Consider the following 115,343-nt stretch of genomic DNA (forward strand, 5'->3'; position numbering starts at 1 on the left):
AAAGCTGCAGATGTTTGAAGCTGGCAACGTATCGCTTGCTTTAAAACAATTAATAGTTGCTTGATCAAACGTCTGCAAGATGGACAATCATCCTTCCTGCAGGCGCCTTCACAAGATACCTGCGCATACTTTCAAAGAACCTGGGAGTCGGCCTCAGCGCCTTCCTCCGTGTGCCCCGACGTTTCCGTCGTTGCGAGCCGCCCATTATAGCCGGCTTTTCCGCTTCGTCAACACCTTTTTTTGAGGTGTTTTGCGTATCGACTAACAGTCGATACCTACCGGTGGTAGATCACGACCGTTGGTCGTGATGTCCGGAAGACCCGAGGGCTTTCCGTCGAAGCGAGCCGCCTATTATGTCAGGCTTTTCGTTTCCGTCAACACCTTCGTTCGAAGGATGTTGCCGCCGTTGTGGGTTGGTGTTCACCGGAGTGAAGACCGCGCCGCAGCGAGGGAGCGAATACTAAAGACTTCTGGAAATACGTCAAGCGTTTTTTTTCGCGGCGCACGCGCGTTGCGCGTGCGCCGCCACACTTGCCACCATGGCCACACCAGCAGGTCATGGATGTAGAGAGATGTCGGTGAGTGCGAAGCGTTCGTTGTTGCGCGATGTGTCCCTGCCTGCGGTCGTCGCAGGCTTCATCACCGTACTGGTGGGCTTTGCCAGTTCCGCCGTGATCGTGTTCCAGGCCGCACAAGCGGTAGGCGCTACCCAGGCGCAGATTGCGTCATGGATGTGGGCGTTGGGACTGGGCATGGGTGTCACCTGTATAGGTCTCTCGCTTCGCTACCGGATGCCGGTGGTGACAGCGTGGTCCACGCCCGGTGCGGCGATGCTGGTGGTCGGTGCCGGAAGCGTCAGCTATAGCGACGCCATTGGCGCGTTTGTACTGGCTGCTGCGCTGGGCATGGTCGCCGGCTTCTCGGGTGTATTCGCCAAGGTCATGCAACGCGTGCCGATGGCGTTGGCCGCCGGGATGCTGGCCGGTGTGCTGCTGCGCTTCGGGTTGGACGTCTTCGTTTCGATGGGCACCCAGCTGGGGATGGCACTGGCGATGTTCTTCACCTGGCTGGTCGGCCGTCGCCTGTTCCCCCGCTATGCGGTGATCGCCACCCTGCTGGTCGGCGTCGCGGTGGCGGCTTCACAGGGGCTGCTGCACACCGGCGCTGTCCATCTGGAACTGGCGATGCCGGTGTTCACCGTCCCTACCCTGTCGTGGCCGGCGGTGTTCGGCATCGCCCTGCCGTTGTTCATGGTCACCATGGCCTCGCAGAACATTCCCGGCGTGGCGGTGATCCGTGCTTCGGGCTACGACACGCCGGTATCGCCGGTGATCGGCTGGATCGGCGTGGTCAATACAGTGCTGGCTCCCTTTGGTGCCTACGGACTGAACCTGGCAGCGATCACGGCGGCGATCTGCATGGGCCGCGAGGCGCATGAAGATCCGTCACGGCGCTACACCGCTGCGGTAGCCGCCGGAGCCTTCTACATTGTGGTGGGCCTGTTCGGGGCGACGGTGGCCGCCGTGTTCGCCGCCTTCCCGCGCGAACTGGTCGCCTGCGTCGCCGGCATCGCCCTGTTCGGCACCATTGCCAACAGCCTGGCGATGGCGCTGCGTGAAGAGGGCGACCGCGAGGCGGCTCTGGTGACCTTCCTGGTGACCGCGTCGGGAATGTCGCTGGCCGGCATCGGCTCGGCGTTCTGGGGGCTGGTCGCCGGCGCGATCTGCCTGCTGGCGCTGCGGGTCAGGCCCCAGCCAGCACGTTGATCGCACCCAGCACGACCATGCCCATCACCACCGCCCAGGCGCTGGTGCCACCGCGACGGCGGACTTCGGCCTGCACCCGCTCGGGCTGATCCGGGTACCGGCGCTGCTGGCGCGCGATCAACCGGTCACAGTGCCAGCGGTACAACTGGTTGGCGCTGGCACACAGCGCCAGCTTCAACACCAGCATGACGATCAGGGCCACCACCTCGAACTCGGGCAGCAGGGCGATCACCCCGCCCACGATGAAGCCGAGGCCAAAGAAGCCCAGCGCCGCCAGGTACATCTTCCGGTACAGCAACCAGTAGACATCGAAGAACAGCGCCGGCCAGTGCCAGGGACGGGCCATGCGTCCGTTGGCTTCTCCCAGATGCCAGCGCTTCGCGTAGGTCCAGAAGTTGTTGTCCACGGCCCGGGCCAGCAGCGGGTAGCGGTCATTCAAGGACACCGCGTCGGCGATCTCGGCATCGCTGGGCAGGTCCGACAGCTCGGTGTCCGGTGCGGCGTACGGGTTGCTTGCGGCATCGTCCGCGCGGTCGTCAACCGGGTTGCGCTCACTGCTCATAACGGAGCGACGCTGAAGGTCTGCTGCAGCACATGCTGCGCGCCGGGCGCGAGGGTGACCACGTCCGGGCCGGCATTGGCCGCTTCCAGGCAGACGTAGTCGCGCCAGCCCTTGCCGACGTCGGCCATCTTCGCCGCACCGGCCTCGCCGGGGTTCCAGGCCACGAGTGTGCGGCTGCCCTGGGTGGTGATGGCGATGCTGCGCTTCAGGCCCGGGTCCTTCAGCACATAGCGGCCGCCGGCCTGGGTGTAGATGCGGTCGCTGCGGCCGGGATCGCGCGGATCACGCAGCGACCAGTCGCCCTGCTGGCTTCGCGGAGTGGCGTAGTTCTCGAACTTGTCCAGGTAGGTGAGGCCGTCCAGGCCGGACACGCTGACCTGGGTGGCGTCGCTGACCTTGAAGTAGTTGTGCAGGGCCTGGGTGAAGCTGATCGGCTGCGAACCGGTATTGCGGGTGATCAGCTGCTGCTCGAGGGTGCGGCCGATGCGCAGCTGCATGCTCAGCTGCAGGTCCAGCGACTCCAGTGCGGGCGGAGCCAGGGTGAGCACGACGGTACCGTCGGCCTCGCGTCGCGCCTGCTGCAGGGTCCACGGCAGATCGCGGACAAAGCCGTGCGAAGGCACATCGTTCCCCTGCCCCTGCCGCCCAAAGTACGGCCAGCACACGGGCGTGCCGCCGCGGATCGGCGTTGGCAGTGCCTGCGCGGTGGGCGACAGCCACATCACGTCCTGCCCGCCCTTGGGCACATACGACAGCAGCTGACCGCCGAACACGGAAATGGCGGCTGACGCGAAGGGCGTTTCCACCTTCCACGCCGGGAAGCCCTGCACGCTGCCCAGGGTCAGGCCCTCCAGTTTCGGCAGGGCAGCGCTGGGACCGGCCGGCGACTGCAGCAGGCGGGCGCGATTGGGCGGCACGGTGAACACAGTGGATTCGGACATGGCAGAGGTCGCAGCAGGAAGAGGAGGCGCGGTGCGCAGGGCGGTGAGGATGCGTTGGCCGGCACGACCATCGGCCGGGGTCAGGCCCAGCCGTTGCTGCTCGGCCTGGATGGCGCGGCGGCTGGCGGTGCCGATCATGCCGTCGGCCGTACCGATGTCATGACCGCGGGCGAGCAGCAGGGTCTGTAGTTCGCGACGTTCAGTGCGGCCGATGCCGGGATCGTCGGTGGGCCAGGCGGCCACCGTGCCGGTACCGCCGCGCAGGCGGTCCGCGAGGGTGGCGATGGCCAGGGCGTAGCTTTCGGCGGCGTTGTAGGCGTAGATCGCGTCGTAATTGCGGAACACCAGCCAGGCCGGGCCCTTGGGGCCGGTGGGCAACAACAGCGCGGCATTGGCGTCGGCGGGCAACCCGGCCGGAGCCAGCGTGCCGCCGCCGACCGGCACGATGCCCAGCGCGCGCCAGTCAGCCAGCGGCTTGCGCTGGGTGCGGCCGGCCAGGGCGGCGTTGAAGCCGGCCGGTATCGTGACTTCCATGCCCCACGGCTGACCGGTGCGCCAGCCGGCCCTCTTGAGGTAGTTGGCGGTGGAGGCCAGCGCGTCGGGGATGCTGGCAACCAGATCACGACGGCCATCGCCATCGCCGTCCACCGCGGTACGCGCATAGGTGGAGGGCATGAACTGGGTGTGGCCGAACGCGCCGGCCCAGGAGCCGGTGAGGCCGTCGGCACTGAGTTCGCCGGCATCCAGCAGTTTGAGCAGAGAAAGCAGTTCGCCACGGAAGAACGGCTGGCGGCGGCCGTTACAGGCAAGCGTGGCCAGCGACTGCAGCAGCGGGCGCTTGCCGAACACCCGGCCGTAATCGCTCTCCACACCCCAGACCGCGACGATGGTGGCCGGATCGACGCCGTACTGGGTGGACACCGTGGCCAGCAGATCCCGGTGCTGGGCCAGGCGGGCGCGACCGTCGTCGACCCGCTGGCTGTCGACCAGCGCGGCCAGGTAGTCCCACAGCGGCGTGGTGAATTCCGGCTGTGCATCCAGCAGCGGCAGCACGCTCAGGTCCGGCGTGAGTCCCGCGGTGAGCCGGGTGAAGCCCTCCGCGGAGATGCCCTGCTTGAGCGCCTGGGTCTGGATGCCGGCCAGACACCGGTCGAAGGCAGGATCGGCGCTCTGTGCGAGCGCAACCACAGGGCTGCCGATCAGCGCGGCGGCAACGGCAGACCAGACAGGGGACAGACGGAACGACAGCATCAGGCAGACTCGGTCGCAACAGGGTCGGGGTCCAGCATAGGCGAATGCGCCGAAACCGGCAGCGCCTGCGACAGCCCCTGCAGCATCAGCACCAGCGCGCCCAGCCGCTGCAGCAGCGCACCCCGCTGGTCGGGTGCCAGCGCCGCGCGCAGTCCCCTCAGCTGCCGTGCTGCGTCGCCCATGCCGGCCAGCTGCAGTGCCTGCGCCGACGCCTGCAGGCGCTCCCAGGCCCCGCTGTGCTGGTGACGCAGCCCCTGCTCCAGCAGCAGCGCCAGCAGTTCGGTGACCCCTTCCAATGCCTGCGCCGCCGCTGTTTGGGGTGGCCGCAAGGTTGGCAGCAGCACCGGTTCGCTGGCTGTCGCAACCTGCAGGACCACCGCCTGGCGGTCGGTCAGCAGGGCCAGCGGCAGCATGCGCAACTGGCCGGCGTGGCGCTGCGCCGTGCCGGCAACGGCACGCAGTTGCCCGAACTCGCCCTGCAGCGCGCGCGCCAGGGTGTCCACCGTCGCCGGCGCAACCGCGCGATGGGGCTGGTACAGCCACAACGGGACCGGCGCGTCACCGCTGTCGTCGGACGACGAGTGCAGGCACCCGTGCAAGGTCTGCGCGACCGGGTCCCAGCCCAGCGCAATGACCTGCGCGTCATCCAGCTGGACCACATGGAAACTGCCAACGGCCTCGCCGGCGACGCCTGCGGCGGCCATGCGCGGCTGCGCGAACGCGGGCACCTGCGTCTCCAGGTACCGGGCCAGCGCGGTCGGGCTGGACTGCCGCAGCGGATGGCCAAGTTCGTCCCAGGCGCGCGGCGACAACGGCAGCACGCCGGTGTGCTGGCGCTGGGCGGTGATGTCCAGCTGGCCGTTGGCACTGCGCGTGGCCCCCTGGGTCAGCACCTGGCTCGCAGCGAGCTGGCGCAACGGATGGCCAGCCACGCGGCGCTCGACCAAGGCCTGGCTGCGCTCTGGATCCAACGGCCATTGCCGCTCCATCACGGTCAGGGCCTGGGTATCCGGGTCGGCCCACAGCATCGCCGCGCCTTCGTACTGCTCATCGCGCCACAGCGCGGTTCCCAGCGCCACCAGCCGCAGCCGGTCCAGCGCGACGCTGCCCTGCACGCCAATGCCCAACAGTTGCGCAGCCGGCAGGCGCGGGAGGGGTTGTGCGGACAGTGCGCTGGCCGCGTGCAGCCGCGCCCACACCCCGGCGGCCGCGACCAGCAGGGCCTGCGGCGCGTAACGGCTGCTGCGTGCGTGCCGTGCCTGCAACAGCTGCAGCAGCTCGCGCAGGGCGTCGTCGACCCAGCACCAGCCCAGCGCCATGACGCGGCGGCGCAGGGCCTGCAGCTGCGCGGCCACGGCCAGCAGCGGTTGCGCCGCACCGTCGAGCCACAGCGACAGCAGTAGTGCGTCGAGGTCGGCATGCAGTGCCTGGCGCACCGGATCCGCGTCGGCGGTGCCTGGCGGCGACAGCTGCACGGTGCGTGCGTCGGTCAATGCGCCGGCCTGTTCGGCCAGCACGAATGCGCGGATGGCCACGATTAGATGCGCGCAGCTGCCGCCCTGACGACAGTCGCAGCGCGCGTGCGCGATCGCGTTCCGCACGAAGAAGCGCACGCTGCACATCGGCAGCTGCGCCATTGGCGGTGCCTCCGCGCTCCGCCAGGGATGCACGGTGACCAGTGGGCCGGCCGCGCACAGGCGCTCGGCCTGTTCGAACACGGTGGGCGGCAGCACCTGGGCCAGGGCGTGCAGGTCGAAGCTGGAAGGGCTCCAGTATTCGTCCGCAGCGGGCGCGGCATCCGTGCTCACCTGGGCGCTTGTTGCCTGCGCCTGCCAGGCCAGCACCAGGGTCACCCGATGCCGGCACATGGCCGTGGCGCCGCAGCTGCAATCGGCCTCGCGCAGCGTGACCCCCACCGGCAATCGGGTCACGCACCCGTCGTCGTAACGGGCGATGACGGTGCCGGCGTCATCAATCTCCAGCGCGGGCAGCAGCCCGGCGGCCACGTCTTTCTGCGCACGTTTGACGAAGCCCGCATTGGCCAGCGCCATCAGCGCGGTCGGGGTGAGATCCAGCAGGTCGCTGCGCGGATTCATGCCAGCACCTTCTCCGCCAGCCAGGCGGCCAGTTCCCCGGGCGTCATCGCCGCCACGTGCGCGCCGACGTTGACCAGCCGTGCGGCAGTTTCGCGGTCGTAATTGGGTTTGGCCTGCGCATCCAGCGCGGCCAGCCCGAGCACGCGCGTGCCGGCGGCGGTAAGCGCCTTGACCCGGCGCACCAGCTCGCCATCGGGGCCACCTTCATAGAAGTCACTGACCAGCACCACCACACTGCGGCTGGGATTGACCACCAGCCCCTGCGCGTAGGCCACGGCCCGGGCGATGTCGGTGCCGCCGCCGAGCTGCACCTTCATCAGCAGCTCGACCGGATCGGCCACATCGGCGGTGAGGTCGACCACGGCGGTATCGAAGGCGATCAGGTGGGTGCGCATGCCGGGCAGCTGCCACAGGCAGGCCGCCATCACCGCGCTGTGGATGACCGAGTCGACCATCGAACCACTCTGGTCGACCAGCAGGATGATGTCCCACGGGTCGGTATGCCGGCGGCTGCGGCTGATGAACATCGGCTGCTGCACATACAGCTTACGGCGCGCCGGGTCATAGCGATGCAGGTTGGCGGCGACAGTACGGCGGAAGTCGAAGTTGCTGGCGATGGCCCGGCGCGAGCGACGACGACGGTCGCGGGTGCCGTTGAAGGCCTGGCGTACCTCGGTGGCCAGGCGCTGCATGATGCGCCCGACCACCTCGGCGACCAGGCGGCGCGCGGCGGCCAGCACCTGCGGGTTCATCAGATGCTTGGTATGCAGCACCGCGCGCAGCAGCGATTCGGAGGGCTGGATGCGCTCCAGCACCTCCAGGTTGGTGACCACTTCATCGATCCCGAAGCGCTCGACCGCATCGCGCTCCAGGCGTTCGATCACCTCCTGCGGGAACAGCTGGTGGATCTGGTTGATCCAGTCGGGCGTGGCCAGCGCCGATGCGCCGAGGCCGGCACGCCGTTCACCACGCTGCGCGCGCTCGGGGTCGCGCCCGTACAGCCATTCGAGCGCGGCGTCGGCCGCCTGGGCCTGGTCCTGCAGCGCGCCGCAGGCGGGTTCGGCCGGCTCGCCCAGCAGCAGTCGCCAGCGTTGCAGCGGATCGGGGATGTCCAGACTCATGGTGCCACCTCTGCGGGCGGGGCCAGACCCCACTGCACCAGCGCCGCCAGCACCTCGCGCTCGGCCAGCGCGGCACGTGCGCGGTCCGCGGCGTCGGCTTCACCGGCCTGCGCGGCGATCAGCTGGCGACTGGAAAGATGGGTCGCGCCATGCAGGTGCAGCAGCCGGGTGGCCAACCCGCCACGTTCGCGCGGCGGCAGCCAGGCAAAGGCCGCGCGCAGCGCCGGCAGCGCAATGACGAAGTCTTCGCCGACCAACCCCTGCACCAGCGCGTCCAGGCCGGCGGTGAAACTGTCCTCACTGGCCAATTGGTCGCGCGCCAGCGCGAGCAGCCCGGCCAGCGCATCGCCGACCTGGGCCGGCGCGAACTGCTGCAGCAGGGTCGTGGCCTGAGTGGCTGCCACCGGGTGGGCTCCCTCGACACGCTCGGCCAGTCCGATCAGCGCGCCCAGCGCCGCGCCCCGGCTGACCGGTGCGGCGTCGGTATTGGTGAGCACGCGGTGCCACACCGCCAGCGCGCGCGGCGGTTCGATCTGCAGTGCACCCGGAACACCCTCGGCGTGATCCGCCACCGCATCGAGCACGATGCGGCGCAAGGCCTGGTGTCCCTGCACGTGCGCATCCATTTCGGAAGCAGCGACGCCGCCCGGAGCCTCCAGCAGCCACAGCGCGCGGTCCACCCCGGCCACCAGCACCACATCCAGCAGAGGCGCTTCATCCAGGCCCAGCCGGTGTCCGTGCCGACGCAAGAGCTCCAGGTCGCCCAGCGCCGGGGCCAGTGCATCAAATCGGGCCGCTGCTGCAATGGCGGTGGAGAGGTCATCCAGCACGCCTGCGCTCACGGCGGTCAGCCCCGCCCACGCCGCCCGGTTGAGCAGGGCCACCAGCCGTGCAATGTCGCTGCCATCCCGACGCAGGTCGGCTTCCAGACGGGCGCGCGCCGCGTCGTGCAGCGTGGCCCCCCAGGCACCGGCCTCGATCAGCGCGGCGTGCTGCTCGACGGGTCGCGCCAGGGTCCAGCGTTCCTCGACCTCGTCACTGATGGCGCGCGCCGGGCCCTGGGTCCGCGTGACACCGGGAATCTGCAGGAGCGCGAGCTGATGCAGCACGCGGCTACGCGCACGGTCGGCGGGGTCGAGCAGATCCAGCGTGGCGGTGCCGGGCAGCGACAGCCCCTGCCCGGCCAGGGTGGCGGCGATGTCGGCCAGCAGCGGTGGCTGCGGCGTGCCCGGTGCCAGTTCGCCCTGCTGGTCCCCGGCCAGCACGTCCATCACCTGCACCAGCACGGGGTCGGTGCCAGCGCGCAGCGGACCGCGGTACGTCCACGGCAGCGGTGCATCCAGCGCGTCCTTGACCAGTGCGCCGGCCAGCGCGTCCAGCCAGTCCACACGCTGCGGCAGGCGATGGCCGCGCAGGCGCGCCAGACCCTCGGCGCGCACCTGCACGCCGATCAGGTCGGCGGTGGACGCGGGGAGTCCTTTCTCGCGCAGGCGATGCATCACCGCACGCAGCAGATGCCGGGGTGCGTCCTGGCCGTGCTGCCAGCACCCTTCGTACCAGGCCGGGGATGGCATGCCCGAGGCATACCCGGCAAACGCGTCAAGCCGTTTGAAGCTGTACGGCACCAGATAGGAGCCGTGGCGGCTGTCGGCGGCGACCGGCTGCGGCACGGGGGGAGGTTCTGTGGCGGCCGGTTGCTGCGGCCACAGGGCCTGCAGCATCGGCGCGTGATAGCCGCCGCACACCACCAGCACCGGTCGCGCGGCAGCAGCAGGCTGCTGCATGGCCCAGGCGATCCACGCGGCCATCATCTGTTCGCGGGCCTGGTTGCCGAGCGTACCGCGGTCCTGTCCGCGCAGGTGGATGAAGTACTGGCTCAGCTGTTCGGCCAGCGCATCGACATCGTCGGTGTCCTCGAACAGGTGGTCCCACAGTGCATCGCGGCCCTGCACGGCCAGTTGTGCGCTCAGCGCCTGCTCGTAGTCTTCGGCGCGCGCCTCATGCGCGTTGTCGGCGCTGTCTGCATAGCGGTTCTCGAGTCCGGCGAACGCGTCGTGCCACGCCGGCAGGTCGATGAAGCGGACACAGGCCCCCACCTCGCGCCCGACCTGCAGCGCCTGCCATTCCGGCGAATGCGCGGCGAACGGTGTCCATGAGCCATGGTGGCGCTGGTCATCGGACAGGTGGCTGTAGATCGCCAGCGGCAGGCGGTGCGGCAGCTGCAGCTCGGCCAGGCGTTCGTTGAAATCGGCGGGGCCTTCAATCAGCACGAACGCCGGGCGCAGCGCGCGGATACGCGCGGCCACCAGCCGGGCACAGGCCGGGCTGTGGTGGCGCACGCCGATGATGTGCGGGGAACGGCTCACGGCAGGCGGTGACGTGCCTCGAAGTAGGCGCGCCACGCCGGACCCTCGCGGCGGGCGACGGTGTGTTCGAAGTAACGGCGCAGCTTGGCGCGGTCGTCGGCGTTGTCCTTGACCACGGTGCCGGCAATGCACTCGACCAGATCGGCCGGTGACCCCTCGCGCTGCTCCAGGAACCAGGCGCGCACGCCGACCGCATGGGCGACGTTGACCGCCTCGGCGGTGGACATCACCGCATTGAGCCGGTCCATGGCCTTGTCGCTGCCCTGCGCGGCCTGCCCACCGCCGCGCAGATCGCGGAACGTGTTGACCAGCAGCTCGAGCACCGGAACCGGCACGCTGGCCGGAATGCCACTGCGCTCGAGCAGGCGCGCGGAGGCCTGCTGCACCAAGGCCAGTTCGTGGTCGAAGTCGAGGATGGGGGCGACGGTTTCGAAGTCGAAGCGGCGCTTGAGCGCGGCGCTCATCTCGTTCACGCCGCGGTCGCGGGTGTTGGCGGTGGCGATGATGTTGAAGCCATCGCGCGCATAGAGCATGGCGTGCTCGCCCTCCAGCTCGGGCACGGCCATGACCCGGTCAGAAAGCATGCCCAGCAGGCAGTCCTGCACTTCCTGCGGCGCACGGGTGATTTCCTCGAAACGCACGATGCGGCCATCGCGCATGCCCTGGTACAGCGGGGCCGGCACCATCGCGCGCGGGCTGGGACCTTCGTTGATCAGCAGCGCGTAGTTCCAGCCGTACTTGATCTGGTCTTCGGTGGTGGAGGCACCGCCCTGGATGGTCAGGGTGGACACGCCGCTGATGGCGGCCGCCAGCAGTTCGGACAGCAACGACTTGGCGGTGCCGGGTTCGCCCACCAGCATCAGGCCGCGCCCGGTGGCGAGGGTGACCAGCATGCGTTCAATGCTGGCCACCGGCGCAACCACTTTGGCGGTAGTGCCCAGTGCGGCGTCACCCAGGATGAAGGCGCGCGCCGCGCGCAGGCTGAGCGCCCAGCCCGGCGGACGGGCCTGCGTATCTGCGGTGCGCAGGCGGGCCAGTTCGTCGGCGTACAGCAGCTCGGCAGGGGGCCGCTGCAGTTCGGCAACCGGTGCGTCGGCGGTGGGAGGGGAACGTTTGGCCATGAAGGGGTTTCCGGAAGAACGTGTATGGGCACCGCGCAGGCGCGGTGCGTCAGGCTCAGGCGCGCAGCGCCTCCAGGTCACGGATCAGTTCGCTGGTGGCAATGTCGTCCAGCCCGGTCAACGGGTCGGGATCGCGCATCTCGCCCCAGCTGTCGGCCTTGCCGTACTGCACATCGCCCAGTTCCTGCTCGGGATACTCGTTGACCATGCCGACGATGATGCCGGGGTCGAGCAGCAGCTCGATCACCTTGCCGTCGCCCAGCGGTTTGGTGAAGTACCAGATGCTGCCGCCATCCTGCGCGGTGCCGCGTCGCCAGCCCTTGTTGACCAGCCCGAGCACGCGACCGGTGGGCACCTTCGCCCCTTTCCAGCGCAGCAGCTTGGTGACCTCACGTTCGCTGGCGTCCAGGCTGTAGGTATCGCGCCCGATCTGTGCGAACGGCTGCAGCAGTTCATAGTCCGCCAGCAACTGGCCGAACGCGGCAGCATCGGCCGCATCCAGTTCCAGCGCATGCGGCACGCCAATGCGCAGGTGCTCGCCTTCCGGCAATACGAAGCTGTCATCGTCGGCCGTGGTGAAGCTGCCATCCTCGGCCACGCGGAAGCAGGCCTGCAGCACACCACCGTGCTGATGGCCCGGCTCCACCGCATACACGCCCCAGACCAGGCGCTGCACCAGGTGGCGCAGCAGCGGATGTTCGACCAGGAAGGTGCGGAACAGCTCCGGGGTCCAGCGGCGGCGCGCGCACATCGCCAGCTCCAGGCGCAGCACCTGCTGGCTGGCAATGGTGCGCACGTCCTTCTTCAGGGCCTTGAAGCGCTCGACCGCCTCCGCTGCCAACGCAGCGTCGTCGGTCTTCTTCGGCTTGGGCAGATCGGGCAGGCGCGCACCATCAACGCCGTCGTTGTGTTCGCGCACGTAGGGCTTGAGCGCTTCGTCGAAGCCGACCTTGAAGGCGCGCGGGCCGAAGTCGAGCTGCAGGGTGCCGTGCTCGTCCAGCCCCAGGTCGGGGGCCAGGCGGTCTTCCAGTTCCTCGGTGCTGAGCTGGCGGGCCTCGGCAATCGCGGCGATCTTCTCGCGCGCCTTGTCCTGCAGCCCCTTGAACTTGACCTTCTGGGCGATGCCGTTGATCTGCATCAGCGCCACGTCCGAACCGATGGCGGCCAGCACGTCCAGCCCGGTCACCGCGCGCGCGTGCGCCGATTCACCGGGCCAGGCGCGGATGAAGGGGGTGAGGCGGCGCGCGGTGTCGTCATTGCCGAAGTGTGCCAGCGCCTGCAGCGCCCAGCCTTCCTTGCCCGGTGCACCGGCATTGAGCCAGGCCCCGAACAGATCCCAGCAGAAATCCGCCAGGCTGTCGGCGCGGCAGGCTTCCGCTACCTGCGGAATGCCCGCGTAGATTTCTTCGTTGGTCGGGAAGGTGAGCATCTGGCCCAGTGCCTGCAGGGCGTCATCGCCCAACGCCTTGCCGTTGTGCAGGACCGGACGCCGCCAGCCGCTGGGATTCCAGAATGCCGGCAGCGCGGTGCGCTTGCCGGGGAAGCGGTCGAGCGGGTTTTCGTCCATCACCCGTTCCAGTCCTTCCAGTACGGCCGGGTCGTTGTAGCGGCCGGCCACCTCGCGCAGCAGTGCTTCGTGGCCGTTCAACCACAGCAGACGCAGGGCACTGGCGGCGGAATCGCGGGCTTCACCCGCTTTGCCCAGCGCCGCCGGCAGCAGACCCACGGCCGCATGTTCGGGATGACGCAGCAACCAGGTGCGCCCGGTCTCGCGCACCGACTTGAGGCGGGCGAAGGCACGCGCGGCGGTGGGGGCCAGCTCCACTGCGCCGATCGCCAGAGCGGGTGGCAGGCAGTCCATCGGCTTGTTACGCACCAGCGCGCTCACCGCCGACAGCACCGCCAGCCCGTGCATGGCAACCATGCGGCTGATGTCATCACTGTTGATGCGGCTGTTGCTGACGATGTCGTCAACAATGGCGTTCCAGAACGGTACCGGCATCCCTTCGGGCAGCGTAGTGACCACGTCGGCGCGAACCGACAGCCAAAAGTAATCTTGGCGATGTGCGGCGATCATCTCGCGCCAGATGCGCACCAGGCCATCGGTATCGCGCTTGCCGATGGCGGCTACTGCCTGTTCGGCCAACGGTTTGAGGTGCTCCAGGTGCGACCAGAAGCCCAGCTGCGAAACCAGCTCGGCCGGGTTGTCGCGGCATTCCTGCAGCCGTTTGGCGGTCCAGCCGCTTTCTTCCAGCGCAGCCTCGCGGCTGCCGGGATCCCACAACTCACGCGGTGCCAGCGTCAGAGGCTGCAGCTGCTGCACCGTGGCAGCCTTCTTCTGCTTCGCTGCCAGCCACGGCGGGGCGGCCAGCACCGGCGGCAGTTCGTCCGCTGCGGCGACTTCAGAAGGGCCCTTCAGAATGGCGCGCTGGCGCTCCAGCGTGGCCCGTTCGGCCGGCTCCAGCCACGGCAGCACTTCATCGGCGGCGTCTCCCAGGCTGCGCAGCAGCTGCACCACGTTGGGCATCAGCAGGCCGGCGTCCTTGCCACCGGACGCGACCACGCGCAGCAGCCCGACCAGCGCCGCCTGCGGCCAGCGGCTGACCGCCAGCGACAGGTTGGCCAGGGATTGCTTGGAGGTGCTGGCGACGCGGGCCAGTGCTTCGACGGCTTCGGGCGTGCCGATCTGGGTCAGGCCCTTGCCGGCAGCATCGCGCTCGGCATGCCGCGCCAGCAGCTCGGTCGCCTGCAGGCCACGCTCCAACAACAGCGTGGAGACCGAATGGGCATCGTCCCAGAGTCCGCCACCTTCGACGCGAATCCTGGCCGCCGTATTCACCGCCACAGGATCGGTAGCGATGAGCAGCAGCCAGTGGGCTGCGTCGCTCAGAGGTGCGCCGTCTGCGGCGGCGAGCACCTGGTGGGCCAGCTCGGGGTGATCAGGCACCAGCAACGCCAACGGCGGTCGGCGACAGGCAGGGACCTGCGCCAGCGCGGTGGCGATGCGATCCACGCATTCCTGCCACACCGCTTCGGGCGCGGCGGCCAGATGATTGCGCAGCAGGTTCTCCGGTGCGGTGAGCGGCTGGTTCCAATTGCGGCCAATGGGATGAGTGGCCTGGGCGTGAAAGCTGGCCAACCTGCCACCGGCTTTCGGGTCATAACCACAGTCAAACTGCAGGTACTGGCTCTCCAGATACAGCTCCAGTGTGTCGCGCAAGCCATATCGGGCGAGCAGCCACGCCGTCGCGGCATGACTGGAATCGGTCATGTAGTAACCCATGTTGTACTGCGCGAGCAGCAACAGAAGGCGGTCGGCGTCCCGGTCCAGCTCGGGTTCCGGCCCCTTCAACCGCTGGATAAGGCGCTCTGCGGCGGGCTGCAGCGTGCTGTCGGTCCTGTTGACGTCCAGCGACAGCTGGTCGGTCATCACGACTTCCTTCCAGCGTGCGGCGGCATCTGGGGCGGTGAGGGTCGGCGCAAATCGCCGCGAGGCGTACATGCCCAGACGATCCTGCTGGGTGAGATGCAGGGGCTCACCCTGGCGCAGCCATGGTGCCAGCGTCACGTCGCCGCTCGCCCCCGGGCCAACCGCAGCGGGCATGGCCCGCAGCCAGTCGGCAGGGAGACTGGCGGCGATGTCCTGCGCCTTGTCGGCGAACTTGCTGCTCCAGTAGTTGAGCAGACCCGCGCTGGACAGCGCACCCCACACCACTTTCGCGGCCTCCTCGCTGACACCGGCGCGCCGGCGCAGCTGGGCCACAGACAGCACATCTCCGGTTTTCAGGCTGCCATCCAGGATCGCAAGCCGGATGCTTTCAAAGCCGCGCGCAGCCTGCTCGTCCACCGGCTCGACGGACGCGGGGACATCCGGCTCGGGGTCGGGCTGCGCAACTTCGGCTTTGGCCTTGGCTGCTTTGGAAGGTTTAGCGGCTTTGGGCGGGATCACCGGCGATGCAGCGGTGCCGGCCTCGACACCGCTTTCGGCGTAGCCCTTGCCGGTCTTCTCGGTCACCAGCTTGGTCAGCGCCGCGGTCGCCTTGGCCTCGTCAGCGAATGACTTGGTCTGGCTCTGCCCTTGGGTACCGATGCGGCCCCAGCGGATGTTCAGATCGCTGCCGTCCTGTTCCACTTCCCAGAACTTGCTGGAAGTGCCTTCGACCAGTTCGAATCGCCGCATTGCGTCCCTGCCTTAGTTGTTCCCCGTGCGGCCACACCGGCGCGACCGCATCCCTCGGTCCGGATCGTTGGCGATCCGCAGGCCTCAAGCATACCGGGGAACCATGGCAGCGGCACGACGCCGCCGCGGTCAGCGGGCCCGCAGCAGGCGCAACCCGAACGCAGGTGCCTGCGCGTCCCAGCGGTGGGTGACCTGCAACCCGGCCTCGGCGGCCAGCAGGGCAAAGCTGGCCTCGGTGTACTTGTGGCTGTACTCCACGCGCATGGCCTCGCCAGCGGCGAAGTTGAAGGTCCGCCCACCGACGTGCACCTGCTGGTCGCGCAGGCTGACCAGGTCGGTTTCGATGCGCAGCCGCTCCACGCTGTAGCGAGCCCGGTGCGCGAAGCTCTCAAGGTCGAAGTCGCTGCCGATCTCACGGTTGAGCCGGCGCAGCAGGTTCAGAGTGAACTCGGCGGTGACCCCGGCGGCATCGTTGTAGGCCGCTTCGATCAGCGTGGGATCTTTGTGCAGGTCGATGCCGATCAGGGCCAAGCCGCCCTCGCCCATGGTCTGGCGCATGGCGCGCAGCAGGGCAACCGCCTCGGCACCGGCGAAATTGCCCAGGGTGGAGCCGGGGAAGAACACCAGCCGCCGCGCCGGTTCGCGCTCTGGCTCCGGCAGCTGCACCGGACGGGTGAAGTCGGCACACACCGGCAGCATTTCGATCTCCGGCAACGCCGGGGCCAGCCGCGCCACGCTGTCGAGCAGAGCGGCGCGCGAGATCTCGATCGGCGTGTAGGCCACCGGGTCCACCAGCGCCTGCAGCAGGATCTCGGTCTTGCGTCCACTGCCGCTGCCGAGCTCGACCACGTGCAGGTGTGGACCAACCACGGCGGCTATGTCGGCGGCGCGCTCCTGCAGCAGATCCAGCTCGGTGCGCGTGGGGTAGTACTCGGGCTGGCGGGTGATCTGCTCGAACAGGGCCGATCCGCGCGCGTCGTAGAAGTACTTGGACGGCAGCTGGCGCGGATGCTGTGACAGCCCGTGCAGGATGTCGGCAGTGATCCGGGCGCGGTCGGGCTGCAGGTCGGTGAGCGCGTCGAGCGCGTCGCTGACGGTGCTCATGCGAGCCCCCGGGCCAGGCGCAGACCGGCGAACTGCCAGCGTGCCGACGGTGCAAAGAAATTCCGGTAGCTGGCCCGCACGTGCCCGGCGGGTGTGGCGCAGCTGCCGCCGCGCAGAATCCACTGTCCGCACATGAACTTGCCGTTGTACTCACCGAGGTTGCCCGCGAACGGTTGGAAGCCGGGATAGGCCCCATAGGCGCTGCTGGTCCACTCCCAGACGTCGCCGAACAGCTGCAGCGGCTGCGCTGGGTTGGCGCTTTCGCCCGTAAAGGCCCGCGGATGCAGATGGTCGTCGTCGGCGAAGTTGCCCTGGACCGGGAGGGACTGCGCGACCGCTTCCCATTCGAACTCGGTGGGCAGGCGCGCGCCGGCCCAGCGGGCATAGGCGTCGGCCTCGAAGTAGCTGAGGTGGCAGACTGGGGCATCGGGATCGATGGCGCGCCAGCCCCCCAGGGTGAACTCGCGCTCGAGGCTGTCATCCCAGTACAGCGGGTGCTGCCAGCCTTCGTTCTGGACCAGGGTCCAGCCCTCACTCATCCAGTGCGCGGCCTGGCGGTAACCGCCGTCGAGGATGAAGGCCCGGTACTCAGCGTTGCTGACCGGACGATTGGCCACGACATGCGCGGGAACGAGCACGCGGTGCACGGGGGATTCGTTGTCATAGGCGAAGGCAGGGTGTGCCGGCCACGCCGGCGCACCGATCTCGACGATGCACTCTTCTGCCGGCAGCCAGCGCATCGGCAGCGCGGCCCCGGTGCTGCGCTTGAGGTCGTCGCGGTACGCGGGCTGCAGCGGATTGCACCAGAGCGCGTGCTTGATGTCGGTCAGCAGCAGTTCCTGGTGCTGCTGTTCGTGGTGCAGACCGAGCAGCAGTTGGTGGCATGCCTGACTGTCGAGCGCGTCGCGCTGCAGCAGCTCGATGACCTGGTCATCGACGCGCTGGCGATAGTCGCGCACCTCCTCCAGCGATGGCCGCGACAGCAGTCCACGCTGCGGGCGCGCATGGGCCGGGCCAATGCTCTGGTAGTAGCTGTTGAACAGGTAATGCCAGTCGGCATTGAACGGGGCGTGGCCCGGTTGGCTGCCCACCACGAAGCGCTCGAAGAACCAGCTGGTATGTGCCAGATGCCATTTGGTCGGGCTGGCATCGGGCATGCTCTGGACCATGGCGTCTTCGGCGCTGAGCGGCGCGGCCAGAGCGAGACTGCGGGCGCGGACGGCGCGGAAATGCTCGGCCAGCGCGCGGGCGGCCTGCGGTGTTGCGGCGACAGTGTTCATCGCCTCAGGATCAGCCAGCGACGGTGAGCGCACCGTCACGATTGCCCTCACGTTGCGTTACAGCGGGCGACGTGAATACGCGCCGGGCGTGTCGATCAGGGCAGCGCGTCGAGGTAGAACCAGCGACCGTCGATGCGCTCGAAACGGCTGTGTTCCTGCATCTTCACCGCGCTGCCGCCGCCAACCTTGTAGCGGGCGGTGAAACGGACCTGGGCGTGATCGGGATCGGCCTGGGTGTGTTCGTGCACGGTGAGGCCGAGCCAGCGGGTGCGCAGGCTGGGGGCTTCGTCGAAGCCGAGGCTTTCCGGGCGGGTCTGCGGGTGCCAGCTGACGAGCAGATAGTCGGCACGCTCCTGCACATAGGCGGCGTAGCGCGAGCGCATCAGGGTCTCGGCGTCAGGCGCGATGGCCCCGGCGTGGTACTGACCGCAGCAGGCGGCATAGGACAACGGGCGACCGCAGGGGCAGGGTTCGGCAAGGACTTTGCTCATGCGGCCATTGTGCCCGGAACGGCGTATGCTGGCGCGCCTTTCCCTGCGAAGTCCGTGCCGTGCTGGAGCTGGTTCCCCCCGAGTTGTGGTGGTTGGTGGCGATTGCATTCATTGCCGGTCTGGTGGACGCGGCGGTCGGTGGTGGGGGTCTGGTGCAGCTGCCGGGCCTGTTCACGGTGTTGCCACAGCACACGCCGGCGATGCTGTTCGGCACCAACAAGTTCAGCTCGATGTTCGGCACCGCGGCAGCGGCGTGGCGTTACGCGCGCAATGTGCGCTTCCCTTGGAAGCCGGTGCTGTTCGCGGCGGGTACGGCATTCGTGTTCTCGTTCGCGGGGGCGACAGCGGTCAGCCTGTTACCCAAGGACGCTGTGCGCCCGCTGGTGCTGGTGTTGCTGATCGCAATGCTGGGCTACACGCTGTGGAAGAAGGACTTTGGTGCCCTGCACCGCCCGCGCGAGATCGGCCGCAAGGAGCTGTGGACGGCGCTGGCGATCGGCGCGGCGATCGGCTTCTACGACGGCTTCTTCGGCCCGGGCACGGGCAGCTTCCTGATCTTCCTGTTCGTACGCTTCTTCGGCCTGGATTTCCTGCGCGCGTCGGCGGCCTCGAAGGTGGTGAACCTGGCGACCAACGTGGCCGCGATCTCGTTCTTCGTGCCCACCGGCAACATCCTGTGGCTGTTCGCCCTGCCGATGGCGGCCGCCAACATCACCGGCAGCGTGGTCGGCACACGGCTGGCCCTGCGCGGCGGCACACCCTTCATCCGCAAGCTGTTCGTCGGCCTGGTGGTCGTGCTGATCGCGCGGATGGGTTGGGATACGTTTGCCGGGTGATCCTCGCAGCGCCTGCGCCTGCTCGATGCTTGGCTGCGATTGCGGGATCTACGTAGAGCCGGGCTTGCCCGGCTGCTGTTGGATTCGTGCGAACAGCCCTCTGTTCACGGCGTCCCTGGTTTGGCGGATCGGAATGGGCGTTCCGGGGGACGCTGCAAGTACGTCCCTGTAAGCTCGATCGCCGCATCCATGCGGCTCACGCCCCCTCCAGCCCACCCCGACCCGCCCCGACAGCGTTTCGGTGACCATGGGAGATCAACGGCGGCGTTGTTCAGTTTTCATGCGTTACCGGGCGTTGGAGATTTCACGGCCGTCGTCTGTCGACCGACGCTACCGGCGTCAGCACGCGCGATGCCGCATTACCGGCCGTGTTGCGCGATGCATGAGAGGGGGCCTACGGGTGACCCCTGGAGGGACACTCCACGGCATGGATGCCGTGGAGTAGCCTACATGGACGTACTTGCGGCGTGTCCCGGAACGGGGTTGCCCGTAGGCCCCCAGCACGTAGCAACCGAAACGCCGCCGTTCGCGATCAAGCCTCGACTTCAGCAGCCTGCCGTGAACGCTCTGGCAGCTTCAGGCGCTTGCCCTCCTCGTCGTACTCGATCAGCAGTACGCCGGAATCGTGGCGGCCGCTGATTTCGACGAAGCAGGCACCGCCGATGAACGGCTCCAACGTCATCACCGACTTCAGCGGGGTGGCGACGACCATCTGGAAACCGAAGTTGTCGAAGATGTTCATCGCCAGCGCGGTGAACTCGTTGTCGGCCTTGTCGAAGGCTTCGTCCAGCACCACGGCTGCATAGCTGGGCAGCTGGCTTTCCGCGCCACCGAGCTGGTAGCGCAATGCCGCCGCCAGGCAGGTGGTCGCCAGCTTCTGGCGCTGGCCGCCCGACTTGCCCGCACCGCTGCGGTAGATTTCGACCTGCTGGCGCGTGGCCGCGTCCAGCTCGACGCCGATGAACTCCACATGCAGGCGCACGTCCAGCACGTTCTCGCGCCAGCGCTTGTCTTCGCCTTCCTGCGAGCCCAGCCGCTTCACCAGCTCACGGAGTACCGCGAACTGGGCTTCGGCCACTTCGCGCTGTTCCGTCTGGTGGTGCGAGAGCACATCGCGCAGCTGCTGGTGGAACTCCAGCACTTCCGGCAGACGGCGGTCGCTCAGCTCAATGGTCAACAGCGTGCCGCGGTTGAACGGGACCTGTTCCAGGCTGGCGTTCACTTCGTCGAGGCGCTGGCCAATCGACTTGCGTGCCTCGGCGCTGTGGCGCTGCAGGGCCAGCAGGTTGTTCTTGCTCTGGTTCTGCAGCAGGTCGAAGAAGCGTTCTTCATGCTGCGGCAGGCCATCACGCTCCAGACGCGCCAAGCGGGCCAGGAAGTCGTCCGCCGAGGCCACCGACACGGTGAAGTCGCCCGACTCTTCCGGCCAGCCCTGCACGAAGCGGCGGAAGCAGCCCAGCAGCAGGTTCTCGACTTTATTCACGTCCTGCTGCGAGGACGACAGCTGCTCGTTCAGCGCGTTGCTGATCTGGCGCATGTTCGCTTCGAGCGTTTCCAGGCTCAGCGGACCCATCGCTTCCACGCGCTGCTGCAGACCGGCTTCCTGGGTGCTGCCCAGTGCCGGCAGCACCAGCGCGCGGCTCTGCTGGCGGGCACGGTCCAGGCGATCGCGTTCCTTGACCAGCTGGCCGCGCTCCACGCGGGTGTCTTCGTAGGTGCGCCGTGCCTGTTCGATGTCGGCACGGGTAGCGTCGATCTGCTTGGCCAGGCGCGCCAGGTCGGCGTTGCCTTCGCGCAGTTCGCGCAGGTTGGCCTCGACGTCGGACAGACGCTGCAGCGGCGTCGCGACGTCGATTTCGTCCCAGCCCAGATTGACCAGCTGGTTGCAGGCCAGGCGGCGATCATTGTCGCTTTCACGCTGCGAGCGCAGCTGCGCGATGTCGGCATCGCAGCCGGCAATGCGCTTGGCCAGTTCCTGGCCTTCCTTCTGATACACCGCCAGCTTGTCGCGGTTGTTGAAGCCGAGCAGCCAGCGGCGACGGTCGTTGACCGCGCTGCGGTCGTCCTTCTCGAAGCGGTCGCCCGGGTGCTTGACCTGCCCTTCCCTGGTGATGCCGCGCTCGACATTGCGCAGCTCGCGCGCATCCACGCACTCGTAGTCGAAGCGCTTGCCCAGCTCGCGGCGCAGCCACGGCTCGAAGCTGCTGTCGCGCAGGTCCAGCTTGTGCAGCAGCGAGCGTGCCGACGGCGAACGCGCCAGCGCCTCGTCGTTGCGACGCACACGGTAGAAGGTGAAACGCATGCCGAGATGGGTGCGGTTCACCCAGTCGGCAACCTCGTTGTAATGACGATCATCGACCAGCAGCGACTGCGCGAAGGCGAACAGCACGCGTTCGATCGAGCCCTGCCATGCAGCATGGTCCGGGCGGACCTGGATCAGTTCACCGACAAACGGCAGTGCCGCCTCCGGCACGCCGGTTTCCTCGGCCAGCCGTGCACGCAGCTTCTGCAGCGGTGCCGGAATGCTGGACGGATTGTGCTGCATCGCTTCCAGCTCGCTGCGCACTTCGGCGAAGCGGCGCTCATCGTCACGCTTGCCGCCCAGGCGTTCGCTGATTGCATCATCCAGCGCAGCCGAAGCACGCTGACGGTCCTGCAGCTCACCCTGGGCTTTGTCGATCAGTTCGGCAAACGCCTGCGCGGTGTCCGGCAGCGTGGCCTGCAGCTTCTGTGCGGACTGGCGCGCCTGCTCGCGCTTGGCCTGACGGCGGTCACGCTCGGCCTCGGCGCGGCCCTGCTCGCGTTCCAGTTCCTCGATGCGCTCGCCGCCCTGCTGGCGGCGCTGCAGTTCAAGCTCGCCCAGACGCTCGGTGTGGTTGTCCAGCGCAGAACGACGCTGGGCCTCTTCGCCGAGCAGGCCACGGTCGCGGACTTCCAGCTCGTGCAGGCGCGCTTCCAGCAGCTGCTGGCGGCGGTTCTCGCGGAAGCTGTCGATACCCAGCTTCAGCAGTTCCTCGTCGCCACGGCGGCGGTGCATGGCCTTGAGTTCGTTGTAGTGCTCGCGCGCCGGCAGCAGGGTTTCGACCTGACGCCGCGCGGTGACCACGGCCTGGTGCGCACCGTCGAGCTCGGCGAAGTCGTTCACCAGCCGCTCGGCGGCATTGAAGGTGTTCGGCGTGTCCAGCATGAAGTCACGCAGGAACACGTTCAGGTCGCCCAGGTTCTTGGCCGACTGGGTCTTGTGCAGCAGGCGCAGCGCCATCTCGTTGTCGATGCCGAGCAGGTGGCGGAAGCGCTCTGCATAGCCGGCGAAGCTGTCGAAATGATGCACGTCGGCCAGACGCTGCTTGAGCTTGCGCAGGTCCAGGTCGAAACCGCCCAGGTCCTTGGCGATGTCGAACGGACGCTCGGCGACCAGATAGTGCTTGCGCACATCCGCTGCGGCGGCACCGTTGCCGGAGATCCAGAACAGGCGCACCAGGCTGACCACGCGGCCGTCACCGCTGCGGTATTCCAGCACCAGCGCGGTCCAGGTCGCGCCCTTGCGCAGGTACTGGGTGGCGATTTCGCCGGTGCCCTTGTCCTGCTGGTCGGCCCACGCGCCGCGCACGTAGGAGACCAGGTTGCGGTCGCGACCACTGCGTTCGGCCTCGCGGGCGGCGGCATTGAAGTCGACGATGGCCGGCGGCACCAGCACTGCGGACATCGCATCGAGCAGGGTCGACTTGCCGGAGCCGGAGCGGCCCACGAACAGGAAGCCCTTTTCGGCAATCGGCACTTCGGTCAGGCCGTTGAAGGTGCCCCAGTTGTGGACCTGCAGGCGACGCATGCGGAACTGCTGCAGGCGCGGATCGGGCAGACCGTCGGTGAACAGGGCGGGCGTGTGCTTGGAAATAGCCATGTGGAACTCTCTCAGGCCTCGGCAGCCGGGGTGTCGCGCAGCTGGCGGTACACCGTGGACAACGCGGAGACGTCTTCAGCGGAGAACAGCAGCTTCAGCGCCGGCGACACTTCATGCCGGTCTTCCTGGCCAGCCAGGCGGGTCAGGATGTGGGTGTCTTTCATCTTCTGCACGGCCGCCGCGACGCGGCGGTTGAAGCCGGCGCGGTCGGTGGACAGGTTCTTTTCGTAGATGGCGAGCGCTTCGGCCATTTCCGCATCGGCGACCACGGCACGGTTGCCGCGCGCGTCCGCCTCGGCCAACTGCTGACGCAGGTACAGCAGCAGCACCGAATCAATGAAGGTCAGCGGCGAGGTGCGCAGCAGCACTGGCGCATCGACGTCTTCGGTATCGGCCTGGCGGGTGAAGGCCACGCCGCTGTCACGGTCGAGCACCAGTTCCAGGAACAGGTCCGACAATGCCGAACGGATCGCCGCTTCGCTGCGGATCAGCGCCGGCCACAGCTTGGCGTGGCGCAGCTGGTCGATGCTGGGCCCGATCAGCAGCTGGCACAGCGCGCGGCGCGCGTCGAGCGGCAGCCTGCCGGTATCGCCCAGGTAGTACACGTCGTTTCCACGCTTGGGCAGCGGGGTGACCACCACCGGTTCCGCGTCGTACAGGTCATCCACAGTCGCTTCGTTCTCAGCGCCCGTGTCGGTGGAATCTTCATGCCAGTTCATGGCGTTTCTCCTGGGTGAACCAAACCAGCGGGATGCGGGCACGTCGCCACTGTCCATCGCCGCCACGCCAATGTGCGGTTTCCTGTTCGCCGTCCACGACCACGCCGTGGCGGGTGCCCAGCGACAGGTAGCCGATCACGCTGCCCAGCCCCTGCGGCGCTTCGCGCTGCGACAGGGCCTGGGCGATGCTCAGTTTCGGCTGCGCGCCGAGTAGTTCATGCAGATCGCGGCGCAGCGTACGGAAGTCGATTTCCGACGACGCGACCAGGTCGCCCACGCTTTCCAGACTGATCGCCGCCGCGTCGTTGCGCAGCACGCTGCCGTCGACCTGGGCGGTGCGCGGGTCATGCAGTTTCCACTGCGACCACGAACGCAGCCGGCTGGTGGTCAACTGCAGGTCGCGGCCAATCGGACGTTGCGCGGCGAAATCGTCGCGCAGCGCCAGCGCCTCGGACTGGGCCTGCTTGAGCAGCTGGTTGAGCCGGCGCTGTTCCAGATAACCGCGGCTCTGCACGAAGCCACGCAGGCTGCGCGCGAAGTTCTGCAGCACATCGTGCACCTGGCCACCGCGCTCGAGCATGGTGCCGGTGAAGCCGCGCAGGAAAGCGCGTTCGTTGCGGTCCAGGCGACGGGCGAAGCCGCGCGCCAGCACCGTTTCCAGCGCCGCGTCGAGCTGGGCGCTCTGCTCGGCATCGTTGAGCAGCCGCCAGAACGCCTGGAAGCTGCGTCCGGCGTCGCTCTCGCCGATCACGTCGACGCCTTCGAACAGCTGCGACAGCACGTCGCCGCGCTCGCTTTCGTCGTCGATGATGCGTTCGCGGAATTCGCGGTTGAGGCGCTCGAAGTCGTCGCGGACGCGGCGGAAGTCCTCGGTCAGGTCGTCGGCCAGGCCGATGATCTGGCGCGCGCGCTCCAGCGCACGCTTGCCGTCCAGCGCCGCCACGCGGCCCTCACCGACGCGGGCGATTTCCGCGTCGATGCGGTCGCGCTCATCGCGCAGCGCCGACAGGCGCGCATCCGGGTCGGCTTCGGTCTGCGCGGCCAGCTGCGAAAGCTGTTCGATCACCAGCGCCAGCCGGCTTTCGGTGGCGGCCACGCGGCTCTGCTCCAGGCTGTCGGCAAAGCGGATCGCCTGCAGCGCCTGGGTCGAGAGTTCGTATTGTTCCTGGTCGGCCCCGTCCGGCAGACGTCGCTCCAGCCAGCCCTGGGCCAGCCAGTGCGCGATGTAGGCCTGGGCGGTACGCGGCAGCTCACGCGACAGTTCCTCGCCGTTGAGCTGGTCCAGCGCGCGTTGCAGGCGCTCGTGCAGCACGGCGGCAGACAAGGTGCGCTCGCCGTCCATCAGCAGGCTCTGCAGCAGGCCGATGATTTCCGGGGCATTGGCAGCAGCCAGCAGCTTCCACTGGGGCTGCTCGCGCAGGTGACGGTAACGGGTGATGCGTTCGCGATGCTTCATGCAGCGGAAGTTCCACGCAGATCACGGCGTGGCAGCAGGCCACGCCGTCGGGTCAATGCAGGGTCGGGTGCCCGCACGCGGGCAGCGACCGGGCTCAGCGCTTGCCGCCCACTTCAATGAAGCGCAGGAATTCGGCGCGGGTGCGCGCATCCTCGCGGAAGCTGCCGAGCATCTTGGAGGTAACCATGCTGACGCCGCGCTTGTGGATGCCACGGGTGGTCATGCACTCGTGCGCGCCTTCCACCACCACGCCCACGCCGATCGGCTGCAGCACGTCCTGGATGCACTGGGCGATCTGCGCGGTCATCTTTTCCTGCACCTGGAAGCGGCGCGCGTAGGCTTCCACCACGCGGGCCAGCTTGCTGATGCCCACCACCTTGCCGTCGGGCAGGTAGCCGACGTGCACACGGCCGATGATCGGAGCCATGTGGTGTTCGCAGTGGCTTTCGTACTCGATGTCGCGCAGCACGATCAGCTCGTCATACCCGGCCACCTCTTCAAAGGTGCGCTCCAGGTAGGCGCGCGGATCGTCCTTGTAGCCGCTGAACCAGTCGCCATAGGCCTCGGCGACGCGCCGCGGGGTATCCAGCAGCCCTTCACGGGTGGGGTCTTCGCCGGCCCAGCGCAGCAGGGTGCGCACCGCCGATTCAGCTTCGGCCTGGGAGACCGGATTCGCGTCGTTGTCTTTCTTGCTCATTGCCTACAGCACCCTGAAGGGGGGCGAGCATCGTACCCGACCGACCCCTCGGGCGTCCCCACCCGCGTTGGGGTCCGGTTGGGGTGCGGGTATTGATAGCTGACGAATTAGTAGTATCCTATCTATATTCCGAAGCGATCCCGCCCATGAAGCGCACCCTCGACGAACGCACCCAGCTGCAGATGCAGCTCAGCTCCGGCCTGCTCCATTCGGGCCGGCAGTGGCAGCGTCTGGCCGACCAGGCGCTGGGCAGCTACGGCATTTCCGCGGCCTGCACCATGCCGCTGCTGATGATCGGCCGCGCCGGCGGTGGCATCCGCCAGGTCACCCTGGCCCAGCAGCTGGGCATGGAGGGGCCGTCGCTGGTGCGCCTGCTGGACAAGCTGTCGGCCAGCGACCTGGTCCGCCGCGAATGCGACGCCAGCGACCGCCGCGCCAACCTGCTGTGGCTGACCGACAAGGGCGAAGCCCTGGTCAGCGAGCTGGAAACCCAGCTGATCGGCCTGCGCCAGCAGGTGTTCGGTGAGCTCAGCACGGACGAGCTGCGCACCGTGTTGAAGCTGTGGCAGCTGCTGGCCGATGCCGCCGAACGCGTGACGTAAGCCGCCGCACCCCCTGTTGTGTTGCCCGGTGCCGCCCTGCGGCGTCGGGCTTGTCCCATTCCTCCGAAAGAATCGTTGCCCGATGACCGGTGAATTCAGTCTCCACGGTGTGTTCGTCCCGACCCTGCTGGCCTTGATGCTGCTGGCCTACCTGCTCAAGAGCGGGTTGCGCGTGGTCCTGCAGCGCACCGGAGCCTACCGCCATATCTGGCACCCGCCCCTGTTCAACCTGGCCGTGTACGTGATCGTGCTCGGCGGGTTGTTCTCCCTGATGCGTTGGATGCACTCGTGAACAAGATCCTCAAGCACGCCGTACCGGTCGTGGTAACCGTTGCCGCCGTCATTGCCGCCCTGCTGGTGCTGCGCACCCTGTGGACGTACTACATGGACGAACCCTGGACCCGCGACGCGCATGTCAGCGCCGACGTGGTGCAGGTCGCGCCGGACGTGTCCGGGCTGGTGGAGGCGGTGAAGGTGGCCGACAACCAGGCGGTGAAGCGCGACGACGTGCTGTTCGTGGTTGACCGCGAGCGCTACCGGATCGCGCTGGAGCAGGCCCGCGCCACGCTCGGCGAGCGCCGCGCCACCTATGAACAGCTGCGCCGCGAGACCGCCCGCGACCGCAGCCTGCAGGACCTGGTTGCCGCCGAGGACGCCGAAGTGCGCCGCGCCAAGCTGCAGGCCGCACAGGCCGGCATGGCCACCGCCCAGGCGGCCGTGGACCTGGCCGAATTGAACCTGGCCCGCACCGAAGTGCGCAGCCCCAGCGACGGCCACGTCAACGACCGCACCGTGCGTGCTGGCGACTACGTGACCGCCGGCCACCCGGTGATGGCGGTGTTGGACACCGGTTCGTTCCGGATTGACGGCTACTTCGAGGAGACCCGCCTGCGCGGCGTGCATGCCGGGCAGAAGGTCGACATCCGCCTGATGGGCGAATCCCAGCCGTTGCAGGGCCATGTGCAGAGCATCGCCGCCGGCATCGAGGACCGTTACCGCAGCGAAGGCAGCAGCCTGCTGCCGAACGTGACTCCGGCGTTCGACTGGGTGCGGCTGGCCCAGCGCATTCCGGTGCGCATCCAGATTGATACCGTGCCCGAAGGCGTGACCCTGATTGCCGGGCGCACCGCCACCGTGACCATCGAGCCGGACGCCACCGCGTCCCAGCCGGCACACCCGGCGCAGGCGGCCCTGTGAAGCGGCTGCGCTTCAAGCACGTGATGCTCGGGCTGGCGGTTGCCAGCCTGACCGCCTGCGCCACGGTCGGCCCGGACTACCAGCTGCCGTCCGGGTCTGCGTTCCAGCGTCCCGAGGCCAATGCGGGCTTCCTCGACACCGGTAACGCCCAGGTCGCCGCCGGCGCTGAACTGCCGCCGCGCTGGTGGGAGCTGTACCAGGACGCCACCCTCAACGGGCTGGTCGAGCAGGCACTGCGCGACAACGTGGAACTGAAGGTCGCTGATGCGCACCTGCGCCGCGCCGAGGCGGTGTACGAACAGGCCATGGACGCTGGCGGCTTCGAATACGAAGCCGAGGCCGGCGTGAGCCGCGCCCAGCTGTCGGCCGAATCGTTCCTGCAGAAACACGAACTGCCGCCGATCAACCTGGCCGACGGCAAGTTCGCGGTGTCCTATCAGTTCGACCTGTTCGGCAAGCTCAAGCGCGCAGCGGAAGCCGCCCGCGCCGACGAGCAGGCCACCGCAGCCGCGATGGACCTGGCCCGGGTGTCGCTGGTGGCGCAGGTGGCCGGCAGTTATGTGGAGATCTGCCATGCCAACCACGAACTGCATGTGGCCGAGCATTCGCTCGAGCTGCAGCAGCGCAGCCGCGAGGTCACCCAGCGATTGATCGCTGCGGGCCGCGGCACGCCGCCGGAGCTGGCCCGCGCCAATGCCCAGGTGGCGATGCTGGAAGCGGCGCTGCCGCCGCTACGCGCGCAGCGCCAGGCCTCCGAATACCAGCTGAGCGCCCTGCTCGGCCGCACCCCGGGCCAGCTGCCCGCGGGGGTCGGCGACTGTGCCGAGGCACCCACGCTGGCGCAGCCACTGCCGGTCGGCGACGGCCGCGCCCTGCTGCAGCGCCGTCCGGACATCCGCCAGGCCGAGCGCCGCCTGGCCGCCGCTACCGCGCGGATCGGCGTGGCCACTGCCGAGCTCTATCCGGACATCCGCCTGGGCGCATCGGTCGGAGCCGCCGGCCTGCTGGAAGACTTCGGCAACGCGATGACCCGGCAGTGGTCGTTCGGTCCGCTGATTTCCTGGACCCTGCCCTCCTCCGGCACGCACGCGCGCATCCACGCCACTGAAGCCGGGGCCGATGCGGCGCTGGCTGAGTTCGACAGCAGCGTGCTGCAGGCGCTGCGCGAAACCCAGACCGCGCTGAGCCGCTACGCCCACGATCTGGATCGCGTGCAGTCGCTGCAGCAGGCGCAGCAGCAGGCGGCACTGGCCGCCGCGCAGAACCGCCGGCTGTATCAGGGCGGGCGCACGCCGTACCTGTCCAGCCTGGATGCCGACCGCACCCTGGCCTCGGCCGACGCCACGCTGGCCCAGGCCCAGGCGCAGATTTCGCGTGACCAGATCCACCTGTTCCTGGTGCTGGGCGGCGGCTGGAACGCCGACGCCGTAGCCGCGAATGAATAATCCCTCGCTGCTGCTGGATCGCCAGGCCTGGACGTTCTCGGTCAAGACCTTCCTGGCTGCGCTGGCCGCCCTGTACATCGGGCTGGCAGGCAACCTGTCGCGCCCGTATTGGGCGATGGCCACCGTATACATCGTCACCCAGCCGATGCTGGGCCCGACCCGGGCCAAGGGCGCGTACCGCATCATCGGCACGCTGATTGCCGGCGCGGCGACGCTGTGGATGCTGCCGCACCTGGTGGAAGCACCGCTGCTGCTGAGTGCGGCGATGTCGCTGTGGTTGTCGGCCTGCCTGTTCATCGCCCTGCTCAACCGCGGCCCGCGCGGCTACGCCTTCCTGCTGGCCGGCTACACCACCGCCTTCATCGGCTTCCCGGCGGTGACCTCGCCGGACACGATCTTCGACACCGTGGTGGCGCGTAGCGAAGAGATCATTCTGGGCACGGTGGTGGCGGTGCTTTTCGCCTCGCTGTTCTTCCCGACCTCGGTGCAGCCGATGCTGCGCGCGCGGATTGGCAGCTGGATGGGCGATGCCGCGCAGTGGTGCCGGCAGATCCTGCTGCGCGGCCAGGCACATGCCCCGCGCAACCGGCTGGCGGCCGATCTGGTGCAGTTCGAAGCGCTGATCGAATTCCTGCGCCGCGATGACCCGCGTCATGCCGGTGCCGCGGTGTCGATGGAGCGCCTGCGCGAGCGCATGCTGCTGATGCTGCCGGTGCTGTCCTCGATTGCCGACCGGCTCGGCGCGCTGCGCGCCGGCGGCCGCGCCCTGCCACCGGGACTGGAGCCGCTGATCACCGACATCGCGCAGTGGCTGGAGCGTCCCGGTCGTTCCAGTGCCAGCGAGTACGCCGTGCTGCGCGAGCGCATCCTGGCACTGAAGCCGGCCGTGGACGGCGAGCTCGACCACCTGCTGCTGGTCACGCTGCTGCTGCGGCTGGAGGAGCTGGTCGACCTGTGGCAGGACTGCAGCACGCTGCAGCACGCCATCGAGCAGGGCACCGCGCCGCTGGATACCGCGCACTACCGCATCCGTGCCACTCCGACGCGTCACAGCCGCCACGTCGACTACGGCATGGCGCTGTTCTCCGCTGCCAGTGCCGGCGTCGCACTGATGACCTATTGCGCGCTGTGGATCGCGCTGGGCTGGGAAGGCGGTGGCAACGGCGCGATGATGGCCGCCGTCGCGGCGGCGTTCTTTGCTGCTCAGGACGATCCGGCACCCAGCATGCTGCAGTTCCTGTTGTGGGCGATCGTGGCCAGTCTGGTCGCCGGCGTGTACCTGTTCGGCGTCTTCCCGGCAGTGCACGACTTCGGGAGCCTGGCACTGGTGCTGGCGGTGGTGTTCCTGCCGCTGGGCCTGCTGCTGCACCGCCCGCAGACCGCGCTGATCGGGTTGCCGCTGACGGTGAATCTGGTCGCACTGTTGAACGTGCAGAACACCTACAGCGCCAACATCCAGAGCTTCATCAATTCGTCGGTGGCGATGTTCATCGGGATTGGCTTTGCGGTGGTGATGACCCGGTTGTTCCGTTCGGTGGGCGCGGAATGGACCGCACGCCGGCTGGTCCGCCAGGGCTGGAGCACGCTGGCCGATGCGGCGCAGGGCCGGGGCCAGCAGGACCGCCAGCAGTTTGCCGCGCGCATGCTGGACCTGCTCGGCCTGCTCGCCCCGCGCCTGGCCGCCGCACCGGCGGGCAGTGACCTGGCTTCAGTGGATATGCTGACCGAGGCGCGCATTGGCCTGAACATCCTGCAGCTGCGCCGCGCCCGGCATGAGTTGCCCGAGACCAGCCGGGAGGCGGTGGAGGCGATTCTGGATGCAGTGGCAGCGCATTACCGCGCCCAGGTGGCGCAGCGGAAGCCGCTGCCGGCACCGCCTGAACTGCAGGCGCAGCTGGATGCCTCGCTGCAGCGCGTGCAGACCGTGGCCGCGGGCAAGGCGCGCGACGAAGCGCTGATGGGCGTGCTCGGGTTGCGCTACGCGATGTATCCCGAACGCGGCTGACGCGTCTCGGTCGGGACTTGCCTCCGTTTACGGGAATCCGATAGGGACCTGCCTCAATGCGTGGGAACCCGATCTGGACTTGCCACCATGTATGGGAGCCCGGCTCTACGGGAGCACTGCGAGCCCGTCGCTGTCGCGACCCGTCTGATTGCGACAGTTGCGGTTGACCGCACGAAGTGAGAACCGCAGTGTGCGCCCTTCCAATTCAGCCACGCGCACTGCGAAGGAGCGTCATGCGGGTTCGAATTCGGGTGATGGCGTTGGCTGTCTCCCTGCTGGGTACCGTTCTGCTGTCCGGCTGCGAGCCGTCCGGAACACGCGGATCCGAACAACAACGGCGCGACGATCTGGTTCCCCTGGTGCGACCGCTTCCTCTGGTGAAGATGGCAGAGCCGATGGTGATCGAGTTCGATGTGCCGCTTCGGCCCAAGCACGCGTCGCCCGCTTTGTTCCTTGGGTTCCGTGTTACCGATCAGAGTGGGCTCCGTTCGTACGAAGTGCGTGATGCCATTCGGCGCGCGCAGTTTTCAACCTTCGTGAAGTTGCAGAGCATTGCAGCCGGGCGACCCACGGACATCCCTCTCTACCGTATTGAGTGGGTTGGGTCCGATCCCAGCAAGCCCACAACCGCTGTCGTAGGCATCGACGGTATTGTGCCCCGTCTCGAGCCAGGAGAGGTGGACCATGGATCAGTCAATGCAGCGGGCCTGGACGGAGACGGCTCCAGCTACCGCTACTTCGAGTTCGCATGGGCTGCAGATATCAGCCCGGGGCGCTATCGCCTAAGGCTGCAGCTGCTTGATCCACCCACGGACCTTACCGGATTTCAGGCGGAGTTGATGGTCGCGTATGCCCGTATGGGCAAGTAGAGGTTGAGTTGAACAATACATACACCGTTTCCATATTCGTCGCGGCCCCTGGCACCCCATTCCGCGGCGGCGGAAGTTCAGCAGCAGGGCATGTGTACTACGAAATTGCAGATGGCAGCACCAAACTGAGCTACGGCTTCGCACCAGAGTCCTCAGGAGTGATGTCCGGACCGGGGGCTGTTTCCGACAAAGATGCTGGCCGGTATCTGGATCCTCTCTACGTACGTTCGCTGGAGATCACTCAGGACCAGTATGAAAAGTTGAAAGCCTTCGGCGACGATCCGGAAAAGCACCGCTTCAGCACCCAATACAACGGTGCAACCAACAGCTGCATCGACTTTGCCTGGGGTGCGCTCAATCACGCCGGTTTGCATCGCACCACGCCCGATCAGGTCGAGGACAAGGATTTCGACGGCGCACTGAAGCCGCTGGATAACATCAAGCACATCAAGAGCATCGTTCCGCCCTTCCCGGAAAGCAAACTCAATGAGGAGGTCGACAACCCGATGCCAAAGCAGACGCGGTTGCAGCGCTTCATCAGCGACGCGGACCTGCCTGCGCAGGAACGGCAGATGCTGCAGGTGATCCGCGCGGAGGTGGGCGTAATCGACCGCCAGCATGGTCGGGCGTTCGATGACATCAGCGAACGCATCTCCGTCGGCCTTCTGGCCGCGGCCAAAAGCCAGGGTTTGCATCGCGTGGATCACGTGATGCTGGGTCAGCAACCCGCCGACGGTAGCGGGCAGCGCATGTTCGCGGTGCAGGGGGCGCTGGAGGATCCGGCGCATCTGCGTGCATCAGCGCCGGTTGGCGCGATGGCACGTACGCCATTGGAGCAGTCGTATGACACGCTGAGCCAGCTGCATGAAAATGCGCAACGGCGCGTGTTGGGCGGTGTGGATGCGCCGCAGCAGGCTGCGGATGCGTCGCGACGGATGGTGTGATTCAGGCGTTATCTGTAGAGCCGGGCTTGCCCGGCTGCTTTTGGTGGTGCGCGAAGAGCAGCCGGGCAAGCCCGGCTCTACGGATGCATCATCCCCGACGGGTCCAGGTAACGGTCCGAAGCGTGCCGGCATCCGTCGGCCACGCGGTCAGAACAGGTCGCCTTGGGTCGGCGATTGCACGTCTGCGGGCGTTGGCGTTGGCAAGCCCAGCCGCACCGCCAGTCCAGAAAGCCGGCTGGCATGCCGGCCCAGCGCGGCGGTCAGCACCTCTTCGCTGCCCAGCACGTGCAGCGACTGCCGCGCGCGGGTCATGCCGGTGTAGATCAACTCGCGCGACAACACCCGGGTGTCGCGCCGCGGCAGCTGCAACCACACCGCGTCGAACTCCGAACCCTGCGCCTTGTGCACGGTCATCGCGAACGCGCTCTCATGTGCAGGCAGGGCGGCCGGATGGAAGGCGCGGGGCTGCCCGGCGGTCTCGCCGGCAAACCACGCCATCACCGCGCCGCTGTCATCGCGCAGGCAGAGGCCGATGTCGCCATTGAACAACCGATGCCGGTAGCTGTTCTCGGTGATCAGCAGCAACCGACCGTGGAAGTAGCGCGGGCCCGCACCGGCGCGGGCACTGCCGGCCAGCAGCGCTTCGATGCGTTCGTTGAGCCCTCGCGCGCCCTGCGGGCCTTCGCGCAGGGCGGTGAGCAGGCGCAGGCGGCCGGCCTGGGCCAGCGCCTGCCCGGGATCGGCGGCCTCGCCCAGCGCGCGCCAATGCGTCAGCAGTGCGTCGCGGTGGTGCTCCATCGGATCCAGCACGTCCTCGTGGAAGTGCACGCCGGCCAAGGTTCCTGAACGCAACAGCGCCAGCGCCGCCGTGCTGTTGCCTTCGCGCACGGCAGCCGCCAGCGGTGCCAGATCCAGCGCATCGCTTTGCCGGTAACCCCGCAGCAGCTGCACACGTCGGCCCGCAAAGGGCAGCGGCGGCACCCGCGGTTGCAGGTTGTCTGCGGCCAGCAGGGGCTGCAGTGCTGTCGCATCGTCAGCGTGCAGGCCTTGCCCATCGCCGCTGGCGCGCAGGATGGCGCTCAGCACATCGCCGGCCTCCACCGACGGCAGCTGGTCGGGGTCACCGAGCAGCAGCAGTCGCGTGCCCGCACCAATGGCCTCCACCAGCTTGGTCATCAACGGCAGGTCGATCATCGAGGCCTCGTCGACCACGACCACATCCAACGGCAGCGGGTTGTCGGCGTGATGGCGGAAGCGCGGCGAATCCGGAATCACGCCCAACAGGCGGTGCAGCGTGGAACCGGTCACCGGCAATGCGTCGCAGACCGCGTCCTCCACGCCCTGGGCGCGCAGCTGGCCGACGACCGCGCGCAGGCTTTCAGCCATGCGTTCGGCAGCACGTCCGGTGGGCGCGGCCAGCGCCACCTGCGGTGCCGGCTGACCCGCCTGCAGGGCCTGCGCGGCCAACAGCGCCAGTACGCGGGCAATGGTGGTGGTCTTGCCGGTACCCGGACCGCCGGTGACCAGCAGCAACGGGTGCCGCAGGGCCACGGCCGCCGCGCGCGCCTGGTGATCCATGCCTTGCAGCGCATCCGGGAACAGCCGGGCAAACAGCGGTGCCAACGCAGCGGTATCGTTCGCCGCCAACGGCTGGCTGGCGATCCGCTGCAGCCCCAGCGCCAGGCGGCGCTCATATTCGCGATAACGCCGCAGGTAGAGCAGTCCGTGCTCCAGCACCAGCGGCGCGTCCTCGGCCACGGCGGCGTCCTGTGCGGGCGTGGCGACCCACGGCGAGTCACGCAGCTGCTGCAGCCAGGCCTGCGCGGCGGGCCAGTCCACGCCCTCCGCGTCCAACAGGCGCTGCGGCTGGGTCGGATCGAAGCCGGCGTGTCCCTGCGACACTGCCAGTGAGGCCAACGCGGCCGCCAGCTGCACTGCCTCCGGGGTGTCGGGCTGCAGCCGGCGCAGGCTCTGCGCCAGCGCGTGGTCGAGCGTGCGCAGCAGCCCGCTGCGGTACAGGGTGTTGAGCAGGCTCATGCGATCTCCCCGCGTGCACGTGCGGCCAGCACCGCCTGCTGCGCCGGACCACCGGCAAACAACGCATCCAATGCGTCCACCAGCGCCGGGGCGAAGCGGTGCGTGTAGACGCCTTCGCCCGGAACCGCCAGACCACGACAGAACAGGTAGCGGATGCCGCCGATGTCGCGTTCGTAGTCGTAGCCGCTGCCCAGCCGGAAACGCAGCCAGCGGTGCAGCGCCACGGTGTACACCAGTGCCTGCAGGTCGTATTCGCTGTGGCGCATGGCCGCGTCCAGCAGCGCCGGGCTGTACCCGGGCAGGCGGTTGGACTTGTAGTCCAGCACATACCAGCGCCCGTCGCGCACGTAGGTCAAATCGATCTTGCCGGTCATCAGCCCTTCCAGCCGCCGCCGGGTGCCGAAACTGCGGCGCTCACGGACCACGCCATGCGCGTGCAGCACGTCCAGCAGTTCGCTGACGGCGGTGGGCTCGAGCGCGAAGTGGAACTCGATTTCAGCGCGGCGTTCGCTGGCGGCCAGGCTGTGCAGGGCACCGCCTTCGGGCAACGGCACGGTCAGCGTGTGGCCGACCAGCGGTGCCAGCACGGCCACGCCGTCGTCGAGGTCTTCGTCGGCGTAGCCTTCCGCGCGCAGCGAAGCACGCAGGACACTGTCCTGCCCTTCGGGTGCGCCCTCGCCGGGCAACCAGTGGCCCCAGGCAGCGAAGTCGGTGTTCTCCAGCGCGTCATGCAACACGTTGCCGAAGCGACTGCCCATGAAGCGGGGATCGGGGGCCTCTGCCGCAGCTTCGTCGGCCGGTACCGCCGGTTCCAGCGGCAGCTCGCCACCGGTCGGTTCGTCGGCCGCGGCCGCGGGGGCTTCGGTGGACACCGCATCGGTGTCGTCTTCGCCACCCGCATCGGCCTGGGCCAGCTGGGTGAAGCTGTACACCCACCAGTCGTGGGGCACGCGTCGGGTCACCGCGCGCACCGGCGGCAGCGCGCCTTCGTGTTCCACCGCCAACGGCGCGGGACGCGGCGGCAGCGGCGTGTCGTCGACGAGGATATCGGGGTTGGCGCGCAGCGCATCCAGCGGGGTCAACAGCGGAGCCAGCGGGGTTCGCGCCAGCCCGGCGAGGTCGCCGCAGGCGATCCACAGGGCGTGTTCGGCGCGGGTCAGGCCAACGTAGAGCAGGCGCGCGTCCTCGGCGCGCTGTTCGCGTTCGCGCAACGCGCTGGCGGCTTCCCAGCTGGCGTCCTTGTCCAGTTTCCAATGCAGCTCGCGGCCCTGCGCGGTGTGCACGGTGCAATGCGCATCGGTGTTGGGCGCGCCACCGTCAATGCCCACGAAGGGCAGGAACACCAGCGGGTACTCCAGGCCCTTGCTCTTGTGCAGGGTGACGATCTGCACCCGGCGCGCGTCCGATTCCAGCCGCAACAGCTGCTGTTCGTCGTCCTGGTCGGCATGCGCTATCTGCACCTGCAGCCAGTCCAGCAGGCCGTGCATGCCCAGCGCGCGGGTCGAGGCTTCCTGCAGCAGCTCGGCCAGCTGCAGGTAGTTGGTGAGCCGGCGCTCGCCATCCATCAGCGCCAGCAGGCGCTCGGCCTGGCCCGCGCAGACATCGGCCACCACCGCGAAGGGGCCGCCACGGTGCCAACGCTCGCGCCAGTGCAGCAGCTGCACCTGCAGGGTCCGTTGCAGGTCACCGTCCTGCTCCATCGCCGCAATCTGCGCCGCGGAGTAGCCCAGCAGGACCGTGGACAAGGCTGCACGCAGCCGGCGTTCGTCGGCGGGTTGCAGCAGCGCCAGCAACAGTACGCGCAGTTCGCGCGCTTCGGCGGTGGCGTACAGGCTCTGTTTGCCCGCGGCAACCGCCGGAATGCCCACCGCTGCCAGCGCCTGCTGGATGCGCGTGGCTTCGCTGTGGCGGCGCACCAGCACGGCGATGTCACCGGCCTGCACGGGACGCCCGCGCAACAGCGCCTGGCCGGCGCGCGCTTCGCTGAGCACCTCATGGATGGCGGCCACACAGGCCTCGGTGGCCTGCTGGCGTGACGGATCGGCATTGAGCGGCTTGCCATCGTCGCTGCGCAGCACGCGCAGGGTCAGGCCCGGTGCCGCTGCACCGTTGCGCTGGAAATCCTGGTCAACGCGTACGCTGCCGGGCAGCACCGGCTCAAAGGCGATGTCAGCGCCGCCGAAGGCCTGTTCGCCCGCCGTGTCGTACAGCGCCTGCAACGCACGCAGCACGGCCGGTCGCGAGCGGAAATTGCGGTTCAGCGCAGGAGCCGCCACGGCCGCCCGCTTGGCACTGAGGTAGGTGTGGATGTCGCCGCCGCGGAAGCCGTAGATGGCCTGCTTGGGATCCCCGATCAGGAACAGCGCCGGCTCCAGTCCCGCCTCGCGCGTTTCGACGCTGTCGCCGAACACGGTCTGGAAGATGCTCCATTGGCGGTCGTCGGTGTCCTGGAACTCGTCGACCAGCGCCATGCGGTACTGTGCGCGCAGCTGCCGCACCAGGACCTGTCGATCCGGCCCTTCCAGTGCACGCGCTACGCCGTCGATGAGATCATCGTAGGTCTGCACGCGGCGCTGCCGCTTCAGTTCTTCCAGGCGTGCGCGCGCTTCGTGGCGCAGTTGATGCAGCAGGCGCACCGCCTGTTCGCGCAGCCAGACGTCACGGGCATCGGCCGCATGCCACCACTGCGCCAGCGCATCGAACAAGGAGGAGCTGGGGCACTGCGCCTGCTGCCCGTCCTTGCAGTAATCACGCAGTGCGTCGGGCAGCAGCTTGCCCAGGTGGGTCTTGTCACCGCGTGCCCACGCCAGCGCAGCGCGACCAGCCAACAACTCGTTGAACGCCTTCTCGAAACTCGGCCGCTTGGCGCGGCGACCGTCGAACACCTTGCGTTCAAAAGCCGCATCAATGGCGGCCTGCGCGGCTTCGGCATGGCTCTGGATCGCCTCGCCGAGCCGGACAGCGGCGGCCTGCAGCGCTGCGCTGGGGTCCGCCATCACCACCGCCGGCAGTGCCGGCAACAGCGGCAGCGGTGCGCGCAGCGCCGGCAGGTCCGACGCCAGCGCCTCGGGGTTCTTCCACAACCGCAACAGTGCATCCAGCGTGGCCGGGTCATTGGCGTGCACGCGCCAGAGATCGGCGGCCAGTTCCTCGTACAGCACCCGCTCGCCCGGAATCAGCTCTGGCGGTTCGAAGGTATGCCCGCTTTCCAGCGCATGTTCGCGCAGTACGCGGGTACAGAAGCCGTGGATGGTGAAGATCGAGGCCAGGTCGATCTCGTCAGCCGCGATCTGCAGGCGGCGGGACAGCGCTGCAGCGCTTTCGCTGCCGTGTTGCAGATGACGCTGCAGGATGGACCGGGTCAGGGCGACATCCGGGCTCTCGTCTTCGCCGGCGGGTAGATCGACCAGCCGAGCCGCCAGCGCCAGGCGCTCGCGGATGCGCTTGCGCAGTTCCTGGGTGGCCGCATCGGTGAAGGTGACCGCCAGGATCTGGCCGATGCGCAGGCCGCGTTCCACCACCAGCCGGGTGAACAGCGTGGCCAGGGTGAAGGTCTTGCCGGTGCCGGCACTGGCTTCGATCAGCTGCACGCCCTGCAGCGGCAGGGTCAGGTACGGGTCGATGTCGGCGCTCATGCCGCGTCCTCCGTATCGAAGCCGCTGAACACCTGCGCCTGCCGCACCGCGCGGAACACGGTAAAGCTGATCTGCAGCAGGTCGGCGTAACGGGCCTCGTCGTTGAACAGCGACTGCCCGCGCAGCGCCAGCTGATAGGCCTCGCCACTGCCCTCGCCCCAGCTGCGGTCGCCGCCGTGCCATTGCTTCGCGCCTTCGGCATGGCGCTTGGCGGCAGGCGCGTTGAACATCGCCCAGCCGGTATAGGGGCCGTACGGCAGTGGTTCGCGCAGCCCGCGTTCGCGGAGCTGCAGCAGCGCCGACAGCGCAGCGCGGGCCTGGGCCTGCCCCGGAGCCGGCAGCACATGCGGACCCAGTCCGTCGTCGCCGGCGTCGAAGAACTGCACCAGGGGCAGCGCATCGCCCGCCGCGTTCGCCAGCAGCCAGTCCAGTCCGTGGCGGATCGCCGCTGGACCGTTGAGGCTGCCCGCACGCAGGCGCACCAGCCCGTGCGGATGACGATCATCAACGCGCCCGAACAGGGTCACGCCGTCGATCTGCACTTCATAGCGGCGGCTTTCCAGTGGCGTGCCCTGCAACCACTGCGCCAAGGCCTGCCCATAGGGCTGGGTCTGTGCCTGCACGGCGGCGAACTGACGCTCGCCCAGCGCGCCGGACGGGACCAGGCCGCGCGCGCGCAGTCGGGGATAAAGGGGCGCGTCGTCGCCGCGCAGGGTGGCGTCGATCACCGCCAGCTGCAGGGTGCGCTGCTCCAGCCCACGCCCGGCGATCACCAGCGGTTCAACGTCATCCACGTCTTCCAGAGGATCGGGCAGACGCAGACCCAGCGACTGCGACAGGAACTGCCCGGCCGGATCGACCAGCAGGCGGCGCAGCGCATCCAGCGACAGATGCTGTTCGGTGGCGAGGTCCGGGTTGGGCGGCAATGCAGCGTCGAACCATGCGGGCGGCGTCCGGCGGGTGACGCCGGACTGCTGCGCAGCCGGGTGCCAGGCGCGCTGGTAGCTGAAGCGACGTGGCTCGTCTCCTCCGCCGAACGCTGCGGGCGAGAACGGCTGCAGCGCATGCTGCACGGTGAAGGCACGCACGGCCGCGTCCGGGTCCACATGGCAGGCCGCCGCCGCGTCGATCAGTTCGCTGACCAGCACCGACGGTTCACGCACGCTGCCATCGCGCGGGTCCGCACCCAGGTAGCTCAGGTAGAACACGTCCTGTGCCGCCGCGAACAGCTGCAGGAACAGAAAGCGGTCGTCTTCACGGGTGGAGCGGTCTCCGGGGCGGCGGCGCGGCGTATCCAGCTCGGCGGTGAGTTGGTTGAGACCGGCGGCCGGGTCGCGGCGCGGGAAGTCGCCATCGTTCAATCCCAGCACGCAGATCACCCGGAACGGCAGCAGTCGCATGGGCACCATGCGGCCGAAGCTGATCCCGCCGGTGAGCAGCGGTGCGCGGGTGTCAGCTTCGCCGAGCACGCTACTGAAATGGGCGCGGATCACCTCGGGCGGCACCGGCGCATCAAAGCTGGCGCTGTCGGCCTCGTCGGCAAACTGGTTGACCAGCTTGCGCAGGCGCTCCAGCGCGCGTTGCCCCTGCGCGGTGGCCGGTGGCAGCGGCAGCAGTGCATCCAGCAGGCCGAGCAGACGCTGCCGCCACTGCCCCGGGCTCATCGCTTCGCTCAGCCGCTGCTGGCTGACAGCCAGCACGCGCAGCAGCCGGATCAGCCGGTCCAGCGCCTCCAGCGCGCTGCCCTCCAGTTCCGGCCACGGGGCCACCCCGGCAATGTCGCCGTCATCGCCGCTGGCGTGCCCCAGCAGCAGGCGATCCAGTGCGAACTGCCAGGTGAAGGCATCGTCGGCCGGTGCCTGGTGGCGCTGGCGGTGGTCGGCATTCAAACCCCAGCGCGCGCCGGCCGCCAGCAGCCAGTCGTGCAGGCGTTCAAACGCCACCGCGTCCAGCCCCGAGGCTTCGGCCAACGGCGCGCTGCCCAGCAGGTCCAGCACTTCATTGAGACCGAAGCGCGACACCGGCAGCGCCAGCAGATGTACGAATACGTCGGCCAGCGGCTCGCCCGCCAGCGGGCTGGTGTCGGCCAGGGCGTAGGGAATGTGTTCCAGGTCGCCGCTGCGTCCACCGAATACCGCTTCCAGGTACGGCACGTACGGGTCGATATCCGGGGCCAGCACCGCGATGTCGCGGGCCTGCAGCGGCGGATCAAAGCGCGGGTCCTGCAGCAGCGCGCGCAACTGGTCATGCAGCACCTGGAGTTCGCGCAGCCGGGTATGGCAGGCATGCACCTGCAGGCTGGGATCATCGCGGCGCAGCGCGGGCAGCAGATCACCCGACGGCTGTCCGCGGCGATGGAACAGGTCGCGCTGCAACCGATGCAGCAGGCTGTCGGAGAGACCACCGTCCTCCAACGTGGCCCGGGCATCGAGTTCGGGGTCGGCGTAGGCGGCGATCTCACCACTGGGGTGCACCACTTCGTAGCTGCCCAGCACTGCCATGAAGTCGCGCCCGGCGGCACCCCAGGCCTGCAGCAGGCGGTTCTCGCCGGCGGCTTCGCCGAACGGGTCCGGCGCGCCGCTGCGCAGTTTTTCGGCCAAGGTCTGCAGATCCCCCCAGTACGCCTGGGTGGGTGTAGGCAGATAGAAGTGCAGCTCGCCAACCCGGGCCTGGGTGGCCATCACCCGCAGCACGTCCGGTGAGATGTTCAGCGTGGCGAAGGCCGACAGGCGTCGCGGCAGCCCCCGCGGCAGCGGCCGGTCCGCGCCCTCGAAGCGGTCCAGGTACGCCTGGATGCGGCGCGCACGGTACGAACGGCCCTGGGCCACGGCACGCCACAGGATGGCCTGCGGGTCGGCCGGGTCGGCCCCGGCTTCCCACCGAAGGAGCCAATCGCGACGCCAGGCCTGGTACTTCTCGAACACGCTGGCCAGCTCGCCCGCCAGCGCCCACGGCAGCAGCGGATCGGGGCCGGAGAGATACGCCCGCAGCGCGCGCAGCGGTGGCTGTTCAAGCAGGGCAGGGTCGCGCAGCGCCTGGTACAGCCGCCAGCGCATGCCTGCGGCATCCAGGTCATCTGCCTCGCCTTCCACATTGGCGTTCAAGGCGCGCGCGACGAACTCGCCGGGGGTCAGGAACTCCAGGTTGGCGGCGACGCCGAACTCAGCCGCCAGGGTGGAGTGCAGCCAGCGCCGCATCGCCACCTGCGGAATCAGAATGACCTCCGGTTCCAGCAGCGATTGGCCGGGAATCGGCGCGCGTACATGCCGCGCCAGCAGTGCGGCCAGCACGTCGAGAGAGTTGGAGTGGTACAGGCGGAAATCGGCGGCGGGGTCGCTCATCGCGCACAGTGTGCCGGATTGTTCCACGGGGTGGCGGGATTGGACCGACCGTTCCGCGACATGGCCGTGCGAGAATACTGCACGATCCAGTTCGGTTATGTTCAGCCGCCCACCACGATCTTAGAACGTTGGAAAATTGTTAATGGCGTCCATGACGGCTTCCCACGATCCATTGGTGCAGTTGAATGACGTGCGCATCGAGCGCGGCGGTCGCGCGATCCTGCGCGACGTTTCGCTGTCGGTGCCGCGTGGCAGCATCACCGCGGTGCTGGGTCCGTCGGGCAGCGGCAAGTCGACGCTGCTGGCGGCGCTGACCGGCGAACTGCGCCCGGCCGCCGGGTCGATCACCCTGTTCGGGCAGCCCATTCCCACCGGCAGCAGCGCACTGCGCGAAATGCGCCGCAGCGTGGGCGTGCTGCTGCAGGGCAATGGCCTGCTGACCGACCTGACCGTGGCCGAGAACGTGGCGCTGCCGCTGCGCACGCACACCCGCCTGCCAATGCCGGTGCTGCGCCGGCTGGTGGACATGAAGCTGCACGCGGTGGGCCTGCTGGCCGCCGCAGATGCCTGGCCGCGCGAACTGTCCGGCGGCATGGCCCGTCGCGTCGCGCTGGCCCGCGCACTGGCGCTGGACCCGCCGCTGATGATCTACGACGAACCGCTGACCGGGTTGGACCCGATCGCCAGTGGCGTGATCATGAGCCTGATCCAGCGCCTCAACCACAGCCTGGGGCTGACCAGCATCATCGTCAGCCACCACGTGCATGAAACCCTGCCGATCTGCGACCAGGTGATCGCCATCGCCAATGGCGGGGTGGTGTTCCAGGGCACGCCGGCCGCGCTGGAAGCCAGCGACGATCCGCTGCTGCGCCAGTTCCTGCATGGTCAGCCCGATGGTCCGATTCCGTTCGATGCCGCGCCGCGCGCGAAGGTGGCCTGATGCCGTTTGTTGAAGCCACCCGCTCGCTGGGCCGCGCCGGGCTGTTCTCGCTGACGGTGCTGCGCGGTTCGCTGCCCAGCGCTGACTTCCTGGCCGAGCTCACCCGCGAGATCTACAAGATCGGCGCGCGCTCGCTGCCGATCATCGCCGTCGGCGGGGCCTTCGTCGGTCTGGTGCTGACCCTGCAGGGCTACCGCACGCTGACCACGTTCGGTGCGGCGGACGCGTTGTCCACGTTGCTCGGCCTGTCCCTGTACCGCGAACTGGCCCCGGTGCTGACCGCGCTGCTGTTCATTGGCCGCGCCGGCAGCTCCATCGCCGCCGAACTGGGGCTGATGCGCGCGACCGACCAGATCAAGGCGCTGGAACTCATGGCCATAGATCCGATCGCCAAGGCGGTGGCACCGCGCTTCTGGGCGGCGGTGCTGACCGTGCCGCTGCTGACCGGCATCTTCTGCTCGCTGGCGATCAGCGCCAGCTACTTCGAGGCCGTGCACGTGCTGGGCCTGGACAATGGCGTGTTCTGGTCGGCGCTGAGCAACAGCGTGGATTTCTGGGACGACTTCGGCGTGGCAATGCTGAAGTCGGCCATCTTCGGCGGTACCGCCGCACTGGTGGCTTCGTATGTCGGCTTCCACGCCGAACCCACCATCGAGGGCACCTCGGTGGCCACCACGCGCGCGGTGGTGAATGCCTCGCTGCTGGTGCTGATGTTCAACTTCGTGCTGTCGGCGATGCTGTTCCGCTGATCCGCTGTCCCCCTTTGATGCTCGCCTGGCCCGCCAGGCACCTGACAAACAACGGTGAGATTTTCCATGGCCATCCGCGGTCCCAGACTCGAATTTTCCGTCGGCGCCTTCCTGCTGCTGGCGCTGGCCTCGCTGCTCGTGCTGGCGGTGGCCTCCACCAACCAGCGCTGGGGCTTCGGCGGCGATGGCTATGAACTGAAGGCGCGCTTCACCCAGATCGGGCAGCTGCGCAAGCAGGCCCCGGTGAAGATCGGCGGCGTGGTGGTGGGCCAGGTCGCCAACATCGACCTCGACCCGACCCGCTTCGATTCCATCGTCACCCTGAAGCTGGACGGCAAGTTCAAGGACCTGCCGGCCGACACCTCCGCCGGCATATTCACCAGCGGTTTGCTCGGCGAGAGCTATATCGGACTGCAGCCGGGCGGCGACCCGGACGTGCTCAAGCCCGGCGACGAAATCGTCTTCACCCAGCCGGCCGTGGATTTGATCCAGATGGTTGGCAAGTACATGTTCAGCGGTGCCGGCAACACGGGCGCTGCCTCCCAGGAAGCACCCGGTGCGGATGCACCGGCTTCGGAACCGGAAACCCAGAAATGAACAAGACCCTGATGTCCGCGCTGCTGGCCAGCGCCCTGTTGGCTACCACCCCGTCGCTGGCGCTCGCCCAGGCCGCGCCAGCCCGTGCCGCCGCGAACCAGCAAGGTGCGGCCACCAAGACCGTGATGGACGCCAGCGCGCGGATCCTGACAACGCTGCAGACCCGCAAGGCAGAGTTCACGAAGGACCCGAACGTCCTGCGCGCCTACATCAACAGCGAGCTCGACCGCACTTTCGACCGCGATTACGCTGCCCGCCTGGTGCTGGGCGTGCACGCGCGCGGGGCCTCCGACGCCGACGTCAAGCTGTTCGCCGACGCCATGGCCGACAACCTGATGCAGCGCTATGGTTCGGCCTTGCTCGGCATCCAGGGCAAGCCCAGCTTCCGTGCCAAGGGTGAGTCGCCGCTGCCGGGCAACCGCGGCATGAGCGTGGCCACTGAACTGGTGCGCAGCGGTGCAGAGACCACTCCGGTGGTGTACCTGATGCGCCAGGAAGGCGGCCAATGGAAGATCTTCGACGTCAACATCGAAGGCATTTCCTACGTGCAGACCTTCCGCACCCAATTCGATGCTCCGCTGCGCCAGAAGGGCATCAAGCAGGTCGCCGCCGACCTGCGCGCCGGCACCACGCAGGCCGGACCGGCTGGCAATGGCAAGTAACGCGGCTCTGCAGCTGGACGGTTCGCGGGCGCGCCTGAGCGGCGCGCTTGACCGTGCAGCGGTGGTGGCGCTTTGGCCGCAGCTGCAGTCGCTGTCGGCCCAACTGACCGTGCTGGACCTGCAGGCCGTCACCGCAGTCGACAGCGCCGGCCTGGCGCTGCTGGCCGAACTGACCGCGCGCGCGCGCGCAGCCGGGCGTACGCTGGAGCTGCAAGGTACCCCGCCGGGTTTCACCGAACTGAGCGCCGCCTACCGGCTGGACGCTTCCCTTGATTTCAATGCCCTTTCTGCCGCGAGCTGACATGAACGTCGTACGCACCCTTTCCCTTCTGCTGCTGGTGGCGCTGCTCAGCGCCTGCGCGGCCAAGCCCGCGCGTGACAGCGCGCCCGCCAGCGTGGCCGTGGATTCGACCCCGGCTGCGCCGGCCGTCGAAGACGTCTCGGCAGCGCCCCAGGCCACAGGCGATGCCGACGGCGCGCCCGTGGCCGATGCTGCAGCACCTGCGCCCGCTGACCCCGCCACCGCAGCGACCGGCGAGGCCCCGACCGCCGCCGAAGACGACTTCGCCGCGCTGTACGGTGGCCCGGCTCCCAGTGCCGATGGCAGCAGCGACGCGCAGCCCTCCTACGACCCGTGGGAAGGCTTCAACCGCCGCGTGCACGCCTTCAACGACGTGGTCGACCGCGCCGTGGCACGACCGCTGGCCACCGCCTACACCAAGGTGGTGCCGCGCTTTGCCCGCACCGGCGTGACCAACTTCTTCAGCAACCTGCGTGCTCCGGTGACCATCACCAACCAGCTGCTGCAGGGTCGCCCTGGCGACGCCTGGGACAGCCTGGGCCGGTTCCTGATCAACTCCACCATCGGCATCGGCGGCCTGTTCGATCCGGCCAGTGCCGGTGGCGTGCCGCGCCGCAGCGAGGACTTCGGCCAGACCCTGGGCGCGTGGGGCTGGCGCAATTCGCGCTACGTGGAGCTGCCGTTCTTCGGCCCGCGTACCGTGCGCGACGTGTTCGGCCTGGCCGGCGACATTCCGCTGTCGCCGATCCGCACCATCGAGGAAGACAAGGTGCGCATCCCGCTGCAGGGCCTGCAGCTGGTCGACATGCGTGCGCAGCTGATGGCGCTGGATGACATCCGCGACAGCGCGGTGGACGAGTACGCGCTGACCCGTGATGCGTGGCTGCAGCGCCGCAACTACCAGATCGAGAACGACCTGCGTGGCAAGCACCGCCGCGGCCGTGATGCGGACGATGCCGATCCGATTCCGGTGGACGCGATGCCGATGCCCAACTGGGGAAACTGAGCCGCCAATAAAAAACCCCGCCGAGGCGGGGTTTTTTGTGGCCGATCAACCGGCCAATGCGGCGTCGATCGCGGCGACGAGGCGCGGATCGTTGGCGGGCACGTCCGGGGCGAAACGGGCGATGACCTGGCCGTCGCGGCCGATGAGGAACTTCTCGAAGTTCCACAGCACGCCCGGGGCCGGGTTGACCACCAGGTCGGGGAGCTTGGCGACTGCGCCCTGCAGCTTCTCGCGCATCGGGCCTTCGCCGGTAGCGGTCGGCTGGGCCTGGGTCAGCTCAGCGTACAGCGGGTGGATGTCGTCACCGGCTACGCTGATCTTGGCGAACATCGGGAAGCCGACGTTGTATTCCAGCTGGCAGAACTGCTGGATGTCCGCTTCGGTGCCCGGCTCCTGGCCGAGGAAGTTGTTGGCAGGGAAACCCAGCACTTCCAGCCCGGCGGCCTGCTTGTCAGCGTACAACGCCTGCAGCCCTTCGTACTGCGGGGTCAGGCCGCACTTGGAGGCCACGTTGACCACCAGCAGCACCTTGCCGCGGTAATCGGCCAGCGACGACGGCTGGCCTTCAATGGTGGTGACGGGGATGTCGTAAACGTTCTGGCTCATATAAAACTCACGGAGAAAAACTGGAGGGGTAGAGTCGACCGTTGGTCGACTGCTCTTCGCGCAATCCAACATCAATCAACGCAGATCGTACCCTGCGCCAACCCACCATCAATACGCTGACGGCAACCAAAGTTCTGGCTGATATCGCGCTGGCAGACGCCGGTCGCCGCGGTCCCGGGCACCAGCTCCGTATCGCCACTGCCCAAGCACTGCCCCATACAGTCGGACTTGGTCCGGCAGCTTTTGCCGGCATCGGCGTACGGCACCACGCACTGCACGCGCTGCAGGCGACCCAGCGGCTTCATTTCGCCGCCCTGAGCCGCGCAATCGGCGTCTTCCGCGGTCCGGTTGGCAGGGGCGGCGGAAGGAGCCGGGAATGGATCGGTCGTGGTACAACCAGCCAGCAACAACAGCGCGGACAACATCAAGGTTAAGCGCATCGGGGGCTTTCCGTTGGAAGAATCCCGATGGTAGGTCACCCCCGTGCATCGCGACACCTTATTCGGTGTCGCTGTCCACTTCTTCCTCATCGCCGCCATCCAGCCCGATGTCCCCCAGCAGCTGCCGGGTCTGCTCACCGCCCAGCGATTCCACCCCGCGCAGGCGGCGTTCGATGGTGCGGGTCTTGCGGCTGGCCTCGCCGAGGCTGCGACCCACGGTGCTGATCTGCTTCTCGGCCTTTTCCAGGATGCCGGCGAACTTGCCGAACTCACTCTTCACCGCGCCCAGCAACACCCATACCTCACTGGAGCGCTGTTCGATCGCCAGCGTGCGGAAACCCATCTGCAGGCTGTTGAGCAGTGCGGTCACCGTGGTCGGACCGGCCACCACCACGCGATGTTCGCGCTGCAGCAGGTCGACCAGACCGGGGCGACGGATCACTTCGGCGTACAGGCCTTCGGTGGGCAGGAACATCACCGCGAAGTCGGTGGTATGCGGGGGCACGATGTACTTGTCGCTGATCGACTTGGCCTGGATGCGGATCGCGCGTTCCAGCTGTGCGCCCTGCTGCCGTACGCCCTCAACGTCGCCCTGTTCCTGTGCATCCAGCAGGCGCTCGTAGTCCTCGCTGGGGAACTTGGAATCGATCGGCAGCCACACCGGCACATCATCGGGACTGCGGCCGGGCAGGCGCACCGCGATGTCGACCATCTCGCCGCTGTCTGGACGCACCTTCACTCCACGCGCGTACTGCTCCTGGGTAAGAGTCTGCTCGAGGATGTTCTCCAGCTGCACTTCGCCCCAGCTGCCGCGGTTCTTGACGTTGGTCAGCACGCGTTTGAGATCGCCCACGCCGGTGGCCAGCTGCTGCATCTCACCCAGGCCGCGCTGCACCTGCTCGAGTCGGTCGGAGACGAGCTGGAACGAGGCTCCCAGGCGCGCTTCCAGCGTGCTCTGCAGCTTCTCATCGACGGTGACGCGCATCTGGTCCAGCTTCTCGGCGTTGTCGCGCTGCAGGGTCTGCAGCTGCTGCTCCAGCGTGCCGCGCATCTCACCGATGCGCTGTTCATTACGCTGGATCAGGTCCTGCAGACGCTGGCCAAGCGAATCACCCAGGCGCTGCTGCGCGCCGGTGCTTTCCTCGCGGGCCTTGCGCGCGTCGTCATTGAGCGCGTCGCGCAGCAGGTCCAGGCGCTGGTCGGTGCGGGTTGAGAGGTCGGTCAGCGCGCGCGCAAAGCTTTCCAGGCGCGCATCTTGCTGCCGCCCCAGCCCTTCCAGCTGCTCGCGCAATTCGCTGCGGCCGATACGCGCTTCCTCGCGCAGCGACTGCTCCAGGCCGTCATGACGGGAACGCCGCAGCAGGGTGGCCAGCTGCAGGACGAGGACGGCGCAGAGCAGGCCGCCAAGGATGAGGAATTCAGGTTGCATGCGCCCAGTGTAGGCTGAGCGGGTCTCAATGGCTGCGCCGGAGCCCCCATGCTGGACGTGCTTGGAAAGTCGACCTCGATCAATGTGCGCAAAGTGCTGTGGCTGTGCCAGCTGCTTGGGCTGGATTACCGGCATCTGGGTGCTGACGGCACCCACAGCGCCGACGCGACCGCGCTGCAGTCGCGCAACCCCAACGGCCTGGTGCCGGTCATTCGCGACGGTGATTTCGTGCTGTGGGAGTCCAACAGCATCTGCCGCTATCTGGCCGCGCGGGCGCAGCGTGACGATCTGCTGCCGCAGGAGCCGCAGTCGCGCGCCCAGGTCGAGCAATGGATGGACTGGCAGGCCACCGATCTCAATACAGCATGGCGCTACGTGTTCATGTCGCGGGTCCGGCAGCACCCGGCTTACACCGACGAAGCCGCCGCCGCGACCAGCCTGGCCCAGTGGAACCGGCTGATGCAGCAGCTGGACCAGCAACTGGCGGACACCCGGGCCTATGTCGCCGGACCGGTATTTACCCTGGCCGATATCGTGCTGGGGCTGTCGACCCAGCGCTGGCTGATGACGCCGGGTGAGAAACCAGACCTGCCGGCTGTGCAGGCCTGGTTCGGGCGGCTGGCCGGCCATGCCGGCTTCGACCAGCACTGCCGGAACGGCATCCCCTGACCTAGAACCCTTCCAGCACCAGCTTGCCGCGGGCGCGATGGCTTTCGATCAGCGCGTGGGCGCGGCGCAGGTTGGCTGCGTCGATGCGGCCGTAATGCTCGCCCAGGGTGGTGCGCAGCACGCCGGTGTCGACCAGCTCGGACACCCGGTTGAGCAGGTCGTGCTGGCGCTGCAGGTCCGGGGTGCCGAAGGTGGATCGGGTGAACATCGATTCCCAATGCAGCGACAGGCTCTTGCGCTTGAGCGCCATCACGTCGAGCTGGCCCGGGTCGTCAATTAGCGCGAGCTGGCCCTGCGGTTCCAGCGCGGACACGATCTGCGCGTAGTGCTGGTCGGTGTGGGTGAGGCTGGCCACGTGGGTGACCGCGTTGATGCCGATGCGGGCCAGGCCTTCGGTGAGCGCCTGGCTGTGGTCGATGACGTGGTGTGCGCCCAGATCCAGCACCCAGTCCTGGGTGTCCGGTCGCGAGGCGGTGCCGATCACCGTCAGCTGGGTCAGCTGGCGCGCGAGCTGGACCAGGATCGAACCCACCCCACCGGCCGCACCGACCACCAGCAGGGTCTGGCCGGCACCACCGCCTTCGGCGACGCGCAGGCGGTCGAACAGCAGTTCCCAGGCGGTGATCGCGGTCAGCGGCAGCGCGGCGGCGGCGGCGTCATCGAGGCTGGCCGGCTTGCGGCCGACGATGCGCTCGTCCACCAGCTGGTACTCGGCATTGCTGCCGGGACGGTTGATGTCACCGGCGTAGAAAACCGCGTCACCCGGCTGGAACAGGCTGACCTCGCTGCCCACCGCATCCACGATGCCGACCGCATCCCAGCCGATCACGCGCGGCTCGCTGACCGCGGCATTGCGGCGGACCTTGGTGTCGACCGGGTTCACCGAGATCGCCCGCACCTGTACGCGCAGATCGCGCGGGCCAGGGGTGGGCAGCGGCAGGTCCAGATCGATCAGGGCAGCCGGGTCGGTAACAGGCAGGCCGTGCTGGGTATAGGCAATGGCTTTCATGCGGGAGCAGTCCAGAAGAGGGAGACCCAGCTTGGACCGCCCTCACTTGCCCGGAAAGGCGCACAATGCATCATCACTTTCACTCTGGAAGAGAAAATGGTCCGGTTTGAGGATCTGGCCCTGTTTGTCCGCACCGCCGCGCTGGGCAGCTTCTCCCAGGCCGCGCGCGAAGCCGACCTGCTGCCCGGCCAGGTGGCCGCCGCCGTGGCCCGGCTGGAACGCGAACTGGACCTGCGCCTGTTCGTGCGCACCACCCGCAGCCTGCGCCTGACTGCCGAGGGTGTGCTGTACCTGCCCTACGCGCAGGAAGTGCTGGCCACCCTGCAGGAGGCCGATGACCGGATCCGCGGTGAGGATGCCGAACTGCGCGGTGTGCTGCAGGTGGCCGCGCCGTCAGACCTGGGCCGCAACGTGCTGCTGCCCTGGCTGACCGAGTTCCGCGCCGCACACCCCAAGCTGCAGCTGCGGTTACTGCTGTCCGACCAGGTCGCCGATGTGTTCCGCGAACCGGTCGATGTGGCGTTCCGGCTGGGCCGCTTTGACAGCGCGCGCTATGTGGCGCTGCCGTTGCTGCCCGGCAACCGCCGGGTGCTGGTGGCCTCGCCTGACTATCTGGCCCGGCATGGCGCGCCGGCGGATCTGGACGCGCTGAAGGAGCACCAGTGCCTGCTCTATCAGCTGGCCGGGCGCCCCTACGACCGCTGGAGCTTCGAACAGGAGGGACGCCGCGTGGTGGTGCCGGTACGCGGTCATCTGGTCTGCGACGACGCCGACGTGGTGCGGCGCTGGGCGGTGGCCGGCGAAGGCATCGTGTTCAAGTCCTGGCTGGATGTGTGCGAGGACGTCCGCGCCGGGCGGCTGCAGGTGCTGCTGGACGGAGCCGGCGACAGCCTGCCACTGAACCTGGTGTGCCCGCACCGCAAGCAGTTTTCCACCGCGCTGCGCCAGCTGCATGCGCTGTGTGTGGAACGACTGCACCCGATGTTGAACGGACTCCCCGCCGGACCAGTCTGAAAGCGACAGCTGACGCTATCCCCGCCGTCACCGCTGGCCGACAATAGCGTCCCCCCGAGTGAGTTGTCGCCATGCCGTGGATGGGCATCCAGGACCTGTGGACCTTTGTTGCTGCCGTGCTGGTGTTCCTGGCGCTGCCAGGTCCCGGCACGTTTACCCTGCTCACCGCCACCGGGCGCGGTGGCGTGCGCGGCGGCTACACCGCGCTGGCCGGTCTGCTGCTGGGTGACCAGATCCTGATGTGGCTGGCGGTGGCCGGGGTGGCCGCGCTGCTCAAGGCCAACCCGGTGGTGTTCCACGCCGTGCAATATCTGGGTGCCGCCTATCTGGTGTGGGTCGGCATCAGTCTGCTGCGCGAGCCGCAGGAAGGCGCGCAGCCCGGCGGCATCCGCCTGCAGCCGGGCCACTACTTCCGCCAGGCCATTCTGGTCAGCCTGCTCAATCCGAAGGCGATCATTTTCTACATGGCGTTCCTGCCGCTGTTCATCGACCCGGTGCGGCATCAGGGGCTGGTGACGTTTGCGGCACTGGCCGGGCTGATCTTCGTGTTGAGCGTGGCCTACTGCTCGCTGCTGATCGGCGTGGGCAACCTGCTGCGCCGTCGGATCATCCAGCATCCGCGCGTGGGCACCTGGCTCAAGCGGGTGGCCGGGGTGTTCCTGATCGGCTTCGGCGTGCGTCTGGGCGTGAGCGGCTGAGCGCGGCACCGAGGCAGTTGCGACAACTGGCAGCAGCTTTTGTGCTGGATTCGGCAAAGCCTTGTCAATCCCAAAATCCGTTGGCCGTTCACGACGCTTGGCAGTAGTAATGCTGCGGCGCGTTCGGTCACACTCGGGCACTTGTCGATTGCAGTCACCCCGTGAGGTCCCATGTCATCCTTGTTGCGGCGTAAATCCCTGGGTTCGGTCACCGACCACGAGTCCGGCAGGCGTCTGGTACCCACGTTGAGCTGGCCGCATCTGGTCGCGCTGGGCATCGGAGCCATCGTCGGCACCGGCATCTACACGCTGATCGGCGTGGGTGCGAACCTCGCCGGTCCGGCAGTGCTGATCTCCTTCGCCATTGCCGGTGCGGTCTGCGCCTGCGCCGCGCTGTGCTACGCCGAACTGTCGACCATGATGCCCGCCGCCGGCAGCGCCTATACCTACAGCTACACCGCGCTGGGTGAGGTGTTCGCCTGGGTGGTGGGCTGGAGCCTGGTGCTGGAGTACTCGCTGGTGGTGAGTACGGTGGCGGTCGGCTGGTCTGGCTACTTCGTCGGCTTCCTGGAGTGGATTCACAGCAACACCGGGGTCGACATCCGCCTGCCGGCCGCGCTGTCGGCCGGCCCACATGTGGAAGGCGGTTGGTTCAATCTGCCTGCGGTGGTGATCACCTGGGTGGTCGCTGGTGGTCTGATGCTGGGCACCAAGGAAAGCGCCACGCTGAATGCCATTCTGGTGGTGTTGAAGATCATCGCGCTGGGCGTGTTCGTGGCCGTGGCCCTGCCCGCCTTCGATGCCTCCAACCTGCAGCCGTTCATGCCGCACGGCTTCGCCAAGACGCTGGGCCCGGATGGCGTGGAGCGTGGCGTGATGGCCGCGGCCGCGATCATCTTCTTCGCCTTCTACGGCTTCGATGCCATCTCCACCGCGGCGGAAGAGGCCAAGAACCCGGGCCGCGACCTGTCGATCGGCATCATCGGCTCGATGATTGGCTGCACCATCATCTACATGCTGGTGGCGCTGGCCGCCATTGGTGCGATGAGCTACGCCGTGTTCGGCCACAGCGCCGAGCCGCTGGCGCTGATCATGCGCGAGCTGGGTCACCCCACCGCGGCGCTGGTGATCGGCGTAGTGGCGATCGTTGCATTGCCCACCGTGCTGCTGGCCTTCCTGTTCGGCCAGAGCCGCGTGTTCTTCGTGATGGGTCGTGACGGGCTGCTGCCGCGTGGCCTGTCGGCCGTGAACAAGCGCACCGGCACGCCGGTGGCGACCACGCTGTTCAGTGCGCTGGTGGTGTCCGCGCTGGCGGGTGTTGCGCGTCTGGATGAGATCGCCGCGCTGGCCAATGCCGGCACCCTGGCCGCGTTCACCGCTGTCGGAATCTGTCTGGTGGTGATGCGCAAGCGCGAGCCGGGTGCGAAGCGCACCTTCCGCACGCCGCTGGCCTGGTTCGTGGGTCCCGCTGCCGCGCTGGGCTGCATCTACCTGTTCATCAGCCTGCCCAGCAGCACCCAGCTGTACTTCCTGATCTGGAACGTGATCGGCTTGTTGGTGTACTTCCTGTACAGCCGGAACAACGCGTTGATCGGCAAGGCGTGATTTGAAAGCGTACCCACCAACGGTGGGTACCTACCGCGGTAGCGCACGACCGTTGGTCGTGCGTCGGCCCTCCGCGTAATCCTGCGCCTGCTGCATCACCCGCAGCAGGTTGCCGCCCCAGATGCCGGCGATCTGCTGTTCGCTGTAGCCCTTGCGCAGCAGCCACGCGGTGATCTTCGGCAGCTGGCTCACATCCTGAAGGTCGGAAAGACCGCCGCCGCCATCCCAGTCCAGGCCGATGCCCACATGCTCGGGGCCAACCACGGACAGGATGTGCTCCAGGTGCGCGAAGAAGTCGTCCAATGTGGCCTGCCGCAGCGGCTGGGTCTGATCCAGCTTCGCCAGTCCTTCCTTCAGCTGCACGCCCTGCGCGATGGTGAGTTGGTCATAGCCGGCACCGATCTGCTTCATCAGCGCGTCCTCGGCCTGCTTCCGCGCATCGCTCTTGCCGGTGTCGATCAGGTAGCCACCGTACGCGTTGACCTGGATAACACCGCCGGCCTTGGCCAGCTGCTTCAGACGGGTGTCGTCCAGGTTGCGCGGGTGGTTGTAGATTGCCTTGGCCGAGCTGTGCGACAGCACGAACGGCACCGGCAGGCGCTGGATCAGATCGTCGAACACCGCATCAGAGGCGTGCGACTGGTCGATGACGATGCCGAGCTTCACTGCTTCATCCACCAATGCCTTGCCAGCCGGGCTCAGGCCTTTCCATTCCGCGCCCTTTGGGTCGGTGGCCGAGTCGGCGAACTCATTGTTGGCGAAGTGCACCGTGCTGAGCAGACGCAGGCCGGCCTGGTGATAGAAGCTGAGCAGCGAGGGATCAGCGACCAGCGGGCTGGCGTTCTCCATGCTGATGTAGACCACGCGCTTGCCGGCGGCTTTGATCTTCGCGGCGTCGGTGGCGGTCAGTGCCAGGGCGAACTGGTCCGGATGCGCAGCCAGCATTTCGCGGATTTCCAGCAGGCGCTGCAGGCCGGCGTCGCGGTCGTGCAGATGCGCTGCCGGCGAACGGTCGCCCTGGTCGGTGTAGATGGCGAAGAAACCGCCGTCCAGTGCGCCTTCCTGCATGCGCGGCAGGTCTACCTGGGACAGGGCGTTGTGGTCGTGCCGCTGGCGCAGGTCGAAGCCTTCGCGATGGAAGTTGGCGGGGGTGTCGAGGTGGCTGTCGAGGGTGAGCAGCCGTTGCTGCAGGGCTTTGGCCTTGGCCAGTTCCGCTGCGGAGAATTCGATGGCGTGGGCGGAAAGTGGCGCGAGCAGCGCCAGGGATACCAGCAACGACAGACCACGTAGCCTCATGACGCCTCACCAGCAGTGGGTAAACGTCAACGATAACAGCGTAGGGACACGCCATGCGTGTCCACGGGATGCCCGATCCAGGCAATGTGGCGACGGTGCCGGTCGTGTAATCCGGCACCGCGAGGACACGCATGGCGTGTCCCTACATCAGGTCATCCGACCTCAGTCGACAACGCGGCAGAACACCGCCTTCAGATAGCGCGATTCCTGCACGTGCGCCATGAACGGATGATCCGGGCCGGCACCCGACACCTTGAGGATCTGGATGGTGCGGCCGGAATAGAACGCGGCGCGACGCAGCATGTCCAGGAACTGGTCTTCGGCGACCAGGCCGGTGCACGAGAACGTGGCGAAAAGACCACCGGGCTTGACCACGCCCAGCGCCAGCTTGTTCATGTCCAGATACTTCTTCAGTGCGGTGATCACCTGGTCGCGGTCGCGGGTCATCTTGGCCGGGTCCAGGATCACCACGTCGTACTGCTCGCCGCGGTTGGCGGCGTCGCGCAGCCACGGGAAGATATCCGACTGAACGAAGCGCGGGCGCACGTTGTTGAGGCGACCGTTGGCCTTGGCGATGCTGATGACGTCTTCGTCGATGTCGATGCCGAGCACGTCCGAGGCACCGCGCGCGGCGGCGTACACCGCGAAGCCACCGGTGTTGCAGCACAGGTCGAGCACCGACTTGCCTTCCACCAGGCTGCTCAGCCACTGGCGGTTCTCGCGCTGGTCAGCGAAGAAACCGGTCTTGTGCGCGCCGGCCGGGTCGGCGCGGAACTTCACGCCGTACTCGGTGATCACCGACGCTTCCGTGGTGGTGTTGCCGTGGAAGTCGAAGCTCTCCTGCTTCTGCACGTGTTCGTCGGCGAAGCTGTGGAAGCGGCAACCCGGGAACTGCTCGCGCAGTGCCTCATAGATCCACTCGCGGTGGCGGAACATGCCGGCGGCGAAGAATTCCACCACCACCAGGTCGCCGTAGCGGTCCACCACCAGGCCGGACATGCCGTCGCCCTCGCTGTGCACCACACGCCAGGCGTCGGACACCTCGTCCAGCTTCAGAACCTCACGGCGCAGCGACACCGCCTGCGCGATCTTCCTCGAGAACCAGCCGGCATCCACGGGGACGCGCTGGTCGGTTTCCAGAATGCGCACGGCAATACGCGAATGGCCGTTGTAGAAGCCGCGGCCGATCCACTCCCCATCCACGCCGACCACGTCGACGATGGAGCCGGGCTTGGGGCGGGCGGCGGGCTTTTCGACCAGTTTCTGGAAGATCCACGGGTGGCTGGAGCGCCAGGCGTTCTTGAGGCGGACAACGGGATTGGGGGCGGTATTCATGGGCCTATTGTATCCGGGCGATTTGACGCGGGGCCGGCCAGCCCGCAGAATCGGTGCCAGAAGGGGAGTAGCTCCCAGACGTTGTCGCCGTCATTTCGAGCCAGCAGGCTCCGGTGCAACGGCAGTTCCCAGCCTTGGGGACTGTGAGCAAGACCTTCGCCGTACGGCGAAGCTCTGTCCCTGGACCCCCCTCTGGTGCTCCGTTGCAGGTCCTCGCCGTCCGGCTTGAGGCTTTTCATTCATTCAACGGACAAACCCATGCAGACGATCGGTAATTTGTGGTTGTGGGGCGGCTTCGGCGCGGTGGTGATCATCGCGCTGCTGGTCGACCTGGTATTGATGCGCCACGGCGGCCCGCACAAGGTCACCTTCAAGGAGGCGCTGTGGTGGTCGATTGGCTGGGTGGCGCTGGCGCTGGCCTTCAATGGCGGCCTCTGGTACTACCTGAACGAGACCGCCGGCCAGGTGGTGGCCAACAAGGTCGGCCTGGAGTTCCTGACCGGTTACCTGGTCGAGAAAGCCCTGGCGGTGGACAACATCTTCGTGTTCCTGATGATCATGGGCTACTTCGCGGTGCCCGAGGAACAGCGGCAGAAGGTGCTGATCATCGGCATTCTGGGTGCCATCGTGCTGCGTACGATCATGATCTTCGCCGGCAGCGTGCTGCTGACCAAGTTCCACTGGCTGCTTTACGTGTTCGGTGCCTTCCTGCTCTTCACCGGCTGGAAGATGTGGTTCAGCGCCGGCCAGGAGCCGGATCTGGAAACCAACCCGGCCCTGCGCTGGATGCGCAAGCACCTGCGCCTGCTGCCGGACTATGCCGGCAACGCCATGAGCGTCATGCGTGACGGCAAGCGCTGGTACACCCCGCTGTTCGTGGTGTTGATCCTGATTGCGGTCACCGACGTGATCTTCGCGGTGGACAGCATTCCGGCCATCTTCGCCATCACCACCGACCCGTTCATCGTGCTGACCTCGAACGTGTTCGCGGTGCTGGGCCTGCGCGCCATGTTCTTCCTGCTGGCCGGCATGGCCGACCGCTTCCACCTGCTGCCGTACGGCCTGGCCCTGGTGCTGGCCTTCATCGGCGTGAAGATGATGCTGATCGACATCTTCAAGATCCCGACCCCGATCTCGCTGGGCGTGGTGGCAGTGATCATCGGTGCCACCGTGGTGCTGAGCCTGAAGAACCCGCCGAAGCAGGACGCGGCGTAATCCCCTGGAGCCCGCCGGCGGCATTGTCCCGCTGGCGGGCCCACACTCTCCCGTCGCGTTGCCCTTGTGTTCAGCCTGGGGCGACGCAACCCATGAAGGTATGAACGCCAACCTGCCCCAGCCGTCCGGCGAGACGCCGGTTTCCCCCCGCACCGACCGTGGTCGGGTGATGCGGGCGTTCAACCTGAGCCTGGCCTTCGTGCTGGTGCTGGTGGCGGTGTTCACCGCGCAGGATTATTTCGACTGGCGCCCCTGGGCGGTGGCTCCGCTGGAGAAGGCCGGGCTGCTGGGCATCCTCGGGGCCCCGCTGCTGCATGGGTCGCTGCAGCATCTGGCGGCCAATTCGTTTGCGTTGCTGATCCTGGGCACCTTGGCCGGCAGCGTGTATCCCAAGGCGACGCTGCGGGCCTTTCCGCTGTTATGGATCGGCTCGGGTCTGGGCGCGTGGCTGCTGGGTGATATCGGCAGCCGTCACCTGGGGGCCAGTGGCATCACCCACGGCCTGATGTTCCTGGTGTTCGTGCTGGGCCTGCTGCGGCGTGATCGCCCGGCGATCGCTACCGGGCTGATCGCGTTCCTGTTCTACGGCAGCATGCTGATCACCATCCTGCCGCATGAGCCGGGCGTGTCCTGGCAGTCGCATATGGGCGGTGCGTTCGCCGGCATCATCAGCGCGCTGCTGTTCCGTCTGTCTGATCCGATGGCCCCGCGCAAGCGGTACAGCTGGGAGGAGGAAGAGGACGAGGCGGATGACGTCGAAGCGCGCCGCGACAATGATCTGGAACCGCCTTCCCCTACCCGCGTGCCGGTGTTGTGGCAGCCGCGCGAGGGTCAGGATTTTGTGGTGCTGCCGTTCCGGCGGCCGGACTCTTCGAACACCCGGTAGGTACCGACCGTTGGTCGGTACCGGGGACATCATTGCCCATCCACCGCGCGTCGACCCAACGCCGGATCATCGGTAAAGAACGCATCGATCCCGGTCGCCAGATACGCCCGCATCTCGGCGATCGAACCTTCCGGATTCCGTGCATGGGTCTCACCCTTGCGGAACTCCGCGGCCATGAACGAGTTCTCCGGCCGGAACGTATACGGCACCACCATCAACCCGGCCGCCTGCGCATCCCTCACCAGCGTGGTCGGGGTGCCGAGGCGCCCAGCGGCATCCAGCGGAATCACCATGCGCAGGCTCGGCCCGATGCCGTCGGCATAGGTGGCGACCTGCTCCAGACCGGCCGGCGTGATCATGTCGGCGTAGCGCTGCGTTCCTTTGGCAGCCAGCACATCCCCCGGCTGCTCATTGGCAGCGCCAATCAACTGCAGCAGACGGATGTTGCTGGAACGCCCCAGCTTCGTGCGCAGCTGGCGCAGGTTGCCCACTTCAAACGATTGGATCGTGATCGGGGCCACCTTGGTATACGCATTGGCCTGCAGCGCCGCGACCAGTTTGTCTTCCATCGGCAGCCCGATGCTGCGGAAGTAGGTGCCGTGCTTGATCTCCGGCACCAGGCCGATGCCCTTGCCGGCACGGCCCGCCTGCTGGACCAGGAAGTCGATGATCTCGTCGAGCGTGGCAATCCGGAACTGGCCATCGAACGCGGTGCTGCGCACCTGCGGCAGGCGCTCGCGCACGTACAGCGTTTTCAGTTCGTCGAGACTGAAATCTTCGGTGAACCAGCCCTCCACCCGCTCGCCGTCGATGGTCTTGACGGTCTTGCGGCTGGCGAACTCCGGGCGGCTGGCCACGTCGGTGGTGCCGCTGATCTCGTTCTCGTGGCGCGACACCAGTACCCCGTCCTTGCTCATCACCAGGTCGGGCTCGATGTAGTCAGCGCCGTCGGCGATGGCCTGTGCGTAGGCAGCCAGGGTGTGTTCGGGCAGCAGCGCGCTGGCACCGCGGTGGCCATAGACCGCTGCCTTGACGCGCGGCACAGGGGTGGAGGTTTCGGCGCTCATGGCCACAGATGGTGCCACGGCCAGCGACAACAACAACGCACAACCCCACAACGACTTCGACACAGCTAACCCCTGTTGGTACAGCCCCGCCAGTACGGCGGAGGCCGGAAAAGACGTGGCGCATTCTGCCAGTGCGGTGTTACAGCGGAAAGAATACGGGGGCGGCCCCGGACACGCATGGCGTGTCCCTACAGGTCGGGTGACCCGCCAGAACCGGGCGACCAAACGGCACGGGCGACCACGGGTCGTAGTGACACGCCATGCGTGTCAAAGCCATCATCCTGCGCTCGACCGCTCACTTCCCAATACAGAAGCTCGAGAAAATCCGCCCCAGCAGATCATCCGCACTCATCCGCCCGGTGATCTCGCCCAGCGCCTCATGCGCCAGCCGCAGCTCTTCGGCGGCCAGCTCCAGATGCTCATGCACCAGCTCCGACTCGGCGCGCTCGGCATGGCCGATGGCCAGGGTGATCGCTTCCACATGTCGCGCGCGAGCGGAGAACTCGCCTTCCACGCTGTCCCCTGCCCCACCGCTGGCCAGCTCGCGCAGGCGGATGTGGAGCTGCTCCAGGCCGAGACCGGTGGCGGCGGAGACATGTACGACGCTGGGGTCGGCGGTGGGCGGAATCTCGGCCAGCAGGTCGCTCTTGTTGTGGATCCACAGCTGCTGCGGCACATCGAGGATGGCGTCGCCAATCGCGTCGCGACCAGCCTGCGGGTCACGCGCGTCGACCACCACGATCGCAAGGTCTGTGCGCTGCATCTCGGCGCGGGCGCGACGCATGCCTTCGCGTTCGATCGCATCGCCACCTTCGCGCAGACCGGCAGTGTCGACCAGGGTCAGTTCCAGGCCGTCGATGCGGATGGTCTCTCGCAGCGTGTCGCGGGTGGTGCCGGCGATGTCGGTGACGATGGCGCGCTCGCTGCCGGCCAGTGCGTTGAGCAATGAACTCTTGCCGGCGTTCGGAGGACCGACAAGCACGGCGTGCAGGCCATCGCGCAGACGGCGACCACGTTCGGCATCGGCGCGCAGCTGCACGATCGCGCGCAGCGCATCGGCCAGGCCCGAGCGCACCTGTTCGCCGCCCAGCGTATCCAGCGGCTCGTCGGCGAAGTCGATGGCCGCTTCCACATGGATACGCAGCAGCACCAACTGCTCGGCGGCGTCTTCGACCCGGCGCGAGAACACGCCATCGAGTGAGCGCCGTGCCGCACGTGCGGCGCGGCTGTCGCTGGCGGCGATCAGGTCGGCAATGGCTTCGGCCTGGGCCAGGTCGAGCTTGCCGTTGAGGAACGCCCGCTCGCTGAACTCACCAGGCCGCGCCTGGCGCGCGCCCAGCGTGATGCAGCGGGCCACCAGCTGCTGCAGGACCACCGGGCTGCCGTGGCCCTGCAGTTCCACTACATCTTCGCCGGTGAAGCTGCGCGGCCCGGGGAAGTACAGCGCGATGCCATCGTCCAGCACCTCGCCGGCGGCATCGCGGAAGCGGGCATAGTGCGCGTGGCGCGGGCGCGGCGCCGGGCAGCCCAGCGCCTGCGCGATCGACGCGGCTTTCGGCCCGGAAACGCGCAGCATGCCCACGCCGCCGGCACCGGGGGCGGTGGCAATGGCAACGATGGTGTCGGTGGCAGCGGTCATGGCTTACAGCTTCTCCAGTTGCGCGCGGGCCTGCGCGGCACCGCTGCCCTGCGGCTGCAGGGCCAGGTAGGTGGTGTAGGCCTGCTTGGCCTTGGCCTTGTCGCCGGCGTGGAAGTAGGCATCCCCCAGATTGAGGTGGGCCACCGCACGCGAAGGGTCGATCTTCAGGGTGTTTTCCAGCCAGCGGGCGGCCTCAGCGTAACGCTGCTGGCGGTAATAGACGAAGCCGAGGTTGTTTGCGGCCTGGGCGAAGTCCGGACGCAGCTTCAGCGCTTCGGTGAACTGCGCCACCGCCTCGTCGTAGCGCTTTTCGCGGTACAACTGCAGGCCACGGTCGTTGGCCTGCTGGGCGCGCTGGCGGTCCGAGGCGGGGCCCGCAGTGGGCACCACCAGTTTGGCCTGGCCGCCCTGCAGGTCGGCCACGGTCACCGCGGCCTTGCCAGGCGAAGCGTCCTGCACGGCCTCGACCTTGCTGTTCAACGCGATCGCATCGGCGGTCAGCTGGTCGGTCGCGGCGTTGAGGTATTCCTGGCTGTCCGGCACCTGGAACACGAACTCGCCGCCCTGCGAACCGGGCAGGCTGCCGAAGGCCGGGGTCTGCTGGGAGACGGCGGAGACCGCGGGGGCCACGTAAGCGGCGAGCTCGGTGCCGGTGATCAGACCGTCGCCGTTGAGGTCGCCCTTGCCGGCCAATGCCTGCAGCAGCACCCAGGTGAATACCGAATGGCCGTTCGGGCCGGCATCGGCAACCTGCTGGTCGGCACCGCCAGCGGTGAGCATCTGCCGCGCACTGCGACGCGCGTTCTCGCGGAGGAACGCGGACGATGACGGGCCGCCGCGGGTCAGGCCCAAGCCGCTATAGCACGCGTCCATCACGAACATCACATGCTTGGCTTTCATGCTCTCGGCGATGTTCTGCAGGTCGCTCATGGCGATCGCATCGGTCGCGAACGCGTTGGGGTCGGAATCCACCGGAATGATGTAGCCGAGGTCGCGGCCGGAGGCGAGTTTGCGCGTCGCGCCGTGTCCAGCGAAGAACACGAAGACGCGGTCATTGCGCGAGGTCCGGTCGTCTGCCAGCCGGTCGTGGAAGGCGGCCAGGATGTTGTTGCGGGTAGCCTGTTCGTTCTTCAGCACGATCACCTGCGAGGACGGGAAGCCGAACTGCCCGGTCAGGGTGTCGGCCACCGCCTGCGCGTCGTGGCTGGCGTACTCCAGCTTCGGCCACTTCGCGTAGTCGTCGATGCCGACCACGATCGCCCAGGACTTCTCATAACCGGTGGTGACCGTGGCGTCGCTGGTTACGCCCTTGCGCGCACGCGCGACGGTGAACTCGCGGCCGTTCCAGCCGGCGAACTGATAGCCATCGGCAATCAGGCGGTCGAGGATCTGCGGCAGTGCCTTCACCGCACGGTCGTGGATGTCGTGGAACAGGATGATGCCGCGCTGTTCCTTCTGCACCTGCTCGACCACACGCTGCACGATGGACTCGGGTACCGGGTCGGCCCAGTCCATCGAGTCGATGTTCCACATGATCGATTTCAGGCCCGCTTCGTTCAGCAGCTGCAGGCCTTCGGCGTTACGCGCACCGTAGGGGAAGCGGAACAGCGGTGCACGACGAACGTCGACATCGCGCAGCAGCGTGTCGGTGGCCAGCACCTGCTCACGCAGCGCGTCGCCGGTGGTGCGCGAAAGCTGTGCATGGGTGAGGCTGTGGTTGCCCACGGCATAGCCCTGCTCCATCAGGTTGCGGCTGATGCCGGCCATCGGGCCGAGCGTGGTGCTGCCGTCGTCCTGCACCTTGCCCAGGTTGCGGCCGACTTCGAAGAAGACACCCGGCACGTCGTACCGCTGCAGGATGGCGACCACTTCATCGGTGTGGGTGCGATGCGGACCGTCGTCGAAGGTGAGCACCACGGTCTTGGCCGGAAGATCGCGGCCGAAAATTTCGCGCTCGCTGTCCTTCATCGACATCGGGTACGGCTCGATGACCCCGTAGTCGCGCAGGATCGCCTCGCGGGTGATCAGGGTGCGCAGGTGGGCCACGTAGTCGTCCCACTTCTCGCGCTTGAGCGTGATTGCGCGGGTGCGCTCGAAGCGACTGAAGATGCGGGTGAGTTCCTGGTTGTAGTTGCGCTCGATCTCGTCGAGCGCATCCAGATCCTCGCCGATGCGCTGGTGCAGTTTCACCGCCGGCAGCGAGGAATCGGTGCCGATGCGCGCGTGCAGATCGCGCAGCACTTCGCGGAACGCGAGCCGGTCTGCGTCGTAGAGCTCGGGCGCGGACTCGATGTAGTCCAGCACCGTGCCCAGCGTGGTGAAGCGCTGTGGGGTGGTGCCCTTCAGCAGCGTGTCGAACAGCCCGGCGATGGCTTCACGTTGTTCCAGGCCTTCGTGGAACAACTGCTGGCCGACGCGGGTTGAGGTGTTGCGGTCGGCGGGCGACTGTTCGGCCTCGTCGGCGAGCAGCACGATGATGCGGCGGTGGCTATCCAGCTGCTTCTGCAGTGCGGACAACAGCGGGGCTGTCGCGGGGTCGGCGCTGATCGCGGACTGGGCGCTGGGGTGCTGGGTTGCTTCGGCGGCCGTACTGGAGGTGTCCTGCTTCTGGCCGCAGGCGGCGAGGGTGAGGGTAAGCAGCAGGGGAAGGGCTAAGCGAGGCAGCGACGCGCGGGGCATGGGCAGTCCATTGGGTGGTGCGTGGCGCTGGGCGCCGGTGGCGGAATTCTACCGCTGGATGTGCAAAAGCCCGCCGGAGGGCGGGCTTTTGCGGGAGACATCGGGATGCTCCGGTTATTTCTTTTTGCTGGCCGGGGCGGCGGGTGCCGGGACCGGGTCGCTGCCGTGGCGCTTGGTCATCCACCACTGCTGCAGCAAGCCGAGGCCGCCGTTGACCACCCAGTACAGGACCAGGCCGGACGGCATGAAGGCCATCATGACGCCGAAGATCAGCGGCATCATCTGCATCATCTTGGCCTGCATCGGGTCCATGCCCGGTGCCGGGGTCAGCTTCTGCGTGGCCCACATCACCGCCATGTTGATGATCGGCAGGATGAAGTACGGGTCGCGTGCGGTCAGGTCCTGGATCCAGCCCAGCCACGGGGCCTGGCGCAGTTCCACCGATTCCACCAGCACCCAGTACAGGGCGAAGAAGATCGGCATCTGGATGAGGATCGGCAGACAGCCGCCCATCGGATTGATCTTTTCCTTCTTGTACAGCTCCATCATCGCGGTCTGGAACTTCTGGCGGTCATCGCCATAGCGTTCCTTCAGCTGCTGGATGCGCGGCTGGAAGCGACGCATCTTGGCACCGCTCTTGTACTGCACGGCCGACAGCGGGTACAGCACCAGCTTCAGCAGCACCACCAGGCCGACGATGGCCCAGCCCCAGTTGTTGACGACCTTGTGGACCTGGTTCAGCACCCAGAACAGGCCCTGGCCGATCACCGCCATCAGCGAGAAGCGGCTGTAGTCGACCACGCGGTCCAGGCCCGGCACGTCTTCCTTGGCTATCTGGTTGACCAGCTTCGGACCGACCCACAGGCGGGCTTCGGTGCTCACCTGCTGGCCCGGGGCCACGGTGAATGCCGGGCCGGTGGCCTGGATCTGGTCGCGACCGTCGTGCTGGGAGAGCTGGAAGTTCGCGGCCTGATCCTTCTGCGGAATCCACGCGGTGAAGAAGTGGTGCTGCAGCATGGCGATCCAGCCGCCGGTAACCTGCTGGTTCAGCGGACCGTCTTCCAGGTAGTCCTTGAAGGCGCGGCGCTGGTAGCTCTTGCTGTTGTCGAACCAGGTCGCGCCATTGAAGCTGAACGAGTCCGGGTTGGTCATGCTGCGCGACAGGATGGTCGGCGTGCGGTCCAGCGTGCGGTACACATAACCGTTCCACGACGCGGTACCGGCATTGATCACTTCGTCCTTCACCTTAACCGCGTACTCATTGCGGTTGACGGTGAAGGTACGGCGGATGGTGACGCCGTTCGGGCCTTCCCAGATGAAGGGAACCTGCAGCTCGTCCTGGCCCTTGGCCAGCACGAAGTCCTTGGCATCACCGACCAGACGGAAGCCGCCGGCTTCCGGTACCGGCATGCTCTTGTCCTGGCTGGTCCAGCCACTCACCGCACGGTACGGGTGGGCGGGATCTTCGGTCAGCAGGCGGACCGGCGGGCTGCCCTCGTCCTTGGTCTGCGGGAAGTGCAGCAGTTCGGCATCCAGCACGTTGCCGCCGTCCAGCACCAGGCGCAGCACGTCGGTGGTGACGGTCACGCGCGGGGCAGACGCCGAGGCCTGCGCGGTCGCGGCCGCCGCCGGGGCGCTGCCCGGGGCCTGCGGCACGTTGGCGCTGGGCACGCTGCCGGCCGGACCCGGCACGGTGCCCTGGGTCTGGGTGGCAACCGGGGTGGTCGGAGCCGGCGCGGCCTTGTCGCGGCCCCACTCCATCCACAGCAGAACGGCCACCATCAGCCAGGCAACAATCAGGAAAACGCGGGTCTGGTTCATCAGCGTGGAGGCTCTGCTGGACCGGCATCAGGTGCCGGTTCGGACAAGGAAGGGGCAATGCCCCCGGGCGGCGGCATTGTGCCGTCCGCGCCCGGCATCGGCAATGCGCCAAGGCGGCGCAGCAGGCGTTCAAAGGCCTGGCGGAGGGTATCGTTGCTGGCCGTACGGGCGGCGGCACGCGCCACGACGACGTAGTCGCCGGATTTCAGGCACGGGCGCAGGTGGCGTGTGGCGTCGCGCAACACACGCTTGATCCGGTTGCGACCCACGGCATGGGGGTCGACTTTGCGCGACACCGCCAGACCCAGCCGGGCGGGCTTGTCGCCTTGGCACCAGTGGAGGGTCATGAGGGGGTCGGACACACGGCGGGCGCCGTTGAAAACCGTTGTATATTCGGCACGCGTACGAACCCGCGCAGAGCGTGGAAATCGCTTGCGCGGGTCGGAACTGCTCACAGTCAGGATTGCGTCTGCCGCGGAGTGCGGCATTGCAATCAAGCGCTCAGGACTTTGCGGCCCTTGGCGCGGCGACGCGACAGAATCTTGCGGCCGTCAGCGGTCTTCATACGGGCACGGAAGCCATGGTCGCGCTTACGCTTGAGGTTGCTGGGTTGGAAAGTGCGCTTGGTGGCCATGCTGGGCCTCTGTAAGAAGGGGACGGAAAGAACCGGAAATTCTATAGACCTGGTTGGGGGCGCGTCAAGTCCATGTCACTACGGGATTTCACCGGCCTGTGCAATAGTTGTGGATGTTTTTGTGAATAAGTGTGGGACAAGCATTCCCGGACCTGCCCGTCGGTGGTAGTCTGCGCCATCCATTTCTTCCCCTTCCGGCCTGTGGCGCGGCGGCTTCGTGCGCCCATCCACAGGCCCCAGACGAAAATTGCCGATGGATGCGTGGTCCAAATCTCTCGAACGTCTAGAAGCGGAGTTTCCGCCTGAAGATGTTCACACCTGGTTGAAGCCGCTGCAGGCCGATGTGCGCCCCGACAGCCTGGTGCTGTACGCGCCGAACCAGTTCATCGTCGACCAGGTCCGCGAGCTGTATCTGGCCCGCATCCGCGAACTGATGGACCATTTCGCCGGTTACCGCGAGGTATTTCTTGAAATCGGCTCGCGCCCGCGCCCGGTAGAGGCGCAGATTGCGCCAGTTGCGACGCCCGCAGCCCAGGCACCGGCCGAACCGATGGTGCCGTTTGCCGGCAATCTGGATTCGCACTACACCTTTGCCAACTTCGTCGAAGGCCGCAGCAACCAGCTGGGTCTGGCTGCCGCGTTCCAGGCGGCGCAGAAACCGGGCGACCGCGCGCACAACCCGCTGCTGCTGTACGGGGGCACCGGCCTGGGCAAGACCCACCTGATGTTCGCCGCCGGCAACGCCATGCGCCAGGCCAACCCGGGCGCCAAGGTGCTGTACCTGCGTTCGGAGCAGTTCTTCAGCGCCATGATCCGGGCGCTGCAGGAAAAGACCATGGACCAGTTCAAGCGCCAGTTCCAGCAGGTGGACGCGCTGCTGATCGATGACATCCAGTTCTTTGCCGGCAAGGACCGCACCCAGGAAGAGTTCTTCCACACCTTCAACGCACTGTTCGACGGCAAGCAGCAGATCATCCTGACCTGCGACCGCTACCCGCGCGAGGTGGAAGGGCTGGAAGCGCGGCTGAAGTCGCGCCTCGCCTGGGGCCTGTCGGTGGCCATCGAGCCGCCCGACTTCGAAACCCGTGCGGCGATCGTGCTGGCCAAGGCCCGCGAGCGCGGTGCTGAGATTCCCGACGATGTGGCGTTTCTGATTGCCAAGAAGATGCGCTCCAACGTGCGCGACCTCGAAGGTGCGCTCAATACCCTGACCGCCCGCGCCAACTTCACTGGCCGCGCGATCACCACTGACTTCGCCCAGGAAACCCTGCGCGACCTGCTGCGCGCCCAGCAGCAGGCGATCAGCATTCCCAACATCCAGAAAACCGTGGCCGACTACTACGGGCTGCAGATCAAGGATCTGCTGTCCAAGCGCCGGACCCGGTCGCTGGCCCGTCCCCGCCAGGTAGCCATGGCCCTGACCAAGGAGCTGACCGAGCACAGCCTGCCCGAGATTGGCGATGCGTTCGCCGGTCGCGACCACACCACGGTGCTGCATGCCTGCCGGCAGATCCGCACCCTGATGGAAACCGACGGCAAGCTGCGTGAGGACTGGGACAAGCTGATCCGGAAGTTGAGCGAATGATGCAGGAGCCAGATCTTCTCGTCACCGCATAAAACGGTGCAGAATCCGGTAGCAAGCGCGGGACAGCATGTGGATAAAACGGCTGGAAATTTTCAGCGTAAAGTTATCCACAGTATTCCCCACCCCTTGGGGGCTGGTAATGCAGAGGGTTTCGAGGCCGTAAAAGCCTTTATTTTCAAAGACTTGACTGTGTTTTCCAGCAAATCTGGCTCTACCAGCACCACCAAGCTTTTGATTTATTCCACATTTTTTTAAAGCATAGGGGCACGGAACCACATGCGTTTCACACTGCAGCGCGAAGCCTTTCTCAAGCCGTTGGCACAAGTCGTCAACGTGGTCGAACGCCGCCAGACCCTGCCGGTTCTGGCCAATTTCCTGGTTCAGGTGAACAAGGGCCAGCTGTCGCTGACCGGCACCGACCTGGAAGTGGAGATGGTGTCGCGGATCGCGGTTGAGGACGCCGAGGACGGCGAAACCACCATTCCCGCCCGCAAGCTCTTCGAGATCATCCGCGCCCTGCCCGACGGCAGCCGGATCACCGTCTCGCAGAGCGGTGACAAGATCACCGTGCAGGCCGGGCGCAGCCGCTTCACGCTGGCAACGCTGCCCGCCAACGACTTCCCGTCGGTGGACGAAGTGGAAGCCACCGAGCGCGTTGCCATTGGCGAAGCCACTCTGAAGGAACTGATCGAACGCACTGCGTTCGCCATGGCCCAGCAGGACGTGCGCTACTACCTCAACGGCCTGCTGTTTGACCTGCGCGGTGATGCACTGCGCACCGTTGCCACCGATGGCCACCGTCTAGCGCTGTGCGAAACCGACCTGGAAAAGGCCAGCGGCGCCAAACGCCAGATCATCGTGCCGCGCAAGGGCGTGACCGAACTGCAGCGTCTGCTGGAAAGCGGTGATCGTGAGATCGAGCTGGAAGTGGGCCGCAGCCACGTTCGCGTGAAGCGCGACGATGTGACCTTCACCTCCAAGCTGATCGACGGCCGCTTCCCGGATTACGAAGCGGTGATTCCGATTGGCGCCGACCGCGAAGTGAAGGTTGATCGTGAAGCCCTGCGCGCCTCGCTGCAGCGCGCTGCGATTCTGTCGAACGAGAAGTACCGCGGTATCCGCGTGGAAGTATCGCCGGGCAACCTGAAGATCAGCGCGCACAACCCGGAGCAGGAAGAGGCCCAGGAAGAGATCGAGGCCGACACCACGGTCAGCGATCTGGCCATTGGCTTCAACGTGAACTATCTGCTGGATGCCCTGTCCGCTCTGCGCGACGAGCACGTGGTCATCCAGTTGCGCGATTCGAACTCCTCGGCCCTGGTGCGTGAGGCCAGCAGCGAGAAGTCGCGTCACGTGGTGATGCCGCTGCGTCTCTGACCTGCGTCATACCAGGTTCCACGTGGAACCAAGCTTGATCAGAAACCCGGCCCAGCGCCGGGTTTCTTTTTGGATGTTCCACGTGGAGCACTCATTCCAAATGCTCTTGAACACCATGAAGCTGAAATTCCGTAGAGCCACGCCCTGCGTGGATACTCTTCACGTACCTTGTTCGCACGTTGCCATCTTCTACAACCGAGATGGTCTCTGGCTGCCCGTCCCAAGCTTTAAATCTGTATATAAATCTAAAGCTATGTGGTGATGGTAGAGCTAGATTTGGTTGAAAAGTATGTTATCTAGTTGAATTCAATGGGAATTGTACCCATGAAACCCCCTGTAAAAAGGCCCTTGGGGGTGGGGGTGAAGCTGTGGATATGTTTTCAAGCCTGGAAAAGTCCCTTTTTTATCCACAGCCTGCCCCCGCGTTGCGAAGAGGTCATACAAGCTCGCTGTGGACAACCGGCGCCCGGCAGAAGACGTCGGTTCGAGGACCGGATCCAGGGGTACTAGAGACAGCCGGAAAAGGGCGCAGATTCTTTGAAATCTGCAGGGCAGAGACCGTGGGCGCTCATCAGATTTCAAAGAATTCGCGGCCTGTTTGGCGGAGTCCGCGGTCTGCTGGGAAGAGCAGCCACGCAGGGCGTGGCGCTACGGAGGCGCTGTGGGATGCAGTAAGCTGTTCGACTGATCCCCTGCCCCCTTCGCATGTACATCCGCCGGCTCTCCCTGCACAACGTTCGCCGCTTCGACCACGTGGAACTGGCCCCGCAACCCGGCATCAACCTGATCACCGGCGACAACGGTGCCGGCAAGACCAGTGTGCTGGAGGCGCTGCACCTCATGGCATACGGCCGAAGCTTCCGCGGGCGCGTGCGCGATGGCCTGGTACGCCAGGGTCGGGAAGCCGTGGACGTGTTTGTGGAGTGGGATGAGCAGCGGTCAGGGGCCGAGCAGGCCACGCGGCGCAAGGCGGGCCTGCATCACACCGGTCAGGACTGGAAGGGACGACTGGACGGCGAGGATGTCGCGCAACTCGGCAACCTGTGTGCCGCGCTGGCGGTGGTGACCTTCGAACCCGGCAGCCATGCCTTGGTCAGCGGTGGGGGCGAACCCCGGCGCCGGTTCCTCGATTGGGGATTGTTCCACGTGGAACCAGACTTTCTTTCGCTCTGGCGCCGGTACTCCAGGGCGCTGAAGCAGCGTAACGCCCTGCTCAAGCAGGGCGGGCATCCGCAGGCACTGGATGCCTGGGATCGCGAGCTCGCCGAAGCCGGCGAACCGCTTACCGCGCGTCGCCAGCACTATCTGGAGCGGTTGCAGGACCGTACCGTGGAACTGGCACAGCATCTGGCCCCCAATCTACAGGTCCACTCGCTGTCGTTGAGTCCTGGCTGGCGCCGGCACGAGCTTTCGCTGGCCGATGCGCTGCTGCTGGCCCGTGATCGCGATCGGCAACAGGGCTACACCTCCGTTGGCCCTCATCGCGCCGACTGGAGCGTGGGCTTTGCCGAGATTCCGGGCCGTGATGCACTATCGCGCGGGCAGGCCAAGCTCACTGCCCTCACCTGCCTGCTGGCACAGGCCGAGGATTACGCCGAACAGCGTGGCGAGTGGCCGGTGATCGCCCTCGACGACCTGGCCTCGGAGCTGGACCGCACCCATCAGGCTCGGGTACTTGAGCGGCTGCGCACCGGACCGGCGCAGATATTCATCACCGCCACCGAAACCCCGGCGGCCCTGGCCGACGCCACCCACATCACACGGTTCCACGTGGAACATGGTCAGCTGAACCCCCTATCCAGCGGTGTGCCATAGTGCCAACGGGGGCCACCCTGCCCGGCTGGTATAATTTCCCCCTGCAATCCCTTATTCCTCGGAGCCCCGCCCTGGCGGTGCCCGACCTGCGGAGCCTACGGCAAGCGCAATGACTGACGAACAGAACACCCCGGCAAACAACGGCAATTACGACGCCAACAGCATCACCGCCCTGGAAGGCCTGGAAGCGGTGCGCAAGCGTCCCGGCATGTACATCGGTGACGTGCATGACGGCACCGGTCTGCACCACATGGTGTTCGAGGTGGTCGACAACTCCATCGACGAAGCCCTCGCCGGCCACGCCGACCACGTTGCGGTCACCATCCATGCTGATGGCTCGGTGTCTGTATCCGACAACGGCCGCGGCATCCCCACCGGCAAGCACGCGCAGATGAGCGCCAAGCTCGGCCGCGAAGTGTCGGCGGCTGAAGTGGTCATGACGGTGCTGCACGCCGGCGGCAAGTTTGATGACAACAGCTACAAGGTTTCCGGCGGCCTGCACGGCGTGGGCGTCAGCGTGGTCAATGCGCTGTCCGAGAAGCTGACCCTGGACATCTTCCAGGGCGGTTTCCACTACCACCAGGAATACAGCAACGGTGCCGCAGTCAGCCCGCTGGCGCAGGTGGAAGCCAGCAGCAAGCGCGGCACCACGCTGCGCTTCTGGCCGTCGGTGGTCGCGTTCCACGGCAACACCGAATTCCACTACGACATCCTGGCTCGCCGCCTGCGCGAACTCTCGTTCCTGAATTCCGGGGTCAAGATCGTTCTGCAGGATGAGCGCGGCGAAGGCCGTCGCGATGACTTCCACTACGAAGGCGGCATCCGCAGCTTCGTGGAGCATCTGGCCCAGTTGAAGACCCCGCTGCACCCGAACGTCATTTCGGTCACCGGCGAACACAACGGCATCACCGTGGAAGTGGCGCTGCAGTGGACCGACTCCTACCAGGAGACGATGTACTGCTTCACCAACAACATTCCGCAGAAGGACGGCGGTACCCACCTTGCCGGCTTCCGTGGCGCGCTCACCCGCGTGCTCAACAATTACATCGAGCAGAACGGCATCGCCAAGCAGGCCAAGATCAACCTGACCGGCGACGACATGCGCGAAGGCATGATCGCCGTGCTGTCGGTGAAGGTGCCTGATCCCAGCTTCTCCAGCCAGACCAAGGAAAAGCTGGTCAGCTCGGACGTGCGCCCGGCCGTGGAAAACGCCTTCGGTGCCCGCCTGGAAGAGTTCCTGCAGGAAAACCCGAACGAAGCCAAGGCCATTGCCGGCAAGATCGTCGACGCCGCCCGCGCCCGCGAAGCTGCGCGCAAGGCCCGCGACCTGACCCGCCGCAAGGGTGCGCTGGACATCGCCGGCCTGCCCGGCAAGCTCGCCGACTGCCAGGAAAAGGATCCGGCGCTGTCCGAACTGTTCATCGTCGAGGGTGACTCCGCAGGCGGCTCGGCCAAGCAGGGCCGCAACCGCAAGAACCAGGCGGTGCTGCCGCTGCGCGGCAAGATCCTCAACGTGGAACGCGCACGCTTCGACCGCATGCTTGCGTCCGACCAGGTCGGCACGCTGATCACCGCACTCGGCACCGGCATCGGCCGCGACGAATACAACCCGGACAAGCTGCGTTACCACCGCATCATCATCATGACCGACGCCGACGTCGACGGTGCCCACATCCGCACCCTGCTGCTGACGTTCTTCTACCGGCAGATGCCGGAGCTGATCGAGCGCGGCCACGTCTACATCGGCCTGCCGCCGCTGTACAAGATCAAGCAGGGCAAGCAGGAGCTGTACCTGAAGGACGACCCGGCGCTGGACGCGTACCTGGCCAGCAGCGCGGTGGAAAACGCCGGCCTGATTCCGGCCGAGAACGAGCCGGCCATCGAAGGCGTCAACCTGGAAAAGCTGCTGCTCGCCTACGCCTCCGCGCAGGAAGCGATCGACCGCAACGCACACCGCTACGACCGTCAGGTGCTCGAAGCGCTGGTCGACTTCACCCCGATGGACCTGGAGCACCTGCGCAAGGCCGGCGATGACGAAGGCCTGTCCGCACTGGCCAAGCGTCTCAACCAGGGCAGCCTGGGTGCACCGCGCTTCGTCTTGGAACTGCAGGAACCCACCGACCAGCGTCCGGCCGCCGTGCTGGTCACGCGCCGTCACATGGGCGAGGAACTGATCCAGGTGCTGCCGCTGGCGGCGTTTGAGACCGGTGAACTGCGTGCGCTGCACCAGGCCTCGCTGCTGCTGCATGGCCTCGTGCGCGCCGGTGCCAAGATCAGCCGCGGTGCCAAGTCGGCAGAGATCGAAAGCTTCGCCCAGGCGCGCAACTGGTTGCTGGAGGAAGCCAAGAAGGGTCGCCAGATCCAGCGCTTCAAGGGCCTGGGTGAAATGAATCCGGAGCAGCTGTGGGACACCACCGTGAACCCGGACACCCGCCGCCTGCTGCAGGTGCGCATTGAAGACGCGGTCGCCGCCGACCAGATCTTCAGCACCCTCATGGGCGACGTGGTGGAACCGCGCCGCGACTTCATCGAAGACAACGCGCTGCGGGTCTCCAACCTGGATATCTGACACAATCGGTCCAATCCGGTCTGTTGCGTGACGCAACCGGCCGGATTTCACCCTTGCTGCCAGGTATTCGATGTCTGCTACTGCCCCGTCGGCGTCCGCGACGCCTCCGCCGCCGCCCGCCCTGCCGGGCACGCCGCCCCGGACGCCGCCGCGCAAGCCCGGCTCGCCGGTCGCCGGCTTCTTCATCGACCTCGGTATCGCCATTGCCACCCTGCTGACGCTGAGCATGCTCAGCGGCCTGCTATGGGGCATGTTCCGCGCGGTCGAGGTAGTGCAGGAAAGCGGTCCGGACGCCGCCGCAACGGCGATGCAGCAGTTGGGACAGCCCGGTGCGCTGGCGCAGATTCTGATGGCCCTGTTCGCCACCGGCGGTGCCGCGCTGGTGCTGTACTTCCTGCGCCGCCGTGCCGACGTCAGTGAACGCGGACGCTCGTGGCAGGCCGCACGCCGTGCCTCCACCTGGGGCTGGACCTTGCTGGTGGCCACCTGCGTGGTGATTGGCAGCAACCTGATTTCCTGGCTGGCCAAGCTGGCCGGCAGTGAGCCGGTACCCAGCAACCTGGCGCTGATGGAACAGGCGCTGGAACACTTCCCGTGGTTCCTGGCGCTGTTCGCGATCGTGCTCGCCCCTGCCTACGAGGAACTGCTGTTCCGCCGCGTGCTGTTCGGGCGCCTGTGGCAGGCCGGTCGCCCCTGGCTGGGCCTGGTGCTGAGCAGCTTCGCGTTCGCCCTGATCCACGAAATTCCGGGTACCAGCGCCAACGGTCCGCTGGAAATCGCCCAGTTGTGGCTGGTGTATGGCGGCATGGGCGCAGCGTTTGCCTGGCTGTACCAGCGCACCGGCACATTGTGGGCGCCGATTGCCGCGCACGCCTTGAACAACGCCATCGCGCTGGCGGCGCTGGTGTTCCTCGGCTTGCACTGAATTGCCGGGTTTGACAAAAATTTACGTTCCACGGCGCAACACTGCACACATGAACACGGGAACCCGCACCATGAAACCGCTGCTGCTTGGGTTGGCCATCACCCTGCTGGTAAGTGCCTGCGCCACCACCACCTCGCCCACCGGGCGGCGACAGATGGTGGGCGGTGTTTCACAGGCCGAACTGGACCAGCTGGGTGCCCAGGCCTTCGCCGAAACCAAGCAGAAGGAAAAGATCAGCACCGACGGCAAGCAGAACGCTTACGTGCAGTGCGTGGTCAACGCGCTGGTCGCGCAGTTGCCCGCTCAATACCGTGGCGTACGGTGGGAGGCGGCGGTGTTCGTCAACAACGAACCCAACGCCTTCGCCCTGCCCGGCGGCAAAGTCGGCGTGAATACCGGCATCCTCAGCGTGGCCAAGAACCAGGACCAGCTGGCGGCGGTGATCGGGCATGAAATCGGCCACGTCATTTCGCGCCACCACGAAGAGCGCCTGACCCGCCAGATGGGCGCGCAGACCGGCTTGGCCGTGCTCGGTGCGCTGGCCGGTGCCGCCTACGGTGACGGGGCCGCCAGCACGGTGAACCAGCTCGGCGGTGCCGGTGCCCAGGCGGCCTTCCTGCTGCCTGGGTCGCGCACCCAGGAAAGCGAGGCAGACGTGGTCGGGCAGCGGTTGATGGCCGAGGCCGGGTTCGACCCTGCCCAGGCGGTCAATCTGTGGCAGAACATGATGGCTGCCGGGGGCTCGCGCTCGCCGCAGTGGCTGTCCACCCACCCTGATCCGGCCAACCGTATTCGCGAGCTGCAACGCGATGCACCGGCCCTGAACGGGGTGTTCCAGCAGGCTCAAGCCGCCGGTCGCAAACCGCGCTGTGGCTAGTACGACCAAAGGATGTTGTGCTGCAGCATCGGAAACGGTTTTTCACGACAACAGTTTCTGATACGTTTGGCGGCTCAGATTTTTCTGACAGTCCGTTTTGATGCCGCCGCGGCGGTTTGATCGAGGTGAATGATGATCTTCAGCAACCACAAGCAAGCCGTGCTTACCGTCCTCATCGCGACCGCCCTGGGCGGCGTGGTGGTTACCGACGCCGTGGCCCAGTCCCGCAGCGCGGACCGCAGCAACAGCGATCGTCGTGGCAGCAAGAACACTGCCAAGGCCGAAGTGATGTTCCCGAACGCTACGCGTGAGGAACCGGCCGCCAAGTCCTCGCCGAAGCTGGGCAAGGACCTTCAGAAGATGATCGACAGCTACAACGATCAGAAGTTCCCGGAAACGCTCACCGCGGCCAATGCCATCCTGGCCAACAGTGCTGCCAACAACTATGACAAGTCGCTGGCCGCCCAGCTGGCTGCGCAGGCCGCCTACAACCAGGACGACAGCGCTGCGGCCATCAAGTACCTCGACCAGGTGCTGGAGTTCAACGGCCTGGACAACAACGGCCACTACCAGTCGCTGCTGATGAAGGCCCAGCTGCAGATCCAGGAAGACCAGACCGAAGCCGGCCTGGCCACCCTGGACAAGTACTTCGCCGAAACCAAGTCGACCAAGCCGGAAGAACTGATCATCAAGGGCCAGGCCCTGTACCAGCTGGAGCGCTACCAGGAAGCGATCCCGGTGCTGAAGCAGGCCATCGCCGGCGCCACCGAGCCGAAGGACAACTGGAACCAGTTGTTGATGGCCGCGATGTCCGAAGCCGGTCAGACCGGTGAAGCGGTGGCACAGGCGGAAGCCATCGCCGCCCGCAACCCGGACGACAAGAAGGCCCAGATGAACCTGGCCAGCATGTACATGCAGGCCGACCAGATGGGCAAGGCGGCCGACGTCATGACCAAGCTGTACGCCGCCGGCAAGCTGACTGATGAGCGCGAGTACAAGCAGCTCTACTCGATCTACGCCAACACCGAAGGCAAGGAACAGGACGTCATCAAGGTCATCAACGACGGCCAGGCCAAGGGCATCCTCAAGCCGGACGACTACCAGGCCCAGCTGGCCCTGGCCCAGGCGTACTACTACTCCGAGCCGGCGCAGGTGGGCAAGGCGATTGAAGCGTGGCAGAAGGCCGCCCCGCTCTCCAAGGACGGTGAAACCTACTTGAATCTGGCACGCGTTTTGCATGCCGAAGGTCGCACTTCGGAGGCCAAGCAGGCCGCCCAGCAGGCGCTGGCGAAGGGCGTGAAGAACCAGGCGGATGCCAAGAAAATCATCAACCTGAAGTAAGTAGGAATAACGCCTGAACGCCTGTCGTGTTAATGCGCAGGCGCTCAGGATTGGTATAAGCTTGGAGGTTCCTGCGGTGTCATGCACCGCTGATCATGGGCTACCTGCCCCCAGGTACCCGGCCCCACTAATGAGCTCTTGGCGCATGACGGAACAACTTGTCGTTCACAGGTACGAACAAAGCGATGACACCGGCCTCAGCTGGCCGCGCATCGTGGGTATCGCTTTTGTAATTGCACTGCATCTCGCCGCTTTCATGATGCTGCTCATTCCCGCCGTGGCCCCAAAGGCTGCTGCCGAGAAGGAGCGCAACGTGATGGTGACCCTGGTGGACGCACCGCCGCCGCCCCCGCCGCCGCCGCCGCCGCCGCCGCCGACTGAAACGCCGCCGCCGCCGGTGAAGAATCTGTCGCCGCCGAAGCCGTCGCCGGTGCCGCCGCCGCCGCAGGCTCCTGTGGTGGACGTGCCGGAACCGCGTCCAAACGACATCGTGACGCCGCCGACGCCGCCGGCACCGCCGCAGCCGCCGAGTTCCATCGAGGCCAGCGTCGATATCTCGTCCAAGAACATGAATCCCCCGCGTTACCCGCCGGCCGCATTCCGCGCAGGTATCCAGGGTGAAGTCATCCTGATCATTGATGTCGATGCCAACGGCAACGTCACCAATGTCACGGTCGAAAAGTCCAGCCGTAATCGTGACCTCGACCGCGCCGCGATGGATGCTGCACGTAAGTGGAGCTTCCGCGCAGCGGAGTCGGGCGGCAAGAAGGTCGCAGGTCGCGTTCGCGTCCCGGTCAACTTTGCGCTGAACTGACAGCGGCCGGTGGCCCGCCGGCCACCGCCTCTTGCCAGCTCTTCTTTAGCACCACCATTCATCACCACACACAACAAAGGTAAGCGTCATGCTGCAGGAACTTTTCATCGCCGCTGCTGCCGGGGGCAACCCGTCCAATGCCCTGTCGCAGATGGGCTTCGAGCATCTGATCCACGAAATGACCACCAAGCCGGGTGACTTCGCCGTCTCCTGGGTCGTGCTTCTGACCCTGGTGATCATGTCGGCCATGTCCTGGTACTGGACCGTCATCAACATCTTCCGCGCCACCCGTCTGAAGAGCGCAGCTGACCGCGTCGTCAGCCAGTTCTGGGACACCCCGAACGCGCAGGACGCCATCCGTGCGATGGAAGAACAGCCGGCTTCCGAGCCGTTCTCGAAGATCGCTCTGGACGCAGCCCAGGCTGCTGCTCACCACCAGCGCGCTGAAGGCGGCGCCACCGGTGGCCTGGGTGAAAACCTGAGCCGTTCGGAGTTCGTCGACCGCGCCCTGCGTCAGGCCGTGACCCGCGAAAGCAACAAGCTGCAGTCGGGCATGACCCTGCTGGCCACCGTCGGTGCAACCGCTCCGTTCGTCGGTCTGCTGGGTACCGTGTGGGGCATCTACGGCGCGCTGATCAAGATCGGTGCCACCGGTTCCGCCTCGATCGACGCCGTTGCTGGCCCGGTGGGTGAAGCGCTGATCATGACCGCTATCGGTCTGTTCGTCGCAATCCCGGCCGTGTTCGCCTTCAACTTCTTCAGCAAGATCAACAGCGCCACGATCAGCAAGTTCGATACGTTCGCTCACGACCTGCACGACTTCTTCGCCACCGGTTCGCGCGTCCGCTAATTGCGACGCGCCGTACCCGGGAAGAATGTAGTCAACACGATCTAGACGGAGCCCGTTATGGCTTTCAGTAGTGGTAACAGCGGCGGCCCCATGGCCGACATCAACGTGACGCCCCTCGTGGACGTCATGCTGGTGCTGCTGATCATCTTCATCATCACGGCGCCCCTGATGTCCCACAAGGTCAAGGTGGATCTGCCGGAGGCCAACCTGGTTCAGAACCCGGAAGCCGCCGAAGACCGCAAGGGCCCGATCACCCTGGCAGTCAAGGAAGACGGTTCGATCTACTGGAACGACGAGGAAATCGACAAGGGGACCCTCGAGTCCCGCTTGGCGACCGCCGCCCAGCAGACCCCGCAGCCGCCGTTGAACCTGCGTGGTGACCGCACCACCAAGATGCGCGTCATCAACGAGATGACGAAGATCGCGCAGGAACAGGGCATGCTCGACGTGGGCTTCGTGGCCACCAAAGAGAAGGGGCAGTAAGCCATGGCATTCAGTTCTGGTGGTGGCAAGGGCCCCATGGCAGACATCAACGTCACGCCCCTCGTGGACGTGATGCTGGTGCTGCTGATCATCTTCATCGTTACCGCGCCGATCATGACGTACCCGATCGCCGTGGACCTGCCGCAGCGCGTGCTGAACCCACCGCCGCAGCTGGTTGAACCGCCGCCGCCGATCGAGCTGCGCGTGGACGCCAGCAACCAGGTGTTCTGGAACAACAGCCCGGTGGCAGTGGGCGAACTCCAGCAGCGCATGGAGCAGGAAGTGCAGCGTGATCCGACCAACCAGCCTGAGCTGCGCATCGACGCCAGCCCGGACTCGGAGTACGACGTGATGGCCAAGATTCTGGCCGCCGCGAAGAACGCGCAGATGAAGAAGATCGGGTTCCAGCAGCAGTAATACGCAAGACCCAAGTCATGACGCGACTGGAAAACGCCCCTGGAAACAGGGGCGTTTTTTTTGTCTGAGTGACGGAAACGACCGTTGACGGCTGACTGCGCTGGGTAGACCATAGCGGCGCGCATGCAGCACATAGCCGAGAAGGTGCGCACCCCACCCGCTTCGCGGGTCCCGGCCGGACCGGGTATAGCCAAGGGCATCGGACTTACGGAGCCTCGACCAGCACTGCTGGCCGGGGCTTTCGCTTTCTGGAGCAAGCACCGGACACCCTTGTCCGGCTATGATCCGCCCATGCTCGCTACCTACCCTGCCCTCGCCGACTGGCTTCATTGGCTTGATGCCATTCCCCACCTGCGGCCGATGATGATCGCCGCCTATGTGGTGTATCTGCTGTGGCTGATCGGCTGGATCATGCTGCAGAAGCGCGAGCCGGTCGCCACGTTGAGCTGGATTCTGTCGTTGGCTGCGCTGCCGTATATCGGCCTGCTGATCTATTACGTGCTCGGCCCGCAGAAAGTGAAGCGGCAGCGCCTGCGCCGTGGTCGTGCGCGTTCGGGCATGGAGCACTACAGCAGCGTATGTCCGCCTGACGCGGACTGCACCGAGCTGGTGAAGATTGCGCAGTCCACCACGGGGTTGGCGCCCAGTTCGGCGACTGAAGTGGAGTGGCTGGTTGATGGTGCAGCGACTTACGCCGCCCTGATCGCCGCGGTTGGTCAGGCGCGCGATCATGTCCACCTGGAGTACTACATCTTCAACCCCGACCATGCAGGCACGTCACTGCGCGATGCGCTGGTCGAGCGCGCTCGCACGGGCGTCCGCGTGCGCCTCTTGTTGGACGCAGTGGGTTCCTCTGCCATCCGCAAATCATTCCTCGCCCCGCTACTTGAAGCCGGAGGTGAAGTCGCCTGGTTCCATCCGCGCCAGTTGCTCAAGCCCTTCAAACGGCCGTGGTTGAACATGCGTACCCACCGCAAGCTTGTGGTGATCGATGGGCGCACCGCCTTCACCGGTGGCATCAACATCACCGACGAGGAAGACGAGACCCAACGCGCCGACGCCTACCGCGATCTGCACATGCGACTGGAAGGTCACGTCGTGCGCAGCCTGCAGTTGGTGTTCGCCGAGGACTGGATGTACGCCACCGGTCAGGAACCGCAGAAGCTTGAGATGGCCCGTCTGTGGCCCAACGACATGGCGCTGCGCAAGGACGGCAGTATCGCGACCCAGGTGCTCGTATCCGGGCCCGACTCAGCCTGGGAAGCGATCCATCGCCTGCAGGTCGCCGCCATCCATGAAGCCAAGGAACGGGTCTGGCTGGTCACGCCCTACTTCGTGCCCGGGGAAGCCGCGCGTATGGCGCTCACCTCTGCGGCGCTCGGCGGCCTGGACGTGCGTCTGCTGGTGCCGAAGATGAGCGATTCCTGGTTCGTCACGCAGGCCGCGCGCTCGTACTTCGACGAACTGTTGAATGCCGGGGTGAAGATCTACGAGTACGGCCCGCGCATGCTGCACACCAAGGCGTTCATTGCCGACGACGACGTGTGCATTGTGGGTAGCGCCAACTTCGACCACCGCAGCTTCCGGCTCAACTTCGAGTTGTCGATGATGATCACTGACGCCGGCACCGTGGCCAAACTGGAGGCCATTCTCGCCGACGAGTTCGCCGCCGCCGCCCAGGTCCAGAACGAGCGCAAACGCTCGCTGTGGCTGCACCGAGTGCCCGAGGCCTTCGCCCGGTTGGCCTCGCCGCTGCTATAACCGCTACCACGTGGAACCCCGCCCCGCCCCGGCGCTACACTGCGCGGGTCAACGGAGAGAATGACAATGTACTGGCTGTTCCTGCTGCTTTCGCTGGGCTGTTTCGCCTTCGCCATCAAGACCCCATCCACCGGCATGATGATGCTGTGGCTGGGCGGCGCACTGCTGTTCCTGCTCGCCTGGATCCGCGGCCGCTACGTGGCCACCTTCGGCGAGGTGCAGCGGGATATCGCCACCGCCATCGACCCCATCGAGCTACGCCGGCTGCGCGAGCAGGCCCAGGCCCGCCGCGACGCCGATCGCGACCCGGACGACCTGCCCCCAAGCCTATGACTTACCTCAGCGTCAACGTGAACAAGATCGCCGTCCTGCGCAACTCGCGCGGCGGCACCGACCCGGACGTGGTGCAGGCCGCCACCGCCTGCCTGGACGCCGGCGCGCACGGCATCACCGTGCACCCGCGCCCGGACCGCCGACATATCCGGGCAGAAGATGTGTTCGCGTTGAGCACCCTGACCCACGCCCGCGGCGTGGAATTCAACATCGAGGGCAACCCCTTCGCGCCGCCGCGCGAGGGTTACCCCGGCCTGCTGCCGCTGTGCGAGCAGACCCGGCCTGCCCAGGCCACCCTGGTGCCGGACGGCGACGGCCAGCTGACCTCCGACCATGGCTTTGATTTCAGCCGCGATGGTGAGCGGCTGCGCCCGTTGATTGCCGCGCTGAAGTTGTATGGCTGCCGCGTCAGCCTGTTCGTGGACGCCGGCAACCCCGATATCGCCCAAGCCGCCGCCCTCGGTGCCGACCGCGTTGAGCTGTATACCGGGCCCTATGCCGAGGCGCACGCAGCCGGCGATGCCACCGTGCAGCTGGCATTGTTTGCCGACGCCGCCCGCCGTGCCCAGGCCGCCGGGTTGGGCGTAAACGCCGGCCACGACCTTTCACAGGAAAACCTCCGCGACTTCCTGCAGGCCGTACCGGATGTGCTGGAAGTCTCCATCGGCCACGCCCTCATCGGCGAAGCCCTGTATCAGGGGCTGGACGCCACGGTGAAGGGTTACATCCACCTGCTGTAGAGCCACGCCCTGCGTGGCTTCGGTGTGCCGGCAACACGCGCGGTCCCCGTAGAGCCGGGCTTGCCCGGCTGCTCTCCGCGCCGCCTGTGGATAACCCTGGGCGCCAATTCCGCACAATCCGCCCCAAACCCCCTATTCACAACACTTTCACTACCCAAACACCCTGTGGTTAGTAATACTACTAACCATGCAAACCCCCTCGCCCACCCAACATCCCACGCCCCGATCTCAACCCGCGAGACACCCCGCGGCTAGGCTCTAACCATGGGAATCGCAATCAAGGGCCGAGGCTCCACCACCCACCTGGCCGGCCGCTTCGAGGTCACCACCAGCGAAGCCGTGGACGATGGCTGGGACACCGAAGAAGGCGAAGAATTCGCCGCCCCGCGCCTGCGCACCGAAGTGCGCGCAGAAACCGCGCGCAGCATCATCAGCCGCAATAAATCCCCCGACGTCGGCTTCAGCCAATCGGTAAACCCCTACCGCGGCTGCGAGCACGGCTGCTCGTACTGCTTCGCCCGCCCCAGCCACGCCTACCTCAACCTCTCCCCAGGGTTGGACTTCGAAACCAAGCTGTTCGCCAAGACCAACGCACCGCAGTTATTGCGCAAGGAATTCTCGCGCCCCGGTTACGTGCCGCAACCGATTGCCCTCGGCATCAACACCGACGCCTACCAGCCGATCGAACGGAAGCTCAAACTCACCCGGCAGCTGATTGAGGTGATGCTGGAAACCCAGCACCCGTTCTCGCTCATCACCAAGAACGCGCTGGTGGAGCGCGACATCGATCTGCTTGCGCCGCTGGCCGAACAGAAGCTGGTAAGCGTGCACTTCTCGGTGACTTCGCTCGACCCGCATCTCTCGGCCAAACTGGAACCACGTGCCTCGGCGCCGCACGCGCGCCTGCGCGCGATGCGACGCCTGCACGACGCTGGAATTCCTGTGGGTGTGATGGTCGCGCCAGTGATTCCCTGGATCAATGACTCGGAATTGGAAGCCGTACTGGAAGCCTCATGCGATGCCGGAGCCAGCAGTGCTGGTTACGTGCTGCTGCGCCTGCCGTTGGAAGTGGCACCGCTGTTCCGCGACTGGCTGGATACGCATCACCCGGATAGGGCCGCGCACGTGATGAGCACGATCAACCAACTGCGCGGGGGCAAGGACTACACCAGCGAGTTCGGTACGCGCATGCGTGGCGAAGGTGTGTATGCAGATTTGCTGTCGAACCGGTTCAAGCTGGCACGCAAGCGCTTGGGATTCGACGGCCAGCACAGCCATTGGCCGAAGCTGGACTGCGCCAAGTTCGTGCGGCCATTGCCACCGAGAGAGGATTCGCCGCAGGGCTCGTTGTTCTAGTCCTGAGCCGACGCAGGACACCGTGCTGCCACATCCCCCACGCCGAAAATGACGCCATGGACCGGCTTCGGTAGGGTCGCACGACAGTCGACCGCCGATAGCAGCACAACACTCGGTGTTGGCATGAAAACCAACCGGCGTAACCGCCATCGCGAGCCAGCAAGGCAGCCCCAAACCGCTTGCGAAGCCCGAACGAATTGTTAAACTCAGGCCAGCTCCCACGCACCGGTGAATGGATTGGCCGCGATCGCAAAGGTTGTGTCTGTCGCCACGTTCATTGCCTTGTGGGCAACCCTCATCAGGGACCAGAAGCTTGCGTCCCTAACAGTTTTCGCAACGATCTTCCTCTTTGGAGTCGCCACCCAAAGAATGGGCTTCTTCTGGAAAGCCTGCCTCGCCTTCTTCGGGCTAATGAGTGTCCTATACATCTTCGCGGTGTTTGGCGGACTCGAACCCAACAGCCCCTGGATACTGGCTGGCGCTGAAGACATGTACGCAAAGCTTGCAGTGTTCCTGCTGCTCGTTCTTTCTACAACTCTTTCCCTCATTGCGGGACTCAGGACAATCGGACCAAGTCATCAACAAAACAGGTGGCCGTCTTGAACAACGTCCTCGCGATGGGGTTGCTCGTACTCACCTTGGCTGCAGCACCAGTGCGCGCTGCAGAAGCGACCGAGGGATACGGGACTGTCAGGAATTTTGTGTTCGGGCATAACATGTTGAAAAGGATCATGTATGCCACCCAAGAAAATGACCGCCAAGGCCGCTGCCCGTCAGCTGCCTACCCTGCCTGCCGAGCTCGTTGAGCAGCTTGCCAACGGAGCGACGACCGCGGGCGAGATCCTGGACATCACCACAGCCCTGAAAAAGGCCTTGATTGAGCGGGCACTGAAGGGCGAGCTGGGCCATCACCTGGGGTACCCACCCGGAAGCGAGCGACCGGAATCGACCGGCAATCAGCGAAATGGAACGTCCAGCAAAACCGTTCTGACTGAGGATGGCCCCCTGCGACTGGACGTTCCCCGGGACCGGGATGGCAGCTTCCAGCCCATCCTGATTCCCAAGCACGAGCGGCGTTTCACTGGTTTTGACGACAAGATCGTCGCGATGTACGCGCGCGGAATGAGCGTCCGCGACATCCGCGCGTTTCTGTCTGAACAGTATGGAACAGACGTGTCGGCGGACTTCATCAGCTCGGTGACCGACGAGGTTCTGGAAGAGATTTCGGCGTGGCAGACGCGTCCGCTGGAGCTGATGTATCCGGTGGTGTTCTTTGATGCCCTGCGCGTCAAGGTGCGTGACGAGGGCGTAGTGCGCAACAAAGCGATCTATCTGGCATTAGGCGTTCTACCTGATGGAAGTCGCGACATCCTGGGCATCTGGATCGAGAACACAGAAGGGGCCAAGTTCTGGATGAAGGTCTTCAACGACCTCAAGACGCGCGGCGTGGAGGACGTACTGATAGCGGTGACCGATGGCCTTAAAGGCATGCCCGAGGCGCTGGCGGCGGTCTACCCAGCGACCACTCTCCAGACCTGCATCGTGCATCTCATCCGCAACAGCTTGGACTACGCCGGCTGGAAGGATCGAAGGGCTCTCGCAGCCGAGCTGAAGCCCATCTACCAGGCCATCAATGCAGAGTCCGCCGAACAGGCCCTGGAAGCGCTGGAGGCCTCGCCGCTGGGCAAACGCTACCCCTCGGCGCCCCAGGCATGGCGACGGTCATGGGACCGCGTCATACCCTTCTTCGCGTTTCCACCTGAGATCCGTCGTGTCATCTACACCACCAACGCCATCGAGAGCGTTAATGCGCAGCTGCGGAAGGTCATCAAAACCCGAGGGCATTTTCCAACTGACGAGGCGGCGATCAAGCTGATCTGGCTGGGGCTGCGCAACATCACGGCCAACTGGGGAGGCACCAGCCACGGCTGGAAGAACGCGATGAACCAATTTGCCGTACTTTACGGGGACCGATTTATCCGGAGCCCGTACTAAGAAGCCGGGCTGTCACAGGGCAGCCCACGTCGCCCGAACACAAAAATACGGACACTCTCAGGGATACTCACTCATCGATGCAGGCAGGGTCGCGTACGTAGAGTTTTCAAAAGCTCTGGAGCAGAGAAATGACAGGTCAACCGAACTTGGGATCTATCTTTCGTCAATAGAGAACTATCAGCTCACCCTGCAGCAAACCGCAGACTTCTACATCGTCCTCATTGAGCCGGTCATCCGTCCAGGCATGACCATCTATGGAGGCGGTCGCGAGTACAGGATCTCAAAGCAAGACCTACGTATGGTCGACTCGGTGGGATACAAATAGTGCATCGACACTTAGCATTGACGCTCACTCTGCTGGCGATGGTGCCATCTACAGCTTGCTCCACCTTGCGTGCACCGGACTCCACAACGCAGTTCTACGTCACAGGAAGCCGGTCCATCGAAGAAGGGTGTGACAAGGTCCCGCACGCTGAAATCGCGGTGGCATGTCATCGTATTACCCCCGGCAGAAGCACGGTGATCGGCCTGCGGGAGTACATGGACGATGGTCTCGACGCTGAGAAGTTTCGAAAGATCACGCTGGTCATCAACGCTCCACTCAAAGAGGGTGACCACATCGATCTATCGCGCGAGCCCAACAGGGGGTTCTATGGCACTGGATTGAGCTACATGCCTGGAAAAGCCGGCTGCTACGGATACCTTACAGCTGGAACGCTGACGGTGGAAAAAGTCGAAGCCCAGACGGTTCGCCTCCAGTTGGACGCGCAATTCGAGCTCAAGAGTCCGACGGAATTCGAAGGAGCGTGTGGCACGCTTCAATACAACAACACGATCATAGCCAGACAAAGGTACTTGCAGGAGCTCGGCCCTTGGGAGGGGGTGCCGAGGGAAGCCGACTACTTCGAAGAGGGCGCGCCAGGATATACACACTGAGCCACCGAGACGTCGGGACCAAGCGGGGGCATCACCCGCAATCTCACGCCGGATGTCACACAATCTCGAAGCCACCTGGCCATATCCGCCGAGGCACAACGGAATGCGCCTGAGACATCCGATGTCAACTCGTCACGTGCAAGTATGATGAGCTTACTTCCGGCAAGGAGACCTGGGCGAAAGCTGGCAATGCCATTATCGACAGATGACAAACATGAGCCAGCGAGATATGCCATGGTGAGCCAAGCGCTTCGCACCCACGTAATTCGACGCCTGCCGATCGCGGCATGCACGATCGTCGTGTTCTATGCCTACTTCAGCATCAAAGGGACCTACTCTCTGCTGAGGACGTGTGTAACCAATGCAGCTAGAGCAGGCGATCTGCAGGCGTGCCAGAGTTACCCGGAATCCATCGACAGTCTCGTTGTCCTCCTGCTCGCCTCCACATTCGCGTTGGTACTGGCCGCGACCTACGATTGGCCAAGGAAGAAGGGCAATGCGTAAGGTTCACCGTGAAGACGAAGCTCCTGCTTTGGAACGAGCGGGCACCCTTTGCAACGCCACGTCTGTACTCAGGTCGCTCCTGTTGGCATCACTGCTCGCCTCAACGCTTGTGTCCTGTCAGGCCGCCTCTGACTCATTTCCCACGCATGACCAAACAGCTCCACTGCGTGTTTCAGACAACACAGCCTCGCCCAATGCAGCGCTATGCGTCATAAGTGACGCGCGTAAAGTGGAGCTTGTGTTGGACCAGTTGGCGAAGCGCTACCCGGGAGGATGGAAGCCGGCGGCACCTGTCACCTACGCCCCTGATTACACAGTGACGTGGGGCAGCAGCGAGCTGCTGATACTGAAAATTGGCATGATTCTATCGGCATCCAACTCAAGCTCCGTCAGCAGACGGCGTCACCCGCTCGACCCTCGAGAATCGACGAAACTGGCGAAAGATATGTGCAAAATGGCGTCAAAATGAAGATCGCGCGCTACGTCTGCCCGGAGTGCAATGCGGATGACCAACGCATACCCTGGTCTGTATTGGTCAACCGTGTCGCCAGGATGCGCTGCAGTTCATGTGGTTCAGAACTGCAGAGTGAAATCGGATTCATCAGACATCTTTGCTTCTCAGTCTACGTGCATGCTATTGGAATGATTGCCGGCGTCATGGTCGTAGTGGGATTCCTGACACACAGCACGCCGCTGATTCTGGGTCCGATCATCGTTCTTATGCTGATCACCCTCCCCATATCGATCTGGCTCCACACAAGGTACGCCAAGATCAGCAGGCAGGATTCCGCAATTCGAAGCTCTGTTCGGCGCTACGGCAGAACGTGGCAAATCAAGGGGGATAACTCAGTGAACAGCGAAAGAACACGCAAATTAGGTACGGCTAGGAAGAATGAAGCATGAGCGGAAAGAAGACGTTTGGTGCGTTCAAGGCTCTGATGTACTTCGCGCTCTCTGTGTGGCTCGCCTATAGGGCAGCAAACACATTGGGCACCAATGAGCCAACACTCGCGATGCTGATTCCGATATACGCGCTATCAGTCGCCATGCTCTATGTCTGCTTCATGTGTGTCAGGAACCTCACCCGAACAACCGAGAACGTGGTGACGCCGACGCTGCTATTGCAGACGTTCCAGCCATCCCAGGCGACACCCGTTGATCCGCTGCTTGCGCAGAGCGTGAAGCGCGTCGCGCTGACTAGGCTGATCATCATGGCCTGCTTCTGTGTACTTGCTGCGCTCGCGATCTTCACCACCAAGCGCTACGCAAGCGGTAACGAGGTCGAATGGGCTTACTACGCGATCTCCTTGTTTGGCGTCGTGGCAGTTGCGCAGATCGTTTCAAGCAGATTCAAGGGCGTCTAGTTCCTTTACGACGTACTCAAGCTGAAGCAAGCAAGGCCGGAGGACATCCTTATGACTGCATCAAGTAAGTCCGCGATCGCGCTCGTAGCCTTGGTGATCGCACTCTCGGGCTGCCTCTTTCGAAGCAGTGATGATCTGGAGGCCTACCACCGCTACAACGAGTGCGGCCACGCCGGCTGTTTCAATAGGCTGAGTTCACACGAAAAGACATCTGTGCTCTTTGGTGCGATGGAAATTCACCCACCAGACCTGTCTATCGAGGATCGGCTTGCGGATCAGAGCATCGAGTACCTTCAATCCCTAAAGAAGGAGATCGAGACACGTGGTGGTAGCTATGAAGCCTACTCATTCGTTAGTGCGGTGAAGCTCAAGCGTCAGCGTGGCGGCATCACAGACGAGCAGATGGCAGAGATGGATCTGCCTGGATTCTGCCGCGATCAGGGCGATATCTACAATATGTGTGACTTCTTTCAACGCTGATGAACCAAGGAGCCAGCACGTGATGTCCCACATGCCTAGCTGGTTGCGCAGACTGTGGAGCACTTGGAAGACGACCATCGCACAGAGGAACATCGCAGAACGAGACGCCCTGAATAGCACAGAATTTTATGACCGGTACTACCTTGGCTCAGGCATCGCGCCCGATCTGGTGGAAGAGATTCTTCAGCTGGTGGCGTCTGAGTTGCGAGTCGACGTGCGGCAATTGCGACCTGCTGATCGCTTCGCGATTGAGTTGACGCCAGGTCGCTGGAATGAGTGGGACTCTGGCTTCGCCATGTTGATGACTCACCTTGACGTTATCGCGCGAGATCGGCGCAGGACCATCGACACACCTGTTGTGACGGTCGACGATTACATCCGTGCGATGGCGATGGTCTATCCGGATCGACACGTAGAGTGACGTGGCCGTATGTGTGCCACCTTATCGGGCATGCGGCCTTCGTCGCGCCGATCGTCGCTATCGGCGGTCGACTGTCGTGCGACCCTACCGACGTGGAGCTCGTCCTCCTGTTTACTGCGTGGAGCCTGGTCATACAGTCAGGTGAGATCAAATAGGGCGTTAGGAAGCTGAACCTCATACCTGCCTGTGAGTTGCTGCTCTCACTGCCCAGCGCTATAGTAGATCTTGACTACGCAGACAGCAGAAAATTTGTCGGCGGAGCTGCGAAGTCCCGCGAGGGACATATGAAGGGAAATTGCTGGCAATGTGGTTGTTCGCTTCAGTGCGGAAACCCGCCACCGAGGCCGTCCTTCCTACGTAGTCACTTGAGTATCTTACGTTTCTTGGCCTCGGTCGCGTGATAACACGTTACCGGGGCCAAGTATCTTCTGGCACCCGAAACTCTGATCTCGAGAATTGCTGTGGCGTAGTAGGCCGTCCCGTTCAGTGTGAACTTCTGCTGCGTGTTGAGCATCACGGACTGCTGATCACCCCTCCGCTCGGTCATGGGATCAACAGTGGGTGGATTGCGTCTAACCAAGCTCCGCGGACTGTAGGCCTTTGCCACGATCTCGGCGATCTGCGTACAGTCGAGGTTGTCCTTCTTGATGCGAGAACACAGGACGTGCCGGATGTCGCTGGGGTTGATCATTACTGCGTAGCAGTTGAGACGCTCCCAGCCACTCTCGTCGCAGACGCGATCCATGTCATCGCATTGTTTGGGCGTCAAGCAGTAGGCAAGGGCCGGAGCTAGCTCATCCCTTGCACCACTTTGCGACTGGGCATCCACGAACCGGACGAGCTCGCGGAGGCACTCTGCCAAGGCGTATTCCAACTGCACTTGCGACATCATGGAAATGGTTGATCAGATCTCTCTGCTCATCCGGATGGGCGGAGTGTGAGTCTGAGCAATTCCGATGCGGAAAGCGCGGAGACTGTCGGGATTGCCCGCATGCGTTGAGGTGGCTGATGCAATGTTCCTCTTGCTTCGGTGCACATTCGGCCTTCGTCGCGCCGATCGTCGCTATCGGCGGTCGACTGTCGTGCGACCCTACCGAGGCGTCTCGGCGTCCGTCACGCGTCATGCGATTGCAGAATGAGCGATCAAGGACGCCGCAGGTTGTGCGAGCAATGAGCATTCATGAGGCCGGCCAACGGCCGGCGCTACCGGTTCCGCTTTTGCTTGACGGTTTAGCTGCCGTCTACTTCCGCGTAACGCACTATGGCGGCGTCTGAGCTTTCAGACGGTGCTGCCAAGGTGATGGTGATCTCGCCCGGTGTGCAGTCAGCGCGGATCTGTTCGCCGGGCTCAAAGCCGAGGCGACGCAGCCAGGGGCCGCGCAGGTAGATGGAAGGTGTTGCGGCTTCCTGTTCCTGCAGGTCCGTTGGGACGGAGTGGACGTTGGGGAAATGCCGCGTGCTCGGGCGCGGGGCGGTGGTGCTGGGTACTGCTTCCTGCGGCTGATCGAAGTGCTGATGCATGTGATGACTCCGGCTGGAAGGAACACCCTCGCCTGAAAGGCGAGGGGAAGTCGGGAGGTCAAAACCGTAACTTGGCAGACGGCGGGCGTATTCCCACATGAGGGTGTTGTATTAGCCACCCTCCCGACGTGGGACCTTCTACATTTTCGCCAAGTTGGAGTTTTGAGCTCCGTCGAGTCACCATGCCGTTGGGCGTTCAACTCACCAAGCAATTTGTTTTCATTGGTTTTTTGCGACACCGCCGGCGCAACGCGGGCGTGTCGGGATTGGGCCGGAAATGCCGGATGTGCGGCGGATTAGCGTGATCTGGTGCGCGGTTTGGGCATCCGGTCAGCGGAATGACGCGTATGGCGCAGACAAATTCGAAATGTCGCGAAGGGCCAATCTTGCGTCGCGGGTGAGTGGCGGTGCGAACGGTGTGGGTGGGGTATCGACCAACGGTCGATACCTACCGGTTTCGTCCAGGTTCCGATTTCCGTCACGTGGTGACGGTTGGAGGCGGGGTCAGGCGCCGCCGTAAAGACGCTGCGCGCTCTGGAACAGAATCCAGCTGGTCGCAATGAACTTGTCCCCACCCTCGGGCCGGTTCCCACGATGCGTATGCGTAAACGCCGTCGGTGCAATCAACAGGCTGCCGGTACGCGGCGCGATCTTCCGTTCCTGGAACATGAACTCGGTCTCGCCGGCCTGGAAGTCGTCATTGAGGTACAACGTCCACAGCAGGTGCCGGTGCAGGGTCTCGCCCGCCGGATCGCGGGGATACAGCTCGCAATGCCAGTACGGATAACCCCCCTCGCCCGCCGCATACCATTGCAGGTTGATGGCGCCGGGGCGCAGGCACGTACGGGCCAGTTCGGAAAGCTGGGCATCTTCCATCCCGGGGAAGTCATCGGCAGACAGCCGACGTGCACTGCCGTCGGTGTCTTGAACCTGCAACATCAGCGGCGAGATCAACGCCTGTGGATAACGGCGTAGATAACTCAATACGCCTTTGAATACGGCCTGCTGCAACAGCATTTCCACCTGCTGCCATTCGGCGCGGCCGCTGATGCGCAGGTCCTTGCTGTGCTTGAGTTCCGGGAATACGCCACTGCCCACTTCACCGGGTTGCAGCTGGGCGCTGGCGCGCATCTGCGCCAGGATCGCGGCGCACGCTTCGGCGGGGATGGCGTTGTGGATTACTTCAATGAAATCGCGCGGCGTTTCGGCGGTCATGAGTCGGTCCGTGAGCATTCGCCCCCGATGTTGACCGGTGCCATGCGTGATGTCACGCCGTTGCCATGTGACAGATTCCACATAATGCAGGGGTCAGCCGGCGACCGACCCCCGCATGCGTGCATCAGCCCTGCGCGGCGTCGTGCTCGCGGTGATAACGGGTGGCTTCGGCCACTTCGTTCTTCGAGCCGAGGAACACCGGCACGCGCTGATGCAGGTGGTCCGGCTGGATGTCCAGAATGCGCTCGCGGCCAGTGGTGGCGGCACCACCGGCCTGTTCCACCAGCAGGCCCATCGGGTTGGCTTCGTACATCAGGCGCAGCTTGCCGGCCTTGCTCGGGTCTTTCTTGTCCCACGGGTAGATGAAGATGCCGCCGCGGGTGAGAATGCGGTGCACGTCGGCCACCATGCTGGCGATCCAGCGCATGTTGAAGTTCTTGCCGCGTGCGCCTTCCTTGCCGGCCAGCAGGTCCTGTACATAGCCCTGCATGGGGACTTCCCAGTGGCGCTGGTTGGACATGTTGATGGCGAATTCCTGGGTGTCTTCCGGAATCTGCATGTTCGGCGTGGTCAGCACGAACTCGCCCTTCTCGCGGTCCAGGGTGAAGGCGTGGGTGCCGTGGCCGGTGGTCAGCACCATCTGGGTGCTGGGCCCGTAGATGCAGTAACCAGCGGCAATCTGCGCGGTGCCCGGCTGCAGGAAGCTTTCATCATTCGGCTGCTCGGTGCCCGGCGGGCAGCGCAGCACCGAGAAGATGGTGCCGACCGACACGTTCACGTCGATGTTGGAGCTGCCATCGAGGGGATCGAACAGCAGCAGGAAGTCGCCGCGCGGGTAGGTGTCCGGCACGGGCTGGCAGTGGTCCATTTCTTCCGAGGCGCAGGCGGCCAGGTGGCCACCCCAGGCGTTGGCTTCAAGCAGGATCTCGTTGCTGATCACGTCCAGCTTCTTCTGCGCTTCGCCCTGCACGTTGCCGGTGCCGGCGTCACCGAGCACGCCACCCAGTGCGCCCTTGCTCACGGCGATGGAGATGCTGGTGCAGGCGCGGCCGACGACGGCGATGAGCTGGCGCAGGTCGGCGTTGATGCGGCCGGCATGCTGTTCTTCGATCAGGTACCGGGTGAGCGACGTACGGGACATGAAATGACTGCCAAAGACATTCGGGGGCCGTATTGTGGCCCGTTCGGTGGGGCATTACGAGGCGAAGCGTCGGGTAACCGTTTCCAGGTAGTGCCGGCCGCTGGCCGGCAACCTAATGAGCTTCGGATGCAGGTGCGTGGTTGCCGGCCAGCGGCCGGCACTACCGGGATCCCGGTGAGCAAAGATGACAGATGGTCGTGCAGATAGCAGAACGGCCGCACAGGGCGGCCGTTCTGCGTGCAACGTGTTGCGGTGGATCAGCCCTTGGCGACCGTCGCCACGGCCTTGGCCACGTACTCCAGGTTGCCCTGGTTCAGCGCGGCCACGCAGATACGGCCGGTGCCGACGGCGTAGATGCCGAACTCGTCACGCAGGCGGTCCACCTGCGGGCGGGTCAGGCCGGAGTACGAGAACATGCCGGCCTGGTCGTTGATGAAGGCGAACTCCGGTGCGCCTGCGGCGACCAGGTTCTGCACCAGGCCATGACGCAGGGCGTGGATGCGCTCGCGCATCTCGGTCAGTTCCTGCTCCCACATCTGCCGCAGCTCGGGGCTGGTCAGCACACCGGCCACCAGCGCCGCACCGTGGTTCGACGGGCTGGAGTAGATGGTGCGGATGATGCGCTTCACCTGCGACTGCACGGCCTTGGCGGCGTTCGCGTCCGGAGCCACCACCGACAGCGCACCCACGCGCTCGCCATACAGCGAGAACGACTTGGAGTACGAGTTGGCGACCACGAAGCTGTCGATGCCGGCTTCGGCGATGATGCGCACCGCAGCGCCGTCTTCGAAGATGCCCTTGTCGAAGCCCTGGTAGGCCATGTCGATGAACGGGAACAGCTGGCGGTCCTTCAGCAGCTGCGCCACCTGCTTCCACTGCTCGACGGTGAGGTCGGCACCGGTCGGGTTGTGGCAGCACGCATGCAGCAGCACCACGGTGCCCGGCTGCAGCTTTTCCAGGTCGGCCAGCATGCCGGCGAAGTCCACGCCGTGGGTGGCGGCGTCGAAGTAGGTGTATTCCACCACTTCAAAGCCGGCGGCACCGAACACCGCGCGGTGGTTTTCCCAGCTGGGGTTGCTGATGGCGATGGTGGCGTGCGGCAGCAGCTTGTGCAGCAGGTCCGCGCCCACGCGCAGCGCACCGCTGCCGCCGATGGTCTGCGAGGTGGCCACGCGGCCGGCGGCCAGCAGCGGCGAGTCTTTGCCGAACACCAGTTCGCGGGTGGCCTGGGTGTAGGCCGGCAGCCCGTCGATCGGCAGGTAGCCGCGCGGTTTGGCCTCGTTGGCCAGCTGCTGTTCAATCTGCTTTACGGCGCGCAGCAGCGGAATGCGGCCGCTCTCGTCGTAATAGATGCCCACGCCCAGGTTGACCTTGGTCGAACGGCTGTCGGCGTTGTATGCCTCGGTCAGGCCCAGGATCGGGTCGCCCGGGACCAGTTCCACGTTTGCAAAGAAGGACACGGCGGTACTCATTCGAAATGACGGATGGGGAGGTTTCGCGCTCGGTGTTACGGCAGCATGGGCCGAAACAGCGCCATCGTAACAAAGCCGTGGCATGGGCGCGGCGGCTCTCGTCACCTTCCATGCCGTACGCTGACAGACGGCCTTCCCCCCACCGGAGACCCTGCCCCCGCATGCGTCGCTTTATCCCCCTGTTGCGCCATTCATCGTTCATCGTCGCCGGCGCGTTGCCGGTCACCGCCCTGGCCCAGGCCGCCGAGGCCCCGGGCATCGAGCGCCTGCCCACGGTGCAGGTCCAGGCCGCGCGCGGCCAGCGGGTCGCCGACGTCGACCTGCCGGCGTCGATCAGCACCGTGCAGCTGGATGACGAGGTCATTGGCACCCTCGCCCAGGTCAGCGAGGCGCTGAACGGCGTGCCGGGCCTGCTGGCGCGTGACCGCCAGAACCTGGCCCAGGACACCCAGCTCTCCATCCGTGGCTTCGGCGCACGCTCCACCTTCGGGGTGCGCGGGGTACGGGTGCTGGTGGATGGGGTGCCGGCGACCATGCCGGACGGCCAGGGCCAGCTTTCCCACGCCAGCCTGCTTTCGGCGCAGCGTATCGAGGTGCTGCGCGGGCCGTTCTCGGCGCTGTATGGCAACTCGTCCGGTGGCGTGGTGCAGGTGTGGAGCGCCGACGGCGCGGCGGGCGATCCGTGGCGGGCGCGTGTGGCCGCCGGCAGCGACGCCACCCTGAGCGCCGGCGCGCAGCTGCGCGGGCAGCAGGGACCGCTGCGCTACAACCTGGCCGCCAACCACTTTGAAACCGCCGGCTGGCGCGAGCACAGCCGGGCGCGGCGTGAATCGTTCAATGGCCGGCTGGGCGTGGATGTCGGCGGCGGCCAGCTGGATCTGGTGCTGAACTACCTGGATGCGCCGGATGCACAGGACCCGCTGGGCCTGACCCGCGCGCAGGTCAACGCCAACCCGCGCCAGGCCACGGCGGTGGCCACCCAGTACAACACCCGAAAATCCGTACGCCAGGGCCAGGCCGGCCTGGTCTTCACCCGTACCGAGGGCGCGCAGACCTGGCGGGCGATGGGCTATGCCGGCCAGCGCCAGGTGGAGCAGTACCTGGCCATTCCGCCGGGCCCGCAGGCCAATCCGCTGCATGCCGGCGGAGTGATCGACCTGGACGGCGGTTACGGCGGGCTGGACCTGCGCTGGGCCTGGCAGGGCGACTGGCTGGGCCGGCCGCTGGAAGCGGTGATCGGTGCCAATGCCGACCAGCAGACGCAGGATCGCCGAGGTTACGAGAACTTCATCGGCTCAGACCTGGGTGTGCGTGGCGCGTTGAGCCGCGACCAGCGCGATCGCGTGCGCAACGTGGACCAGTTCGCCCAGGTGAACTGGCAGTGGGCTCCGCGCTGGTCGGCGCTGCTGGGGCTGCGCCACAGCACCGTGCGCTTCCGCTCCAACGATGACTACATCACCGCGCGCAACCCCGACGACAGCGGCTCACGCGACTACAGCGCCACCACCCCGGTGGGCGGCGTGGTGTTCCATGCCAGCGACGCCTGGCGGGTGTACGCCTCGGCCGGGCGCGGCTTTGAAACCCCGACCTTCAACGAACTGGGCTACCGCAACGACGGCGGAGCCGGGCTGGCGTTGAACCTCGACCCGGCCCGCAGCCGCAATCTGGAGTTGGGCACCAAGTGGCGCGGGGCCGGTGGTGCGGCCTTCGAGGCGGCGGTGTTCCGCGCCGATACCGATGACGAACTGGCCGTGGCCAGCAACACCAACGGCCGCAGCACCTACCGCAACATCGGGCGCACCCGCCGCCAGGGCGTGGAGGCCAGCCTGCAGCAGCCGCTGGCCGCGCAGCTGGACCTGACCCTTGCGTACACGTACATCGAGGCTACCGTGCGCGAGCCGTATGCCACCTGCGCCAGCAGCGGCTGTGCGGTGCCGGACACGGTGGTGGCGTCCGGGTCGCGGCTGCCCGGGGTGCCGAAGCAACAGGCGTTCGCGCGGCTGGATTACCGGCCCGGGGACTGGCAATGGGCCGGGGAAGTTGTGGCGTCCAGCGATACGGTGGTGAATGACCTGGCCAGTGATACGGCGGCCGGGTATGCGTTGCTGAACCTGGAGGCGGCGAGGAACTGGCGCACCGCACAGGGGACGCTGAGGGCGTTCGCGCGGGTGGATAACGTGCTGGACCAGCGCTATGTGGGGTCGGTGATCGTCAACGACGGGAATCAGCGGTACTTCGAGCCGGGGGCGGACCGGCGCTATGGCGTGGGCCTGCAGTGGTCGTGGTTGTAATGCGAGGGCCGGCGCACGACCAACGGTCGTGCGCTACCGCGTGACAGTTCCATGGTGTCATCCGCCCGCGTTACGTTACCGGGGCAACCGGTAGCGCACGACCGTTGGTCGTGCGGCCATGAACGCGTCAGCACCCACGCGTCCCCGCCCCACCGGTCATTTCGGAACCTTGGCAGGCACGAACGGTGAGGTGGGGTCGCTCGCAGGGAAGGTCTCCTCCAGCGCCTCATCCTGGTTGTCGTTGGCCTTGTCCTGCTGCTCCTTGTGCCCGGGGTCGTCCGGCTGCCCATCCGGCGTGCCATGAACCGCATCCACGCCGGTGCGCAGGTGCTCGGGCGTATGCGAGGGCGACATGCCGGCACCGCGATCCTCTTCGTCGTAGAGGTCGTGCTTGCCGCGCTGTTCACCGGGAACCGGCGGATGGGCTTCGCGCAAAGGGTCGCGTGGCATGGTCGTCGCTCCGCTGAGAGGGGCGACCACTACACGCTTCCGGCAGTGAAGCATCCGCGAATAGAAGTGCTCTGAACGGATCTGTCACAGCTGGATAACGGCCACAGGCTTATTCCTGCCCACCCTGCCTGCTGCCGGAGACGTGTCATGCCCCGCCCCGACCGCCGCATCGCCCCTGCCGTGTTCAGCGCCTACCGGCTGCCTGATCCGAACGGGCGCAACCGCCGCCGTGCGCGCGCTGTGGAACCGCAGGCGGTGGCGCAGGACTACGTGCAGTACATGCGCAGCGACTTTGAGCGCCGCCGCAGCGCCTCACGCCGACGCTGGGAAGACCTGTACCCAGCCTACGCCTTTGCGCTGACGACCCATAGCGCCGACTGGCCGCGCGGCGACGACGGCGACACAGACGGCGAACTGGCCGAACAGTGGGAACAGATGCGCGGGGCCTCGCGGCTGGGCTGGCCGCAGGCGCGGGCGGTGGTCGAAGATGCTTGGCTGGCGCTGGACCACATGCCGCCCACGGCGGTACATGGATTACTGCAGTAGGCGGGAAATGTTGACCATTAATCTTCCACGCCGAAACTGACGGAGTTGGGCCGCATTTGCCCCCTAGTTTCTGTCTTCCACTAGCATTGCCCGATCAATGAATCGGAGCAACTCAGTGGACGACGCATCAAAATCGGTATCCCAGGTGAGCTGGACGGCCAAGTTCACTCTTGCAGGAGTAGCGCTGCTGCTGACCACTGCCGTGACTGCGGGCGGCATCCTTCTCTACTGGGTGGGCTCAGTCGCCCGGGCAACCTATCTCTCGGAACTAGGCGTGCCAGTGGATGCCTTTGACAGGACACGTGAGTCCATCATCGAATGGGGAGCGTATTCATTCTTCTTCAAATGGGCCGACTATCTGGATGTCTTGGGGAGTCGTCCTTGGGCTGTGGTCGTAGTTGGATTCGCGACATTCGCACTCGCCATGTCCTACTTCTGGCCATCCACCCCGAAGAAGGCAGCCTCTGGAGGACCTCGTACGCGTGCTGTCGTTTACAGCACGATCGCAGCCCTCGTCGCACCCATGATATCGCTCGTCTTGATGGCCGGAGTTGTACTCGTTCTCGGTCTACCTGCTGCAATGGGGGAAAGTCGCGGAGAGCAGCTTGCGCAAAAGCTTAAAACGGGTGCGTGTATGGATGAGTATTCAGGGAGTTGCCAGGAGCTCTGGCGCGAGAATCGACCGATCGGAAAAGGGGCTGTGATTTCAGAATCGGGAACCCGGATTGCATTCTTCGATGCCTGCGCGGGCCGAACGGTGGTGATGGACGTCTCTGGCACAGAGATCCGATCCAGCGGGAAATATGCCGGCCACGAGGCGCTGCATCAGAGCTGCAAATCGTTGATGTCAGCTGCGGCCATTGAGGCCTCGGAGGCGTAGCCACCTCTCGTCGCTGTGGATCAGCCGGTGCGCGGGCGGAAGCGCGCGCCCAGCCAGATGCCTACGGCCTGGAACGGCAACGACACCAGCAGAGCTGCCACGAACCAGAAAGGGTAGTCGCTGCCTTGGTCCCACGCAGCAAACGCCGAGGCCCCGACGATCATCGCCCACACGATGCCACCGTGCAGCCACGGCCAGGTGGGGGCATAGCGGCTGGCGAATGCGCAGGCGGCAAAGCCGCCCAGAATCGTCCAGCCCAGATCCCAGGCCAGGCGACCCTCCCCCTGCCCCAGGCCAACCCAAGGCGCGACCCAGCCGCCCGCGCCGCTGACCATGCCCAGCACGAACAGCGCCACGACCACGCACAGCACGGACAGGGCCGGGGTTTTGAGGAGAGACAAGGCGGACATGGGCGGCTACAGGGGGGAAACGGCCTCCATTATGGTGGGGTCCATGAGGAGCCGGCCAGCGCTATGCCCGCCATCCTTGGCGGGCACCCTTCGGGCCGTCACTGCGTGACGTTGAGAACGGCTCCTGCCGTTCTCTTCGGCACTACCGGGCTCAGCGGTTCATGTCCAGCACCACGCGGCCCTCGATCTTGCCGGCGTGCATGCGCGCGAAGATGTCGTTGATGTTGTCCAGTGAATCGCTGGTGACGGTGGCAGCAACCTTGCCCTGCTCGGCGAACGCCAGCGACTCCTGCAGGTCCAGCCGGGTGCCGACGATCGAGCCGCGCACGGTGATGCCGTTGAGCACCATGCCGAAGATGTCCAGCGGGAACTGGCCCGGCGGCAGGCCGTTGAGCGACACCGTGCCGCCACGACGCACCATGCCCAACGCCTGCTCGAATGCCTTCGGCGAAACGGCGGTGACCAGTGCACCATGCGCGCCGCCAATCTCCTTCTTCAGGAATGCGGCCGGGTCCGTGTTGCGCGCATTGACGGTTACGGTGGCACCGAGGCGCTGCGCCAGCGCCAGCTTGTCATCGTCGATATCCACCGCCGCCACGTTCAGGCCCATCGCCTTCGCGTACTGCACCGCCATGTGGCCAAGACCGCCCACGCCGGAAATCACCACCCACTCGCCGGGCTTGGTATCGGTAACTTTCAGGCCCTTGTAGACGGTGACGCCGGCGCACAGGATCGGAGCCACTTCAATGAAACCGATGCCCTTGGGCAGCAGGCCGACGTAGTCCGCATTGGCCAGCGCGTACTCGGCGAAGCCACCGTTCACCGAGTAACCGCTGTTCTGCTGGGCTTCGCACAGCGTTTCCCAGCCGCCCAGGCAGTGCTCGCAGTGGCCGCAGGCCGAGTACAGCCAGGGAATGCCGACGCGGTCGCCTTCTTTGATGTGGGTCACGCCCTGGCCCACCGCTACGACATGGCCGACGCCCTCATGGCCGGGAATGAACGGCGGGTTCGGCTTCACCGGCCAGTCGCCCTCGGCGGCGTGCAGATCGGTGTGGCAGACACCACAGGCCTCGATCTTGACCAGGATGTCGCCCGGACCGGGGCGCGGCACTTTCACTTCCTCGATCACCAGCGGCTTGCCGAATTCGCGGACCACGGCCGCCTTCATCGTCGTGTTCATGGCTGCAACTCCACAGGGGGGAGTTACAGCCTGCGCCGCGCCGCTTAATGCCGCTTTGATTCCGATCAACCCGCGCGCTGAGGGGTTGCCACGCATGGCGTGGCACTACAGGGCCTCAACCCACCAGTGCCGCCGATTCCCGTGCCAGCTGTTCAATGCCGGCCCAGTCGCGCGCCTGCATCAGTGCCCGCGTGGTCAACCACGAACCGCCCACGCACAGCACGTTCGGCAGATGCAGGAAATCGCGCGCGGTCTGCGCGCTGATCCCACCGGTGGGGCAGAAACGCACATCGCCGAACGGCCCGTTCCATGCGCTCAGCATGCCCACGCCACCGGCCTGTACCGCCGGGAAGAACTTGAACGTATCCAAGCCATGCTCCAGGCCTTTCATCAGCTCGGACGAGGTGGCCACGCCCGGCAGGAACGGCAGGTCGGTATCGCGCGCTGCCGCGTAAAGGCGGTCAGTGGCACCTGGCGACACCGCGAAGCGCCCGCCAATCTTCTTCACCTGTTCCATCTGCGCGGCGGTCAGCACCGTGCCTGCGCCGACCACGGCATCGGGCACCGCTTCCACCATCGCCTTGATCGCATCCATCGCCACCGGTGTGCGCAGGGTGACTTCAATCACCGGCAGGCCGCCGTTGAACAGGGCCTGCGCTACGGCCACGGCATCGTCCACGTTTTCCGGGGTGAACACCGGAATCACCGGGGCCAGTTTCAACACTGCGCGTACGCGCGGATCAGCGCCGGACATCAAATCGCTCCTCGCCCGTCAGGGCCATCACGTCAGCTTCGCTGACCAGGTTGAAGTCGCCCGGGATCGAGTGCTTGAGAATGGCCGCAGCCAAACCGAAGCGCACGATGGCCTGCGGGTCGAAGTCGCGCATCATGCCATGCAGGATGCCAGCGGCGAAGGCATCGCCACCGCCAATGCGGTCGACAATGCCGACCATCTCGCGCGCTGCGGCCACCGCACGGGTGCCGTCGCGACCGATCAGCATCGCGCCCAGCGAATGATGGTCCACGCTGTGCGGCGTGCGCTGCGTGCAGGCCATCCACTGCAGGCGCGGGAACGCGGCAAACGCCTGCGCTGCGGCGGCATCCACGCGCTCGCCGATATCGGTCTGCGGGAACTCGCCGCCGAGCACCACGCCGATGTCGCGGTAATCCGCAAACGCCACATGCGCACACGCAAACAGCTCGCGCAGGATGCGCGGTGCATCGCCCTCCCAGCGCGCCCACAGCGACGGGCGGAAGTTGCCGTCGAACGACACCTTTACACCGCGCGCGCAGGCTGCCTGCGCGGCGGCCAGGGTGGCTTCGGCCATGGCCGGATTCAACGCCGGGCTGACGCCGGAAAGATGCAGCCATTCCACGCCGTCCAGCAGCGTGTTCCAGTCGTAGTCGGCGGCGCTGCCCAGCGAGAACGCCGAGTCCACGCGGTCGTACACTACTTCGCTCGCGCGCTGCACCGCACCGGTGGTGAGGAAGTACAGGCCCATGCGACCGGGGCGGGTCTGCACGTGGGTGGTGTCGACGCGGTGCCGGCGCAGCTCGCCGGCCACGAACTGGCCCAGCGGGTTGGCCGGCAGCGTGCTGACCATGGAAACGTCGTGGCCGAACTGCGCCAGCGACACGCCCACGTTGGCCTCGGCCCCACCGGGGTGTACCGTCAGCTGCGCCGTCTGCAGCAGCAGTTCACGGCCGGGGGCGCTCATGCGCAGCAGCAACTCTCCAAAACAGACAACACGACTCATGGCGATGGATCCCTTGTTGTGGAACTGACCGGGCGACAGCGCCAAGACAGTTTGGCTAGCGGTGTCATTCTAGCGGGCCGGGCCGCCCCGTCTACCCGGGGGCAAAGTCGGAACCATTGTCCCGCAAGCGTCTGCGGGACATTGCAAATCTGTTGCGGTGCAAGATGCCCTGTCCTCCACGTGCTGTTAACGTCCGCCCTGACCAGCGGTGTCATTGCACTGACACGTCGCCGGATTGCTGTTTCATGTAGCACCTTGGGAGAGGGAAAACATGCAATACCGAATCAATCAGAAAAAGACACCGGTTACCTTGCTCGCACTTTCGATCGGCCTGGCGCTTGGTGGCACCGCGCTGGCCCAGGAGCAGACCGACCAGGCGGCCACCCAACTGGATACCGTCACCGTCACCGGCTACCGCGCCAGCGTCGAGAAGGCGCTGGACATCAAGCGCAGTGAGTCCGGCGTGGTCGACGCCATCGTCGCCGAAGACATCGGCAAGTTCCCCGATCTGAACCTGGCCGAGTCGCTGCAGCGCGTGCCCGGCGTGGTCATCACCCGTGAAGCCGGCGAAGGCCGCAACATCTCCGTGCGAGGCCTGGGCCCGGACTTCACCCGCGTCCGCATCAACGGCATGGAAGCGCTCACCACCGTGGGCGCCGGCGACCAGAGCGGCGGCACCAACCGCGGCCGTGGCTTCGACTTCAACGTGTTCGCCTCGGACCTTTTCTCGCAGCTGATCGTGCGCAAGACCGCCTCGGCCGACGTGGAAGAAGGCTCGCTGGGTGCCACCGTGGACCTGCGCACCGCCCGCCCGTTCGACTATGACGGCTTCACCTTCGCCGCCAGCGGCCAGGCCAGCTACAACGCCATGGCTGAAAAGGCTGACCCGCGCGTGGCTGCCCTGATCTCCAACACCTGGGCCGACAACACCTTCGGCGCGCTGCTGTCGGTGGCCTACTCCGAGCGCCAGGCGCTGGAAGAAGGCTCCAACACCGGCCGCTGGGCCAATGGCCCCAGCAACGGCAACTTCAGCGCCACCTCGCCGTTCACCGCCGCGCGCAGTGCCGACGTCTATCACCCGCGCTTCCCGCGCTACGTGCAGATGGAACACGAGCAGAAGCGCCTGGGCGTCACCGGCACCCTGCAGTGGAAGCCGACCGACGCCACCGAGATCTCGCTGGACGCGCTGTACTCGAAGATCGACGCCGAGCGCGATGAGAACTACATCGAAGCCATTTCCTTCAGCCGCGGCACCAGCACCACGCCGCGCCTGGTCGGCAAGCCGGCTACCGTCGTCAAGAACGGTGTGATCGAGAACAACGCACTGGTCTACGGTGAATTCGACAACGTCGACATCCGCACCGAAAACCGCCACGACGAGTGGAGCACCGAATTCAAGCAGATCGCCTTGAATGGCCAGCACCGCTTCGGCGACGACTTCACCTTGTCCGGCAAGGTCGGCATCTCGCGCTCCAAGCACGAGAACCCGATCCAGACCACGATCATCATGGACAAATATGACGTCGACAATTACAGCTACGACTATCGCGGCAACAACCGCTTCCCGATCCTGAACTACGGTATCAACCCGACTGACCCGGCGGGTTGGGAGCTGGCAGAGATCCGTCTGCGTCCGCAGTACGTGGACAACGACTTCGACACCGGCCAGATCGACTTCAACTGGAACATCAGCCCCGGCTTCCGCCTGAAGGGCGGCATCCTGGCCAAGGATTACACCTTCAAGACGGTTGAGCTGCGCCGCGCCAGCGAACTGGCCGTGCCGAACTTCGCCAACGGCACCAAGATCGTGCCGGTCGACATGACCCAGCCGGCCAGCCTGAAGGGCATCAACGGCAACCCGGACCAGTGGGTGGTGCCGAACCTGGATGCGATTGCCGACTACTTCGACATCTACAGCAACAGCGGCACCTTCGCCGTCGCCCCGCGCGCCAACAACGTGCGCAGCGTGGAAGAGAAGGACCGCGGCGGCTACCTGATGGGCGAGTTCTCGACCGACCTGGGCAGCATCCCGTTCTCGGGTAACTTCGGTGTCCGCTACGTCAAGACCAAGCAGAGCTCCACCGGTCTGTCCACGCTGTCCACCACCACCGTCTCCACCACCGTGGAGCGCGAGTACGACGACACCCTGCCGTCGTTCAACCTGGTCGCCGAAATCACCCCGGACTTCCTGATCCGCCTCGGCGCGGCCAAGGTGATGAGCCGTCCGGGCCTGGGCAGCCTGACCCCGGGCTCGACCGTGGCCGTGGCCGGTGGTGCACGCACCATCTCCACCGGTAACCCGAACCTGGATCCGATCCGTGCCACCAATGTGGACCTGGGCTTCGAGTGGTACTTCGCCGAAGGCGCGATGGCCGGCGTCGGTCTGTTCTACAAGGACATCGACACCTTCATCCAGACCACCCGCGAAACCCGTCCCTTCAGCGACAGCGGCCTGCCGGCCGAACTGCTGATCGGCACCGGTGCCACCCCGGACAGCGACTTCACCTACACCAAGCCGGTCAACACCCCGGGTGGCGAGCTGAAGGGCGTGGAAGTGAACTACACCCAGCCCTTCACCTTCCTGCCGGGCAACTGGTCGAACCTGGGCGTGCAGTTGAACTACACCTGGGTGGATTCGCAGATCCAGTACATCAACTCCGCCGGCCAAGCCGTGTTGAAAGCGGACCTGACCGGTCTGTCGCGCAACTCGTGGAACGCCACCCTGTTCTATGAAGGCAAAGTGTGGTCCGGCCGCGTTTCGGCGACCAACCGCGACGACTACCTGACCCAGGTCACCGGTACCGAGAATGGTTTCAGCCTGGACGGCTACCACGGCATGACCGGGACCACCTTCATTGACGCGTCGATCCGCTATGCGATCACCGACAAGCTGGAGCTGAGCCTGGAAGGCATGAACCTGACCAACGAGGCTTCGGACGAGTGGGTGTACTCGCCGGCCACCGGTGAGCTGCCGCTGCAGTACACCGAAACCGGGCGTCAGTACATGCTCGGCGTGCGCTACAAGTTCTGACCGCACGAAGGCAGCGGCGTGGGCAACCACGCCGCTGCTGCGGCGCAAGATGCCGCCCCGTTTTCCCTTTGCTAGTTTCTGACGGCCCTGCGCTGACACCGCGGCCGTGGCCGACCGCACCGTTCTGCTGACGAGGATGGCGTGTTGCGCCGTACGTTCTCGCTGTGGAAAGGAAGGTCACATGCTGCAACGCTCCGCATTGTCCGCCAGCCTGCTGGCTCTGCTGCTCACCAGCGCCGGGACTGCCGCCGCGCAGAACACTCCGCAGCTGCTGTTCCATGTCTCGGCCGAGCACGGCCTTGAGGCCGACGCCGCACAGGGCGATGCGATTCCAAACTTCGTCGACAAGGTCACCACCGTGGCTGACGGCGCGCACGGCCGCGCCATCCAGTGGGCCGACGACGGCGTGCTGTCGTGGAATGCGCCGGGCAACATCCAGGCCCAGCGCGGCACCCTCGGTTTCTACTGGCGTCCGCGCTATGCGGTAGGCGAAGCACCGTTCGTGATCTTCCGCGTCGGCTACGCCGACCACAGCAGCTGGGACATGGCCTGGCTGCGCATCGACTGGAACGGCCACGGTTTCGATGCCTTTGTGACCGACGCCAACCTGGCGCGCACCCGTGTTTCGTTCAAGCTGGACGCCCTGCCCGCTGCCGATCGCTGGCAGCACATCGCCTTCGGCTGGGACGAAGACCACGGCGTACGCCTGTATGTGGACGGCAAGGAAGTCGCGCGCGCTGAAACCACCGCCGACTACGATGCCGCCTTGGATCAGCTGGGCCTGGCCGGTCGCGTTATGGCTCCTTACCAGGTGCAAAGCCGCTACAACTTCCTGCGGGGCAGCGACTTCGACGAGATCCGCGTCTACGACCGCCTGCTGGATCCGGCCGGGATGACCGCACTGGCAGCCAATCGCGCGCCGACCTCGGCCGTTGCCGCGGCTGACGCACAGCGCGCATGGAACCACCGCTTCGGCTGGGACCGCGCGCTGCCGCCGGCGCTGACTGCCCCAACCACCTCCATCCGCAAGGTCGAGTTCGCCGACACCAAGGACCACAAGCAGTGGATGTGGAAGGCCACCGACGGCATTGCCGAAACCACCTGGCCGGGCGTGTACAACCGCTCGCGCCTGCCCGGCCGTAACGATTACTTCCAGCTGCCGGACTGGAACACCTATGTGGAAGGCGGGCAGCAGCTCGACCTGACTCTGCCCGAAGGTGAAGCCGTCAACCGCGTCGAAGTACGCGGTGCGGCCTTCGGAGCGTTGAGCCACTCCGCCGACGGCCAGCCTGCCACGTCGCTGCTGCAACGCCCGCAGGGCGTGGTGCGCAGCGTGGACGACATTCCCGCCCAGCGCGGCGGCGTGCTGCACTTCCGCAACACCGAGCAGGAAACCCCGATCCAGGAGATCTGGGCCTACAACGTGAGCGACGCCGCCGAGCCGGAAGGCACGGTCAAGCAGCGTTACCTGATCGACAGCCAGGCGCTGCCCGACTACCTCAACATCACCACGCTGCGCGAGTACATCGACGGCCGCTACCCCGCTGCAGAACGCAGCACGGTGATGGCGCTGCCGAAGGGAGCCGGTTCGCGCCGTCGCGCAGCGGACACCTTGCCAGCGCAGCCGCTGCCGATCGTGCACGTGCTGATTCCTTCCGGCGTGGGTGATGCCCCGGCCGCGCAGCCGCTGATCCGCAGCTGGGCGCACAGCTGGGAGAACATGTACGACGGACTCGATGGCGTGGCCATCGACATCCCGGCACTGAACCTGCCGGCAACGCGCGATGGCCTGATTCCGCTCAACATCCGCATCAAGGACCCGATCTGGCCGGCACGCGACATGATCGATGTCAGCGTCTCGGTCAAACCCGGCGAGAAGCGCACGCTGTGGCTGGACCTGCGCGACCGCATTCTCACCGCCGACAGCTTGTGGCTGAGCGTGGCCTCCGGCGCGCCCGGCTTCAATGCTGCCTCGCTGGACGGCGCCGAGATCCGCCTGGTGTTCAAGGACCGCGCCGAAGCCAAGCGCGAGCACACCGCCGACCGCTTCAACCAGGTGCGCGACAACTGGGGCTTCCTGGTCGAGGAGCACACCACCTCCAAGCGCCAGCGCCTGTATGCGCGCGTGTATGCCGACCTGAGCGATCTGCTGCGGGTGGACCCGGACCACGAACTGGGCCGGTTGTACTGGAACTACATCAGCTACAACAGCCAGGGCAAACCGCCGTTCAAACAGCCCGAAGCGCCCAAAGGCGCACCGCTGTGGGCGTTCCGCCAGACCGAAGACCTCAAGTACGTGCGTCGCTTCGTCGACTGGTGGATCGACAACCGCCAGATCGCGTATGGCGACTTCGGCGGCGGCATCTCCGACGACACCGACCTCACCCAGCAGTGGCCCGGCCTGGCGCTGATGGGCGTGGAACCGGACCGGCTCAATGCCTCGCTCACCGCGCTGAGTGACGCGGTGTGCCGCAATGGCATGTTCAGCAATGGGCTGAGCACCATCGAAACCGACGAGCTGCACAGCTACGAAGAAGGCATCAACGCCAACAGCGCGATGCTCTACCTCAACTGGGGCGACCCGTTGACCGTGGAGCGGCTGATGGAAACGGTGAAGGCCTTCAACGAGCGCATCATCCTGCCCAACCCGCAGGGCCACCTGCTGTTCTCCAGCAACTGGTTCGGCGGCAACAAGGTGTATCGCGAGCCGAACTGGCAGTGGCAGAAGCCGTACTCCTTCCCCGCCCTGCACCCCGCGTTCCTGATGGGCCAGTACAACGCGGATCCCACCGGCCGCAAACTGGTGGTCGGTTTGGCGGACGGTTACCTCGCTCACGCGTACACCGACGACAAGGGCCGCTGGGCGCTGCCCAACGAGATCAACTGGGCAACCGGCAAAACCCGTGGCGGCGAGCTCAACAGCGGCTCCGGTGGCGGCGACACCATGCACACTTTCTGGGCCGCGTGGCGCTTCACCGGTGACGACAAGTACCTCAAGGCGCTGGACTATCGCGTGGCGCGGGGCGGTCCCAGCTCCCTGTCCAACCTCGGCGAGAACTTCGTCGAAGTGCTGGGCCGTGGCGCGGACTGGAATCCTGCGCTGATCGCGGAAGCCGATGCAGGCAAGACCGGCTTTGCCAGCGTGATGGCATGGCAGGCCACCGGCGACAAGAAGTACCTGGAGGAACTGCACGCCGATGGCATCCAGGCCAAGGCACAGCGCGAGTACATGAACACCGAGGGCCACTGGTGGTCTGACCGCGTGGAAGCCAACAGCGAGTTCCTGCAGCGCGCCCGCCTCGGCGGCATCGCTTTGCGCCGCAACCAGAGCTGGCCCGGCCACACCGTCAGCTGGCGCTTCACCCAGCCCGAGGCGGCCGAGCAGGTCGGGTTGCTGGTGCATGCGCCGAATACCGAACGATTTACCGTTACCGCGCACAACCTCGGCAAGCGTGCGGCCGATGCGCAGATGACCACGTGGAACGTCACTGCGGGTACGTGGCGGGTGCGCAGCGGTGTGGACCGCGATGGTGATGGGGTGATCGACGGCAAGGCCAGCACGCAGGATGTGGTGCTGGAGCGCAGTGCCTCGATGCCGCTGCGCTTCGCGCCGGGGCAGACCCAGGTGTTCGAGTTCGAGCTGGTGCAGGCCGGTACGCCGGTGGAGCTGCGGCCGGACTTGGGTGTCGGTCGCGGCGATGTGCGCGTGGATGGAAAGCAGGTGCACGTGACCGTGCACAGCCTGGGTCATGTGGGCACGCCGGTGGGTGTGGCGGTGCTGGAAGACCGCAATGGCCGCGAGATCGCGCGGACCGAAGTGCCGGCGATGGAAGCGCCGAGTGATCTGGTGCCGCGCACGACGACCGTTGACCTGCCGTTGCCGGCGGGCAGCCGCGAAGGTCTGCGGGTACGCGTAATGCTGGAGGGCAATGCGGCCGAAGTCACCCGCCTCAACAACACCGTGATGGTACCGACCCCGTAGAGCCGGGCTTGCCCGGCTTCTTTCCGACATCGCGGTGGTTCAGCCGGGCAAGCCCGGCTCCACGTTCCCTGCATTGACGCGCCATGCGCGTCGTCGCGCATCACCGCATCAGAACGCTACCCTCCCCTCAATACACGTAACACATTCCCCACCCACCCAAAGATCCTCCCCCACCACCTCCACCCGCACCCGCCCAGCACGCCCTAACGCCGTGCCCTGGCTGATCACATACCGCTCCGGTGCCAACCCCTCGCGCAACAACCACCGCGCAATCCCAGCATTGAGACTCCCCGTCACCGGATCCTCCGGCGCAGCCTCGCCCGCAATGAACGCACGCGACTCAAACTGCGACTCCACCCCATCGCCAGTATCACACGCCGCAAACACCCCCACCATCAACCCTTCCAGCGCCGGATAGTCCGGCTTGATCGCCAGCACCGCCGCACGACTACGCAGGCGCAGCGCCAGCCACTTCGGCCCGTTCACCACCCACTGCGCGTCCACCACGTCCTCAGCGGCGACACCCAGTCCGGCGCGCACACGCTCGCGCACTTCTGCCTCCAGCGGCCCCTCGCGCAGCAACGGCGGAGCCACGAACGCCAACCCATCCGCACCCCGGCGAATACGCACAAGCCCGATCGCACACTCCTGGACGATCTCCGCGCCCTGCGGCACCCCACCCTGCGCCAGCCAGGCGTAGCAGCTGCCCAGCGTAGGATGGCCGGCAAACGGCAGTTCCCCCATCGTGGTGAAGATGCGCACCCGGTAATCCGCTCGCGGATCGGTCGGCGGCAGCAGGAACGTGGTCTCGCTCAGGTTGGTCCAGTTGGCGAAGGCCGCCATGCGTGCGTCGCTGAGCTCGCCGGCGTGGTGGACCACGGCCAGAGGATTGCCGAGGAGCGGGTCAGTGCTGAAGACGTTGACCTGACGGAAGGGGTGGACGCTCACGGTGGGCTCCGGATGTGGGGAGGCTCATCATGCCTCGCGCCCGCCCGCAAACTCCACCGCTCCACCGGCCCACTGCCGCACTACCCGGGGGAACCCCGCTGTCCGGCACCGAACCGCCGGCGCACGTAGAGCCACGCCCTGCGTGGCTGCATCCCCATCGACCGCGAAGACACCCGCGTCGCTCCGTGGTCATGGGTTACCGGGTGCTGCTCGCTGAGGGCAGTCGTCTTTCGACCAACCCTACCGCGGGCACCTCAAGAATAGGATCGTGATCATTCTCAGCAGTGGCATCAAATGAAATGCTGCTCGCTTGGTTTCAACTTCACCAGGTATCCGATGATCCAGAAGCGAGGAATGCTGGCGGCAATCTCATTTGCCGCCTTGCTTCAGACGGCCTGCTCTGTAGGCGAAGCGGTGACACCGCCCACCTCCCATGAGTCGCAGGTGCCGTCACCAACCCGGAGCACCGAAACAGAGGGCACAGCCGTGCACCGTCCACAACCGCAGACGGCGCGTTACGCAAAACCCCTGTCATCGACTTCAATTCAGCTGCCTGCTGAGCCGGCCGATCCGCGACATCTCACGGCCGAAGCGACGTTCGTTCAAAAGGGTGGTCTCGCGTCCGATGAAGTGGAACTCGTGCTGCTGTCGCGGGAAGCATTCGCGGGGACGGTAGAAGCGCTGGAGCAGGAATCCGTGCGCAGCATCGAGGCACACGACATTACCCGATACGTTCGCAACGTGATCGACCGGGGATTGACGTCGGACATGAGGCTTTCCAGCTTCTCCTGTGGTGTCAGCGTGTGCATGGGATCGGTGCAGAAAGGAAGCGAGTTCGCGATGAACTGGTCGATTGCGCAGCTGGAGGATGATGCACTTCAGTTTCACGCAGTTGCTCAAACCATGGAGAAGATGGGTGGTGTCTACGAGAATCGCTTTGTGTTCTCGACCAACCCTGAACTGCGGAACTTTGTTGGACCGCTATCCCAGTAACGAATGCTGTGTGGCGGTGTTTGGGGGGGGCGTACGGCGCAGCCGGGCGTAGAGCCACGCCCGGCGTGGCTGCAAATCGCAACATGCGCGGAGGGCTTCGCTTCGTTTGTAGATCATGCCCTACCGGATGCTGAGCGGTTCAGGGCGGTCGTCTGGCGAGCGACGCTACCCGACCGGCACGGCACGGCACGTCGCGGTGGGAGCGGAGTGGCAACGCATGGCCGCGTGCCATGGTGTGGGGTGCGGATGCAGTGCGCCTGGAGCAGCCGGGCAAGCCCGGCTCTACGCGGCGTCTACTTCCAGTTCTTTGGTGCGGCGTTCGTACCAGCCGTTGGTGGTGGGCTCGAAGATCGAGCTGCGTACCATCTCGCCTTGGTAGACGTGTACGGAGATGGCGAGCTGATCTTCGCTGGCGTTGCGGATGGTGTGGTACTCGTGTGGGGGAATCAGGCTGCCGGCGCTGCCGCAGTCTCCAATGACGCATGGCTGGGGGCGGAAGCGGAAACGGTCGCCGTCGCGCTCGAGCAGCTCGTACTGGGTGATCTCGAGCTGGCCGAGCCAGACGCCTTCCACGCACCACAGGCCGCTGTGGTCATGCAGCGGCGTGCCCTGGCCCGGGCCCCAGCTCATGGCGACGATGCTGTAGCCGTGTTCGGGGCTGCGGTAGAGCTCGCGGCGGGCGTAGTGGTCTTCTACCGGCTGGTGGACGCACGCGGGAAGTTCGATGGTGCTGTCGGCAATGGCTTGTTTCAGGGCCAGCTGCAGCATCTGAGAGATGCGGTGCGGGTCGTTCTGTTCGACGGCGTGGTCAACGGCGGCGATGAGGCGGTCGCGGCCATGGAACGTCGGGAAGGTGCAGGTCGTGTCCATGACCGCAGTGTATGAGATGTGGGTGAAAATCTCGTTTGATCTGGATCACGGAAGATGCGTAGGAAATGTCCGAAATTGTCGGTCGTTTCCGTTGGGTCGCGGAGAGCAGCCGGGCAAGCCCGGCTCTACTGTGCGTGTTGACCATGATCTACGGTCACTGCGTGCCGCGTTGCAGGAACGGTGCCTGTTGGTACAGGCGGCGCTCGCCGCCGCGGGGGTCGTTGGCTTGCTGCGGGTGCACATCGAACAGCATGGTTTGGCGGCGTTCGAGTGAATAGGGGTCCCATTGGGCCAGCTTGCCGTGATTCGGGTTGCCGGTGCGGGCGAATGCGAGCAGTGCATCGCTCATTGCATCGGCGACCTGCTGTGCGGCTTCGCCGGTGCCGGTCTTCGAGCCTTCGGCACCCAGGTTGTGGAACACCAAGGGTATATCCAGCGTGTGGAAGGCGCGCAGCTTGCCACCATCCAGCGGGCTGCCCCAATCCAGCTGGTACGCCCACGTAGGGGAACCTTGGCGAGCACGCGCCTCCAGCTCTTCCACCGCGCCGCGCCACGAGCGTCCGGCGGTGGTAGCGGCGAAGAACACTTCCGAAGGCGTGTACTGCGGATACAACCTGCGGTACTCCGCAATGACTACCGAAGGCAGCAGGTCAACGAACTGCTCCTTCTCCAGCTTGGCTGGCAGGGTCTCCCACGTCAGTTCGAAGTTGGCAGGGTCATTGCCGAGGAACGCACGGGTTTCATCATGCGTGTTGCCGATCACCATCGGAATACCGATCGACTGCGTTGGAGCCTCTGGCCAGAACGGATGTACGGGCAACGCGTCGCCATCCAGTGCCGGCCCGAAGTACAGGCTGGTGCTTTCCACCCGGGAAGGGTCGCGGGCCTTGGTCGCGGCCAGCAGCGCGGAAGCCGGCAACGCCAGCAGTGCATCCACATCGCGCGCCCCCACCGCCTCCATCGCAATACGCGCACGCTGGGTCGCCGCACGCGGCCCCGCCGCCGTGACCTGCTGGCCGCTCATGGTCCATGCCTTATGGAAGAGGCCCTTGGCTGCTGGCATCGCCATCAGCGTGGCAATCTTCGCGCCGCCGCCACTCTGGCCGAACACGGTGATGTTGTCGGCATCGCCGCCGAACTCATGCGCGTGCTCGCGTACCCACTGCAGCGCCTGGATCAGGTCCAGTTGGCCTACATTTCCGGAGTCGGCAAAGCGCTCATCGCCGAGCTGGCCCAGGTACAGATAGCCGAATACGTTGAGCCGGTGGTTCACCGTCACCACCACCACGTCGCCGCGTTGGCACAGCGCGCCGCCGTCATACAGCGGGTCGCTGCCGGAGCCGTTGTTGTACGCGCCGCCGTGGATGTAGAACAGGATCGGCCGGCGGCGACCATCGCGTAGCGCGGGTGTCCAGAGGTTGAGGAACAGGCAATCCTCGCTGCCCGGGCCTTCCTTGCCGCCCTGCGGTGCCGCGCCGCCGTAGGCCAAGGCGTTGCGTACGCCGCGCCAAGGTGCCTCGGGTAGCGCTGGCTGGAAACGGCGTGCAGCAGTGTCTGCGCCGTAAGGCACGCCAAGGAAGCGATGCACGCCGTTGACGTGGTCCCCGCGCAGCCGGCCACCGCGCACCCGCGCAAGCGAGGCAGTACCCGCCGCAGCGCTGTGACTGAAAGACAGCAACGACGAACTCGCAACACTCAGCATCAACGCATAGCGCGCGCTGTCACGCAGAAAGCGGCGACGCTGCAGGTCGGCGGGTGTGGTCATGGGCGCGCCTCCTGTGCCTGCATCCAGCGCAGTGCCAGCGCCGGCCATTGGGTGGTGGTGAGGTCAGGCGGAATGCGCACACCGAACCCATGCCCACCGTGGGCGAACAGGTGCATCTCGCTGGGCACGCCGGCCTGCAGCAGTGCCTGGTAGTACAGCAGGCTGTTCTGCACGGGCACCACGTCATCGTCCTGCGCGTGCACCAGGAAGGTGGGCGGCGTCTTAGCACTCACCTGCTGCTGCATCGAGAACTGCTCCGCCAGCGCGGCGTCTGGATGCTCGCCCAGCAGGCGCTGACGCGAGCCTGTGTGGGCGTGGACACCCATGTCGATCACCGGGTACATCAGTAGCGCGAAGTCAGGCCGCGCACTGAGTGCATCAATGGCATCGCCCACCCCGGCCAGCGGCATATCAAAGCCCGTGCTCAAGCGCGCGGCCACATGCCCACCGGCCGAAAAGCCGATCACCCCGATCCGCTGCGGATCCAGCTGCCAGCGGGCCGCGTCATGACGGATCAACCGCAGCGCCCGCTGCGCGTCGGCCAATGCGGCCTGCCGGTCACTGCGCCCTGCCGGCAGCCGGTAGCGCAGCACGAACAGGGTCACGCCGCCCTGCTCCACGAAGGCCGGCACCAGCGCGGTGCCCTCCTTGTCCAGCACGATGCGCAGGTAACCGCCGCCGGGAATGACCAGCAGTGCGCTGCCATTGGGCTTGGCCGGGCGATACGCCACCAGATACGGCGCGCTGACGCCGTCGATGTAGCGGTCCGGCAGGGCCGGATCGGCGCTGCGCTCGATCACGCGGGGCGCTGAAGCCGCGCCAAGCTCCCCTGGCACCTTCCCCGCCGGCCACAGCGCGATGCGCTCGGGACTTCCCACGGCGGGCTCACTCTCCGGCACCGCCCGCTCCGCCGCCCACGTAGGGGCAACAACGCCAACGGTTACCAAACCACCCAGCAGCAGGGACTTCCACACAGCAGCACGCATCGGCAACGGTTCCTTTCCGGTAAGGCCACGCCATCAGGCGGGCCGGGGGACAGCCTGTCACCGCAAGGGTTTGCACCATACGCCAGGCTTCTGACGCAGTGCACATTGCCAATGACACCGGTTTACCATATACAGCTCATCCAAGCACTGTCGATGGGCAGTGCAACAAATCACCGGGAGACCCGCTTGAGCAACGATCACGGCCATCAGGACCTGCCCGCACCGGGGCTGGACAGCATCGCCAGCGCCTTTGTCATCGCCCGCCAGCAGGGCCGGGCGCTGCCGGATTTCCCCGGCACCATTCCCGATGACCTGGTCACGGCCTACCAGGTGCAGGACCTGGCCATTGGCCAGTGGAACGACCAGACCGTGGGCTGGAAGGTTGGCTACATCGCCGCCGAGCGCCGCGATGTGTCCGGGGACGACCGCCTGCTGGGCCCGATTTTCTCTCGTCAGCTCTGGAATGCTACCGGTGGAACAGTGGACATTCCGGTGTTCGTCGGCGGCTTCGGCGCGGTCGAGGCCGAGTACGTGATCGAGCTGCTGGAAGACGCCCCGGCCGACAAGCTGGACTGGACCCCGGAAGAGGCTGAAGCCCTGCCGGCGCGCCTGTACATCGGCGTGGAAGTGGCCAGCAGCCCGCTCGCCACCATCAATGTGCTGGGCCCGCGCGTCGTGGTCAGCGACTTCGGCAACAACAAC

Annotated in this window: 94 protein-coding genes (1 of these 94 cut by a window edge); 51 read left to right on the plus strand and 43 right to left on the minus strand. The window is 66.1% G+C overall.

Features of this window, described 5'->3' with window-relative positions; genetic code table 11:
- The first annotated feature begins 578 nt into the window (after positions 1-578).
- Positions 579-1,766: a benzoate/H(+) symporter BenE family transporter gene (locus tag PDM29_RS06910; protein WP_311193733.1), complete on the plus strand. Its 1,188-nt coding sequence runs from the start codon at positions 579-581 to the stop codon at positions 1,764-1,766.
- On the opposite strand, the gene PDM29_RS06915 is transcribed toward PDM29_RS06910, so the two are convergent.
- The 10 genes from PDM29_RS06915 to PDM29_RS06960 all read right to left on the minus strand — a co-directional run bounded on the left by PDM29_RS06915 (position 1,744) and on the right by PDM29_RS06960 (position 18,279).
- Positions 1,744-2,328, minus strand: coding sequence for a DUF2628 domain-containing protein (locus PDM29_RS06915; RefSeq protein WP_311193123.1), 585 nt, complete (start codon positions 2,326-2,328; stop codon positions 1,744-1,746). The two genes, PDM29_RS06910 and PDM29_RS06915, sit on opposite strands and share 23 nt — an antisense overlap.
- Positions 2,325-4,520: a lytic murein transglycosylase gene (locus tag PDM29_RS21120; RefSeq protein WP_311193124.1), complete on the minus strand. Its 2,196-nt coding sequence runs from the start codon at positions 4,518-4,520 to the stop codon at positions 2,325-2,327. Before PDM29_RS21120 ends, PDM29_RS06915 begins: the two co-directional genes overlap by 4 nt.
- Positions 4,520-6,616: a hypothetical protein gene (locus PDM29_RS06925; RefSeq protein WP_311193125.1), complete on the minus strand. Its 2,097-nt coding sequence runs from the start codon at positions 6,614-6,616 to the stop codon at positions 4,520-4,522. The genes PDM29_RS21120 and PDM29_RS06925 overlap by 1 nt, the downstream gene beginning before the upstream one ends.
- Entirely contained in the window at positions 6,613-7,737 is a 1,125-nt protein-coding gene (locus PDM29_RS06930) for a VWA domain-containing protein (protein WP_311193126.1), read from the minus strand. Before PDM29_RS06930 ends, PDM29_RS06925 begins: the two co-directional genes overlap by 4 nt.
- Positions 7,734-10,103, minus strand: coding sequence for a DUF5682 family protein (locus PDM29_RS06935; RefSeq protein WP_311193127.1), 2,370 nt, complete (start codon positions 10,101-10,103; stop codon positions 7,734-7,736). Before PDM29_RS06935 ends, PDM29_RS06930 begins: the two co-directional genes overlap by 4 nt.
- Positions 10,100-11,224 carry an ATP-binding protein gene (locus tag PDM29_RS06940; protein WP_311193128.1) on the minus strand — a complete coding sequence of 375 codons (1,125 nt, stop codon included), beginning with the start codon at positions 11,222-11,224 and terminating at the stop codon, positions 10,100-10,102. Before PDM29_RS06940 ends, PDM29_RS06935 begins: the two co-directional genes overlap by 4 nt.
- A gap of 55 nt (positions 11,225-11,279) precedes the next feature.
- Positions 11,280-15,404, minus strand: coding sequence for a DUF4132 domain-containing protein (locus PDM29_RS06945; RefSeq protein WP_311193129.1), 4,125 nt, complete (start codon positions 15,402-15,404; stop codon positions 11,280-11,282).
- A 129-nt stretch (positions 15,405-15,533) separates the two neighbouring features.
- A complete protein-coding gene (gene egtD, locus PDM29_RS06950; protein ID WP_311193130.1) occupies positions 15,534-16,508 on the minus strand; it encodes an L-histidine N(alpha)-methyltransferase in 975 nt (324 codons plus the stop codon).
- Positions 16,505-17,788 carry an ergothioneine biosynthesis protein EgtB gene (gene egtB, locus PDM29_RS06955; RefSeq protein ID WP_311193131.1) on the minus strand — a complete coding sequence of 428 codons (1,284 nt, stop codon included), beginning with the start codon at positions 17,786-17,788 and terminating at the stop codon, positions 16,505-16,507. Before egtB ends, egtD begins: the two co-directional genes overlap by 4 nt.
- 95 nt (positions 17,789-17,883) lie before the next feature.
- The gene (locus PDM29_RS06960; RefSeq protein ID WP_311193132.1) at positions 17,884-18,279 is read right to left on the minus strand and encodes a YchJ family metal-binding protein; all 396 of its coding nucleotides are present in this window, start codon (positions 18,277-18,279) and stop codon (positions 17,884-17,886) included.
- 59 nt (positions 18,280-18,338) lie between these two features.
- Between PDM29_RS06960 and PDM29_RS06965 the strand changes: the two genes are divergently transcribed.
- Positions 18,339-19,115, plus strand: coding sequence for a sulfite exporter TauE/SafE family protein (locus PDM29_RS06965; protein ID WP_311193133.1), 777 nt, complete (start codon positions 18,339-18,341; stop codon positions 19,113-19,115).
- A gap of 532 nt (positions 19,116-19,647) precedes the next feature.
- Here PDM29_RS06965 and PDM29_RS06970 read toward each other — a convergent pair.
- From PDM29_RS06970 to folE, 4 genes are all read right to left on the minus strand, one after another.
- Complete coding sequence (locus PDM29_RS06970) at positions 19,648-23,016, minus strand: ATP-binding protein (RefSeq protein WP_311193134.1); 3,369 nt, start codon at positions 23,014-23,016, stop codon at positions 19,648-19,650.
- 11 nt (positions 23,017-23,027) lie between these two features.
- Positions 23,028-23,735 (minus strand): DUF4194 domain-containing protein, encoded by a 708-nt coding sequence (locus PDM29_RS06975; RefSeq protein ID WP_311193135.1) that lies wholly within the window; start codon positions 23,733-23,735, stop codon positions 23,028-23,030.
- Complete coding sequence (locus PDM29_RS06980) at positions 23,722-25,191, minus strand: DUF3375 domain-containing protein (RefSeq protein WP_311193136.1); 1,470 nt, start codon at positions 25,189-25,191, stop codon at positions 23,722-23,724. Before PDM29_RS06980 ends, PDM29_RS06975 begins: the two co-directional genes overlap by 14 nt.
- 94 nt (positions 25,192-25,285) lie before the next feature.
- On the minus strand, positions 25,286-25,888 hold the full coding sequence (folE, locus tag PDM29_RS06985; protein ID WP_125361243.1) for a GTP cyclohydrolase I FolE: 603 nt from the start codon (positions 25,886-25,888) through the stop codon (positions 25,286-25,288).
- 146 nt (positions 25,889-26,034) lie between these two features.
- Here folE and PDM29_RS06990 point away from each other — a divergent pair, with 146 nt between their 5' ends.
- From PDM29_RS06990 to PDM29_RS07020, 7 genes are all read left to right on the plus strand, one after another.
- On the plus strand, positions 26,035-26,490 hold the full coding sequence (locus tag PDM29_RS06990) for a MarR family winged helix-turn-helix transcriptional regulator (RefSeq protein ID WP_125361242.1): 456 nt from the start codon (positions 26,035-26,037) through the stop codon (positions 26,488-26,490).
- Between the two features lie 82 nt (positions 26,491-26,572).
- Positions 26,573-26,782: a DUF1656 domain-containing protein gene (locus PDM29_RS06995; protein WP_311193137.1), complete on the plus strand. Its 210-nt coding sequence runs from the start codon at positions 26,573-26,575 to the stop codon at positions 26,780-26,782.
- Positions 26,779-27,687, plus strand: coding sequence for an efflux RND transporter periplasmic adaptor subunit (locus tag PDM29_RS07000; RefSeq protein ID WP_311193138.1), 909 nt, complete (start codon positions 26,779-26,781; stop codon positions 27,685-27,687). The genes PDM29_RS06995 and PDM29_RS07000 overlap by 4 nt, the downstream gene beginning before the upstream one ends.
- Before the next feature lie 23 nt (positions 27,688-27,710).
- Positions 27,711-29,132 (plus strand): efflux transporter outer membrane subunit, encoded by a 1,422-nt coding sequence (locus tag PDM29_RS07005; RefSeq protein WP_311193734.1) that lies wholly within the window; start codon positions 27,711-27,713, stop codon positions 29,130-29,132.
- Positions 29,125-31,137: an FUSC family protein gene (locus tag PDM29_RS07010; protein ID WP_311193139.1), complete on the plus strand. Its 2,013-nt coding sequence runs from the start codon at positions 29,125-29,127 to the stop codon at positions 31,135-31,137. Before PDM29_RS07005 ends, PDM29_RS07010 begins: the two co-directional genes overlap by 8 nt.
- Positions 31,138-31,370: 233 nt before the next feature.
- Entirely contained in the window at positions 31,371-32,006 is a 636-nt protein-coding gene (locus tag PDM29_RS07015) for a hypothetical protein (RefSeq protein ID WP_311193140.1), read from the plus strand.
- Between the two features lie 8 nt (positions 32,007-32,014).
- The gene (locus tag PDM29_RS07020; RefSeq protein ID WP_311193141.1) at positions 32,015-32,950 is read left to right on the plus strand and encodes an XVIPCD domain-containing protein; all 936 of its coding nucleotides are present in this window, start codon (positions 32,015-32,017) and stop codon (positions 32,948-32,950) included.
- A gap of 147 nt (positions 32,951-33,097) precedes the next feature.
- On the opposite strand, the gene recD is transcribed toward PDM29_RS07020, so the two are convergent.
- From recD to recC, 3 genes are read right to left on the minus strand one after another with little or no spacing between them, the layout of a single operon-like run.
- Positions 33,098-34,987 (minus strand): exodeoxyribonuclease V subunit alpha, encoded by a 1,890-nt coding sequence (recD, locus tag PDM29_RS07025; protein WP_311193142.1) that lies wholly within the window; start codon positions 34,985-34,987, stop codon positions 33,098-33,100.
- On the minus strand, positions 34,984-38,622 hold the full coding sequence (locus PDM29_RS07030) for a UvrD-helicase domain-containing protein (protein WP_311193143.1): 3,639 nt from the start codon (positions 38,620-38,622) through the stop codon (positions 34,984-34,986). Before PDM29_RS07030 ends, recD begins: the two co-directional genes overlap by 4 nt.
- Positions 38,619-41,963: an exodeoxyribonuclease V subunit gamma gene (gene recC, locus PDM29_RS07035; protein WP_311193144.1), complete on the minus strand. Its 3,345-nt coding sequence runs from the start codon at positions 41,961-41,963 to the stop codon at positions 38,619-38,621. The genes PDM29_RS07030 and recC overlap by 4 nt, the downstream gene beginning before the upstream one ends.
- Positions 41,964-42,114: 151 nt before the next feature.
- Between recC and PDM29_RS07040 the strand changes: the two genes are divergently transcribed.
- From PDM29_RS07040 to PDM29_RS07065, 6 genes are all read left to right on the plus strand, one after another.
- Entirely contained in the window at positions 42,115-42,903 is a 789-nt protein-coding gene (locus PDM29_RS07040; RefSeq protein ID WP_311193145.1) for an ABC transporter ATP-binding protein, read from the plus strand.
- Positions 42,903-43,652: an MlaE family lipid ABC transporter permease subunit gene (locus tag PDM29_RS07045; RefSeq protein ID WP_125361957.1), complete on the plus strand. Its 750-nt coding sequence runs from the start codon at positions 42,903-42,905 to the stop codon at positions 43,650-43,652. The genes PDM29_RS07040 and PDM29_RS07045 overlap by 1 nt, the downstream gene beginning before the upstream one ends.
- A gap of 66 nt (positions 43,653-43,718) precedes the next feature.
- Positions 43,719-44,249, plus strand: a complete 531-nt coding sequence (mlaD, locus tag PDM29_RS07050; protein WP_311193146.1) for an outer membrane lipid asymmetry maintenance protein MlaD — start codon at positions 43,719-43,721, stop codon at positions 44,247-44,249.
- Positions 44,246-44,911 (plus strand): MlaC/ttg2D family ABC transporter substrate-binding protein, encoded by a 666-nt coding sequence (locus PDM29_RS07055; protein ID WP_311193147.1) that lies wholly within the window; start codon positions 44,246-44,248, stop codon positions 44,909-44,911. Before mlaD ends, PDM29_RS07055 begins: the two co-directional genes overlap by 4 nt.
- Positions 44,901-45,212, plus strand: a complete 312-nt coding sequence (locus tag PDM29_RS07060; protein WP_311193148.1) for an STAS domain-containing protein — start codon at positions 44,901-44,903, stop codon at positions 45,210-45,212. The genes PDM29_RS07055 and PDM29_RS07060 overlap by 11 nt, the downstream gene beginning before the upstream one ends.
- 1 nt (position 45,213) lies before the next feature.
- Positions 45,214-46,218: an MlaA family lipoprotein gene (locus PDM29_RS07065; RefSeq protein ID WP_311193149.1), complete on the plus strand. Its 1,005-nt coding sequence runs from the start codon at positions 45,214-45,216 to the stop codon at positions 46,216-46,218.
- A 45-nt stretch (positions 46,219-46,263) separates the two neighbouring features.
- Here PDM29_RS07065 and PDM29_RS07070 read toward each other — a convergent pair whose 3' ends face one another.
- From PDM29_RS07070 to PDM29_RS07080, 3 genes are all read right to left on the minus strand, one after another.
- On the minus strand, positions 46,264-46,824 hold the full coding sequence (locus tag PDM29_RS07070; protein ID WP_311193150.1) for a glutathione peroxidase: 561 nt from the start codon (positions 46,822-46,824) through the stop codon (positions 46,264-46,266).
- Positions 46,825-46,895: 71 nt separating this feature from the next.
- The gene (locus PDM29_RS07075) at positions 46,896-47,264 is read right to left on the minus strand and encodes a hypothetical protein (protein ID WP_311193735.1); all 369 of its coding nucleotides are present in this window, start codon (positions 47,262-47,264) and stop codon (positions 46,896-46,898) included.
- Positions 47,265-47,322: 58 nt separating this feature from the next.
- Entirely contained in the window at positions 47,323-48,693 is a 1,371-nt protein-coding gene (locus PDM29_RS07080) for a DNA recombination protein RmuC (protein ID WP_311193151.1), read from the minus strand.
- Positions 48,694-48,741: 48 nt separating this feature from the next.
- Between PDM29_RS07080 and PDM29_RS07085 the strand changes: the two genes are divergently transcribed.
- Positions 48,742-49,362, plus strand: coding sequence for a glutathione S-transferase family protein (locus PDM29_RS07085; protein ID WP_311193152.1), 621 nt, complete (start codon positions 48,742-48,744; stop codon positions 49,360-49,362).
- A 1-nt stretch (position 49,363) separates the two neighbouring features.
- On the opposite strand, the gene PDM29_RS07090 is transcribed toward PDM29_RS07085, so the two are convergent.
- Positions 49,364-50,371, minus strand: coding sequence for a zinc-binding alcohol dehydrogenase family protein (locus PDM29_RS07090; RefSeq protein ID WP_311193153.1), 1,008 nt, complete (start codon positions 50,369-50,371; stop codon positions 49,364-49,366).
- 96 nt (positions 50,372-50,467) lie between these two features.
- Here PDM29_RS07090 and PDM29_RS07095 point away from each other — a divergent pair, with 96 nt between their 5' ends.
- From PDM29_RS07095 to PDM29_RS07105, 3 genes are all read left to right on the plus strand, one after another.
- The gene (locus PDM29_RS07095; RefSeq protein WP_311193154.1) at positions 50,468-51,385 is read left to right on the plus strand and encodes a LysR family transcriptional regulator; all 918 of its coding nucleotides are present in this window, start codon (positions 50,468-50,470) and stop codon (positions 51,383-51,385) included.
- 71 nt (positions 51,386-51,456) lie between these two features.
- A complete protein-coding gene (gene leuE, locus PDM29_RS07100; RefSeq protein WP_311193155.1) occupies positions 51,457-52,083 on the plus strand; it encodes a leucine efflux protein LeuE in 627 nt (208 codons plus the stop codon).
- 171 nt (positions 52,084-52,254) lie between these two features.
- On the plus strand, positions 52,255-53,688 hold the full coding sequence (locus PDM29_RS07105) for an amino acid permease (RefSeq protein WP_311193156.1): 1,434 nt from the start codon (positions 52,255-52,257) through the stop codon (positions 53,686-53,688).
- A gap of 30 nt (positions 53,689-53,718) precedes the next feature.
- Here the strand turns inward: PDM29_RS07105 and PDM29_RS07110 are convergent, their stop codons facing one another.
- The gene (locus PDM29_RS07110; protein WP_311193157.1) at positions 53,719-54,984 is read right to left on the minus strand and encodes a dipeptidase; all 1,266 of its coding nucleotides are present in this window, start codon (positions 54,982-54,984) and stop codon (positions 53,719-53,721) included.
- Between the two features lie 162 nt (positions 54,985-55,146).
- A complete protein-coding gene (locus PDM29_RS07115) occupies positions 55,147-56,319 on the minus strand; it encodes a class I SAM-dependent rRNA methyltransferase (RefSeq protein WP_311193158.1) in 1,173 nt (390 codons plus the stop codon).
- Between the two features lie 258 nt (positions 56,320-56,577).
- On the opposite strand from PDM29_RS07115, the gene PDM29_RS07120 reads away from it, so the two are divergent.
- Both PDM29_RS07120 and PDM29_RS07125 read left to right on the plus strand, forming a co-directional pair.
- Positions 56,578-57,534, plus strand: coding sequence for a TerC family protein (locus PDM29_RS07120; protein ID WP_282298601.1), 957 nt, complete (start codon positions 56,578-56,580; stop codon positions 57,532-57,534).
- Positions 57,535-57,634: 100 nt separating this feature from the next.
- Entirely contained in the window at positions 57,635-58,420 is a 786-nt protein-coding gene (locus PDM29_RS07125; protein WP_311193159.1) for a rhomboid family intramembrane serine protease, read from the plus strand.
- A 29-nt stretch (positions 58,421-58,449) separates the two neighbouring features.
- On the opposite strand, the gene PDM29_RS07130 is transcribed toward PDM29_RS07125, so the two are convergent.
- The 6 genes from PDM29_RS07130 to rpmH form a co-directional block, all read right to left on the minus strand.
- Entirely contained in the window at positions 58,450-59,487 is a 1,038-nt protein-coding gene (locus tag PDM29_RS07130) for a glycerophosphodiester phosphodiesterase (protein WP_311193736.1), read from the minus strand.
- A gap of 295 nt (positions 59,488-59,782) precedes the next feature.
- Entirely contained in the window at positions 59,783-61,126 is a 1,344-nt protein-coding gene (gene mnmE, locus PDM29_RS07135) for a tRNA uridine-5-carboxymethylaminomethyl(34) synthesis GTPase MnmE (protein ID WP_311193160.1), read from the minus strand.
- A 3-nt stretch (positions 61,127-61,129) separates the two neighbouring features.
- Positions 61,130-63,805, minus strand: a complete 2,676-nt coding sequence (locus PDM29_RS07140; protein WP_311193161.1) for a polysaccharide deacetylase family protein — start codon at positions 63,803-63,805, stop codon at positions 61,130-61,132.
- A 114-nt stretch (positions 63,806-63,919) separates the two neighbouring features.
- A complete protein-coding gene (gene yidC, locus PDM29_RS07145) occupies positions 63,920-65,626 on the minus strand; it encodes a membrane protein insertase YidC (RefSeq protein ID WP_311193162.1) in 1,707 nt (568 codons plus the stop codon).
- Positions 65,626-66,114 carry a ribonuclease P protein component gene (gene rnpA / locus PDM29_RS07150; protein WP_311193163.1) on the minus strand — a complete coding sequence of 163 codons (489 nt, stop codon included), beginning with the start codon at positions 66,112-66,114 and terminating at the stop codon, positions 65,626-65,628. The genes yidC and rnpA overlap by 1 nt, the downstream gene beginning before the upstream one ends.
- Before the next feature lie 5 nt (positions 66,115-66,119).
- Positions 66,120-66,260 carry a 50S ribosomal protein L34 gene (gene rpmH / locus PDM29_RS07155; RefSeq protein ID WP_006404565.1) on the minus strand — a complete coding sequence of 47 codons (141 nt, stop codon included), beginning with the start codon at positions 66,258-66,260 and terminating at the stop codon, positions 66,120-66,122.
- A 253-nt stretch (positions 66,261-66,513) separates the two neighbouring features.
- On the opposite strand from rpmH, the gene dnaA reads away from it, so the two are divergent.
- From dnaA to PDM29_RS07270, 23 genes are all read left to right on the plus strand, one after another.
- Positions 66,514-67,845: a chromosomal replication initiator protein DnaA gene (gene dnaA, locus PDM29_RS07160; protein WP_311193164.1), complete on the plus strand. Its 1,332-nt coding sequence runs from the start codon at positions 66,514-66,516 to the stop codon at positions 67,843-67,845.
- Between the two features lie 36 nt (positions 67,846-67,881).
- Entirely contained in the window at positions 67,882-68,100 is a 219-nt protein-coding gene (locus tag PDM29_RS07165) for a hypothetical protein (protein ID WP_311193165.1), read from the plus strand.
- Positions 68,101-68,121: 21 nt separating this feature from the next.
- Positions 68,122-69,222 carry a DNA polymerase III subunit beta gene (gene dnaN, locus PDM29_RS07170; protein ID WP_311193166.1) on the plus strand — a complete coding sequence of 367 codons (1,101 nt, stop codon included), beginning with the start codon at positions 68,122-68,124 and terminating at the stop codon, positions 69,220-69,222.
- A gap of 705 nt (positions 69,223-69,927) precedes the next feature.
- Positions 69,928-71,037 (plus strand): DNA replication/repair protein RecF, encoded by a 1,110-nt coding sequence (recF, locus tag PDM29_RS07175; RefSeq protein WP_311193167.1) that lies wholly within the window; start codon positions 69,928-69,930, stop codon positions 71,035-71,037.
- Between the two features lie 109 nt (positions 71,038-71,146).
- Positions 71,147-73,606, plus strand: coding sequence for a DNA topoisomerase (ATP-hydrolyzing) subunit B (gyrB, locus tag PDM29_RS07180; RefSeq protein ID WP_311193168.1), 2,460 nt, complete (start codon positions 71,147-71,149; stop codon positions 73,604-73,606).
- Positions 73,607-73,676: 70 nt separating this feature from the next.
- Positions 73,677-74,531, plus strand: coding sequence for a CPBP family intramembrane glutamic endopeptidase (locus PDM29_RS07185; RefSeq protein WP_311193169.1), 855 nt, complete (start codon positions 73,677-73,679; stop codon positions 74,529-74,531).
- 70 nt (positions 74,532-74,601) lie between these two features.
- Positions 74,602-75,408: a M48 family metallopeptidase gene (locus tag PDM29_RS07190; protein WP_311193170.1), complete on the plus strand. Its 807-nt coding sequence runs from the start codon at positions 74,602-74,604 to the stop codon at positions 75,406-75,408.
- Positions 75,409-75,540: 132 nt separating this feature from the next.
- Positions 75,541-76,749: a heme biosynthesis protein HemY gene (locus PDM29_RS07195; protein ID WP_311193171.1), complete on the plus strand. Its 1,209-nt coding sequence runs from the start codon at positions 75,541-75,543 to the stop codon at positions 76,747-76,749.
- Positions 76,750-76,894: 145 nt separating this feature from the next.
- Positions 76,895-77,563 (plus strand): energy transducer TonB, encoded by a 669-nt coding sequence (locus tag PDM29_RS07200; protein WP_425508723.1) that lies wholly within the window; start codon positions 76,895-76,897, stop codon positions 77,561-77,563.
- A gap of 88 nt (positions 77,564-77,651) precedes the next feature.
- Positions 77,652-78,413: a TonB-system energizer ExbB gene (gene exbB / locus PDM29_RS07205; protein WP_282296447.1), complete on the plus strand. Its 762-nt coding sequence runs from the start codon at positions 77,652-77,654 to the stop codon at positions 78,411-78,413.
- Between the two features lie 57 nt (positions 78,414-78,470).
- Positions 78,471-78,896, plus strand: coding sequence for an ExbD/TolR family protein (locus tag PDM29_RS07210; protein WP_311193172.1), 426 nt, complete (start codon positions 78,471-78,473; stop codon positions 78,894-78,896).
- Positions 78,897-78,899: 3 nt separating this feature from the next.
- Entirely contained in the window at positions 78,900-79,313 is a 414-nt protein-coding gene (locus tag PDM29_RS07215; RefSeq protein ID WP_311193173.1) for an ExbD/TolR family protein, read from the plus strand.
- 291 nt (positions 79,314-79,604) lie between these two features.
- Positions 79,605-81,074: a cardiolipin synthase gene (gene cls / locus PDM29_RS07220; protein WP_311193174.1), complete on the plus strand. Its 1,470-nt coding sequence runs from the start codon at positions 79,605-79,607 to the stop codon at positions 81,072-81,074.
- Between the two features lie 66 nt (positions 81,075-81,140).
- Positions 81,141-81,407: a hypothetical protein gene (locus PDM29_RS07225; RefSeq protein ID WP_311193175.1), complete on the plus strand. Its 267-nt coding sequence runs from the start codon at positions 81,141-81,143 to the stop codon at positions 81,405-81,407.
- Positions 81,404-82,147: a pyridoxine 5'-phosphate synthase gene (locus PDM29_RS07230; protein WP_311193176.1), complete on the plus strand. Its 744-nt coding sequence runs from the start codon at positions 81,404-81,406 to the stop codon at positions 82,145-82,147. Before PDM29_RS07225 ends, PDM29_RS07230 begins: the two co-directional genes overlap by 4 nt.
- Before the next feature lie 264 nt (positions 82,148-82,411).
- Positions 82,412-83,503 carry a PA0069 family radical SAM protein gene (locus PDM29_RS07235; protein WP_311193177.1) on the plus strand — a complete coding sequence of 364 codons (1,092 nt, stop codon included), beginning with the start codon at positions 82,412-82,414 and terminating at the stop codon, positions 83,501-83,503.
- Positions 83,504-83,740: 237 nt separating this feature from the next.
- Entirely contained in the window at positions 83,741-84,106 is a 366-nt protein-coding gene (locus PDM29_RS07240; RefSeq protein ID WP_311193178.1) for a hypothetical protein, read from the plus strand.
- A 132-nt stretch (positions 84,107-84,238) separates the two neighbouring features.
- On the plus strand, positions 84,239-85,498 hold the full coding sequence (locus tag PDM29_RS07245; RefSeq protein ID WP_311190592.1) for an IS256 family transposase: 1,260 nt from the start codon (positions 84,239-84,241) through the stop codon (positions 85,496-85,498).
- A 519-nt stretch (positions 85,499-86,017) separates the two neighbouring features.
- On the plus strand, positions 86,018-86,434 hold the full coding sequence (locus tag PDM29_RS07250) for a hypothetical protein (protein ID WP_311193179.1): 417 nt from the start codon (positions 86,018-86,020) through the stop codon (positions 86,432-86,434).
- Between the two features lie 969 nt (positions 86,435-87,403).
- Positions 87,404-87,841 (plus strand): eukaryotic translation initiation factor eIF-2-beta/eIF-5 family protein, encoded by a 438-nt coding sequence (locus PDM29_RS07255; protein WP_311193180.1) that lies wholly within the window; start codon positions 87,404-87,406, stop codon positions 87,839-87,841.
- On the plus strand, positions 87,838-88,302 hold the full coding sequence (locus PDM29_RS07260) for a hypothetical protein (protein WP_311193181.1): 465 nt from the start codon (positions 87,838-87,840) through the stop codon (positions 88,300-88,302). Before PDM29_RS07255 ends, PDM29_RS07260 begins: the two co-directional genes overlap by 4 nt.
- Before the next feature lie 51 nt (positions 88,303-88,353).
- On the plus strand, positions 88,354-88,782 hold the full coding sequence (locus tag PDM29_RS07265; RefSeq protein ID WP_311193182.1) for a hypothetical protein: 429 nt from the start codon (positions 88,354-88,356) through the stop codon (positions 88,780-88,782).
- A gap of 22 nt (positions 88,783-88,804) precedes the next feature.
- Positions 88,805-89,203: a hypothetical protein gene (locus PDM29_RS07270; protein ID WP_311193183.1), complete on the plus strand. Its 399-nt coding sequence runs from the start codon at positions 88,805-88,807 to the stop codon at positions 89,201-89,203.
- Positions 89,204-89,564: 361 nt separating this feature from the next.
- Here PDM29_RS07270 and PDM29_RS07275 read toward each other — a convergent pair whose 3' ends face one another.
- The 5 genes from PDM29_RS07275 to PDM29_RS07295 all read right to left on the minus strand — a co-directional run bounded on the left by PDM29_RS07275 (position 89,565) and on the right by PDM29_RS07295 (position 94,540).
- Positions 89,565-90,083: a hypothetical protein gene (locus PDM29_RS07275; RefSeq protein WP_311193184.1), complete on the minus strand. Its 519-nt coding sequence runs from the start codon at positions 90,081-90,083 to the stop codon at positions 89,565-89,567.
- A 350-nt stretch (positions 90,084-90,433) separates the two neighbouring features.
- A complete protein-coding gene (locus PDM29_RS07280; RefSeq protein WP_311193185.1) occupies positions 90,434-90,724 on the minus strand; it encodes a SymE family type I addiction module toxin in 291 nt (96 codons plus the stop codon).
- A 504-nt stretch (positions 90,725-91,228) separates the two neighbouring features.
- A complete protein-coding gene (locus tag PDM29_RS07285) occupies positions 91,229-91,939 on the minus strand; it encodes a 2OG-Fe(II) oxygenase (protein ID WP_311193186.1) in 711 nt (236 codons plus the stop codon).
- 124 nt (positions 91,940-92,063) lie between these two features.
- Positions 92,064-93,080: a class 1 fructose-bisphosphatase gene (locus PDM29_RS07290; RefSeq protein WP_311193187.1), complete on the minus strand. Its 1,017-nt coding sequence runs from the start codon at positions 93,078-93,080 to the stop codon at positions 92,064-92,066.
- 257 nt (positions 93,081-93,337) lie between these two features.
- On the minus strand, positions 93,338-94,540 hold the full coding sequence (locus PDM29_RS07295) for an amino acid aminotransferase (RefSeq protein ID WP_311193188.1): 1,203 nt from the start codon (positions 94,538-94,540) through the stop codon (positions 93,338-93,340).
- A 173-nt stretch (positions 94,541-94,713) separates the two neighbouring features.
- Here PDM29_RS07295 and PDM29_RS07300 point away from each other — a divergent pair, with 173 nt between their 5' ends.
- Positions 94,714-96,843 carry a TonB-dependent receptor family protein gene (locus tag PDM29_RS07300; protein WP_311193189.1) on the plus strand — a complete coding sequence of 710 codons (2,130 nt, stop codon included), beginning with the start codon at positions 94,714-94,716 and terminating at the stop codon, positions 96,841-96,843.
- 156 nt (positions 96,844-96,999) lie between these two features.
- Here the strand turns inward: PDM29_RS07300 and PDM29_RS07305 are convergent, their stop codons facing one another.
- Positions 97,000-97,293, minus strand: coding sequence for a hypothetical protein (locus PDM29_RS07305; RefSeq protein WP_311193868.1), 294 nt, complete (start codon positions 97,291-97,293; stop codon positions 97,000-97,002).
- A gap of 147 nt (positions 97,294-97,440) precedes the next feature.
- Here PDM29_RS07305 and PDM29_RS07310 point away from each other — a divergent pair, with 147 nt between their 5' ends.
- The gene (locus tag PDM29_RS07310; RefSeq protein WP_311193190.1) at positions 97,441-97,839 is read left to right on the plus strand and encodes a hypothetical protein; all 399 of its coding nucleotides are present in this window, start codon (positions 97,441-97,443) and stop codon (positions 97,837-97,839) included.
- 115 nt (positions 97,840-97,954) lie between these two features.
- Positions 97,955-98,719: a hypothetical protein gene (locus tag PDM29_RS07315; protein WP_311193191.1), complete on the plus strand. Its 765-nt coding sequence runs from the start codon at positions 97,955-97,957 to the stop codon at positions 98,717-98,719.
- A 20-nt stretch (positions 98,720-98,739) separates the two neighbouring features.
- Here the strand turns inward: PDM29_RS07315 and PDM29_RS07320 are convergent, their stop codons facing one another.
- The 4 genes from PDM29_RS07320 to PDM29_RS07335 form a co-directional block, all read right to left on the minus strand.
- A complete protein-coding gene (locus PDM29_RS07320; protein WP_311193192.1) occupies positions 98,740-99,129 on the minus strand; it encodes a hypothetical protein in 390 nt (129 codons plus the stop codon).
- Positions 99,130-99,280: 151 nt separating this feature from the next.
- Entirely contained in the window at positions 99,281-100,309 is a 1,029-nt protein-coding gene (adhP, locus tag PDM29_RS07325; RefSeq protein WP_311193193.1) for an alcohol dehydrogenase AdhP, read from the minus strand.
- 115 nt (positions 100,310-100,424) lie between these two features.
- Entirely contained in the window at positions 100,425-101,063 is a 639-nt protein-coding gene (eda, locus tag PDM29_RS07330) for a bifunctional 4-hydroxy-2-oxoglutarate aldolase/2-dehydro-3-deoxy-phosphogluconate aldolase (protein ID WP_311193194.1), read from the minus strand.
- Complete coding sequence (locus PDM29_RS07335) at positions 101,050-102,066, minus strand: sugar kinase (protein ID WP_425508724.1); 1,017 nt, start codon at positions 102,064-102,066, stop codon at positions 101,050-101,052. The genes eda and PDM29_RS07335 overlap by 14 nt, the downstream gene beginning before the upstream one ends.
- Before the next feature lie 271 nt (positions 102,067-102,337).
- Here PDM29_RS07335 and PDM29_RS07340 point away from each other — a divergent pair, with 271 nt between their 5' ends.
- Complete coding sequence (locus tag PDM29_RS07340) at positions 102,338-105,097, plus strand: TonB-dependent receptor (protein WP_311193195.1); 2,760 nt, start codon at positions 102,338-102,340, stop codon at positions 105,095-105,097.
- Between the two features lie 181 nt (positions 105,098-105,278).
- Entirely contained in the window at positions 105,279-109,079 is a 3,801-nt protein-coding gene (locus tag PDM29_RS07345; RefSeq protein ID WP_311193196.1) for a LamG-like jellyroll fold domain-containing protein, read from the plus strand.
- A gap of 108 nt (positions 109,080-109,187) precedes the next feature.
- Here the strand turns inward: PDM29_RS07345 and PDM29_RS07350 are convergent, their stop codons facing one another.
- Entirely contained in the window at positions 109,188-110,027 is an 840-nt protein-coding gene (locus tag PDM29_RS07350; RefSeq protein WP_311193197.1) for a PhzF family phenazine biosynthesis protein, read from the minus strand.
- 336 nt (positions 110,028-110,363) lie between these two features.
- Here PDM29_RS07350 and PDM29_RS07355 point away from each other — a divergent pair, with 336 nt between their 5' ends.
- Entirely contained in the window at positions 110,364-111,020 is a 657-nt protein-coding gene (locus PDM29_RS07355; RefSeq protein WP_311193198.1) for a hypothetical protein, read from the plus strand.
- Positions 111,021-111,302: 282 nt separating this feature from the next.
- Here the strand turns inward: PDM29_RS07355 and PDM29_RS07360 are convergent, their stop codons facing one another.
- From PDM29_RS07360 to PDM29_RS07370, 3 genes are all read right to left on the minus strand, one after another.
- A complete protein-coding gene (locus PDM29_RS07360; protein WP_311193199.1) occupies positions 111,303-111,890 on the minus strand; it encodes a cysteine dioxygenase family protein in 588 nt (195 codons plus the stop codon).
- Positions 111,891-112,044: 154 nt separating this feature from the next.
- Positions 112,045-113,655, minus strand: a complete 1,611-nt coding sequence (locus tag PDM29_RS07365; protein WP_311193200.1) for a carboxylesterase/lipase family protein — start codon at positions 113,653-113,655, stop codon at positions 112,045-112,047.
- Positions 113,652-114,641, minus strand: a complete 990-nt coding sequence (locus PDM29_RS07370) for an alpha/beta hydrolase (protein ID WP_311193201.1) — start codon at positions 114,639-114,641, stop codon at positions 113,652-113,654. The genes PDM29_RS07365 and PDM29_RS07370 overlap by 4 nt, the downstream gene beginning before the upstream one ends.
- A gap of 186 nt (positions 114,642-114,827) precedes the next feature.
- Between PDM29_RS07370 and PDM29_RS07375 the strand changes: the two genes are divergently transcribed.
- Positions 114,828-115,343 carry the 5' portion of a 2-keto-4-pentenoate hydratase gene (locus tag PDM29_RS07375; RefSeq protein WP_311193202.1) on the plus strand. 306 nt of this gene lie beyond the right edge of the window, so only the first 516 of its 822 coding nucleotides appear in the window; it begins with the start codon at positions 114,828-114,830; its stop codon lies off the right edge, out of view.

The sequence above is a fragment of the Stenotrophomonas oahuensis genome, assembly GCF_031834595.1.
Classification (GTDB): domain Bacteria; phylum Pseudomonadota; class Gammaproteobacteria; order Xanthomonadales; family Xanthomonadaceae; genus Stenotrophomonas; species Stenotrophomonas oahuensis.

Coding starts and splice junctions, on each gene's coding strand:
- eda (WP_311193194.1), bottom strand. CDS start 101,063: ATGTCCGGCGCTGATCCGCGCGTACGCGCAGTGTTGAAACTGGCCCCG.
- PDM29_RS06995 (WP_311193137.1), top strand. CDS start 26,573: ATGACCGGTGAATTCAGTCTCCACGGTGTGTTCGTCCCGACCCTGCTG.
- PDM29_RS06980 (WP_311193136.1), bottom strand. CDS start 25,191: ATGAAGCATCGCGAACGCATCACCCGTTACCGTCACCTGCGCGAGCAG.
- PDM29_RS07305 (WP_311193868.1), bottom strand. CDS start 97,293: ATGCCACGCGACCCTTTGCGCGAAGCCCATCCGCCGGTTCCCGGTGAA.
- PDM29_RS07045 (WP_125361957.1), top strand. CDS start 42,903: ATGCCGTTTGTTGAAGCCACCCGCTCGCTGGGCCGCGCCGGGCTGTTC.
- PDM29_RS06930 (WP_311193126.1), bottom strand. CDS start 7,737: ATGAGTCTGGACATCCCCGATCCGCTGCAACGCTGGCGACTGCTGCTG.
- PDM29_RS07065 (WP_311193149.1), top strand. CDS start 45,214: ATGAACGTCGTACGCACCCTTTCCCTTCTGCTGCTGGTGGCGCTGCTC.
- PDM29_RS07370 (WP_311193201.1), bottom strand. CDS start 114,641: ATGCGTGCTGCTGTGTGGAAGTCCCTGCTGCTGGGTGGTTTGGTAACC.
- PDM29_RS07300 (WP_311193189.1), top strand. CDS start 94,714: ATGCGTCGCTTTATCCCCCTGTTGCGCCATTCATCGTTCATCGTCGCC.
- PDM29_RS07335 (WP_425508724.1), bottom strand. CDS start 102,066: ATGAGTCGTGTTGTCTGTTTTGGAGAGTTGCTGCTGCGCATGAGCGCC.
- PDM29_RS07075 (WP_311193735.1), bottom strand. CDS start 47,264: ATGCGCTTAACCTTGATGTTGTCCGCGCTGTTGTTGCTGGCTGGTTGT.
- PDM29_RS06970 (WP_311193134.1), bottom strand. CDS start 23,016: ATGGCTATTTCCAAGCACACGCCCGCCCTGTTCACCGACGGTCTGCCC.
- leuE (WP_311193155.1), top strand. CDS start 51,457: ATGCCGTGGATGGGCATCCAGGACCTGTGGACCTTTGTTGCTGCCGTG.
- dnaA (WP_311193164.1), top strand. CDS start 66,514: ATGGATGCGTGGTCCAAATCTCTCGAACGTCTAGAAGCGGAGTTTCCG.
- PDM29_RS07130 (WP_311193736.1), bottom strand. CDS start 59,487: ATGAGCGCCGAAACCTCCACCCCTGTGCCGCGCGTCAAGGCAGCGGTC.
- PDM29_RS06925 (WP_311193125.1), bottom strand. CDS start 6,616: ATGAATCCGCGCAGCGACCTGCTGGATCTCACCCCGACCGCGCTGATG.
- PDM29_RS06975 (WP_311193135.1), bottom strand. CDS start 23,735: ATGAACTGGCATGAAGATTCCACCGACACGGGCGCTGAGAACGAAGCG.
- PDM29_RS07355 (WP_311193198.1), top strand. CDS start 110,364: ATGATCCAGAAGCGAGGAATGCTGGCGGCAATCTCATTTGCCGCCTTG.
- PDM29_RS07310 (WP_311193190.1), top strand. CDS start 97,441: ATGCCCCGCCCCGACCGCCGCATCGCCCCTGCCGTGTTCAGCGCCTAC.
- PDM29_RS07200 (WP_425508723.1), top strand. CDS start 76,895: ATGACGGAACAACTTGTCGTTCACAGGTACGAACAAAGCGATGACACC.
- exbB (WP_282296447.1), top strand. CDS start 77,652: ATGCTGCAGGAACTTTTCATCGCCGCTGCTGCCGGGGGCAACCCGTCC.
- PDM29_RS07125 (WP_311193159.1), top strand. CDS start 57,635: ATGAACGCCAACCTGCCCCAGCCGTCCGGCGAGACGCCGGTTTCCCCC.
- PDM29_RS07040 (WP_311193145.1), top strand. CDS start 42,115: ATGACGGCTTCCCACGATCCATTGGTGCAGTTGAATGACGTGCGCATC.
- PDM29_RS07070 (WP_311193150.1), bottom strand. CDS start 46,824: ATGAGCCAGAACGTTTACGACATCCCCGTCACCACCATTGAAGGCCAG.
- adhP (WP_311193193.1), bottom strand. CDS start 100,309: ATGAACACGACGATGAAGGCGGCCGTGGTCCGCGAATTCGGCAAGCCG.
- PDM29_RS06945 (WP_311193129.1), bottom strand. CDS start 15,404: ATGCGGCGATTCGAACTGGTCGAAGGCACTTCCAGCAAGTTCTGGGAA.
- PDM29_RS07235 (WP_311193177.1), top strand. CDS start 82,412: ATGGGAATCGCAATCAAGGGCCGAGGCTCCACCACCCACCTGGCCGGC.
- PDM29_RS07340 (WP_311193195.1), top strand. CDS start 102,338: ATGCAATACCGAATCAATCAGAAAAAGACACCGGTTACCTTGCTCGCA.
- recF (WP_311193167.1), top strand. CDS start 69,928: ATGTACATCCGCCGGCTCTCCCTGCACAACGTTCGCCGCTTCGACCAC.
- PDM29_RS07270 (WP_311193183.1), top strand. CDS start 88,805: ATGTCCCACATGCCTAGCTGGTTGCGCAGACTGTGGAGCACTTGGAAG.
- PDM29_RS07195 (WP_311193171.1), top strand. CDS start 75,541: ATGATCTTCAGCAACCACAAGCAAGCCGTGCTTACCGTCCTCATCGCG.
- PDM29_RS07260 (WP_311193181.1), top strand. CDS start 87,838: ATGAGCGGAAAGAAGACGTTTGGTGCGTTCAAGGCTCTGATGTACTTC.
- cls (WP_311193174.1), top strand. CDS start 79,605: ATGCTCGCTACCTACCCTGCCCTCGCCGACTGGCTTCATTGGCTTGAT.
- PDM29_RS21120 (WP_311193124.1), bottom strand. CDS start 4,520: ATGCTGTCGTTCCGTCTGTCCCCTGTCTGGTCTGCCGTTGCCGCCGCG.
- PDM29_RS07105 (WP_311193156.1), top strand. CDS start 52,255: ATGTCATCCTTGTTGCGGCGTAAATCCCTGGGTTCGGTCACCGACCAC.
- PDM29_RS07015 (WP_311193140.1), top strand. CDS start 31,371: ATGCGGGTTCGAATTCGGGTGATGGCGTTGGCTGTCTCCCTGCTGGGT.
- PDM29_RS07010 (WP_311193139.1), top strand. CDS start 29,125: ATGAATAATCCCTCGCTGCTGCTGGATCGCCAGGCCTGGACGTTCTCG.
- egtD (WP_311193130.1), bottom strand. CDS start 16,508: ATGAGCACCGTCAGCGACGCGCTCGACGCGCTCACCGACCTGCAGCCC.
- gyrB (WP_311193168.1), top strand. CDS start 71,147: ATGACTGACGAACAGAACACCCCGGCAAACAACGGCAATTACGACGCC.
- PDM29_RS07080 (WP_311193151.1), bottom strand. CDS start 48,693: ATGCAACCTGAATTCCTCATCCTTGGCGGCCTGCTCTGCGCCGTCCTC.
- PDM29_RS07055 (WP_311193147.1), top strand. CDS start 44,246: ATGAACAAGACCCTGATGTCCGCGCTGCTGGCCAGCGCCCTGTTGGCT.
- recC (WP_311193144.1), bottom strand. CDS start 41,963: ATGAGCGACCCCGCCGCCGATTTCCGCCTGTACCACTCCAACTCTCTC.
- PDM29_RS07085 (WP_311193152.1), top strand. CDS start 48,742: ATGCTGGACGTGCTTGGAAAGTCGACCTCGATCAATGTGCGCAAAGTG.
- mlaD (WP_311193146.1), top strand. CDS start 43,719: ATGGCCATCCGCGGTCCCAGACTCGAATTTTCCGTCGGCGCCTTCCTG.
- PDM29_RS06915 (WP_311193123.1), bottom strand. CDS start 2,328: ATGAGCAGTGAGCGCAACCCGGTTGACGACCGCGCGGACGATGCCGCA.
- PDM29_RS07140 (WP_311193161.1), bottom strand. CDS start 63,805: ATGCCCCGCGCGTCGCTGCCTCGCTTAGCCCTTCCCCTGCTGCTTACC.
- yidC (WP_311193162.1), bottom strand. CDS start 65,626: ATGAACCAGACCCGCGTTTTCCTGATTGTTGCCTGGCTGATGGTGGCC.
- recD (WP_311193142.1), bottom strand. CDS start 34,987: ATGAGCCTGCTCAACACCCTGTACCGCAGCGGGCTGCTGCGCACGCTC.
- PDM29_RS07190 (WP_311193170.1), top strand. CDS start 74,602: ATGAAACCGCTGCTGCTTGGGTTGGCCATCACCCTGCTGGTAAGTGCC.
- PDM29_RS07120 (WP_282298601.1), top strand. CDS start 56,578: ATGCAGACGATCGGTAATTTGTGGTTGTGGGGCGGCTTCGGCGCGGTG.
- PDM29_RS07255 (WP_311193180.1), top strand. CDS start 87,404: ATGAAGATCGCGCGCTACGTCTGCCCGGAGTGCAATGCGGATGACCAA.
- folE (WP_125361243.1), bottom strand. CDS start 25,888: ATGAGCAAGAAAGACAACGACGCGAATCCGGTCTCCCAGGCCGAAGCT.
- PDM29_RS07215 (WP_311193173.1), top strand. CDS start 78,900: ATGGCATTCAGTTCTGGTGGTGGCAAGGGCCCCATGGCAGACATCAAC.
- egtB (WP_311193131.1), bottom strand. CDS start 17,788: ATGAACACTGTCGCCGCAACACCGCAGGCCGCCCGCGCGCTGGCCGAG.
- PDM29_RS07110 (WP_311193157.1), bottom strand. CDS start 54,984: ATGAGGCTACGTGGTCTGTCGTTGCTGGTATCCCTGGCGCTGCTCGCG.
- PDM29_RS07365 (WP_311193200.1), bottom strand. CDS start 113,655: ATGACCACACCCGCCGACCTGCAGCGTCGCCGCTTTCTGCGTGACAGC.
- PDM29_RS07280 (WP_311193185.1), bottom strand. CDS start 90,724: ATGCATCAGCACTTCGATCAGCCGCAGGAAGCAGTACCCAGCACCACC.
- PDM29_RS07095 (WP_311193154.1), top strand. CDS start 50,468: ATGGTCCGGTTTGAGGATCTGGCCCTGTTTGTCCGCACCGCCGCGCTG.
- PDM29_RS07230 (WP_311193176.1), top strand. CDS start 81,404: ATGACTTACCTCAGCGTCAACGTGAACAAGATCGCCGTCCTGCGCAAC.
- dnaN (WP_311193166.1), top strand. CDS start 68,122: ATGCGTTTCACACTGCAGCGCGAAGCCTTTCTCAAGCCGTTGGCACAA.
- PDM29_RS07245 (WP_311190592.1), top strand. CDS start 84,239: ATGCCACCCAAGAAAATGACCGCCAAGGCCGCTGCCCGTCAGCTGCCT.
- mnmE (WP_311193160.1), bottom strand. CDS start 61,126: ATGACCGCTGCCACCGACACCATCGTTGCCATTGCCACCGCCCCCGGT.
- PDM29_RS07090 (WP_311193153.1), bottom strand. CDS start 50,371: ATGAAAGCCATTGCCTATACCCAGCACGGCCTGCCTGTTACCGACCCG.
- rnpA (WP_311193163.1), bottom strand. CDS start 66,114: ATGCCGCACTCCGCGGCAGACGCAATCCTGACTGTGAGCAGTTCCGAC.
- PDM29_RS07285 (WP_311193186.1), bottom strand. CDS start 91,939: ATGACCGCCGAAACGCCGCGCGATTTCATTGAAGTAATCCACAACGCC.
- PDM29_RS07060 (WP_311193148.1), top strand. CDS start 44,901: ATGGCAAGTAACGCGGCTCTGCAGCTGGACGGTTCGCGGGCGCGCCTG.
- PDM29_RS07320 (WP_311193192.1), bottom strand. CDS start 99,129: ATGTCCGCCTTGTCTCTCCTCAAAACCCCGGCCCTGTCCGTGCTGTGC.
- PDM29_RS07185 (WP_311193169.1), top strand. CDS start 73,677: ATGTCTGCTACTGCCCCGTCGGCGTCCGCGACGCCTCCGCCGCCGCCC.
- PDM29_RS06990 (WP_125361242.1), top strand. CDS start 26,035: ATGAAGCGCACCCTCGACGAACGCACCCAGCTGCAGATGCAGCTCAGC.
- PDM29_RS06940 (WP_311193128.1), bottom strand. CDS start 11,224: ATGGCCAAACGTTCCCCTCCCACCGCCGACGCACCGGTTGCCGAACTG.
- PDM29_RS07360 (WP_311193199.1), bottom strand. CDS start 111,890: ATGGACACGACCTGCACCTTCCCGACGTTCCATGGCCGCGACCGCCTC.
- PDM29_RS07115 (WP_311193158.1), bottom strand. CDS start 56,319: ATGAATACCGCCCCCAATCCCGTTGTCCGCCTCAAGAACGCCTGGCGC.
- PDM29_RS06960 (WP_311193132.1), bottom strand. CDS start 18,279: ATGAGCAAAGTCCTTGCCGAACCCTGCCCCTGCGGTCGCCCGTTGTCC.
- PDM29_RS07290 (WP_311193187.1), bottom strand. CDS start 93,080: ATGTCCCGTACGTCGCTCACCCGGTACCTGATCGAAGAACAGCATGCC.
- PDM29_RS07005 (WP_311193734.1), top strand. CDS start 27,711: ATGCTCGGGCTGGCGGTTGCCAGCCTGACCGCCTGCGCCACGGTCGGC.
- PDM29_RS07030 (WP_311193143.1), bottom strand. CDS start 38,622: ATGAGCGCCGACATCGACCCGTACCTGACCCTGCCGCTGCAGGGCGTG.
- rpmH (WP_006404565.1), bottom strand. CDS start 66,260: ATGGCCACCAAGCGCACTTTCCAACCCAGCAACCTCAAGCGTAAGCGC.
- PDM29_RS07345 (WP_311193196.1), top strand. CDS start 105,279: ATGCTGCAACGCTCCGCATTGTCCGCCAGCCTGCTGGCTCTGCTGCTC.
- PDM29_RS07210 (WP_311193172.1), top strand. CDS start 78,471: ATGGCTTTCAGTAGTGGTAACAGCGGCGGCCCCATGGCCGACATCAAC.
- PDM29_RS07225 (WP_311193175.1), top strand. CDS start 81,141: ATGTACTGGCTGTTCCTGCTGCTTTCGCTGGGCTGTTTCGCCTTCGCC.
- PDM29_RS07265 (WP_311193182.1), top strand. CDS start 88,354: ATGACTGCATCAAGTAAGTCCGCGATCGCGCTCGTAGCCTTGGTGATC.